Source organism: Janthinobacterium sp. (assembly GCF_009923995.1).
In the GTDB taxonomy this organism is placed as follows: Bacteria; Pseudomonadota; Gammaproteobacteria; order Burkholderiales; family Burkholderiaceae_D; genus Janthinobacterium.
The window spans coordinates 114,628-200,605 of sequence record NZ_RFSK01000002.1; the positions used below are offsets into that span (position 1 = coordinate 114,628).

78 protein-coding genes and 1 pseudogene (1 of these 79 cut by a window edge) are annotated in these 85,978 nt (G+C 64.1%); 50 read left to right on the forward strand and 29 right to left on the reverse strand.

The genetic code is table 11. The features are described from left to right. Positions 1–1,187, forward strand: the 3' portion of a protein-coding gene (locus EBS11_RS01600; protein ID WP_290599965.1) for a TolC family outer membrane protein. It extends 136 nt beyond the left edge of the window; only the last 1,187 of its 1,323 coding nucleotides appear in the window; the start codon falls outside the window, past its left edge; it ends in the stop codon at positions 1,185–1,187. Positions 1,188–1,274: 87 nt separating this feature from the next. On the opposite strand, the gene gloA is transcribed toward EBS11_RS01600, so the two are convergent. The 4 genes from gloA to EBS11_RS01620 all read right to left on the reverse strand — a co-directional run bounded on the left by gloA (position 1,275) and on the right by EBS11_RS01620 (position 3,935). Continuing rightward, positions 1,275–1,682 (reverse strand): lactoylglutathione lyase, encoded by a 408-nt coding sequence (gene gloA, locus EBS11_RS01605; protein ID WP_290599967.1) that lies wholly within the window; start codon positions 1,680–1,682, stop codon positions 1,275–1,277. Positions 1,683–1,796: 114 nt separating this feature from the next. Further along, positions 1,797–2,219: an OsmC family protein gene (locus EBS11_RS01610; RefSeq protein WP_290599969.1), complete on the reverse strand. Its 423-nt coding sequence runs from the start codon at positions 2,217–2,219 to the stop codon at positions 1,797–1,799. A 99-nt stretch (positions 2,220–2,318) separates the two neighbouring features. Beyond that, positions 2,319–3,629 (reverse strand): sorbosone dehydrogenase family protein, encoded by a 1,311-nt coding sequence (locus EBS11_RS01615; RefSeq protein ID WP_290599971.1) that lies wholly within the window; start codon positions 3,627–3,629, stop codon positions 2,319–2,321. A gap of 39 nt (positions 3,630–3,668) precedes the next feature. Then, on the reverse strand, positions 3,669–3,935 hold the full coding sequence (locus tag EBS11_RS01620; protein WP_290599972.1) for a hypothetical protein: 267 nt from the start codon (positions 3,933–3,935) through the stop codon (positions 3,669–3,671). Positions 3,936–4,197: 262 nt separating this feature from the next. Between EBS11_RS01620 and EBS11_RS01625 the strand changes: the two genes are divergently transcribed. From EBS11_RS01625 to can, 7 genes are all read left to right on the forward strand, one after another. Then, positions 4,198–5,151 carry an NAD kinase gene (locus tag EBS11_RS01625; protein ID WP_290599974.1) on the forward strand — a complete coding sequence of 318 codons (954 nt, stop codon included), beginning with the start codon at positions 4,198–4,200 and terminating at the stop codon, positions 5,149–5,151. Positions 5,152–5,199: 48 nt separating this feature from the next. Next, complete coding sequence (gene recN, locus EBS11_RS01630) at positions 5,200–6,867, forward strand: DNA repair protein RecN (RefSeq protein WP_290599975.1); 1,668 nt, start codon at positions 5,200–5,202, stop codon at positions 6,865–6,867. 146 nt (positions 6,868–7,013) lie between these two features. Continuing rightward, positions 7,014–8,123, forward strand: coding sequence for a ferrochelatase (hemH, locus tag EBS11_RS01635; RefSeq protein ID WP_290599977.1), 1,110 nt, complete (start codon positions 7,014–7,016; stop codon positions 8,121–8,123). Positions 8,124–8,481: 358 nt separating this feature from the next. Next, positions 8,482–9,018 (forward strand): nucleotide exchange factor GrpE, encoded by a 537-nt coding sequence (gene grpE, locus EBS11_RS01640; RefSeq protein ID WP_290599978.1) that lies wholly within the window; start codon positions 8,482–8,484, stop codon positions 9,016–9,018. A 91-nt stretch (positions 9,019–9,109) separates the two neighbouring features. Beyond that, entirely contained in the window at positions 9,110–11,053 is a 1,944-nt protein-coding gene (gene dnaK / locus EBS11_RS01645; RefSeq protein WP_290599979.1) for a molecular chaperone DnaK, read from the forward strand. 161 nt (positions 11,054–11,214) lie between these two features. Next, positions 11,215–12,348, forward strand: a complete 1,134-nt coding sequence (dnaJ, locus tag EBS11_RS01650; RefSeq protein WP_092796828.1) for a molecular chaperone DnaJ — start codon at positions 11,215–11,217, stop codon at positions 12,346–12,348. Positions 12,349–12,486: 138 nt separating this feature from the next. Further along, positions 12,487–13,158, forward strand: coding sequence for a carbonate dehydratase (can, locus tag EBS11_RS01655; protein ID WP_290599984.1), 672 nt, complete (start codon positions 12,487–12,489; stop codon positions 13,156–13,158). 18 nt (positions 13,159–13,176) lie between these two features. Here the strand turns inward: can and EBS11_RS01660 are convergent, their stop codons facing one another. Next, on the reverse strand, positions 13,177–13,662 hold the full coding sequence (locus EBS11_RS01660; protein ID WP_290599985.1) for a sel1 repeat family protein: 486 nt from the start codon (positions 13,660–13,662) through the stop codon (positions 13,177–13,179). Between the two features lie 222 nt (positions 13,663–13,884). On the opposite strand from EBS11_RS01660, the gene EBS11_RS01665 reads away from it, so the two are divergent. The 4 genes from EBS11_RS01665 to EBS11_RS01680 are packed head-to-tail and all read left to right on the forward strand — an operon-like array spanning position 13,885 to position 17,546. Next, complete coding sequence (locus EBS11_RS01665; protein WP_290599986.1) at positions 13,885–14,769, forward strand: TauD/TfdA family dioxygenase; 885 nt, start codon at positions 13,885–13,887, stop codon at positions 14,767–14,769. Positions 14,770–14,801: 32 nt separating this feature from the next. Next, on the forward strand, positions 14,802–15,830 hold the full coding sequence (locus EBS11_RS01670; RefSeq protein WP_290599987.1) for an ABC transporter substrate-binding protein: 1,029 nt from the start codon (positions 14,802–14,804) through the stop codon (positions 15,828–15,830). Between the two features lies 1 nt (position 15,831). Next, the gene (locus tag EBS11_RS01675; protein ID WP_290599988.1) at positions 15,832–16,677 is read left to right on the forward strand and encodes an ABC transporter ATP-binding protein; all 846 of its coding nucleotides are present in this window, start codon (positions 15,832–15,834) and stop codon (positions 16,675–16,677) included. After that, on the forward strand, positions 16,674–17,546 hold the full coding sequence (locus EBS11_RS01680) for an ABC transporter permease (RefSeq protein ID WP_290599989.1): 873 nt from the start codon (positions 16,674–16,676) through the stop codon (positions 17,544–17,546). Before EBS11_RS01675 ends, EBS11_RS01680 begins: the two co-directional genes overlap by 4 nt. An 11-nt stretch (positions 17,547–17,557) precedes the next feature. Here EBS11_RS01680 and EBS11_RS01685 read toward each other — a convergent pair whose 3' ends face one another. Beyond that, the gene (locus tag EBS11_RS01685; RefSeq protein ID WP_290599990.1) at positions 17,558–18,445 is read right to left on the reverse strand and encodes an HTH-type transcriptional regulator ArgP; all 888 of its coding nucleotides are present in this window, start codon (positions 18,443–18,445) and stop codon (positions 17,558–17,560) included. A 145-nt stretch (positions 18,446–18,590) separates the two neighbouring features. Here EBS11_RS01685 and EBS11_RS01690 point away from each other — a divergent pair, with 145 nt between their 5' ends. The 5 genes from EBS11_RS01690 to EBS11_RS01710 all read left to right on the forward strand — a co-directional run bounded on the left by EBS11_RS01690 (position 18,591) and on the right by EBS11_RS01710 (position 25,170). Beyond that, entirely contained in the window at positions 18,591–21,083 is a 2,493-nt protein-coding gene (locus EBS11_RS01690) for a PBP1A family penicillin-binding protein (protein WP_290599991.1), read from the forward strand. A 4-nt stretch (positions 21,084–21,087) separates the two neighbouring features. Continuing rightward, complete coding sequence (locus tag EBS11_RS01695; RefSeq protein ID WP_092796813.1) at positions 21,088–21,711, forward strand: trimeric intracellular cation channel family protein; 624 nt, start codon at positions 21,088–21,090, stop codon at positions 21,709–21,711. A 96-nt stretch (positions 21,712–21,807) separates the two neighbouring features. Beyond that, the gene (locus EBS11_RS01700; protein WP_290599993.1) at positions 21,808–23,691 is read left to right on the forward strand and encodes a beta-propeller domain-containing protein; all 1,884 of its coding nucleotides are present in this window, start codon (positions 21,808–21,810) and stop codon (positions 23,689–23,691) included. Positions 23,692–23,740: 49 nt separating this feature from the next. After that, positions 23,741–24,307 (forward strand): sigma-70 family RNA polymerase sigma factor, encoded by a 567-nt coding sequence (locus EBS11_RS01705; RefSeq protein WP_290599994.1) that lies wholly within the window; start codon positions 23,741–23,743, stop codon positions 24,305–24,307. Next, positions 24,304–25,170 carry a hypothetical protein gene (locus tag EBS11_RS01710; protein WP_290599995.1) on the forward strand — a complete coding sequence of 289 codons (867 nt, stop codon included), beginning with the start codon at positions 24,304–24,306 and terminating at the stop codon, positions 25,168–25,170. Before EBS11_RS01705 ends, EBS11_RS01710 begins: the two co-directional genes overlap by 4 nt. Before the next feature lie 6 nt (positions 25,171–25,176). Here EBS11_RS01710 and EBS11_RS01715 read toward each other — a convergent pair whose 3' ends face one another. After that, positions 25,177–26,322: an MFS transporter gene (locus tag EBS11_RS01715; RefSeq protein ID WP_290599997.1), complete on the reverse strand. Its 1,146-nt coding sequence runs from the start codon at positions 26,320–26,322 to the stop codon at positions 25,177–25,179. A gap of 283 nt (positions 26,323–26,605) precedes the next feature. Between EBS11_RS01715 and EBS11_RS01720 the strand changes: the two genes are divergently transcribed. From EBS11_RS01720 to EBS11_RS01750, 7 genes are all read left to right on the forward strand, one after another. Continuing rightward, on the forward strand, positions 26,606–27,373 hold the full coding sequence (locus EBS11_RS01720; protein WP_290599999.1) for a gamma-glutamyl-gamma-aminobutyrate hydrolase family protein: 768 nt from the start codon (positions 26,606–26,608) through the stop codon (positions 27,371–27,373). Positions 27,374–27,440: 67 nt separating this feature from the next. Beyond that, the gene (locus EBS11_RS01725; RefSeq protein ID WP_290600001.1) at positions 27,441–28,811 is read left to right on the forward strand and encodes a glutamine synthetase family protein; all 1,371 of its coding nucleotides are present in this window, start codon (positions 27,441–27,443) and stop codon (positions 28,809–28,811) included. Positions 28,812–28,822: 11 nt separating this feature from the next. Continuing rightward, positions 28,823–30,283, forward strand: coding sequence for an aspartate aminotransferase family protein (locus EBS11_RS01730; protein ID WP_290600002.1), 1,461 nt, complete (start codon positions 28,823–28,825; stop codon positions 30,281–30,283). 172 nt (positions 30,284–30,455) lie between these two features. Beyond that, the gene (potA, locus tag EBS11_RS01735; RefSeq protein ID WP_290600003.1) at positions 30,456–31,604 is read left to right on the forward strand and encodes a polyamine ABC transporter ATP-binding protein; all 1,149 of its coding nucleotides are present in this window, start codon (positions 30,456–30,458) and stop codon (positions 31,602–31,604) included. 7 nt (positions 31,605–31,611) lie between these two features. Further along, on the forward strand, positions 31,612–32,541 hold the full coding sequence (locus tag EBS11_RS01740) for an ABC transporter permease subunit (RefSeq protein ID WP_290600004.1): 930 nt from the start codon (positions 31,612–31,614) through the stop codon (positions 32,539–32,541). Further along, positions 32,538–33,389 carry an ABC transporter permease subunit gene (locus tag EBS11_RS01745; protein WP_290600005.1) on the forward strand — a complete coding sequence of 284 codons (852 nt, stop codon included), beginning with the start codon at positions 32,538–32,540 and terminating at the stop codon, positions 33,387–33,389. The genes EBS11_RS01740 and EBS11_RS01745 overlap by 4 nt, the downstream gene beginning before the upstream one ends. Positions 33,390–33,419: 30 nt before the next feature. Next, a complete protein-coding gene (locus EBS11_RS01750; protein ID WP_290600006.1) occupies positions 33,420–34,907 on the forward strand; it encodes an aldehyde dehydrogenase in 1,488 nt (495 codons plus the stop codon). Positions 34,908–34,940: 33 nt separating this feature from the next. On the opposite strand, the gene panB is transcribed toward EBS11_RS01750, so the two are convergent. The 6 genes from panB to EBS11_RS01780 all read right to left on the reverse strand — a co-directional run bounded on the left by panB (position 34,941) and on the right by EBS11_RS01780 (position 40,400). Beyond that, entirely contained in the window at positions 34,941–35,816 is an 876-nt protein-coding gene (panB, locus tag EBS11_RS01755) for a 3-methyl-2-oxobutanoate hydroxymethyltransferase (protein WP_290600008.1), read from the reverse strand. Positions 35,817–35,924: 108 nt separating this feature from the next. Beyond that, on the reverse strand, positions 35,925–36,404 hold the full coding sequence (gene folK / locus EBS11_RS01760; protein ID WP_290600010.1) for a 2-amino-4-hydroxy-6-hydroxymethyldihydropteridine diphosphokinase: 480 nt from the start codon (positions 36,402–36,404) through the stop codon (positions 35,925–35,927). Between the two features lie 8 nt (positions 36,405–36,412). Then, positions 36,413–37,783, reverse strand: a complete 1,371-nt coding sequence (pcnB, locus tag EBS11_RS01765; RefSeq protein ID WP_290600012.1) for a polynucleotide adenylyltransferase PcnB — start codon at positions 37,781–37,783, stop codon at positions 36,413–36,415. Next, the gene (locus EBS11_RS01770) at positions 37,776–38,447 is read right to left on the reverse strand and encodes an HAD family hydrolase (RefSeq protein WP_290600114.1); all 672 of its coding nucleotides are present in this window, start codon (positions 38,445–38,447) and stop codon (positions 37,776–37,778) included. The genes pcnB and EBS11_RS01770 overlap by 8 nt, the downstream gene beginning before the upstream one ends. Beyond that, on the reverse strand, positions 38,447–39,115 hold the full coding sequence (gene hda / locus EBS11_RS01775) for a DnaA regulatory inactivator Hda (protein ID WP_290600014.1): 669 nt from the start codon (positions 39,113–39,115) through the stop codon (positions 38,447–38,449). The genes EBS11_RS01770 and hda overlap by 1 nt, the downstream gene beginning before the upstream one ends. Before the next feature lie 202 nt (positions 39,116–39,317). Next, the gene (locus EBS11_RS01780; RefSeq protein WP_290600016.1) at positions 39,318–40,400 is read right to left on the reverse strand and encodes an AI-2E family transporter; all 1,083 of its coding nucleotides are present in this window, start codon (positions 40,398–40,400) and stop codon (positions 39,318–39,320) included. Positions 40,401–40,588: 188 nt separating this feature from the next. Here EBS11_RS01780 and purM point away from each other — a divergent pair, with 188 nt between their 5' ends. Beyond that, positions 40,589–41,632: a phosphoribosylformylglycinamidine cyclo-ligase gene (gene purM / locus EBS11_RS01785; RefSeq protein WP_290600018.1), complete on the forward strand. Its 1,044-nt coding sequence runs from the start codon at positions 40,589–40,591 to the stop codon at positions 41,630–41,632. Positions 41,633–41,696: 64 nt separating this feature from the next. On the opposite strand, the gene EBS11_RS01790 is transcribed toward purM, so the two are convergent. Beyond that, a complete protein-coding gene (locus EBS11_RS01790; protein WP_290600020.1) occupies positions 41,697–43,028 on the reverse strand; it encodes an MFS transporter in 1,332 nt (443 codons plus the stop codon). 167 nt (positions 43,029–43,195) lie between these two features. Continuing rightward, the gene (locus EBS11_RS01795; RefSeq protein WP_290600021.1) at positions 43,196–44,812 is read right to left on the reverse strand and encodes a choline dehydrogenase; all 1,617 of its coding nucleotides are present in this window, start codon (positions 44,810–44,812) and stop codon (positions 43,196–43,198) included. A gap of 164 nt (positions 44,813–44,976) precedes the next feature. Here EBS11_RS01795 and EBS11_RS01800 point away from each other — a divergent pair, with 164 nt between their 5' ends. After that, entirely contained in the window at positions 44,977–45,825 is an 849-nt protein-coding gene (locus tag EBS11_RS01800; protein ID WP_290600023.1) for an IclR family transcriptional regulator, read from the forward strand. Here the strand turns inward: EBS11_RS01800 and EBS11_RS01805 are convergent. The 7 genes and pseudogenes from EBS11_RS01805 to EBS11_RS01835 form a co-directional block, all read right to left on the reverse strand. Next, positions 45,822–47,036, reverse strand: coding sequence for a 6-phosphofructokinase (locus EBS11_RS01805; protein WP_290600025.1), 1,215 nt, complete (start codon positions 47,034–47,036; stop codon positions 45,822–45,824). The genes EBS11_RS01800 and EBS11_RS01805 overlap by 4 nt on opposite strands. Before the next feature lie 33 nt (positions 47,037–47,069). Further along, positions 47,070–47,354: pseudogene (locus EBS11_RS01810) on the reverse strand (prolyl oligopeptidase family serine peptidase); the annotation flags it as partial. Between the two features lie 190 nt (positions 47,355–47,544). Then, the gene (locus EBS11_RS01815) at positions 47,545–49,611 is read right to left on the reverse strand and encodes a prolyl oligopeptidase family serine peptidase (protein WP_290600027.1); all 2,067 of its coding nucleotides are present in this window, start codon (positions 49,609–49,611) and stop codon (positions 47,545–47,547) included. 99 nt (positions 49,612–49,710) lie between these two features. Next, positions 49,711–51,759: a sodium:solute symporter family protein gene (locus tag EBS11_RS01820; RefSeq protein ID WP_290600029.1), complete on the reverse strand. Its 2,049-nt coding sequence runs from the start codon at positions 51,757–51,759 to the stop codon at positions 49,711–49,713. Next, positions 51,756–52,070 carry a DUF4212 domain-containing protein gene (locus tag EBS11_RS01825; RefSeq protein WP_290600030.1) on the reverse strand — a complete coding sequence of 105 codons (315 nt, stop codon included), beginning with the start codon at positions 52,068–52,070 and terminating at the stop codon, positions 51,756–51,758. Before EBS11_RS01825 ends, EBS11_RS01820 begins: the two co-directional genes overlap by 4 nt. Beyond that, positions 52,063–53,601: a sensor histidine kinase gene (locus EBS11_RS01830; protein WP_290600032.1), complete on the reverse strand. Its 1,539-nt coding sequence runs from the start codon at positions 53,599–53,601 to the stop codon at positions 52,063–52,065. Before EBS11_RS01830 ends, EBS11_RS01825 begins: the two co-directional genes overlap by 8 nt. Then, complete coding sequence (locus tag EBS11_RS01835; RefSeq protein WP_290600034.1) at positions 53,598–54,317, reverse strand: response regulator transcription factor; 720 nt, start codon at positions 54,315–54,317, stop codon at positions 53,598–53,600. The genes EBS11_RS01830 and EBS11_RS01835 overlap by 4 nt, the downstream gene beginning before the upstream one ends. Before the next feature lie 222 nt (positions 54,318–54,539). On the opposite strand from EBS11_RS01835, the gene recA reads away from it, so the two are divergent. The 11 genes from recA to EBS11_RS01890 all read left to right on the forward strand — a co-directional run bounded on the left by recA (position 54,540) and on the right by EBS11_RS01890 (position 67,753). Further along, positions 54,540–55,646, forward strand: coding sequence for a recombinase RecA (gene recA / locus EBS11_RS01840; RefSeq protein WP_290600036.1), 1,107 nt, complete (start codon positions 54,540–54,542; stop codon positions 55,644–55,646). Positions 55,647–55,864: 218 nt separating this feature from the next. Continuing rightward, entirely contained in the window at positions 55,865–56,320 is a 456-nt protein-coding gene (gene recX / locus EBS11_RS01845; protein WP_290600118.1) for a recombination regulator RecX, read from the forward strand. 91 nt (positions 56,321–56,411) lie between these two features. Beyond that, positions 56,412–57,950: a class I SAM-dependent methyltransferase gene (locus EBS11_RS01850; RefSeq protein ID WP_290600037.1), complete on the forward strand. Its 1,539-nt coding sequence runs from the start codon at positions 56,412–56,414 to the stop codon at positions 57,948–57,950. 276 nt (positions 57,951–58,226) lie between these two features. Beyond that, positions 58,227–58,787 (forward strand): DUF2889 domain-containing protein, encoded by a 561-nt coding sequence (locus EBS11_RS01855; protein WP_290600122.1) that lies wholly within the window; start codon positions 58,227–58,229, stop codon positions 58,785–58,787. A 76-nt stretch (positions 58,788–58,863) separates the two neighbouring features. Next, positions 58,864–60,033 (forward strand): ADP-forming succinate--CoA ligase subunit beta, encoded by a 1,170-nt coding sequence (gene sucC, locus EBS11_RS01860; protein ID WP_290600039.1) that lies wholly within the window; start codon positions 58,864–58,866, stop codon positions 60,031–60,033. Between the two features lie 13 nt (positions 60,034–60,046). Then, a complete protein-coding gene (sucD, locus tag EBS11_RS01865; RefSeq protein ID WP_034746085.1) occupies positions 60,047–60,928 on the forward strand; it encodes a succinate--CoA ligase subunit alpha in 882 nt (293 codons plus the stop codon). Positions 60,929–61,202: 274 nt separating this feature from the next. Then, positions 61,203–61,562, forward strand: a complete 360-nt coding sequence (locus EBS11_RS01870) for a hypothetical protein (protein ID WP_290600051.1) — start codon at positions 61,203–61,205, stop codon at positions 61,560–61,562. A 27-nt stretch (positions 61,563–61,589) separates the two neighbouring features. Beyond that, a complete protein-coding gene (locus EBS11_RS01875; protein ID WP_290600053.1) occupies positions 61,590–62,912 on the forward strand; it encodes a TolC family protein in 1,323 nt (440 codons plus the stop codon). After that, entirely contained in the window at positions 62,909–64,072 is a 1,164-nt protein-coding gene (locus tag EBS11_RS01880) for an efflux RND transporter periplasmic adaptor subunit (protein ID WP_290600055.1), read from the forward strand. The genes EBS11_RS01875 and EBS11_RS01880 overlap by 4 nt, the downstream gene beginning before the upstream one ends. Next, a complete protein-coding gene (locus EBS11_RS01885; RefSeq protein ID WP_290600057.1) occupies positions 64,062–67,154 on the forward strand; it encodes a CusA/CzcA family heavy metal efflux RND transporter in 3,093 nt (1,030 codons plus the stop codon). Before EBS11_RS01880 ends, EBS11_RS01885 begins: the two co-directional genes overlap by 11 nt. 128 nt (positions 67,155–67,282) lie before the next feature. Continuing rightward, complete coding sequence (locus tag EBS11_RS01890) at positions 67,283–67,753, forward strand: prepilin-type N-terminal cleavage/methylation domain-containing protein (protein ID WP_290600059.1); 471 nt, start codon at positions 67,283–67,285, stop codon at positions 67,751–67,753. A gap of 16 nt (positions 67,754–67,769) precedes the next feature. On the opposite strand, the gene EBS11_RS01895 is transcribed toward EBS11_RS01890, so the two are convergent. Further along, complete coding sequence (locus EBS11_RS01895; protein ID WP_290600061.1) at positions 67,770–68,492, reverse strand: flagellar brake protein; 723 nt, start codon at positions 68,490–68,492, stop codon at positions 67,770–67,772. Between the two features lie 160 nt (positions 68,493–68,652). Between EBS11_RS01895 and EBS11_RS01900 the strand changes: the two genes are divergently transcribed. Continuing rightward, on the forward strand, positions 68,653–69,033 hold the full coding sequence (locus EBS11_RS01900) for a DUF6713 family protein (RefSeq protein WP_290600063.1): 381 nt from the start codon (positions 68,653–68,655) through the stop codon (positions 69,031–69,033). 11 nt (positions 69,034–69,044) lie between these two features. Here EBS11_RS01900 and moaC read toward each other — a convergent pair whose 3' ends face one another. Beyond that, positions 69,045–69,551 (reverse strand): cyclic pyranopterin monophosphate synthase MoaC, encoded by a 507-nt coding sequence (gene moaC / locus EBS11_RS01905; RefSeq protein WP_290600065.1) that lies wholly within the window; start codon positions 69,549–69,551, stop codon positions 69,045–69,047. 196 nt (positions 69,552–69,747) lie between these two features. On the opposite strand from moaC, the gene EBS11_RS01910 reads away from it, so the two are divergent. After that, entirely contained in the window at positions 69,748–71,337 is a 1,590-nt protein-coding gene (locus EBS11_RS01910) for a M48 family metalloprotease (RefSeq protein ID WP_290600136.1), read from the forward strand. Positions 71,338–71,340: 3 nt separating this feature from the next. Here the strand turns inward: EBS11_RS01910 and EBS11_RS01915 are convergent, their stop codons facing one another. The 4 genes from EBS11_RS01915 to EBS11_RS01930 form a co-directional block, all read right to left on the reverse strand. After that, on the reverse strand, positions 71,341–71,931 hold the full coding sequence (locus EBS11_RS01915) for a DUF2946 family protein (protein WP_290600067.1): 591 nt from the start codon (positions 71,929–71,931) through the stop codon (positions 71,341–71,343). Continuing rightward, a complete protein-coding gene (locus EBS11_RS01920; protein WP_290600069.1) occupies positions 71,924–72,937 on the reverse strand; it encodes an alpha/beta fold hydrolase in 1,014 nt (337 codons plus the stop codon). Before EBS11_RS01920 ends, EBS11_RS01915 begins: the two co-directional genes overlap by 8 nt. Before the next feature lie 10 nt (positions 72,938–72,947). Further along, the gene (locus EBS11_RS01925; protein WP_290600071.1) at positions 72,948–73,373 is read right to left on the reverse strand and encodes a nuclear transport factor 2 family protein; all 426 of its coding nucleotides are present in this window, start codon (positions 73,371–73,373) and stop codon (positions 72,948–72,950) included. A gap of 79 nt (positions 73,374–73,452) precedes the next feature. Next, positions 73,453–73,647: a zinc-finger domain-containing protein gene (locus EBS11_RS01930; protein WP_290600073.1), complete on the reverse strand. Its 195-nt coding sequence runs from the start codon at positions 73,645–73,647 to the stop codon at positions 73,453–73,455. Positions 73,648–73,905: 258 nt separating this feature from the next. On the opposite strand from EBS11_RS01930, the gene EBS11_RS01935 reads away from it, so the two are divergent. From EBS11_RS01935 to EBS11_RS01985, 11 genes are all read left to right on the forward strand, one after another. Next, on the forward strand, positions 73,906–74,640 hold the full coding sequence (locus tag EBS11_RS01935) for an AzlC family ABC transporter permease (RefSeq protein ID WP_290600075.1): 735 nt from the start codon (positions 73,906–73,908) through the stop codon (positions 74,638–74,640). After that, entirely contained in the window at positions 74,633–74,983 is a 351-nt protein-coding gene (locus tag EBS11_RS01940) for an AzlD domain-containing protein (protein WP_290600077.1), read from the forward strand. Before EBS11_RS01935 ends, EBS11_RS01940 begins: the two co-directional genes overlap by 8 nt. Before the next feature lie 77 nt (positions 74,984–75,060). Continuing rightward, positions 75,061–76,272, forward strand: coding sequence for a phosphoglycerate kinase (locus EBS11_RS01945; protein WP_290600079.1), 1,212 nt, complete (start codon positions 75,061–75,063; stop codon positions 76,270–76,272). A gap of 240 nt (positions 76,273–76,512) precedes the next feature. Continuing rightward, on the forward strand, positions 76,513–77,973 hold the full coding sequence (gene pyk, locus EBS11_RS01950) for a pyruvate kinase (RefSeq protein WP_290600081.1): 1,461 nt from the start codon (positions 76,513–76,515) through the stop codon (positions 77,971–77,973). A gap of 78 nt (positions 77,974–78,051) precedes the next feature. Further along, positions 78,052–79,116, forward strand: a complete 1,065-nt coding sequence (gene fba, locus EBS11_RS01955) for a class II fructose-bisphosphate aldolase (RefSeq protein WP_290600083.1) — start codon at positions 78,052–78,054, stop codon at positions 79,114–79,116. Between the two features lie 103 nt (positions 79,117–79,219). Further along, positions 79,220–80,113, forward strand: a complete 894-nt coding sequence (locus EBS11_RS01960) for a phosphoribosylaminoimidazolesuccinocarboxamide synthase (protein WP_290600085.1) — start codon at positions 79,220–79,222, stop codon at positions 80,111–80,113. Position 80,114: 1 nt separating this feature from the next. Continuing rightward, the gene (purE, locus tag EBS11_RS01965; protein WP_290600087.1) at positions 80,115–80,612 is read left to right on the forward strand and encodes a 5-(carboxyamino)imidazole ribonucleotide mutase; all 498 of its coding nucleotides are present in this window, start codon (positions 80,115–80,117) and stop codon (positions 80,610–80,612) included. Positions 80,613–80,627: 15 nt separating this feature from the next. Then, positions 80,628–81,824: a 5-(carboxyamino)imidazole ribonucleotide synthase gene (locus EBS11_RS01970; protein WP_290600089.1), complete on the forward strand. Its 1,197-nt coding sequence runs from the start codon at positions 80,628–80,630 to the stop codon at positions 81,822–81,824. After that, on the forward strand, positions 81,821–82,840 hold the full coding sequence (locus EBS11_RS01975) for an L-threonylcarbamoyladenylate synthase (RefSeq protein ID WP_290600092.1): 1,020 nt from the start codon (positions 81,821–81,823) through the stop codon (positions 82,838–82,840). Before EBS11_RS01970 ends, EBS11_RS01975 begins: the two co-directional genes overlap by 4 nt. 241 nt (positions 82,841–83,081) lie before the next feature. Further along, positions 83,082–84,497: an esterase gene (locus EBS11_RS01980; RefSeq protein WP_290600094.1), complete on the forward strand. Its 1,416-nt coding sequence runs from the start codon at positions 83,082–83,084 to the stop codon at positions 84,495–84,497. A gap of 99 nt (positions 84,498–84,596) precedes the next feature. Next, positions 84,597–85,283, forward strand: a complete 687-nt coding sequence (locus EBS11_RS01985; protein WP_290600096.1) for an OmpW family outer membrane protein — start codon at positions 84,597–84,599, stop codon at positions 85,281–85,283. A 39-nt stretch (positions 85,284–85,322) separates the two neighbouring features. On the opposite strand, the gene EBS11_RS01990 is transcribed toward EBS11_RS01985, so the two are convergent. Continuing rightward, positions 85,323–85,829 (reverse strand): flavin reductase family protein, encoded by a 507-nt coding sequence (locus EBS11_RS01990; protein WP_290600098.1) that lies wholly within the window; start codon positions 85,827–85,829, stop codon positions 85,323–85,325. Between the last annotated feature and the right edge of the window lie 149 nt (positions 85,830–85,978).

The following is an 85,978-nucleotide window of genomic DNA, read 5'->3' on the forward strand; positions in this document are numbered from 1 at the left end:
GCGCGGCCCTGTCGGCCGGGATGGAACGGGTTCCGCAAGGCTTGTCCGGCCTGCTGCCGCAAGTGTCCGCGTCGGGCAGCAATACGCGCAACAGCATCGAACCGATCACCAGCACCATTTCCATGCCGACGGTTAAGGTGCACACGAATACCTACAACCTGACCCTGGCGCAGCCGCTGTTCCGCTGGGACCGCTGGGAAACCTATCAGCAAAGCAAGCTGGCGCAGGCAATTGCCGAAGCGCAATTTGCACAGGTACAGCAAGACCTGATCACCCGTGTGGCGCAGGCGTATTTCGACGTGCTCAGCGCGCAGGACAACCTGGGCGCGACGCAGGCGCAAAAAGTCGCCACGACGGAGCAGCTGGCATCGGCCAAGCGCAACTTCGAGGTCGGCACGCAGACCATTACCGATACGCATGAGGCGCAAGCGGCCTACGACCTGGTGGTGGCGCAGGAATTTGCCGCCATCAATGACCTGGCCAACAAGCGCAGCGCCCTGCAAACCATCATCGGCGAAGCGCCAGCGAACCTGGCGCCGATGCGCACGGGCGTGGTCATCAGCGCACCGGAACCGGCCGCCATCGAACCGTGGGTGAGCTCGGCGGAAGAACAGAATTACGGCGTCGTCACGGCCCAGTTCAGCGTGGAATCGGCCAAGCGCGACATCGGCCGCAACCGCGCCGGCCACTATCCGACCCTGGACCTGATCGCCAACACGGGCCATACCTACACCACGGGCGGCGGCACCGGCAGCGCGAACAATAATGCCATCGGCGTGCAGTGGAGCATCCCCATCTTTAGCGGCTTTGCCGTGACGAGCAAGGTGCGCGAATCGATCGCGCTGGAAAACAAGGCCCGCAACGACTTGGAAACGGCGCGCCGCACGGCGGCACAGGGCGCGCGCCAGGCTTTCCTCGGCGTCAACAGTGGCCTGGCGCAAGTCAAGGCGCTGGAAGCGGCGGAAGTGTCGAGCAAATCGGCGCTGGAGTCGAACCAGCTCGGTTATCAAGTGGGCGTGCGTATCAATATCGACGTCTTGAATGCGCAGAAGCAATTGTTCAGCACGCAAAAAGACCTGTCGAAGGCCCGCTATGACACCATCATGAATGGCTTGCGCCTGAAGTCGGCAGCCGGCACCTTGAAGGAAACGGACCTGGTGCCCGTCAACGCCTTGCTGGATAAATAAGCGAGATTTTGATGCCAATCAAAACCAGCACCGGCAACGGCGCTGGTTTTTTTTCGTCCTGCGCAGCGCGGCGCAAGGACGGAAGTCTTACAGGCCGGCGCCCTGGCCATCGAACTTGCGTTCGATCAATTCGATCTTGTAGCCGTCCGGATCGGTGATGAAGGCGATGACCGTGTTGCCGCCCTTGACGGGGCCCGGTTCGCGCGTCACGTTGCCGCCGTTGGCCCGTGCCGCATCGCACGCGGCAACGATATCCTCGGCGGAGATGGCGATGTGGCCATACGCCGTGCCCAGCTCGTAGCTGGTGGTGCCGTAGTTATACGTCAGTTCCAGTTCCGCGTGGTCGGGATTCGAACCGTAGCCGACGAAGGCCAGCGTGTACTGGTATTCCGGATTGTCGCTGGTGCGCAACAGTTTCATGCCCAGGACCTTGGTGTAAAAATCGATGGAGCGCTGCAGGTCGCCGACCCGCAACATGGTGTGCAAAATACGCATCGTAAATCCTTGATGGTGATAGGGGAATGGCAGGATTTTATGCGGTTTATGGTTTTTGTGCCGAGACCGCCCCTGCTGTCCGGTGACCGGACCGCAGCGGACGGTATGCCGGAATTACTCCAGATGGGCGTCCAGGGTAATCTCCGTGGCCAGCAATTTGGACACGGGGCAGCCCAGCTTGGCGCGCAGGGCCGCATCCTGGAACGCTTCCTCGGTGGCGCCGGGAATGGTGGCCACGAGGGTCAGGTGGACGGCCGTGATGGCATAGCTGCCATCGATTTTTTCCAGGCTGACCTCGGCCGTCGTCTTCAGGGCCGTGGCGCGCATGCCGGCCTCGCCCAGCTGGCCGGACAGGGCCATCGTGAAGCAGGCGGCGTGGGCCGCACCGATCAGTTCCTCCGGATTGCTGCCGGGGCCATCTTCGAAGCGCGTGTTGAAGCCGTAGGCCACGTTGTCGAGCGCGCCGCTTTGGGTGGAAATAAACCCTTTGCCATCTTTAAGGCCGCCACTCCAGACGGCTGATCCTGTTTTTTTCATGATGTACTCCTTGCGTGGTTCGAGAGTCCATCATGCGCGCCCCACCACCTCGCTTCCGTTCGTTGCGCCACACAGGGGCGGCATCCACGCCTGCCGCGTTCAGCGGGACGGCGCCACGCGCCAGATGACATTGCCCACATCGTCCGCCACCAGCAACGCGCCCGCCTTGTCGATGGCCACGCCGACGGGGCGCCCCTGCGCCTTGCCGTTCTGGTCCAGGAAACCGCTGACGACATCCTGTGGCGGACCGCTGGGGACGCCATTGGCGAAGGGCACGAAGATGACTTTATAGCCGCTGAATGGCTTGCGGTTCCACGACCCGTGCTGGCCGACGAAGGCGCCGCCCCGGTAGCGGACGGGCAGCAGGCTGCCGTCATAAAACGCCAGGCCCAGCGATGCCGTGTGCGCGCCCAGCGCATAGTCGGGCGCGATGGCCCTGGCCACTAGGCCCGGTTGCGGCGGCTGCACGCGCGCATCGACATGCTGGCCGAAATAGCTGTAGGGCCAGCCATAGAAGGCGCCATCCTTGACCGAAGTCAAATAGTCGGGCACCAGGTCATTGCCCAGTTCGTCGCGTTCATTGACGGCTGTCCACAGTGCGCCCGTGTCGGGCTGCCAGGCCAGGCCCACGGGGTTGCGCAAGCCCGTCGCATACACGCGGGCCTTGCCCGTCGCGCGTTCGAAGCGCCAGATGGCGGCGCGGCCGTCTTCGGCCGACATGCCGTTTTCGCCCACATTGCTGTTGGAACCGACGGTGACATATAAAAACTTGCCGTCCGCACTGGCGATGACGTTCTTGGTCCAGTGGTGGTTGATGGGTCCGCCGGGCAGGTCCATCACCTTGGTACCGGGGGCCGTGATGCTGGTCTGTCCTTCCTCGTAGGGGAAGCGCACGAGGGCGTCGGCATTGGCGATGTACAGGTCCTTGCCGACAAGGGCCATGCCGAATGGCGAATTGAGCCCTTGCAGGAACACGCTGCGCGTCTGCGCCATGCCCTTGCTGTCCATGCCGCGCAGCAAGGTGATGCGGTTGGCGCTGGGCGTGGCCGCGCCCGCTTTTTTCATCTGCATCTGCATGATGGCGCCCTTGATGCCCTTGCTGTCGTCCGGTTTCGGCGGCGCATTCGTTTCCGCCACGAGCACGTCGCCATTCGGCAAGACGTACAGCCAGCGCGGATGGTCGAGCCCGCGTGCATACGCGTCGATGGCCAGTCCGGCCGCAACGAAGGGACGCTGCCCGGCCGTCCAGCGCTGCACGGGGGCGACATTGACGGTGGGAATGAGCTGTTTATCGGGTGCGGGCAGCACGGGCTGGGGGCCAAAGCCCACGGGCATGGCAGGCGCCTGGGCGTGGGCGACGGTGCTGGCGCAGGCAGCGGCCAGCAGGAGTGAACAGGCGTAGCGGTGCATGGCGTACTCCGGAAACGTAGCAGTGCGTGACGGTTGGACTCAGCGCGGCTTCTTGGGTTCCGGCTGCGCGCCAGGACGGGCCTGTTGCGGTGCGGCGGGCTTGACCTTTTCGACACCCGGCTGGGCGTGCCTGTCCGTGTCGACGAGGCCTTGCTCCAGGTCGCTGGCCGCCTGCTGCATGACCTTGCGCGGGCGCACGTTCTGCGCGTCGGGCGACTCGTCGCGCTCGTGCGGCAGACGGTCCACGCCGTCATTGCGCACTTTTTCATCGGTGTTGATCTTGCGTTCACTTGGTGGGGTAAGCATATGGCCTCCTGGTGGAAAGAATGACGTCCAGCCAGTGTCCCGCCGCGGCGCGGGACCGGCAAGGGGATTTCCCGGCGCACGGAGCGCTGGCGCACGCAAGGGCGAATCTTTTTCTGCGCTACACTGCGGCAACACTGATAAACGCCCCTTGCAGGCACGCGGCAGCCGCACTATACTGTGCATATATACAGTATCATGCGATGCCGGCGTGCGGCGCGACAGCCTGGGGCGACTTGCCAACGCATTCACTACCGAGATTTTTATGCCCGTCGAAAAACACGCCGAATTGCCAGCAGCCGCCTTGCCAGCCCCGGGCCACCCGTTCAACCTGGGCACCAAGACCATCGCCCTGGTCGTGCGCCAGAATACGGATGGCATTGCCGAACCCGTGAAAAGCATCGTCGACTTCCTGCAGGTGCTGGGCCACACGGTGGTCTTTGAAGCGGAGACGGCTGCGCACCTGGCCTTGCCCGGCGTGCGCGCCATGTCGCCGGCCGAGATCGGCGCCGCAGCCGATTGCGCCATCGTCATGGGCGGCGACGGCACCATGCTGGGCATCGCGCGCCAGCTGGCGCCATTCGACGTGCCTTTGATCGGCATCAATCAGGGACGGCTTGGCTTCATGACGGATATTCCGCTCGAGCGTATGCTGCCCGTGCTGGCGCAAATTCTCGGCGGCCGCTTCAAGGCGGAACGCCGCACCTTGCTCGAAGGCAGCGTGCTGCGCGATGGCAAGTCCATCCACGTGGGCATGGCCGTCAACGACGTCGTCGTCTCGCGCGGCGGCGGCGCCGGCATGGCGGAACTGCGCGTCGAAGTCGACGGACACTTCATGTACAACCAGCGCTCGGATGGCCTGATTATTTCCACGCCCACGGGCTCGACCGCTTACTCGCTGTCGGCCGGCGGTCCCCTGCTGCATCCGACCCTGGGCGGCATCGTGCTCGTGCCGATCGCCCCGCATGCGCTGTCGAACCGCCCCATCGTCTTGCCCGACTCGAGCCAGATCGTCGTGGAAATCGTGCGCGGGCGCGATATCAGCGTCAATTTCGACATGCAGACGTTCGCCAGCCTGGTCCAGCAAGACCGCATCCTCATCCGCCGTTCGCCGCACACGATTACCTTCCTGCATCCGGAAGGGTGGAGTTACTACAACACCCTGCGTGAAAAACTGCACTGGAATGAGTACCCGTCGGGCGAGGGCAAGCTCAGCTAACCAGTTTTTCCACGCTAACCCGCGGTGCGCCGCCTAACCACAGAAGCCATGCTCCATACACTGTCCATCCGCGATTTTGTCATTGTCGATACCATTGAACTGGAATTTTCCGCAGGCTTCAGCGTGCTGACGGGCGAGACGGGGGCCGGCAAGTCCATCCTCATCGATGCGCTGACCCTGGCGCTGGGCGGACGCGGCGACGCCAGCGTCGTGCGTGAAGGGGCGGCCAAGGCCGACATCACGGCCGATTTCTCCGTCAGCGAGGTGGCGCAGGCATGGCTGGTGGCCAACGAATTCGCCAATGACGACGGCGGTGCCTTGCTGCGTCGCGTGATCGACAACGCGGGCCGCTCGAAAGCGTATATCAACGGCATCCCCGCCACGGCCGCGCAGCTGCGCGAACTGGGCGACATGCTGGTCGACATCCACGGCCAGCACGCGCACCAGTCGCTGCTGAAAAGCGAAGCGCAGCGGGCGCTGCTCGACGGCCAGGCGACGGCGCGCGAAGCGGGCGCGGAGCAGGATGCGCGGCAGGTGGCGGCGCTGCACAAGCGCTGGCGCGCCCTCGTGCGCCAGCGCGAAGAATTCGAAACGAATGCCGCCAACGTGCTGTACGAGCGCGAACGCCTGGAATGGCAGGTGGGCGAGCTGGAAAAACTGGCCGCCAAGCCCGGCGAATGGACGGACATCACGAACGAGCACAGCCGTCTGTCGCACGCGGCCAGCCTGCTGGAAGGCGCGCAGGAAGCCCTGTCCCTCATTTCCGAGTCGGAAGACCACCCCATCGTCTCGCAGCTGTCGGGCCTGAACCAGAAACTGGGCAAGCTCGTCTCCGTCGACGCGGAATTACAGCCCATCGTCGACCTGATCGAATCGTCGCGCATCCAGCTGCAGGAATCCGTGTATGCGCTGAACAACTACCTGGACCGCGTGGAGCTGGACCCGGAGCGGCTGCACCAGCTCGATGCGCGCATGGAAGCCATGCACAGCACGGCCCGCAAATTCCGCGTCACGCCGGAAGAGTTGCCTGAGGAACACGCCAAGCTGTCGGAAAAGCTGCAGCACCTGGCCGACGCTTCCGACATCGAAGGCTTGCTGCGCCAGGAAGCGAAGATCGAGGCGGAATACCGCAGCGTCGCCGAGCGCCTGTCCGCCACGCGCCAAGCCGCCGCACTGGAGCTGGGGCAGGCCGTCACGCGGGCCATGCAGGAACTGAGCATGACGGGCGGCAGTTTCGAGATTGCCCTGAACCCGTGCGAACCGGCCGCCCATGGCCTGGAGCAGGTGGAATTTCTCGTTGCCGGCCACGCGGGCACGGCGCCCCGTTCGCTGGCGAAAGTGGCGTCCGGCGGCGAGCTGGCGCGCATCGCGCTGGCCATCTCCGTCATCACCTCGCACGCCACCACCACGCCGACCCTGATCTTCGACGAGGTCGACAGCGGCATCGGCGGCGCCGTCGCGGAAGTGGTGGGCCGCCTGCTGAAGCGCCTGGGACAAGGGCGGCAAGTGCTGTGCGTGACCCACTTGCCGCAAGTGGCCAGCCAGGCGAATCAACATTTTCAGGTGGCAAAAAGCACCCTGGATAACGGCAAGACGGCTTCGCGCATCGACATGCTCGACGCCAAGGCCCGGGTGGAAGAAGTGGCGCGCATGCTGGGCGGCCTGGAAATCACGGCCACCACGCGCAAGCATGCACGCGAGCTGCTGGCGATTTAAACGCAGGCGTAAATCCGGGGTCAGACCCCCGGATGCGTTAGCGCTGAGCTTGATGTTGGCGGCATCGAGGATCTGACCCTGTACCGGCGTTGACGTAATGAAACTATAATGGCTGGCTATCTGTCCACCGTCATCAAAGAGCCTTCATGTCATTTCAAACAGAACCTCCGTACACGCATGGCAGCATCGACCGCAGCGCCGTGGTGCTGGTCAACCTGGGCACGCCCGATGCGCCGACGTCGTCGGCCGTGCGGCGCTATCTGAAGCAGTTCCTGTCGGACCCGCGCGTGGTGGAAATTCCCCGCATTGTCTGGTGGTGCATCCTGCACCTGATCATTTTGCCGTTTCGCTCCGGCCAGTCGGCGAAGAAATACGCGTCCATCTGGACGCGCGAAGGCTCGCCCCTGAAAGTGCACACGCACAAGCAGGCGAAATTGCTGGCCGGCGCACTGGCCGAACGGGGCCACGATGGCGTGACGGTGGCCATGGCCATGCGCTACGGTTCGCCTTCCTTGCCCGAGGTGCTGGCCCAGCTGAAAAGCGAGGGTTGCGAGCGCATCGCCATCCTGCCCGCCTATCCGCAATACTCGGGCACGACGACGGGTTCCATCTACGACGCCGTGTTTGCCCATTACGCGACGGTGCGCAATGTGCCGGAATTGCGTTTTATTAAGCAGTACCACGAACACGACACGTATATCGACGCCTTGCGCGATTCCGTGCTGAACCATTGGGAAGCGCATGGCCGGCCGGAAAAACTGGTGATGAGCTTTCACGGCGTGCCCAAGCGCACCTTGCTGCTGGGCGACCCGTATCACTGCCAGTGCCTGAAAACGGCGCGCCTGCTGGCGGAAAAGTTGAAATTAACTAAAGAGCAATATGTGGTGACCTTCCAGTCCCGCTTCGGCAAGGCCGAATGGCTGCAGCCGTACACGGCGCCCACCCTGGTGGCGCTGGCCCAGCAGGGCGTCAAGCGCGTCGACCTGCTGTGCCCGGGCTTTACCAGCGACTGCCTGGAAACCCTGGAAGAAATCGCCATGGAAGCGAAGCACGATTTCGAGGCGGCGGGCGGCCAGCATTTCCATTACATCGCTTGCCTGAATGAAACGCCCAAGTGGATCGCGGGCCTGGCAGAAATCGCTGAACAGCACATGATTGGCTGGCCCACGATGAAGACGGCGGCGCAGCGGGCGGCCGACAAGCACGAGGGCGAGCAGGCCCGCGCGGCGGCCCTGGCGCTGGGGGCGGCGAATTAGAAAAAGTATCTATTTTGCAATGATGGGCCGCGCTTGCGCGGCTTTGTCGTTTCTGGCGTGGACGGATGGTTTGCCAAGTAGCAACATCGTCAGTGGCAATCGCCTTGGCGGGGCTGGTAGAATGCCGGCTTTGCTGGGGATGCCGGCTGTATCCGGGGGAGCACGCTCCATAGGGCGCGCACGGCTCGCCGCCCGAAATGGGAAGCGATTTGTAATAAGCTGTAACATTGGCTGACGTAAACCTTGGCGTTCGCGCGCGTACCCCTTGAAACAGTAGGATATAGCCCCATCTGCCGGTTAGTGTTGTAAAGATGTATAGACTAACTTATTTAAGCCATTGATTGTAGGAGCTTTCTAGATGCAAGATCAGGAAAACCAAGCCGTACCTAATCCGCAAGCGGACGCCGCGACGACTGCGCCATCGACTCCCGCAGAGCCTACTTTGGAAGAGCAGCTGGCGAGTACCGAAGCGCGTCTGGCAGAAATGCACGATGCCTTCATGCGCGCCAAGGCCGATGGCGAAAATATCCGCCGCCGCGCGCAGGAAGATGTTGCTAAAGCGCATAAATTCGCAGTGGAAAGCTTTGCCGAAGCCATGGTGCCGGTGAAAGACAGCCTGGAAACGGCGCTGACGGTGGAAGCACCGACGATCGAGTCGCTGAAAGAAGGCGTCGAGATGACCTTGAAGCAATTGAGCGCCGCGTTCGAGCGCAACCGCCTGGTGGAAGTGCTGCCAGCGCAGGGCGAGAAGCTCGATCCGATGAAACACCAGGCCGTTGCCGTGGTGCCAGCGGATCAGGAAGCCAATACCATCGTGTCAGTCTTGCAAAAGGGCTATATGATTGCGGACCGCCTGTTGCGTCCAGCCATTGTGACTACCGCGCAAGCAAAATAATCAGAGGGCGGCATCAAGCAAGCCTTGAAACCATGCCGCTTTGCCACATATAAGAACCATCTGAAATCTAGCAAATAAAAGGAAAAAAATCATGGGTAGAATTATCGGTATCGATCTGGGAACCACGAATTCCTGCGTTTCCATCATGGAAAATGGTCAACCAAAGGTAATCGAAAACGCTGAAGGCGCACGCACGACGCCATCGATTATTGCTTATCAAGAAGATGGCGAAATTCTCGTCGGCGCGCCGGCGAAACGCCAGGCCGTGACCAATCCGAAAAACACGCTGTTCGCAGTGAAGCGTTTGATCGGTCGCAAGTTCGACGAAAAAGAAGTCCAAAAAGACATCGCGCTGATGCCGTACCAAATCATGAAAGCCGACAACGGCGATGCATGGATCGGCGTACGCGACAAAAAACTGGCGCCACCGCAAATTTCGGCGGAAGTACTGCGCAAGATGAAGAAAACGGCAGAAGACTACCTCGGTGAAGAAGTCACCGAAGCCGTCATCACCGTGCCTGCGTACTTCAACGACTCGCAGCGCCAGGCTACCAAGGATGCCGGCCGCATCGCCGGTCTGGACGTCAAGCGCATCATCAACGAGCCAACCGCGGCAGCGCTGGCGTTCGGCCTGGACAAGGCTGAAAAAGGCGACCGTAAAATCGCCGTGTATGACTTGGGTGGCGGTACGTTCGACGTGTCGATCATCGAAATCGCTGATGTTGATGGTGAGAAACAATTTGAAGTGCTGTCGACCAACGGCGACACCTTCCTGGGCGGCGAAGACTTCGACCAGCGCATCATCGATTACATCATCGACGAGTTCAAGAAGATCAACGGCATCGACCTGAAAAAAGATCCGATCGCCCTGCAGCGCATCAAGGCTTCGGCCGAGCGCGCGAAGATCGAGTTGTCGTCGTCGCAACAGACCGAGATCAACGAGCCGTACATCGCCATGGCAAATGGCGCACCGGTCCACTTGAACCTGAAGATGACCCGCGCCAAGCTGGAGTCGCTGGTGGAAGAGCTGATCACGGCCACGATGGAACCTTGCCGCACCGCTATCAAAGATGCTGGCGTGAAAGTGTCGGACATCGATGACATCATCCTGGTCGGCGGCATGACCCGTATGCCGAAGGTGCAGGAAAAAGTGAAGGAATTCTTCGGCAAGGACCCACGCAAGGACGTGAATCCGGACGAAGCCGTCGCCGTGGGCGCAGCGATTCAAGGTTCGGTCCTGTCGGGCGAACGCAAGGACTTGCTGTTGCTGGACGTCACTCCTCTGTCCCTGGGCATCGAAACCCTGGGCGGCGTGATGACCAAGATGATCCACAAAAACACGACGATTCCGACCAAGTTCAGCCAAGTCTTCTCGACGGCCGACGACAATCAGCCTGCGGTGACCATCAAGGTCTTCCAGGGTGAGCGCGAAATCGCCGCCGGCAACAAGGGTCTGGGCGAATTCAATCTGGAAGGCATCCCGCCAGCAGCACGCGGCACGCCACAGATCGAAGTGACCTTCGACATCGACGCCAACGGTATCTTGCATGTCGGCGCGAAAGACAAGGCCACCGGCAAGGAAAACAAGATCACGATCAAGGCCAATTCCGGCTTGACCGAGGCGGAAATCCAGAAGATGGTGAAAGACGCCGAGTTGAACGCGGAAGAAGACAAGAAGGTCAAAGAATTGGCCGAGTCGCGCAACCAGGCCGATGCTCTGGTACACTCGACCCGGAAATCCTTGACCGAATACGGCGACAAGCTGGAAGCGGGCGAGAAAGAGAAGATCGAAGCGGCAATCACCGACCTGGAAGCAAGCATCAAGGCCGGCGACAAGGCTGAGATCGACGCCAAGGTGGAAGCACTGTCGAGCGCATCGCAGAAAATGGGCGAAAAAATGTATGCCGACATGCAAGCGCAGCAAGCTGCCGGCGGCGCGGAAGGTGCACAGCAAGCTGCTGGCGCATCGGACGCAGGCGCCAAGCAAGATGACGTTGTCGACGCTGACTTCAAAGAAGTCAAAGACAGCAAGTAATTGTCTTGCGCTCCCATGAACTGGGGGCAGCCGGGCTGAACGCTACATCGCGGGATTAGCCGCGAAGACCGGCCGAGCCGAGTCGTTGCCCAGTGCAGCACTCGACTCGGCTTTTTCGTGTAATTTTTACATCAGTAGATAGACTGCAAGGTGCCGACAACATGGCAAAGCGTGATTTTTACGAGACACTCGGTGTCGCAAAAAATGCTTCGGAAGAAGAGATCAAAAAGTCTTACCGTAAACTGGCGATGAAATACCATCCGGACCGCAATCCGGATAGCAAGGAATCGGAAGAAAAGTTTAAGGAAGTCAAAGAAGCCTACGAGATGCTGACCAATCCGGAAAAGCGCGATGCGTATGACCGTTACGGTCACGCCGGCGTGGACCCGAACATGGGCGGCGGCGGTGGCTTCGGCGGCGGTGCTGGCGGCTTTGCCGACAGCTTCGGCGATATCTTCGGCGACATCTTTGGCGGTGGCGGTGGACGTAGCCGCAATGCCGGTCCACAGGTGTACCGTGGCGCCGATTTGCGTTACAACCTGGAAATTACACTGGAGCAAGCTGCGCACGGCTTCGACACGACCATCCGCGTGCCGAGCTGGGACAAGTGCGATACGTGTCACGGCAGCGGCGCCAAGCCAGGCACGTCGCCGACCACCTGCGGTACCTGCGGTGGCCACGGCCAGGTGCGCATGCAGCAAGGTTTCTTCAGCATCCAGCAAACCTGCCCGAAATGCCATGGCAGCGGCAAGGTCATCACCGACCCCTGCACGCCATGCGGCGGCGCCGGTCGCATCAAGCGCAACAAGACGCTGGAAGTGAAGATTCCAGTCGGCATCGACAACGGCATGCGTATCCGTTCGTCCGGCAACGGCGAACCGGGCACGAATGGCGGTCCGTCGGGCGACCTGTATGTGGAAATCCACATCAAGCCGCACGCCGTGTTCCAGCGCGAAGGCGACGACCTGCATTGCGAAATGCCGATTTCGTTCACCAAGGCAGCATTGGGCGGTGAAATCGAAGTGCCTACCCTGAACGGCAAGGTGTCGTTCACGATCCCGGAAGGTACCCAGTCGGGCAAGACCTTCCGCCTGAAAGGCAAGGGCATCAAGGGCGTGCGCTCCGGTTACGCGGGCGACCTGTTCTGCCACGTGGCCATCGAAACACCCGTCAAACTGACGGAAAAACAGAAAGACCTGCTGCGGGAGTTCGAGAAATCGACGACCGAGGGCGGTGCCAAGCACAGCCCGCAGAGCAAGACCTGGAAAGACAAGGTCAAGGATTTTTTTGAATAAGCACACGTAATACCATACGCCGGGATGCTCACACATCCCGGCGTTTTTTTACCCAGGTTGCTTCAGCATCTGCGCGCATCGCACCCTAACACACGCGATCGGCGCGCTGTTCAACCGAAATTACCTCATGGGAGCGATATGACCGAACCGAAAAATGGCCTGGCCCTGGCGGAACTGCTGCAGCGTAACCGCCGCTGGGCCGACTCGATGGTGGCGAAAGACCCGAACTTCTTCAAGAACCTGGAAGCGCAAACCTCGCCCGAATACCTGTGGATCGGCTGTTCCGACAGCCGCGTTCCCGCCAACGAACTGCTGGGCATGGCGCCTGGCGACGTGTTTGTCCATCGCAATATCGCCAACGTGGTCGTGCATTCCGACCTGAACTGCCTTTCCGTCCTGCAATTTGCCGTGGACGTGCTGAAAGTCAAACATGTCATCATCGTCGGCCATTACGGCTGCAAGGGCGTGCATGCGGCCATGACGGGCACGCGCATCGGCCTGGTCGACAACTGGCTGCGTCACGTGCAGGACGTGGGCCAGAAGCACGAACGCTATCTGGGCGACGTGCTGACCAGCCGCCAGCGCGGCGACCGCCTGTGCGAACTGAACGTGGTGGAACAGGTCTTGAACGTGTGCCAGACCACCATCGTGCAGGATGCGTGGGAACGGGGCCAGGAACTCAGCGTCCACGGCTGGGTATATGGCTTGAAGGATGGCTTGCTGAACGACCTGGAAGTGACGGTCACGGCCGGCCACGAACTGGCGCCGCGCATGGCGGCCCGGCTGGCCCGCTACGAAGCGACGGCGTAAGCCACGCTGGCGCGGCGCTTACGGCGCGGCGCCTTCCAGGCGGTCCAGGTAGTCGGCCGCCTCCCGCACGCCCTCCTGCGCCGCCTGGCGCAGCCAGGTTTTAGCCTGGGGCAGATCCCGGGGCGTGCCGCGGCCTTCGGCCAGCGCCACGCCATAGTGGTAGCGCGCCAGCCGCGCGTAGGCGGCGTCATCATTCGTATGGGCGCCGCGCCGCATCAGCGCCGTCGCCTGCACCAGGTCCTTCGTCACGCCGATGCCCGTTTCATACAGCTGGGCGAGCCAAATCATCGAATACACATCATTCCAGCGCCGGATGCAGTCTTCAAAGATCGCCACGGCCGCCGCATGGTCACCCGTCTTGTCGGCCGCGTAGCCGTACAGACACTTGATGCGCTTGTCGCTGTGGACATAGGCCTTGTAGCTGAGATCGCCTTCATCCTGGCTATCCTGGGCCTGGGCGGGAGTGGCGAGCAGCAAGGCGAGCAAGAGGGCGACGGCGGGCATGGCGTTCCTGTCTGGGCGTTGAAAATGAATGGATAAGCAAGTTGCGTGCTAACCCGGTCCCGGGGCAAGCCGTGTCCTGGCGCATTGCGGCTGTACCATTGTGTGACAGGCGCCGTTGCTTGCTGGCGCAACGCCTTGCGCATATGGATATCGGAAATGCTTCGTTTGCAAGGCGCGCAGGCGGGCATACAGTGGACTTCCCCTGACTATTTGCGAATTCTTATGTCGGCCGTCCTGAAACCCGTGCTTTCCACCAGCCATTTCCGCATCGAAACGTTCGATGCCCCGCTCGGCGCGCAAGTGCTGGGGCTGGACCTGTCGCAGCCGCTGTCGCTGGGCGATTTCCAGCGCCTGCACCACGCCCACCTCGACCATCATGTGCTGGTGTTCCGCGCGCAGCACATCACGCCGCGGCAGCAGGTCGACTTCAGCCGCCGCTTCGGTCCCCTGCAAATCCACGTGCTGCGCCAGTTCCAGCTGCCATCGCAGCCGGAAGTGCTGATCATTTCGAACATCGTCGAGGATGGCCAGCCCATCGGCCTCGGAGACGCGGGCCATTTCTGGCATTCGGACCTGTCGTACAAGGAAGTACCCAGCCTCGGCTCCATGCTGCACGCGCAAGAGTTGCCGGACGAGGGCGGCGATACCGTATTTGCCAACATGCACCTGGCGTGGGAAAGCTTGCCGGCCGCGCTGCGCCATGCCGTGCGCGGCGCCCGTGCCGAACACAGCTATTTGAGCCAGTATGAGGAATTGCGCCGCCGTAATCCGTGGCGTCCCGCCCTGACCCAGGCGCAGATCGATGAAGTCAAGCCCGTCACCCATCCTGTCGTGCGCGTGCATCCGGAAACGGGACGCCGCGCCCTGTTCGTCAGCGAACACTTCACCACGCGCATCGTCGGCTTGCCCGACGATGAAAGCCGTGCCGTGCTCGACGAACTGTTTGCCCACAGCGTGCGCCCCGAGCACCTGTATGTGCACCGCTGGCAGCCGCACGACCTGGTGTTCTGGGACAACCGCTCCCTGATGCACCTGGCGACGGGTTGCCCTTCCGACCAGCGCCGCAAGTTGTATCGCACCACCATCGAAGGCGATGCGCCGTACTGATTTTGACTGTTGATTTAACCCAAGGAGTGTCCATGTTGCCGATCTTTACCTTTGCCCGCCCGCGCCGTCTTCTCGCCACTCTCGCCATGCTGTGCGCCGCAGGCATGGCGGCAAGCATGGCCCGGGCCGAAGGACAGATCCGCATCGCGGGCCAGCATGGCATCACCTTCTTGCTGCTCAATATTGCGCAGGAACAGAAACTGATCGAAAAGCATGGCAAGCAGCAGGGCGTCGATGTGAAAGTCGAGTGGATTACCCTGTCCGGCGGCCCGGCCATCAATGACGCTTTGTTGTCGGGCAATATCGATATCGCGGGCGCAGGCCTGGGGCCGCTGCTGACCATCTGGGACCGCACGAAAGGCCGGCAGAACGTGCGCGGCGTGGCCTCGCTGGGCAATTTTCCTTACTATTTGATCAGCAACAATCCCAAGGTAAAGACCCTGGCGGACTTCACGGACAAGGACCGCATCGCCTTGCCCGCCGTGTCCGTCTCCGTGCAGGCGCGCATCCTGCAGATGGCCGTGGCGAAACAGTGGGGCGACAAGGAGTTTGCCCGGCTCGACAAGATCACGCAAACCTTACCGCACCCGGACGCGGCCGCCGCCATCATCGCGGGCGGCACGGAACTGAGCGGCCACTTCGGTAACTCGCCGTTCCAGGAACAGGAACTGGCGCAAAATCCGAACGCGCACATCGTGCTCGATTCCTACACGGTGCAGGGCGGGCCCAGCTCGTCTACCCTGCTGTACGCGACGGAGAAATACCGCAAGGACAATCCGAAGACTTACCGCGCCTTCATTGCCGCCCTGGCGGAAGCGGCGCAATATGCAAGCAGCAACCCGCAGGGCGCAGCCGATATCTATATCAAGGTCAACAAGAGCAAGGTGGACCGCAATCTGCTGCTGAAAATCTTTGCCAATCCGCAAGTGCAATTCAAGATTGCCCCGCAAAATACCTATGGCCTGGCGCAGTTTTTGCACCGCGTGAGCGCCATCCGCAACCTGCCCGACAACTGGCGCGATTATTTCTTTGAAGACCCTGCCATCACCCAAGGGAGCTGACATGCACGCGCCCGCCTTTCACCTCGTACGTCCTCCGCTTACGGTAGAGCCATTGCTCAGCGTCAAGCATGTCAGCCTGGAATACCGGACGGAACAGCGCACCGTGCGCGCCACGCACGACGTCAGTTTCGACGTCTTCCGGGGCGACCGTTTCGTCTTGCTGGGCCCATCGGGCTGCGGCAAGTCGTCCCTGCTGAAAGCCGTGGCCGGCTTCATCGCGCCGCGCGCGGGCAGCATCGCCATGCAGGGCCAGCCCATCAGCAAGCCGGGGCCGGAGCGTGTCGTCGTGTTCCAGGAATTCGACCAGTTGCCGCCGTGGAAAACAGTGCTGGAAAACGTCATGTTCCCCCTGCTGGCCAGCAAGCGCCTGGACCGGCAGGCAGCCCGCGAGCGGGCTCATCACTGGATCGCCAAGGTGGGCCTGGCCGGTTTTGAAGATGCCCATCCGCATACCTTGTCGGGCGGCATGAAGCAGCGGGTGGCCATCGCCCGTGCCCTGGCCATGCAGCCGGAAGTGCTGCTGATGGACGAGCCGTTTGCCGCCCTCGATGCCTTGACGCGGCGCAAGATGCAGGAGGAGCTGAGCCGCTTGTGGGAAGAACTGCGTTTTACCCTCGTGTTCGTCACGCATTCCATCGAGGAAGCCCTGGTGGTGGGCAACCGCATCCTGCTGCTGTCGCCCCATCCGGGCCGGGTACGCGCCGAACTGAACAGCCATCAGTTCGGCTTGCACAGCGCGGGCAGCGCGGAATTCCAGGCTGCCAGCGGCCGCATCCACGGCTTGCTGTTCGAGGAGGATGCCGTGGCCGTCCCGCCGGCACAGGCGGCGCGCAGGGAGGCCGTATGAGCGTGTTGCTGGAGCCGCCCATCCGCCAGGAATTCGTGTATGCGGCGCCGCCGCCGGCCGGCGTGGCGGCAGAACGGCCGCTGTCGCGCTGGCAGCGCCTGGGCCAGCATGCGCTGTGGCGCAAGGCCTTCATTTTGCTTAGCCTCGCTTTGCTGTGGGAAGGCGCGGCGCGCTGGACGCACAACGATTTGCTCTTGCCCGGCCTCCTGCAGACGGCGCAGGCCTTTATCGATGGCATCGCCAGCGGCGAATTGCTCACGCGTACGGCCGCGTCCCTCATCGTCTTGCTGCAGGGCTACGCGGTGGGCGTGCTGGCCGCCTTCGTGCTGACCTTGCTGGCCGTCTCCAGCCGCCTGGGGCGCGACGTGCTGGAAACCTTGACGGCCATGCTCAATCCCTTGCCCGCCATCGCCCTGTTGCCGCTGGCCCTGCTGTGGTTCGGCCTGGGACGGGCCAGCTTGATCTTTGTCATCGTCCATTCCGTCATGTGGCCGCTGGCCTTGAACACGTACGCGGGCTTCCAGGGCGTGCCGGACACCCTGCGCATGGCGGGCCGCAACTATGGGCTGAGCGGCCTGCGCCTGGTGCTGCACATCCTCGTGCCGGGCGCCTTGCCGTCCATCGTCTCGGGCCTCAAGATCGGCTGGGCCTTTGCCTGGCGCACCCTGATCGCGGCCGAGCTGGTATTTGGCACCACGTCGGGGCAGGTCGGCCTGGGCTGGTACATCTTCCAGAACCGCAACGAGCTGTACACGGACAAGGTCTTCGCGGGCCTGGCGGCCGTCATCGTCATCGGCTTGCTGGTGGAAAACATCGGCTTTCGCAGCCTGGAGCGCGTGACCCTGAAACGCTGGGGCATGCAGCGATAGTGACTTGATGGTTATTTCAGCATCGTGCGCGCCGCCGCGATGATCTGCCGCGACAGCTGCTCCAGCCGTGGCGACTGTACCTTCCACGTGTGCCAGTACAGGGCCACGTCGGCCGGGGTCTTGGGCGTGAGCATTTCCACCAGTTCGCCATCCGTGTTCGCCTTCAGCAGCAGCTCGGGCACCATGCCGTAGCCGAGGCCATAGCGGATGGCGTTGAAGTGCGAGGTGGCACCGGGCACGTAGTGGCAGGGGTAAGCCCCTTCGGGCAAGCCCAGCGCCTCCTGCAGGTACGACGACTGCAGCGTGTCCTTGCGCGTGTAAGCGACGACGGGCGCCGTGCGCGCCGCCTTGCGCGTCAGGCCGTGCGGAAACCATTGCTGGCGGAACGCGGGCGTGGCCACCAGCCAGTAGCGCATCACGCCCAGCGGCTCGGCCGTGCAGCCGCGCATGGGTTTCGCTTCCGTGCTGATGCAGCCGATGGCCATGCCCGTCTCCAGCAAGGTATAGGTATGGTCCTGGTCTTCCACGGTCAGGTCCAGCAGCACGCGCTCGCGGATCAGCACTTCGGACAGGGCAGGGAAGAACCACGTGCCCATGGAATCGGCGTTCAGCGCCAGCACCAGGGTCAGCGGGGCATCCTGCTGCACCGCCAGTTCCGCTTCCAGGTCCGCCTCCAGCAGCTTGGCCCGTTTCAGGTACTGCATCAGGCGCTGGCCCATGCGCGTGGCGCGCGCGGGACGGCTGCGTACGATCAAGGCATTGCCCAGCTGGCTTTCCAGCGCCCGCACGCGCTGCGAAATGGCGGGCGAGGTCAGGTGCAGCTGCAGCGCCGCCTGCTCGAAGCTGCCCGTTTCGACGACGGCGCGGAACGCTTCCGTGTGCTTGGGATTCAGGTTCATGGTGCGCGCCTAACATAAGAAAAATTTATCAATACTAAATAATACTTACTTTTTATAAGGATAGGTGTGTTGCAGTGCACAATGCTTCTTTGATGGAGTGCCGCGCGCCCGCGCGGGGCCTCCTGGCAGCAAAGGAATGACCGATATGGAAACCCACGATACGGCGCACGGCAGTGAAAAAGACGGCGCGAAAGACGGTACGAAAGACAGCACCACCACTGCCACCACCCGCAAGCCGCCATCGACGCTGGCGCGCAATCTGAAATTCGGCCTGGGACTGACCCTGGGCCTGGGCTTGTCCGCCGCGCTGGCGGGCGGCTACTGGCTGCGCCAGGCATGGCAGGATTTGCCGCCGGTCGAACACCTGGCCCGGTACAAGCCCGCACTGCCGCTGCGGATACTCTCCAGCGAAGGCGAGTTGCTGGCCGAATACGGCGAAGAGCGCCGCGAATTCCTGCCCCTGAAGGAGATCCCGCTGCGCATGCGCCAGGCGCTGCTGGCCATCGAGGATGCGCGCTTCTACGAGCACGGCGCCGTCGATTTCTATGGCCTCACGCGCGCCACCCTGGCCAACGTCGTCACGGGCCACCACGCGCAGGGCGCCAGCACCATCACCATGCAGGTGGCGCGCGACTTCTTCCTGTCGCGCGAGAAGACCGTGCAGCGCAAGCTGACGGAGATGCTGCTCGCCTACAAGCTGGAACAGCACTACGGCAAGGACAAGCTGCTGGAGCTGTACATGAACCAGATCTACCTGGGCGAGCGCTCCTACGGCTTTTCCGCCGCTTCGAACATCTATTTTGACAAGCCCCTGGCCGAGGTCAGCATCGCCGAAGCGGCCATGCTGGCCGGTTTGCCGAAGGCGCCGTCGGCCTACAACCCCGTCGCCAATCCGCAGCGCGCCACCGTGCGCCAGCATTACATCCTGCAGCGCATGCGCGAACTCGGCTACATCACGCCGGCCGAATACGATGCCGCCGTGGCGGAAAAGCTGGCCCTGAACAAGGACCGCAACAGTTCCGTGCATGCGGCCGCGTATGCGGTGGAAGAAGCGCGCCAGCTGATTGTGCAAAGCTACCCGGAAGGCGCCTACAGCATGGGCCTGGACGTGACGACCACCATCCGCATGGCGCCGCAGCGGGCGGCCGACAAGGCGCTGCGCGACGGCTTGCTGAACGCGCAGGCGCGGCGCGGCTACCGCGGCCCGGAAGCGCGCCTGGCCGCTTCGCAAGACAGCGTGGCGCGCCAGCTGGCCGCCTATCCGGACAGCGGCGAACTGCGCGCCGCCCTGGTGCGCAAGGTGGCGGCCAGCGGCGCGCGCCAGGTCACGGCGCAGCTGCGCAATGGCGACGAGATCGTGCTCATGGCCTCGGATGTGCGCCTGGGCGGCAAGCTGCAATGGGAGGGCAAGCGCGCCATCGTCGAGGGCAGCGTGATCCGCGTGGTGCACGATGCGGCAAAAAACCGTTGGCTGGTGAGCCAGCTGCCCGAGATGGAAGGCGCGCTCATTTCCGTCGACGCGCACAGCGGCGAAATTGTCGCCATGGCGGGCGGCTTCGATTTCTACCGCAACCACTACAACCACGCCACGCAAGCTTACCGCCAGCCCGGTTCCAGCTTCAAGCCCTTCGTGTATTCGGCGGCGCTGGAGAAGGGCTACTTCCCCGGCACGGCCGTGGATGACACGCAGCGCTTGCTGCTGCCGCAGGAAACGGGCGCGCAGCCGTGGCGTCCGCGCAATTACGGCAACAACTATGAAGGCTTCATCAGCGTGCGGCGGGGCCTGGTGCGCTCGAAAAACCTGGTGGCCGTCAGCCTCATGCAGGCGGCCGGCCCTGGCTACGTGCAGCATTACGCGACGCGCTTCGGCTTCGAGGGCGCGCGCAATCCCGTCTCCCTGCCGCTGGCGCTGGGTGCGGGCGCCGTCACGCCGCTGCAGCTGGCGCAGTCGTACTCGGTGTTCGCCAACGGCGGCATGCAGATGCCGCCGAAACTGATCAAGGAAGTGCGCAGCCGCAGCGGCGCCGTGCTGTTCAGCGATGCGGCGCCACGCGCCAAAGGCGAGCCGGCGCCTGGCACGCAGGTCATCTCCACGCGCAATGCCTACGTCATGGACAGCATGCTGCGCGACGTCGTCAAGAGCGGCACGGGGCGCGGCGCGCTGGCGCTGGGGCGCGGTGACGCGGCCGGCAAGACGGGTACCTCGAACAATGCGTATGACGCCTGGTTCGCTGGCTATTCCTCCGGCCTCGTCTCCGTCGTGTGGCTGGGCTATGACCAGCCGAAAAGCCTGGGCAACGCCACGGGCGGCACCCTGGCGCTGCCCGTCTGGCGCGACTACATGCAGGTGGCCGTGCAGGGCCGCCGCGAACAGGTGCTGGCCGAACCGCCAGGCCTGGCCCTGCTCGACGGCGACTATGTGTACGCCGAATACCTGGCCGGCGACTGCCTGAAGGATAACTTTGCCTTTATCCACAGCAGCATCAGCTGCGGCAGCGGCAGTGCGGATACGCGCATGGCGCACGGTGATGCTGGCGCTGGCGGCAACGGCGGCTCCGGCGCAACCACGAGCGAGGCGCGCACCTTGAGCGAAGCACGCGAGCGCGAACAAATTCTCAAATCATTTTCGGAAGAGTAAGACCATGCTGTTATATACGATTTACCTGGTGGCGATCGTCGCCGAAGCGATGTCCGGCGCCATCATGGGCATGCGGCGCGGCATGGACCTGTTTGGCATCTGCATGATCGGCACCGTCACGGCGCTCGGCGGCGGCACCATCCGCGACGTGCTGCTGGGGCACTACCCGCTGGGCTGGATCGCGCATCCCGAATACCTGCTGTTTACGGTGGGCGCGGCCGTCGTCACGGCCGTGGTGGCGCGCTATCTGCACCATCTGCGCACGGTGTTCCTGCTGGTCGACGGCCTGGGGCTGGTGGCGTTTTGCGTGATCGGCTGCGACATCGCCATGTCGGCCAAGATGCACCCGGCCATCGTCGTGCTGGCGGGAATGATCACGGGCGTCTTTGGCGGCCTGCTGCGCGATATCCTGTGTAACCAGATTCCGCTGGTGCTGCAGCGCGAAGTATATGCCACCGTGGCCCTGTTTACGGGCAGCCTGTATGTCGGCCTGCTGTACTTCAAGGTTGACAGCTCGGTGGCGCAGCTGGCCTCCATCGGTGCCGGCTTCCTGTTCCGTTTCCTGGCCCTGCACTTCGAGTGGCGCCTGCCGAATTTTAACGGCGACCGCATACGGGGTTTCGAATAGGAGGAATGCGGCGTGACATTTTTCACGCGCGCTTAACCCCTTTTTCTCCGCTGCCGCGTTTCATGTTGGACACCCTAGCCAACCGGAGAAGAAGCGATGTCCAGCGCCCTCAAGATCACCGTGATACTGTCCCTGCTGCTGTCGGCAGGCAGCCATGCCGCCGGGACGGCGCCGCGCAAGACCCTGGCGCCGTTTGCCAGCGAGCAGGCGCTGGGCAGCTACCTGCAGCAGTTGCAGGCGCGCCAGGAGGCGCTGCTGCTGAAGCAGCAGAAACTGCAGCGCGCCACGGCGCAGTACATGGCGGCGCCGCCGGCACCGCCAGCCGCGCCCGCGCCGATGGCTGAAGCGGCGGCGAAATCGGTGGATGCTGCCGAGTCGGTCACCAACGTGCAGACGGCGGGCGTGGACGAAGGGGGCATCGTCAAGCTGCATGGCAAGCACCTGGTGATGCTCCGGCGCGGCAAGCTGTTTACCGTGCAGGTGGGGGGCAATGCCCTGCAGCCCGTGTCTTCGCTCGACGCGTTCGCGCCGGGCAGCGACCCGTCGGGCAGCTGGTATGACGAGATGCTGATCGATGGCGACACGGTGGTGGTGATCGGCTACAGCTACAGCCGGGGCGGCACGGAGATCGGCCTGTTCGACATCCACGCGGACGGCAAGCTGGCTTACCGTTCCACCTACCACCTGCGCTCGAATGATTACTACTCTTCGCGCAATTACGCCAGCCGCCTGATCGGCAGCAAGCTGGTGTTTTACTCTCCCTTGTCGCTCGATTTACGCCGGGGCGACCCGTTCGGCGGTTTTCCCGCCCTGCGTCGCTGGCGCCCTGACGCCGTGCCATCGGACTTCAAGCGTATCGCCCCGGCCACGCGCATCTACCGCACCGACGACGAGCCGGAAGCGGGCAACGGCGTGACCCTGCACACGGTCACCGTGTGCGACCTGGCGCAGCGCGACATGCGCTGCGAAGCGACGGCCGTGCTGGGGCCGCGCGGCCGCGTGTTCTACGTCTCCGGCCAGTCCGTCTACGTGTGGACCACGCGCCGTGGCAGCGATTCGGGAGTGTTCCGCATCCCGCTCGACGGCACGGCGCCCAGCGCCCTGAAGGTAGCGGGTGCCCCCGTCGACCAGTTCTCCTTCCTGGAAAGCGCTGACGGCCACCTGAACGTGCTGCTGCGCGCCGAAGGCCAGGGCGACGCCATGTGGGATGGCGCGCGGGGGCGGGGCGACATGGCCCTGCTGCGCGTGCCGCTGGCGTCGTTTTCCGATGGCCGCGACAGCGCGCCGGCCGGCAGCTACCAGCCGCTGCCCGGCGGTGGCGGCTATGGACTGCAGAACCGCTATGTGGGGCCGTATCTGTTGTACGGCAATCCGGGCAATGCCGGGCGCCGCAAGGCCGACCAGGCGTGGCCGCGCCAGCCCCTGTACGCCGTGCGCTGGGCCGATGCGGGCGGCAGCGTGCAAGCCTTGTCCCTGCCGCACGGCGTGGAACGCATCGAAGCGCTGGGCAATGATGCCGTGGTGATCGGCGCGCAGGGCAGGGATCTGCATTTCAGCAGCATCCGCCTGGGGGCGCAGGCGGCGATTGCCACGCGCTATGTCCGCGCCGATGCGGCGCAGGGCGAAGCGCGCAGCCACGGTTTTTTCTACAAACCGCAAACGGCTGGCGAAGGCGTGATCGGCCTGCCCATCCTGGGCGCGGACGAGCGGCCAGGCTTGAACAAGTCATCGGCGTCCGTCCTCTATCTGCGCAACAGCGGCCTGACATTGACGGAGCTGGGCGCGCTGGCCGCGCGGCCCGGACAGCCCCTGGACGACGGCTGCCGCGCGTCCTGCGTGGACTGGTATGGCAATGCGCGGCCCCTGTTCCTGCAGTGCCGGGTTTTCGCCTTGCTCGGCTATGAATTGGTGGAAGGGGCACTCAAGGACGGGCAGATCCGCGAAGTGCGCCGCATCAGCTATGCGCCCACTTTACGCTGAAGGCGCAGGGAAATTGTCGCTGCCGCGTAGTTCGGCTACACTGGTCCGCATGCCCGACACTTTACTGACCGCCACGGATGAAGAGCTGATGCTGCGCTACGGCGCCGGCGATCTGCCGTCGTTTCGCGAATTGTACCGGCGCCATAGCCAGGGTCTGTACCGCTTCGTGGCCTGGCGCGCGCCGCGCCGCGCGTGGGTCGACGAGATCGTGCAGGACGCATGGGCCAGCCTGCACGCGGCGCGCGCCGGCTACCAGCCCCAATCGGCGTTTCGCACCTATCTGTACCAGATCGCGCGCAACCGCCTGATCGACTTGCTGCGCCAGCGTCAGGGACAGGAACACGACGAAACAGGTGAACTGGCGGACGAAATCGCCTCGCCGCAGCAGTCGCTGGAGCAGAAGCAGCAGCACGCGCGGCTGCATGCGGCCATCGCCGCGCTGCCGGTAGAACAAAAGGAGGCGCTGGTGCTGCAGCAGTTCAGCGGCATGAGCATCCAGGATATCGCCGTGGTGACGGGGGCGGAAGCGGAAACCGTCAAGAGCCGGCTGCGCTACGCCATGCAGAAATTGCGCGCCCAGCTCGATGGCGCGCCAGGCACGGGAGGGCAGGCATGACTACGCACGACGAACACCAGAATCACGCACCCGAGGACGCGGAGTTGAACGCGTTGCTGGCCAGTCTGCCGCAGCCTGCGCCATCGAGCGCGCTGGACGCGGCCATCCTCGCCGACGCGGAAAAAGCCTTGCGCCAGCCGGCAGCGGCCAACGACAATGCCGACGGCGTACTGCGCACCCTGCCGGTAAAAAAGACGCCCGACTATCTGCAGCGCTGGCGCATTCCGCTGGGGCTGGCCGCGGCCGTGCTGTTGACGGTGAACCTGATCGGCGTGGACTGGTTCGGTTCGAAGCCGGCGCAATTTCCCGTGGTCGGCGAACCTGCCATGCCGGAGGTGATGCCCGCGCCTGCTGTCACGGCATCTGCCCCGCCGCTGGCCGCTGAAGCGGCGCCGCAGCCAGCATCCCAGCCAGCATCCCAGCCAGCACCGTTGCCCGCGGCGCCTGCACCGCGCGCGCTGGCCAAGATGGCGCCCAGTCCGCCGGTGCAGGCCGAGCCGTCGCCGGCGCCTGCCTTGCGACCGGAGCCCCGGCTGACGGCGACGGTACCCTTTGCTCCTCCTGCACCGCCGCCCCCGCCGGCGCCTGCTGCGGCGATGGAGCAGCCCATGCAGGCCGAATCGAGCCTGCAGCGCCAGGCGCCCGCGCAGCGCGCGCTGGCGATGCCCGCTCCCGTGGCGGCCCGCGCCGCGCCGCTGCCGCCACCGGCGAAATTGGATGCTTCCGTGTGGCTGGTGAAGATCGACGCCTTGCTCAAGGCGGGCGAAGGCGCGCTGGCGCAGGAGGAATGGACGGCCTTCCGGCAGGCGTATCCCGATTATCCGGTGGCCGAAGAGCTTCGGCACCGGCTGGAAAGGAAGTAGCGCAGGCTACACGATTCCCTTCTTGCGTTCCCACACGGCGCTGCCGACAAAAATGGCGGCGCACACCCACATCACGGCCGGCAGGGCGTTCACGCCCACCGATTGCATCAGCACGCCCGTCAGCAGGGGACCGCCGCCGCTGGTGACGCCCCAGGTGGCGTTGACGATGGCGCTGGCGCTGGTCAGCGACAACCCCGTAAACCGCTCGCCGCAGGCCACCAGCGCCAGCATGTAGATGCCGCCCGCCGCCGCGCCCAGCAACAGCAGCAGGGTCCACCACAGCCACGGCGTGCCGACGGCGAACGGCAGCAGCGGCAGCAGCAGGCAGACGGCCACGCCGCAGCCCGCATGCACCTTGGCGCGGCCGAAGCGGTCGGCCATCCAGCCCAGCGCAAACTGCAGGCCCGTGTCGCCCACCAGCACCACGGTGGCCGACAGCAGGGCCAGGTCCGTGCCGATGCCGTGCTCCATCGCGTACAGGGGCAGCAGGCTCAATGCCAGGGTGTCGAACAGGGCGAAGAAAGCGGCGCCCAGCACGATCATCGGCATGCGCGGCAGGATCAAGGTCCATTTCACGCCGTGTTCTTCCGGCTCCCGTTCCGGGCCGCTGTTCGAGATCAGCATCAGGCCCGGCACGGCCAGCAGGAACAGCAGGCCGCAGGCGGCGAAGCTCCAGCTGATCTTGTCGTTGAACAGCGCCACGAGGGCAGGGCCGATCAGCTGGAAAAACGTAAAGCTGGTGGTGTACATGGCCACCACCCTGCCCCGTGAATTGTCGGGTGCCAGACGGTTGACCCACGCCTCGCCGATGGTAAACAGCACGCCCATGGCACCGCCGAACAGGAAGCGCAGCACGCTCCACGCCAGCAGGTGGTCGGTGAACTGCATGGCGACCGTCGCCAGCGAGGCCACCCAGACGGCGCCCAGCATGGTGGCACGCGCGCCGAAGCGTCCCACCCAGCCCGAGACGAAAGGCGAGGCGGCCAGGATGCCCAGGGCGCTGACGGCCGTGATCATGCCGATGATATCCGTGCCCACGCCGCGCTGGTGCAGGGTCAGTGCGGTGAGCGGCATGGTGGCGCCCAGGCCCAGTCCCACGACGCCGATGCTGACGACGAGGGCGAAGAAATCGCGCCATGGCATGTGCTTCATGCCTGCCTCCGCGTGGGAGAAAACAGGGCCGGGGTGGTGGGGAAGTGGTGTGGGTGCATGTGAAAAAGGGGGACTTTGCCTGCGGCGCTGGCGTTTGGCGCCGGACGGGCATATGATGATTTAATAAAGGCAATATGGCAAAGCCGTAGTGTAGGCGATGTGTGCCACCGCTGGCCACGCTCATCCGTGTGGCCGCTGCCTGCGGCTGTGCTGTACAGTGAAGCGAGCGGCAGTGCTGTCATGGCGCTGTCATTGGATCGTCACGCCAGCGAGGTAGCACTCTATGCGCCGTCCCATCGTTCTCGTCCCCGCCTGCCAGCGTCAGCTCGGCAGCCACGCCTGGCACATGGCGCAGGACAAATACCTGCACGCCGTGCTGCACGGCGCCGGCTGCATGCCGTTGCTGCTGCCCGCTTTTGGGGCGGAGGCGGACCTGGAAGCGGCGCTGCAAGTGGCCGACGGCGTCATGCTCACCGGCTCCGCCTCGAACGTCGATGCGCGCCTGTATGGCGAAGACATCTTGTTTCCCGACCTGCCGCAGGACCCCGCGCGCGACGCCACCACCTTGCCCCTGATCCGCGCCGCGCTGGCGCGCCAGCTGCCCCTGCTGGCCATCTGCCGCGGCTTCCAGGAAGTCAACGTGGCCCTGGGCGGCAGCCTGCACCAGGCCGTGCACGCCGTGCCGGGCATGATGGATCACCGCGAAAACGTGCTCGATCCCCTGGCGCGCCAGTATGCGCCTGCGCACCGCATCCGCTTGACACCGGAAGGCCTGCTGTCCCGATTGCTGGGCGGCGAGAGCGAGATGCTGGTCAACTCCCTGCATGGCCAGGGCGTGGCGCGGCTGGCCGACGGCTTGCTGGTGGAAGCCCTGGCCGACGACGGCCTGGTGGAAGCGTATAGCGTGGCCAGCGCCGCCGGTTTTGCGCTGGCAGTGCAATGGCATCCCGAGTGGCAGGTGCAGGATAACCCGCAGTCGATGTGGCTCTTTGGCGCCTTTGGCCAGGCGTGCCGCGATTACCAGGAACAGCAGCACAGGAAGAAAGGATGACAGGCGCGCCGCACCGGCAGCACGCGGCGCTTGATGAAGAAAAGCACAAGACCAGCGAGAGGGAAACATGGCAATACGCGAAAATTTCACTTATACGGACATGGATTTGTGGCTCAATGAAAAGCGCGTCACGGAAATCGAATGCCTGGTCCCCGACCTGACGGGCGTGGCGCGGGGGAAGATCCTGCCGCGGGGGAAATTCACCCAGGAGCGCGGCATGCGCATCCCGGAAGCGGTGCTGGGCATGACGGTGACGGGCAATTACCCGGTCGACGATGGCGGCTATGACCGTGCCATTTCCAGCACCGACCGTGACATGATCTTGAAGGCCGATCCCACCACCATCACCATGGTGCCATGGGCCACCGACCCCACCGCGCAAGTCATCCACGACTGCTATTTTTCAGACGGCATGCTGGTCGATTTCGCGCCCCGCTCCGTCCTGCGGCGCGTGCTGAAACTGTATGCGGACAAGGGCTGGAAGCCCGTGGTGGCGCCCGAGCTGGAGTTCTACCTGACGGCAAAGAACAGCGACCCGGACCTGCCCCTGAAGCCGCCCATCGGGCGCAGCGGCCGGGCCGAGACGAGCCGCCAGGTGTACAGCATCGACGCCGTCAACGAGTTCGACCCGCTGTTCGAGGATATCTACGATTACTGCGAACTGATGAACCTGGACGTCGATACCTTGATCCACGAAATCGGCGCGGGGCAGATGGAAATCAACTTCCTGCACGGCGACCCGCTGGGCCTGGCCGACAAGGTGTTTTTCTTCAAGCGCACCTTGCGCGAAGCGGCCCTGAAACACGATATGTACGCCACCTTCATGGCCAAGCCCATGGCGGGCGAACCGGGTTCCGCCATGCACGTGCACCAGAGCGTCGTCGATGCGAAGACGGGCTTGAACATTTTCAGTAATGAAGACGGTTCCGCTGCGCCCATCTTCAAGCACTACATCGCGGGCCTGCAGCGCTACATGCCGTCGGCCATGGCCATCGTCGCACCCTACGTCAATTCCTACCGCCGCATCGTACGCCACACGGCCGCGCCCATCAACATCCAGTGGGGTCTGGATAACCGCACCGTGGGCTTCCGCGTGCCCGAGTCGGGCGTGCAGGACCGCCGCGTGGAAAACCGCATCATCGGCGCCGATGCGAATCCCTACCTGGCCCTGGCCGTGACCCTGGCCTGCGGCTACCTGGGCATGACGGAGCAGCTGGAGGCGACGCCGATGATGGTGGGCAGTGCCTACGACATGAAATTCGAGCTGCCGCAGGGCTTGCCCGAAGCCTTGCAGCTGCTGCGCGCGGAAGACAAGCTGCGCACGGTACTGGGCGAGCGCTTCATCGACGTGTATGCGGCCATCAAGGACCTCGAGCACCAGGAATTCATGACCGTCATCAGCCCGTGGGAGCGCGAACACTTGTTACTGCACGTTTAAAAGGAGCACGCATGAGTACATCCAACAATCCGCTGGCGCCGGGCGCCGCCCTGGTCGCCTCCGTGGCGCAGAAAAACGCGGCGCCGCAGGTGTACGACACGGCCGCCATCCAGCAGATGGACTCGGCCCACTACCTGCATCCGTTCACCGATTTCCAGGAACTGGCCAGCAAAGGCGCAAGGGTGATGGTGCGCGGCGATGGTGTCTACCTGTGGGATAGCCAGGGCAGGAAGATCGTCGACGGCATGTCGGGCCTGTGGTGCGTCAACGTGGGCTATGGCCGCACGTCGATCTCGCAAGCCGTGTACCGGCAAATGGAGACGCTGCCGTTCTATAACAGCTTCTTTGGCACGACCAATGTGCCGGCCGCGCAGCTGGCCGCCAAGCTGGCGCAGATCTCCCCGCCGCAGTTCCAGCACGTCTTTTTCACCAGTTCCGGCTCCGAGGGCAACGACACGAATGTGCGCATGGTGCGCCGCTACTGGGACATCCTTGGCCACAAGGAGCGCCACACCATCATCAGCCGCCACAACGCCTATCACGGCAGCACGGTGGCGGGGGCATCCCTGGGCGGCATGGATGGCATGCATGCGCAGGGCGGCCTGCCTATCCCCGGCATCGCGCATATCGGTCAGCCCAACTACCTGGAGTCGGGCCATGGTTTGAGTCCGGAAGCATTCGGCCTGAAGGCGGCCGGCTGGCTGGAAGACAAAATCCTCGAGATCGGCGCCGGCAAGGTGGCCGCCTTCATCGGCGAGCCGGTGCAGGGCGCCGGTGGCGTCATCATCCCGCCCTCGACCTACTGGCCCGAGATCCAGCGCATCTGCGACAAGTACGGCATTTTGCTCATCGCCGATGAAGTCATCTGCGGCTTCGGGCGGCTGGGGCGCTGGTTCGGCTCCGACCTGTTCGGCATCAAGCCCGACCTGATCACGTTTGCCAAGGGCGTCACTTCGGGTTATGTTCCCCTGGGCGGCGTGCTGGTGGGGGAGCGTGTCGCCAAGGTACTGATCGGGCAGGGCGGCGAGTTCACGCACGGTTTCACGTATTCCGGCCACCCCGTGGCCTGCGCGGCGGCGCTGGAAAATATCCGCATCATCGAGGAAGAGCAGCTGGTGGCCAGGGTGGCCGACGATACGGGGCCGTATCTGAAACAGTGCTTCGCCAGCCTGGGCGAGCATCCGCTGGTGGGCTACGCGGACAGCTGCGGCCTGGTCGCGGGCCTGAACCTGGTGCGCAAGAAGGGCGCCACCGTGCACGAGAACGAGCCGTTCGACGAGAGCTTCGGCGTGGGCATGATCTGCCGCGGCCACATGTTCGACAACGGCGTCATCATGCGCGCCGTGGGCGAACGCATGATCGTCGCCCCGCCGCTGGTCATGACGCGCACGCAGATCGACGAGATGGTGGGCTTGATACGGGTGTGCCTGGACAAGACGTATGCGGACGTGCAGGCGAAGGGCTGGGTGTAGCTTGTCGTTGCATCCAAACGCACACCCCGGGTTGGTGTCGGTTTTTGCCCAATTTTGCCGCCATCTGCGCATTTTTTGGACCGCAATGGCGGCAGTTCCGCTAAACTTCCATCTTGGCCGCTCCTACAGCGGCCAGTTTTTCATTTTGACACTCCTTACCCAAAGTACCCACATGACGATAGCAACACCCTTTGCTTCGGCCAGCGACACCCCAGCGCCTTTCTTGCTGATTGATCAACTGGTCAAGGAATTTGACGGCGTGCGCGCCGTCAATGATATTTCCGTGACGATCAACAAGGGCGAGATTTTTGCCTTGCTGGGCAGTTCCGGTTGCGGCAAGTCGACCCTGCTGCGCATGCTGGCCGGTTTCGAGACGCCGACGTCGGGCCGCATCGCCCTGGCGGGTAACAGCATCGTCGACGTGCCGCCGCACCAGCGCCCCATCAACATGATGTTCCAGTCGTACGCGCTGTTCCCTCACCTGTCCGTGTGGGACAACATCGCCTTCGGCCTGCGCCGCGATGGCTTGCCGAAGGCGGAAGTGGCGGCGCGGGTCGAGCAGATGCTGGCCCTGGTACAGCTGGGCCAGTACGCGAAGCGCAAGCCGCATCAGCTGTCGGGTGGCCAGCAGCAGCGCGTGGCGCTGGCGCGCAGCCTGGCCAAGCGGCCGCAGTTGCTGCTGCTCGACGAGCCCCTGGGCGCCCTCGATAAAAAACTGCGCGAACGCACGCAGATGGAACTGGTGAACATCATCGAGCAGGTGGGCGTCACTTGCGTGATGGTCACGCACGACCAGGACGAGGCCATGAGCATGGCCACGCGCATCGCCGTCATGAGCGAGGGGCGCATCCTGCAGGTTGGCGCGCCCGGCGAAATCTATGAAACGCCGAATTGCCGTTTCGTCGCCGATTTCATCGGCAGCGTCAACCTGTTCGATGGCTGCATCACGCAGGATGAACCCGACCACGTGGTGATCGCCACCCCTGACGGCGAGCACTATGTCTCGCACGGCATCACGGGCAACCTGGGCATGGATGTCTCGGTGGCCGTGCGCCCTGAAAAAATCGGCATCCAGGTCGAGCCGCCCGCTTTGGAAGAGCGCGCGTCGTCGGCGGAGCACGGCTACAACTGCGCCCAGGGCGTGATCGTCGCCATGGCGTATTTTGGCAATGAAACCAGCTACCACGTGCGCCTCGACAGCGGCACGGTGGTGAAAGTCTCGCGCACCAACGCGGCCCGCCACGACGCCGCGCGCCTCGAACGCGAGCAGCGCGTGTGGGTGTGGTGGGATGGCGCCGACATCGTCGTGCTGACCAGCTGAGGCCATCATGACGTCCCTTTTGCAATCGCTGCGCAGCCTTGTCGCCCTGCGCTGGCTCACCGGCCGCAACGCCGTCATCGCCGTGCCGGCGCTGTTCCTGACGGCCGCTTTCCTGGTCCCCTTCCTGATCGTGCTGCGTATCAGCCTGTCCGACATGGACACGGCGGGCAGCCCGTTCGGCGGCCTGCTGTCGTACGTCGACGGCATCGTCGTGCTGAAGGTGAAAGTCGCCAATTACCTGTTCATCGCCGCCGATGAGCTGTATCTGCTCACCTATCTCAGTTCATTGAAATACGCGGCGATCACCACGGCCATCTGCCTGTGCATCGGCTACCCGTTTGCCTACTTCATGGCGCGTGCCAAGCCATCCATCCGCCCCGTGCTGATGATGCTGGTGATGCTGCCGTTCTGGACTTCCTTCCTGCTGCGCGTGTACGCGTGGAAGGGCATCCTGGCCAATCACGGCCTGCTCAACGACCTGCTGCTGTCGCTGGGTGTCGTCAGCGAACCGCTGCACATGATGAATACCTCGTTCTCCCTGGTCGTCGGCATGGTGTACGCCTACCTGCCCTTCATGATCCTGCCCCTGTACGCCAACCTGGTCAAGATGGACATGCGCTTCCTGGAAGCGGCGGCCGACCTGGGCGCCACGCCCTTGCAGGCCTTCTGGCGCATCACCGTACCCCTGTCGAAGTCGGGCATCATCGCCGGTTCCATGCTGGTATTCATTCCGTCCGTGGGTGAATACGTGATTCCCGAGCTGCTGGGCGGCCCGGAAACGCTGATGATCGGCAGGGTACTGTGGGATGAATACTTCACGAACAACGACTGGGCCATGGCCTCGTCGGTGACGGTGCTGGTGATCCTGTTGATCCTCGTGCCGATGGCCATTTTTAACAAATACAAGACGGATCAGGGCGCGGAGAAACAAGCATGAACGGACGTAATTTCCTGCAGCGCTGGTTCGGGCGAGGCTGGCTCTCGCTGGGCTATCTGTTCCTCTACCTGCCCATCATCGTGCTGATCGTCTTCTCGTTCAACAGCTCCCGCCAGGACATGGTGTGGAGCGGCTTTTCGCTGCGCTGGTATCAGGAGCTGATGAGCGATGCGGAGATCATTTCCGGCTTTGGCCTGTCGCTGAAGATCGCCTTCATGTCGGCGACGTCTTCCGTCGTCCTCGGCACGTTTGCCGCTTTTGCCTTGAGCAGCTACCAGCGCTTCCGTGGCCGCACCGTCTTTTCCGCCATGGTCAGCGCGCCCTTGGTGATGCCGGAAGTGATCATCGGCCTGTCCCTGCTGCTGATGCTCGTGTCCATGCAAAAGGTCTTCGGTTTCCCCGAGCGGGGCGTGCTGACCATCTGGCTGGGCCACACCCTCTTGGGCATGGCGTATGCGGCCGTGGTGGTGCAGTCGCGCCTGCAGGAGATGAGCAAGTCCCTGGCCGAAGCGGCCATGGACCTGGGCTGCCGCGCACACCAGGTGTTCTTCCTCGTGACCCTGCCGAACATCACGCAGGCGCTGGCCTCGGCCTGGTTGCTGACGTTTACCCTGTCGCTCGACGACGTCGTGCTGTCGGCCTTCTTGTCCGGCCCCGGCTCGACGACCATGCCGCTGGTGATCTTTTCGCGTGCGCGCCTGGGCCTCGACCCGCGCGTGAACGCCATCGCCGCCCTGACCATCCTCGTCGTGACCATCGCCGTCATCGTGTATGCCGTGATGCTGGCGCGCGCCGACCGGCGCCGCCGCAGGCAGATGTCTGCGGCGTATGCGGCGGATCAGGAGTAAGCTGGCGTCTTCACCTTTGAGGAGACGACGATGACGGAAACCACCAGCTGGCATGCACGTGCCGCAGAGATCAAGATCGATGGCCGCGCCGTCATCGACGGCGCACGGGTAGGGGCCGTATCCGGCCAGACCTTCGACAAGCTGTCGCCCATCGACGGGCGTTCGCTGGGGGCGGTGGCGCGCTGCGATGGCGCGGACGTGGAGGCGGCCGTGCAGGCCGCCCGCGCCGCCTTCGACGACCGCCGCTGGGCGGGCAAGTCGCCCGCGCAGCGCAAGCGGATACTGATCAAGTTTGCCGACCTGGTGCAGCAGCACGGCCCCGAGCTGGCCCTGCTGGAAACCCTGGACATGGGCAAACCGATCAAATACAGCCAGAGCGTGGACGTGGGCGCCACGGCCAACTGCCTGCGCTGGTATGGCGAGGCGATCGACAAGGTCTACGATGAAATTGCGCCCACGCCCGCCAACAGCCTGGCGCTGATCACGCGCGAACCGGTGGGCGTCGTCGCCGCCATCGTACCGTGGAATTACCCGATGATCATGGCAGCGTGGAAGATCGCTCCCGCGCTCGCAGCCGGCAACAGCGTGATATTGAAACCGTCGGAAAAATCCCCGCTGACGGCCCTCCGCCTGGCCGATATCGCGCTGGAAGCGGGCGTGCCGAAAGGCGTCTTCAACGTGCTGCCTGGCTACGGCAACGAGGCGGGCGCCGCGCTGGCGCTGCACATGGATGTCGATTGCATCGGCTTCACGGGTTCCACGCGCACGGGAAAACTGATCGTGCAGATGGCGGGCCAGTCGAATTTGAAACGGGCCTGGACGGAACTGGGCGGCAAATCCGCCAACATCGTCTGCGCCGATTGCCCTGACCTGGACAAGGCCGTGGCGGCCGCCGTCGGTTCCATCTTCTTCAACCAGGGCGAAAGCTGCAATGCGCCGTCGCGCCTGTTCGTGGAAGAGTCGATCAAGGATGCGTTCATCGCCAAGGCGCTGGCCATGCTGCCCCGCTTCCAGCCTGGCGACCCGCTTGACGAAGCCACCGTCATGGGCGCCATCGTCGATGCCACGCAGATGCAAACCGTGATGGGCTATATCGCATCCGGCAAGCAGGAAGGCGCGCAGCTGCTGGGCGGCGGCGACGCCGTGCTCCTTGAGACGGGGGGCTACTACGTGCAGCCGACCATCTTCGGCGTGGATGCGGGCATGACGATTGCGCGCGAAGAGATCTTCGGGCCCGTCCTGTCCGTGCTGGGTTTTACGGATATCGCCGAGGCGGTGAAGCAGGCGAATGCCACGCCGTACGGCCTGCAGGCGGCCGTGTGGACGTCCGACATCACCAAGGCCATCCAGACGGCACGCGCCCTGCGCGCGGGCACCGTGCACGTCAACCAGTACGATGGCGATGACATCACCGTGCCTTTCGGCGGCTACAAGCAGTCAGGCAACGGGCGCGACAAGTCCCTGCACGCGCTGGACAAGTACACGGAGCTGAAGACGACGTGGATACAGGTGGGGTAGGACCGGGGTCAGACCCGTCGGGTCTGACCCCGATCAGAAGCAGTGTTCCAGCGCCGGGAAGCTGCCATCCTTGACGGCTTTCACATAGCCGGTGACGGCGTCGTCGATGCTGGCCGCGCCTTCCATGAAGTTGCGCACGAAGCGCGCCTTGCGGCCTGGGAACACGCCCAGCATGTCGTGCATGACGAGGACCTGGCCCGAACAATCGGGACCGGCGCCGATGCCGATGGTCGGTATCGTCAGCATGTCGGTCACTTCCTTGCCCAGCTGCGACGGCATGGCTTCCATCAGCACGATGGCGGCGCCCGCGTTTTGCAGCGCCAGCGCGTCATTCTTCAACTGTGCGGCGCTTTCCGTGCTCTTGCCCTGGACTTTATAGCCACCCAGCTGGTGCACGGATTGCGGCGTCAGGCCGATGTGGGCGCAGATGGGGATGCCGCGCTCGGCGAGGAATTTCACGGTCTCGGCCAGCCAGGCGCCGCCTTCGATCTTGATCATGTGCGCACCCGCCTGCATCAGGATGGCGGCATTGGCGTACGCCGTTTCAGGCGTGCCATACGCGCCGAACGGCAGGTCGGACATGATCATGGCCGACTTGGCGCCGCGCGCCACGGATGCCGTGTGGTAGGCCAGTTCGGCCACGGTGACGGGCAGGGTGGAGTTGTGGCCATTGCAGACCATGCCGAGCGAATCGCCGATCAGCAGGATCTCCACGCCGCAGCGGTCCATCAGCGACGCGAAGCTGGCGTCATAGCAGGTCAGCATGGTGATCTTTTCGCCGGCGGCGCGCAGCGTGGCCAGGGTGTGGATGGTCACGGCCTTGTTGGCGACAGGCTTGGATGGCGCCGGCGCCGGTGCGGCGGCCTTGTCTTTGGCGGCCAGATCTGTTCCTTGCAAATAAGCGGACATAGGTATTCTCTAGAGTGAAAGGGGGTGATGCGATTGCGACGCCGCTAGTGTAGTACTTTATGCGGCGTGCTGCAGGAGCGGCATTGTAGTGGAAGGATGCGAAGCGGGTCAGAGCTGGCTGATGGCCTGGTCGCCGACGCCTGCCAGGTAGGCCTGTGCCGGCCCGAGGCCAGGCACGACGATGGCGGGCGCCAGGGCCAGCAGCGGCACCAGCACGAAGGCGCGTTCGGTGATGCGTGGATGCGGCACCGTCAGGCTGGCGCTGGCGATCTGCTCGTCGCCGTACAGCAGCAAGTCCAGGTCCAGCGTACGCGGGGCGTTGCGGTAGGGCCGCTCGCGCCCATGCGCCGCCTCGATGGCGTGCAGGGCCAGCAGCAGTTCTTCTGCCGGCAGGGTGGTGCTGATGCGCGCCACGGCGTTGACATAGTCGTCACCGCTCGCATCGATGGGCGCCGTGCGGTAGCTGGCCGAAGCGTCCAGCAAGCTGGCGCCGGGCAGGCGCGCCAGGCGCGCGATGGCATCCTGTACGTTGGCGCGCGCGTCGCCCAGGTTGGCGCCGATGCCGATGTAAGCGGTTACTGTCTGCATGACTGCGTTTACTCGCCGCTGGTGCTGCCGGTGGTGCTGCCGCCACCCGTTTTGCTGCGGGTGCTGCGGCGCGGCGGACGCTTCTTCTTGACGGCGCCGGGCGCCGCAGTGGCGCTGACGAGCAAGGCTTCGCGCGTTTCCTCGTCGCCTTCATAGAAGGCGGTCCACCATTCGCCGATTTCCATGTCGATCTCGCCCGAGGCGCAGCGCAGCAGCAGGAAGTCGTAGCCGGCGCGGAAGCGCAGGTGCTCGAGCAATTTGTACGGCGCCTTGCCGACGCGGCGCTCGAAGCGGGGCTGCATCGACCAGATGTCGCGCATGTCCGAGCCGATCTTGCGCTGCAGGGCCAGTTTTTCCGTCTGCGAGTCGAGCACGTCGTCGGCCGCCAGGTGCAGCGCGGGGATCGTCGATTCGCCTGCGGCGCGGTAGGCCGTCCATTTTTCCAGCACCTGGTGCCACAACAGCGAGGCAAACAGGAATCCTGGCGAGACGGTCTTGCCGGCGGCGATGCGCTGGTCCGTGGCATCGAGCGCCAGGGTGACGAATTTCGCGCCCAGCGGCTGCTCCAGCACCACGTCGAGCAGGGGCAGCAAGCCGTGATGCAGGCCTTCCTTGCGCAGCTGCTGCAGGCAGGCCAGCGCATGGCCGCTCATCAGCAGTTTCAGCATCTCGTCGAACACGCGCGGCGCGGGCACGTTGTTGATCAGCGGCGCCATGACGGGAATCGGCGCGGCGGTGGCCGGCTCGATGGTGAATTTCAGCTTGGCGGCGAAGCGCACCACGCGCAGCATGCGCACGGGGTCTTCGCGGTAGCGCTCTTCCGGCTTGCCGATCATGCGCAAGGTCTTGGCGCGGATGTCTTCCACGCCGCCGTGGTAATCCAGCACTTCCTGCGTGGCCGGGTTGTAGTACATGGCGTTGATGGTGAAGTCGCGGCGCAGCGCATCTTCGTGCTGCAGGCCGAAGGTGTTGTCGCGCAGGACGCGGCCATGTTCATCCTTCGGCGCGGAGTCGGCGCCGGCGCCGCGGAAGGTCGTCACTTCCAGCAGGTCCTGGCCGAACATCACGTGCACGATCTGGAAGCGCTTGCCGATGATGAAGGCGCGGCGGAACAATCGCTTGACCTGCTCCGGCGTGGCGTTGGTGGCGATGTCGAAGTCTTTCGGCTTGACGCCCAGCAGCAGGTCGCGCACGGCGCCGCCGACGACGAAGGCTTCGAAGCCTGCTTCCTGCAGGCTGCTGGTGACGCGGATGGCATTCGACGATACCAGTTTCGGGTCGATTCCGTGTTGCGCAGGACCGAGCACGACGGGTGCCGTGGTGTCGCGCGCTGCCTCTTTTTTAACGCCGAGGATCTTGCGGATGAATTTTTTAATCATTGAATAAGTGGAGTGATGGCCAGCCGTGGAGGGATGCGTGTGCGCTCAAAGCGGTGTTGGGATTGGTCGCGACAGGGTGGGTCACGACCGACAGCAGGGGAATGTCGTTGTGCGAATCGCTGTAAAAATAGCTGCGCTCGAACTGTCCCAGTTCCTTGCCCATCTTTTCCAGCCAGGCATGGGTGTGGGTCAGCTTGCCCGCACCGAGGGTTGGCGTCCCCACCAGCTTGCCCGTGACGTTGCCTTCGGCGTCATATTCGGGCATGGCCGCCAGCAGGTGTTCGACGCCGAGCGCGTCGGCGATGGGCTTGGTGATGAAATGGTTGGTCGCCGTGACGATGGCCAGCAGGTCGCCCGCGTCCTGGTGCTGCTTGATCAGCGCCACGACTTCGGGGCGGATGGCAGGCAGGACCACTTCGGCCATGAACTGCCTGTGCAGCGCTTCGAGGCGTTCGCGCGGGAATTGCGCCAGGGTGCCCAGGGAAAATTCCAGGTATTCCACCGGATCGAGCGTGCCGGCCTGGTATTGGGCGAAAAATTCGTCATTGCGGCGGGTGAATTCGGCGGCGTCCACGGCACCGATGCGTACCAGGAATTCGCCCCACTCGTGATCCGAGTCGATGGGCAGCAGGGTGTGGTCGAGGTCAAACAGGGCCAGATTCATCATTCTTTCGCTTCCGCCTGCAGCAACTCGCGCAACAAAGGCAAGGTGATCGGGCGTTGGGTTTCCAGGGAGTAGAGGTCGAGAGAGTCCAGCATCGTCGACAGCGAACGCATGTCGCGCCGGAAATGGGACAGCAGATAGGGTAACACGCCCGGCGACAAGGTCAAGCCGCGGGTGGCGGCCGCCTGGGTCAGGGCGGCGATTTTTTCATCGTCCGTCAAGCCGTGGATTTGGTAGATCAAACCCCAGCCCATGCGCGTGCGCAAGTCTTCGCGCACGGGAAGCACGGCGGGCGGCACGGCGCCGCTGCACACCATGTAAGCCTTGTTGGCGCGGATTTCATTGAACAGGGCAAAGGCATCGATCTGCGCCAGCGGCGACAGCTTTTCGCAATCGTCGAGCAGGTACAAATCCACGTCGGGCGAGTAGACGAATTCGGACTCGATCGAGAATGGCGAAATGTAGCGCGCACGCTCGGTGCTGGCCAGGGCCTTGAGCAGATGGCTCTTGCCGGCGGCCAGTTCGCCCCACAGGTAGGCAAAATGCTCGCGCGACGCACGTGCGGCGAACTGGCGCATCAGCTGCGCCACTTCGGCATTCTGTCCCACCTCGAAGGTATCGAGGCTGTGCGCCTGGTCTGTGCCTAAATCGAGCACCAGTTGTTTCATGGCGTACGCCTTGTCCTGTTTTTCATTACTGCGTATGCGTCGTCGTCGCTGTTGTTAGTTTCATATTGTAATCATATCGGGTGCCTGACAGAAGCGTAGCGAGCGGCAGCAATTTGTGGCCGAGAAGCGCAACCGTACTGTAGTACGGTGAGTATCGCCGGCCGCAAAGTGCGACGCGCAGTAGCTTATGTCTGTCACCTTGTCATGCATTATAGAAGGTGCTGGACAGGTAGTGGCGTCTTAGATGCTTAAAAGCGACCATCAGGACGGCAGAAGCGGGTAACGCCAGCAAAACGCCGACGAAACCGAATAGTTGTCCGAAGGCTAATAAAGCGAAGATCACGGCCAGCGGGTTCAGGCCGATGCGCTCGCCCACCAGGCGCGGCGTGAGGAAAAAGCCTTCGATGACCTGGCCCGCACCATAGATGACGGCGACGGCGATCACGCCGCTCCAGTCGGCAAATTGCAGCAGGGCGGCGATCAGCGCCAGCATCAGGCCCAGGCCGAAGCCCAGGTAGGGAATGAACACCAGCAAGCCCGTGATGATGCCTACGGGCAATGCCACCTCGAAGCCGGCGATGGCCAGCGCCACCGAGTAATACGTGGCCAGCACCAGCATGACCAGCAGCTGGCCGCGCAGGTATTGCGCCAGCAGGGTGTCGACTTCCTGCGCCATGCCCACCGTGCGGCCTACCCAGCGGCGCGGCACGGCGCCGGCGATGCGCGCCAGCATGGGATGCCAGTCCAACAATAGATAGAACAGCACCACGGGGATCAGTACGACGGTGGCCAGCCAGCCCAGCACGGCCGTGCCGCCGATGCGGGCCGACGCCAGCACGGTGCTCCAGATTTCATCGCCGCTGGTGGCCATCTGCTGGCTCAGCATGCGCTTGATGCCCGTGCCGTCCAGGCGCACGCGGATGCCCAGGTCGCGCAGTTTGGGCGCGAGGAATTCATTCGCCTTGCTCAGGAATTGCGGGATCTGCGCCTGGAGCAGGGGGATTTCCTTTTGCAGCACGGGCACGACGATCAGCACCAGCGCCGTGATGGCGAGAAAAAACAACACCACGACGATGAGCACGGCCAGGGGACGGGGCACGTAAAAGCGCTTGTAATGCAGGCGCTGCAAGCGGTCCACGCCGGGATTGAGCACGTAGGCGAGGATGGCCGCGGCCAGGAAGGGCGTCAATATGGGCCCCAGGCTGACGAGCAGCAGCAAGAATGCCAGCCATACCGCGATCCAAAATGCTGTTTGCTTCTGTTCGGCGGTGATGGGGAATGGCATGGGGTTTGGGCTTTTGCGTTAAAAAAAGGCAGTTAATTACGAAACGGCGGGGCAGTTTGATAAAATAGCGTCTTGATCGACCGAATTCACCGGCTGGCCGCCTGTCGCACGGATGTCAAAAACATTCGTGCGCGCGCGTGCTGGCGGGTATCCGCCTTCTATTTTACCGCCTCCGCTGCCACCACACCATGAACCAGACTTCTAATGTTTCCCTTTCCTACCGTGACGCTGGCGTCGATATCGACGCAGGCGACGCTTTAGTCGAAGCAATCAAGCCGTTTGCCAAGCGCACCCTGCGCGAAGGCGTGATGGGCGGCCTGGGCGGTTTTGGCGCCATGTTTGAAATCAGCAAGAAGTACAAGGAACCGGTCCTGGTCTCCGGCACCGACGGCGTGGGCACGAAATTGCGCCTGGCGTTCGAACTGAATCGCCATGACACGGTCGGCATCGACCTGGTCGCCATGAGCGTCAACGACATCCTGGTGCAAGGTGCCGAACCCCTGTTCTTCCTCGACTACTTCGCTTGCGGCAAGCTGGACGTGGCCATCGCCACCGATGTCATCAAGGGCATCGCCCAGGGTTGCGAACAGGCCGGCTGCGCGCTGATCGGCGGCGAAACGGCGGAAATGCCGAGCATGTACCCTGCCGGCGAATACGACCTGGCCGGTTTTGCCGTCGGCGCCGTGGAAAAAACGAAAATCATCGACGGCACCAAGATCGCCCCGGGCGACGTGGTGCTGGGCCTGGCCTCGTCGGGTGTGCACTCGAACGGCTATTCGCTGGTGCGCAAGATCATCGAAGTGGCGAAACCGGACCTGGAAGGCGATTTCCACGGCCGCAAGCTGGCCGACGTGCTGATGCAGCCGACGCGCATCTATGTCAAGCCATTGCTGGCGCTGATGGATGCCATGGAAGTCAAGGGCATGGTGCACATCACCGGCGGCGGCCTGGTGGAAAACATCCCGCGCGTGCTGCAGCCTGGCCTGGTGGCCGAGCTGGACTCGAAGGCATGGACCATGCCGCCGCTGTTCACTTGGCTGCAACAGCACGGCGGCGTGGCTGACGCCGAGATGCACCGCGTCTTCAACTGCGGTATCGGCATGACCGTCATCGTCTCGCAGGAAAACGCGGACGCCGCCATCGCCCAGCTGCAAGCGGCCGGCGAAACCGTCTCGCGCATCGGCACCATCCGCGCCCGCGTGGGCGACGAGCACCAGACCATCGTCATCTAAGCTGTCGCACGCATAGAAAAGGCAGGCACTCGCAAGAGGCCTGCCTTTTTTTACGCCTTGGCGCCTACCTTGCGTGCGCCGGCTTCATGCCCCCTTCCGGCTGCGCGCCGTTCCTGCCGATCATGGCCACGCTGACGGCCGAGACGAGGGAGGCGAACAGGATGTAGCCGACGATGTGCCACGGTTCGCCGTTGCCCGTCTTGAGCAGGTAGGTGGCGATGATGGGCGTCAGGCCGCTGGCGAAGATGCCAGAGAACTGGTACACGAAGGAGATGCCCGTGTAGCGTACCTTGGCGTCGAACAGGTCGCAGAACAGGGCCGCTTCCGGGCCATACACGGCCGAATACAGCACGCCCAGCGGGATGATCACGGAGCACCACAGCAGCAGCGGATTGTCGGCGTGGTTGAGCATGATCCAGAAGGCAGGGATGGCCGACACGCCCGTGATCAGCGAACCCCAGAAAAACACCTTGGTGCGGCCGATTCGGTCCGACAGACGGCCGAAGAAGGGGATGCAGAAGCACATCACAACGGCCGACGCCATCACCCCCATCAGCGCTTCCGTGCGGGCTATCTTGATGGTGTTGGTCAGGTAGGTGATGGAAAACACGCCGAAGATATTGAAGAACACGCCGTCGATGTAGCGCGCGCCCATGCCCTTCAAGACATTGCCCGGATAGCGTTTCAGCAGGTCGAAGAAGGGGATCTGCGTTTCCGCGTTCTTTTCCTTGACGGCCTGGAATTCCGGCGTTTCCATCACGTTCAGGCGTATCCACATGCCGATGAAGACGAGAGCCGCCGACAGGATGAAGGCGACGCGCCAGCCCCACGAGAGGAACTGCGCATCGCTCAGGCTGTACGAGAGGATGGCCACCACGCCGGAGGCGAGGCACAGGCCGATGGCCAGGCCGATCTGCGGCAGGCTGGCATAGAAGCCGCGGTCCTTCGGCGGCGCATATTCATACGCCATCAGCACGGCGCCGCCCCATTCACCACCGAGGCCGATGCCCTGCAGCACGCGCAGGAACAGCAGCAGGCCGGGCGCCCAGTAGCCGATATGGTCGTAGGTGGGCAGCACGCCGATGAGGAAGGTGGAGATGCCCATGATCATCAGGGTCATGACCAGCATGCTCTTGCGGCCGATCTTGTCGCCGAAGTGGCCGAAGATCACGCCGCCGATGGGGCGCGACAGAAAGCCCACGGCGAAGGTGCCGTAGGCCAGCATGGTCGAGACGAGCGGATCGCCGCCCGGGAAATACAGCTTGCTGAACACGATGCCGGCGACGACGCCGTACAGGAAAAAGTCATACCACTCGATGGTGGCGCCGATTACGCTGGCCATCACGACTTTCCGCAGCTCTTTGGCCTTTTTCGGATGGTTGGGATTGTTGTCCATATCTAGTCTCCAATCGATATCGATTATGTATTTTTTTAGATGGTTGGCTTGCTGCCGCCGCGCGGATGGCGCGGCGGCCGGTACAACAGGGGCGGGCCGGTCTGCCTGCCGCTGGCATCCTCCTTGGTCGGGTGGAATGGGAAGTGGAAAGCGTAGCGGGGCGCCGGCTACGCGGCCCGGGGCAGGCGCACGGCGTCCGCCAGGATCATGTCGGCGGCTTTTTCGGCGATCATGATGGTGGGCGCATTGGTGTTGCCCGAGACGATTTCCGGCATGATCGACGCATCGACCACGCGCAGGTTCTGCAGGCCGTGCACGCGCAGGCGCGCATCGACGACGGCCAGCGCGTCATGGCCCATCTTGCAGGTGCCGCTGGGGTGGTAGATGGACTGGCTGAAGCGCCGCGCCGCGTCCAGCAGTTCTGCGTCGCTCTGGAATTGCGGGCCGGGCACGAACTCGGCAATGATGTGCGGCGCCAGCGATGGCGCGGCGGCGATTTTTCGCGCCACGCGCAGGGCGGCGATCGCCGTCTGCTGGTCGCGCGGGTCGGACAGGTAGTTCGGGTAGATGCCCGGATAGGCGAGGGGATCGGCGGACTTGATCGACACATGGCCGCGGCTGTGCGGGCGCAGCTGGCACACGGACGACGTGAACGCGGAAAACGGATGCGCGCCCTCGCCCGGCTTGTCGGCGCTGAGCGGCTGCATGTGGAACTGGATGTCGGGCCGCTCCACCTCGGGCGAGGACCTGGTAAACACCGTCACCTGGCTGGCCGCCAGGGTCAAGGGGCCGGAGCGGGAAAACACGTACTGCATGCCCACCCACAGCTTGCCCCACAGGCTGTTGACTTCATCGTTCAGCGTTTTCAGGCGCGTCTTGAAGACGAGGCGGATCTGCAGGTGGTCTTGCAGGTTCTGCCCCACGCCGGGCAAATCGTGCACCAGCGGCACGCCCACCTCTTGCAGCAGGGCGCGCGGGCCCACGCCCGAGCATTGCAGGATCTGCGGCGAGCCGATGGCGCCCGCGCATAAAATCACTTCGCCGCTGGCGCGCGCCTGGCGCAGCTGGCCATCCTGGCGGTACTCGATGCCGACGGCGCGCTTGCCCTCGAACAGCACGCGCGTGATTTGCGCCCGCACTTCCACGCGCAGGTTGGCGCGCTTGCGGGCCGGGCGCAGGAAGGCTTTCGCCGTGCTCCAGCGCAAGCCATTGCTGGCCGTCTGCTGGAAGTAGCCCACGCCTTCCTGCGTGGCGCCGTTGTAGTCGGCATTGAAGGGGATGCCGCTTTCCGTGGCGCCGGCAATAAAATGCTCGGCGATGGGACGGCGCAGGCGCAGGTCCGACACTTTCAAGGGGCCGCCCACGCCGTGGTAGTCGCTGGCGCCCCGCTCCTGGTCTTCCGATTTCTTGAAATACGGCAGTACCTCGGCATAGCTCCAGCCCGGGTTGCCCAGCTCGGCCCAGCGGTCGTAATCCTCTTTCTGGCCGCGCACGTACAGCAAGCCGTTGAGCGAGCTGGAGCCGCCCAGCACCTTGCCGCGCGGCCATTGCAGCTGGCGCCCGGCGATGCCGGCATCCGCTTCCGTGCGGTAGCACCAGTCCAGGTTCGGGTCGTGCATGGTCTTGAAATAGCCGACCGGCACGTGGATCCACGGATTGTTGTCCTTGCCGCCCGCTTCCAGCAGCAATACCTGGTTGCCGCTGTCGTGCGACAGCCGGTTGGCCAGCACGCAGCCGGCCGAACCGGCGCCGACGACGATGTAATCGTAGTGTGTTTGCAACATGGTGTTTGTCTCCTGCGTTGCGGTATCCCAACCGCCTCGATGGGCGTTTTTTGCGATACACTGGTCTTTATTGGTTATTTTTGGAACGTCTGGTTCCATTTATAAAAGACGTGCAGCACCGGGACAAGCGGAAACCACCGCATACGCGAGAGGTGAAACAGAACATGCATGATGCGTTTCAAAAACGGCCGGGCGAGGCCGAAGAGGGAACTCAAACGGGCAGCCAGGCCGGTGCCGGCACGGCGGCCAGCCACGGCGACGAGGCGCGGGGCTTGCGCGTGCTGCGCCTGATCGAGCACCTGGCCAGCGCCAGCCAGCCCCTGACCCTGTCGCAGCTGGCCACGCGCATGCAGGTGCCCAAGGCCAGCATGATGCGCCTGCTCGACACTCTGGAGCAGCACGGCTATGTGCTGCGCACGCCCGTGGGGCGTGGCTACGTGCCCGGCGCCGCGTCCACCAACCTGGCGCTGGCGACCCTGCGCAACAATGCCCTGATCCGCGTCAGCCGCAGCATCCTGGGCCGCCTGGTGGCGGCCACGGGCGAGACGTGCAACCTGGCCATTCCTGAAGGCAATGCGATCGTGTACGTGGACCGGGTGGAAACGCAGGAACCGCTGCGGCTGCACCTGGTGCTGGGCACGCGCGCGCCCATGCATTGCACGGCCAGCGGCAAGCTGTTCCTGGCACACATGACCTTGCTGGAACGGCGCGAATTGCTGGCCATGCTGAGCCTGGAAGCGCGTACGCCGAAAAGCATCACGGATCCTGCCCTGCTGGAGCGCGAGATCGTGCGCATCGCCCGCCTGGGCATCGGCATCGACGATGAGGAATTCGTGCACGGCATGGTGGCCGTGGCCGTGCCCATCTGCGCGGCCGACGGGCGCATCGTGGCGGCCGTGGCCTGCCACGCGCCCGTGGCGCGCAAATCCGTGGAACAGCTGCTGCAGCATGTGCCGCAGCTCAAGGAAGCGGCGGTGAAGCTGCGGCCGCTATTGCTGGCGGAAAGCCCCTAAGGTTTCAAGACTTTCGTCACCTTCGCGGCGCGCAGGCGGAAGGCGTCCGGCATGCCGGAACCGAGCAGCGGGCGCAGGTACAGGCGGAAGGCATCCGTCACGTCCGTGCCGCTGGCGCTGATGAATTCGTCTTCCATGGTGCGCGTCTTGCCCGCCACATCGGTGAGCGGCAGCAACTCGTAATCGACGGAATAAAAGCCCGTGCGCTTGATGGCCACGGAACCGTCGCGCTCGCCCCACATGGCGAACTGCACGGCCTTTTCGCCCACTTCCCGCGCTTCGCGTTGATCTACATCAGAGACGCAGCCGATGAAGGAGCGCTGCAGATAGCCGAAGGTATCGCCGCGCACGCGCTTGATGCCCAGCTTGGCCTTGATCGCGTCGCACAGCAGGTCGGCCAGCGCGCCCGTGCCGGACAATTGCACGTTGCCGTGCGCATCTCGCTCCACTTCCTTGGCGAGCAGGCTGGCGATCGGTTCGCCCGACGCATCGTGGATGCCTTCCGAGACGGCGATCACGCAGCGGCCGTATTTGGCATACGTGGCTTTCACGTCGGCGAGGAATTGATCCAGCGCAAAGACGCGCTCGGGCATGTAGATCAGGTGCGGGCCATCGTCGGGGAACTTCTTGCCCAGCGCCGAGGCGGCCGTCAGAAAGCCCGCATGGCGGCCCATCACCACGCCCACGTAGACGCCGGGCAGGGCCGCGTTGTCGAGGTTGGCGCCGGCGAAGGCTTGCGCGACGAAGCGCGCGGCGGAGGGAAAGCCGGGCGTGTGGTCGCTGCCCACCAGGTCGTTGTCGATGGTTTTCGGGATGTGGATGCAGCGCAGCGGGTAGCCGGCCTTGTGCGCTTCTTCGCTGACGATGCGCACCGTGTCGGACGAGTCATTGCCGCCGATGTAAAAGAAATGCTCGATCTCGTGTGCGCGCAGCACTGCGAAGATCTGCTGGCAGTAGGCGATGTCCGGCTTGTCGCGCGTGGAGCCGAGGGCCGACGAGGGCGTGGCGGCCACCAGTTCCAGGTTATGGCTGGTTTCCTGCGTCAGATCAACGAATTCTTCATTGACGATGCCGCGCACGCCGTGCAGCGCCCCATACACGCGCGTGACGTGCTGGAAGCGCCGCGATTCGAGCACCACGCCCACCAGCGACTGGTTGATGACGGCGGTGGGGCCGCCCCCTTGGGCGACAAGAATTTTTCCAGACGGCATGAGTTTTCCTCGTGAGTGGAACGGCCCTCCAGCCTACTCCTTTTTTGCCACCGCGCTGTCTTTTCCGATATTTCTGTCGAGGAATTTCTCCACGCGGCCCCAGAAATCGATGCGGTTCTGCGGCAGGGCCCAGCCATGGCCTTCCGTGTCATATTCCACCCATTCCACCTTCGCATTGGTCTTGCTGACGGCGTCGTGGAACTTGCGGCCATGGGGCAGGGGCATGCGCGTGTCGGCGCCGCCGTAGCCGAGCAGCAGGGGCTGGGTAATGCGCGCGGCCTGTTGCAGGGGCGAGGGGGCCTTGAACTGGGCCGCGTTCCCTTGAGCCGGCCGCCGATAGAGACCGTCCGCAATGCATGAGTACCACTATTGGGTGCATGTGTGCCGTCCCTTCGAGAACTGCCAGCGGGCCGTGCCGTGATACGGCAGAGGCGGCGCCGTGGCGCGATGTCCTGCATTGCGCCAGGGACGAGGGCCGGGCGCCCCTGCTGCGGCGCCCGGCGTACGTTTACGGCGCGCTTGGCGGTGCCGTGGTGGCCGCGGCACCGGGCGTGCCTGCCGCCGCGGGGCCGATGCTGCGCGCCAGCAGTTTTTCGGCGCGGGTCCAGAAGTCGATATTGTTCTTCGGCAAGGCCCAGCCGTGTCCTTCTTCCTGGTAAACCACCCATTCGACCTGGGGATTGTTTTTCCTCACAGCATCGAGGAAGGCGCGTCCATGGCTGATCGGCACGCGCGTGTCGGCGCCGCCGTAGCCGAGCAGCAAGGGTTGCTTGATGCGGGCCGCCTGTTCCAGCGGCGACGTGGCTTTCAACTGGGCCGCATCGGCGACGCGGTCGCCCACCATGTCGTTCATGCCGTATTTCTTGTAAGAATCACTGAGGTCGGAATCGCCGGTCCAGTGGCCATCGCGCATCATGTTGATGTCGGTCACGCCGACCCAGTTGATGCCGCATTTGAACAGGTCGGGATCATTGATCAGGCCCATCAGGGTGGAATAGCCGCCATAGCTGGCACCGGCGATGCAGATGCGCTGCGGGTCCGCATAGCCCTTGGCAATGGCCCAGCGGGCGCCATCGGCGATGTCGTCCTGCATCTTCAAGCCCCATTGCTTCCAGCCTGCCTTGTAGTGTGCCGCGCCGTAGCCCAGGCTGCCGCGATAGTCGGGCTCCAGCACGGCGTAGCCGCGCGAGGCGAGAAACTGCGTTTCGGCGTTCCAGTTCCAGTGGCCGCCGCGCACCCACGGTCCGCCATGAACCATGACGACCATGGGCAGGTTCTTGCCGCCGTGGCCCTTCGGCAGGGTCAGGTAGGCAGGAATTTCCAGGCCATCGCGCGCCTTGTAGCGCACCATGGTCTTGGGCGACATGCGCAGCGGGTCGATGGCAGGTTGCCTGCCGCCCAACGGCATGAGTATGCCCGTTTCCTTGTTGTAGATCAGTGCTGCACCCGGTTCGATATCGGACCAGGCGCTGACCAGCACGAACGGCGTTTGCGCACGGGTCGGCACGGAGAGGATGTTGACGGTATTGGGCAACAGGGCATCGATCTTGGCCTGGATGGCATTCATCTCCTTGTCATACCAGAGGGTGCCCTCCGCATCCGTTTCATAGCGCAGCCCCAGTAACTTCTTGTCATTGTTCACGGGCTGGCCGCTGAAATCATAACCGGGCGTATCGGCCAGCGGTGTCTGCCTGATGGTCGCCGTTTGCAGGTCATACAGGTACAGCGCTTCGACGCCCTTATAGGCGGCGCGCACGTAGAAATTGCCGCTGGCATCGAAGAAAGCGGGAGAAAAGTCGCCTTTGGCAGCGTGGAAGATGTCGCTTTCATGCAGCTTGCGCCATGGCGTCTCGGCATTGTCGCGATAGTAAATCGTCGATTTCTTGTCGTCGGACGTCGTGGCGATGCGCACTTCATCATGCTTGTCCATCAGCCAGCCCTGTGCCTCGTTCAGCGAGGCGGCCAGCTTGCTGATGCCCGTGACCGTATTGAGGCGGTGCACGGTGCTGGATGGCTTGCCGGAGGTGCTCCATTGCGTCTGGGTAACAAATACGTCGTCCGTGCCGGCCATGTTGCTGGTGCTGAGCAGGCGCGTATTTGCGGTCAGCATGGCGCGCGAACTGCTCAGATTTTTTCTCGAAAAAGTATTGCTGACCAATTGACGATAGCCGCTGCCGTCGATATTGATCGCATACAAGCCGGGGCCATACTGCACGTCGCCCTGGGCGATGTTGCGGTCGGCGACGCTGTAGATGACGCGCTGGTCATTGACCCAGGCGACGCTGGCGATATCGGCATCCTCGAACGAGGTCAGACCGCTCACTTTCATGCTCGGCAGCTCGACGGTGTACAGCTGCACGCGCCCGCCCTTGGCGCTGACGAGCACGGCCAGGTGGCGCCCGTCGGGGGACATCACGGCGCCGCTGAAGGCGTTGTTGTTGAAGAAATCGCCGATCGGGATGGCGGCGCTGCTGGCGGCCTTGGCGTCCGTATCGGCGTAGGCTGGCAGGCTGGCGGAGGTGACAAGGATAAGGGTGCTGAGTGACAACGTGAAACGGGCCAGGCTGGACTGCATGGATGCTCCTGTTAGGGGTTGTTAAATACAGTATCTATTTTGAACACTGTTTCCCTCAGGCTATCATTTGGCCGTTCTTTTTACCAGTCTCCCCGGTAATTATTCCGGCGCCCGGATATGTTCCACCAGCCCCGTGCTGCGGCGTCCCGGCGCCGGCGTCAACCAGCTGACCAGCACGGCGGCGGCCAGGCCGGCCGGCACGCCGAAGATGCCGGCGGAAATGGGCGCGATATGCAGCCATTGTCCACTCGCATTGCCACCGAACATGGCGCTCGTGTGCAGCATGTAGTACAGGCAGACGCCAAAGCCCGTGAACATGCCGGCCAGCGCGCCCTGGTGGTTGGCGCGCTGCCAGAAAACGCCCAGCACGAGGGGCGGGAACAGGGTCGAGGCGGCCAGCGAAAAGGCGATGCCGACGAGCGACAGGATGTCGGCGGGCTTCTGTGACGCGGCATAGGCGGCGATGAAGGCCACGGCCAGCAGCAGCAGCTTGGAAATGGTCACGCGCTTTTGCGTCGAGGCGGTGGGATCGACCACCTTGTAATAAATATCGTGCGACAAGGCATTCGAAATAGCCAGCAGCAAGCCGTCCGCCGTCGACAGGGCGGCGGCCAGGCCGCCCGCCGCCACGAGGCCGGAAATGACATACGGCAAGCCGGCGATCTCGGGCGTGGCCAGCACCAGCACGTCCGCGTCGATGGAAATTTCCGCCAGCTGCACGATGCCGTCGCGGTTCACGTCGACGATGCTGATGAGGGGGCTGAGCTTGTCCACGTTGGCCCAGTACGACACCCAGGTGGGCAGGTTGCTGTACTGCGTGCCCACGAGCGCGGAGTAAATGTCGTACTTGACCAGCACGGCCAGCGCTGGAATCGTGAGGTAGATCAAGAGGATGAAGAACAGGGTCCAGAACACGGACACGCGCGTGTCGTGCACGGACGGCGTGGTGTAGGATCGCATCAGGATGTGGGGCAGGGCGGCCGTGCCCAGCATCATGCAAAACACGAGGGCGAGGAAATTGTTGCGCTTGATGTCGGACTGCGCCCGGTCCGGCGCGGGGAAGGGCTGCGCATGGGGCGTGATCGGCTCGGCGCGTTTCTGATTGTTCGCCTGCGCCGCCTGCCACAGCACGCGCGCTTCCTCCGGGCTCTTCGGATAGGCGATCAGGGCGCGTTCCGCATTGCGGATGTCGAACAGCGAGGTATTGCGCTGGCGCAAGCTATCGAGCTGGCGCTGGGCGGCCAGGTGGCCTTGTTCCCAGGAACCGGGCAAGCCGTCGATGCGTGCCTGGTAGCTTTGCGCGCGCTGGCGGAAGATGGCGCGCACTTCGATTTCCCTGGGGTCGCTCTCCAGCACGTGCTCGCGCGCGCTCAGCTGCGGCAGCACCTTGCCGTAGGCGATCTGCGGCACGGGATTGTCCGCATGCTTGACGGACAGCCACATGGCGGGAATCAGGAAGGCGATGAGGATGATGATGTATTGCGCCACCTGCGTCCACGTGATGGCGCGCATGCCGCCAAGAAAGGAGCAGACGAGGATGCTGGCCAGGCCCAGGAAGATGCCGACAGAGAAATCCACGCCCGTGAAGCGCGAGGCGATCAGGCCGACTGCATAGATTTGCGCCACCACATAGGTAAACGAGACGATGATGGTGGCCGCCACGGCCACCACGCGCACGGCCGCGCCGCGGCCGTCGCGGCCGCTGCCATAGCGGGCGGCGAGGAAATCGGGGATGGTGTACTGGCCGAACTTGCGCAGGTAGGGCGCGATCAGCAATGCCACCAGGCAGTAGCCGCCCGTCCAGCCCATGATGAAGGCCAGGCCGTCGAAGCCGTTCAGGTACAGGCCGCCGGCCAGGCTGATGAAACTTGCCGCCGAAATCCAGTCGGCGGCCGTGGCCATGCCGTTGAACATGGCCGGCACCCGCCGTCCCGCCACATAGTATTCGGTGACGTTCGAGGTGCGGCTGATGACGCCGATGGTGGCATACAGGGTGATGGTGACGAGCATGAACAGGTAGCCGATCCACGCGCGCGGCATGCCTTCCTGTTCCAGCACCGTCAGGGCCAGCAGGAAGGCGGCGAAACCGGCGGAAAACAGCAGGTAGTAGCGGCACAGCCGGGCAAAGAAGGTGGGTTGTCCGCTCATGCTTGTTCCTCGGCATGAAAAGTCCGGTCGAGGCGTCGCATGCGCCAGGCATAGAAGGCGATGATGGCCAGGTACACCAGCGAGGCGCCCTGGGCCGCCATGTAGAAGGGCAGCGGCCAGCCGAACAGGTTCAGGTGCAGCAGTTCGCGGGCAAAGAAGACGGTCAGAAAGCCCGTCAGCAGCCAGATGGTCAGCAGGATGGCCGTCAGGCGCCGCGTTTTTTTCCAGTGGGCATCGCGACGCTGCTGCAGTGCGGGACCGGGCGCCTGCGGCGGCCGCGCCGGCGCGGCGGGAAGGCTGGGCTTATCCATACGTGATGTCATCCTCTTCGGGAGCGTCCGGCAGCAGCAGGGCGATGCTCAGGCGCAGCAGGGTGCCCGGCAATTTCGGCGAGGTGGCGCGCGGATTGTTAAAAATGTCGACTTCGGCGCCGTGCTGCTGGGCAATTTCGCGCACGATGGCCAGGCCCAGGCCGCTGCCTTCGGCATTGCTGCCAAGAATGCGGTAAAAGCGTTCGAACACGTGCGCCCGCTCGGTCTGCGGTATGCCGGGCCCCGTGTCTTCCACTTCCAGGATGGCCAGCTCCGGCGTGCTGCGCACGCGCACGGTGACGCTGCCCCCGGACGGCGTGTAGCGCAGGGCATTGTCGATCAGGTTGCTGAGCAGCTCGCGCAGCATGATGGCATTGCCGGAAATCATGATCGGATACGGGGATTGCTCGAAGCCCAGGTCGATATGCTGGGCAAACGAGGCTTGCACCCAGTCCTGTACCGCGCCGCGCGCCAGTTCGCCCAGTTCGATGGGCTCGAAGGCGGTGCCCGCCTGCGGCTGGTTTTCCGCGCGCGCCAGGGCCAGCAGCTGGTTCACCAGGCGCGTGGCCGCTTCCGAACTTTTCGCCAGCTGCAGCAGCGAGCGGTGGATCTCGTCGTGGTCGGTCTGGCGCAAGGCCAGTTCCGACTGCATGCGCATGCCGGCCAGCGGCGTCTTCATCTGGTGCGCCGCGTCGGCGATGAAGCGCTTCTGCATGTCGATCGACAGCGATAGCCGTGCCAGCATCTCGTTGAGCGAACCGACCAGGGGCGTGATTTCCTCGGGCACCTGGCCCGATTCGATGGGAGATAAATCGTCGGGCGGCCGCGCGCGGATGCGTTCCTGCAGCTGCGCCAGCGGCGACAGGCCACGCGCCAGGGCAAACCAGACGAGGGCCAGGATGACGGGCAGGATGATGAACTGCGGCAAAATCACGCCCTTGATGATTTCATTCGCCAGCTGCGCGCGCTTTTCCAGCGTTTCGGCCACCTGCACCAGCGCGCGGCGCGGTTCGTCCTCGGTGCTGGAGGGCATGTCGAGATAGGTAAAGGCCACGCGCACGGGCGCGCCGTGGATGGTGTCGTTGCGGAACAGCACCGTGCCGCTGCGGTATTTGTCCGGGTCCTGCGGCGGCGGCAAGTCGCGGTCGCCGTCGAGGTATTCGCCGCGCGCGCCCACCACCAGGTAATACAGGGTATCGACATCGTCGCCGCGCAGGAAGTCGCGGCCCTGCTTGCTGCTGTGCTTGTCGGGCACGCGGCGCAGCATTTCGCCGTCGGCCTGCTTGACCTGCTGCGTCAGCACGGTGACGCTGTCTTCCAGCGCATGGTCGAAGGGCTGGTTGGCGATGCTCTTGGCCACCAGGTAGGTGATGGCGATGCTCATCGGCCACAGCAGCAGCAGGGGCGCCAGCATCCAGTCGAGGATTTCGCCGAACAGCGAGTGCTCGATGGTGTCGTCCTGCTCCGTCGTGGGCGGCTCGAACCAGTCGTCGTCGACGGCCTCATCCGGCGGCGCCTCGCGTCCCTTCACTTGCTGGCGGGAGCAGCGGAGTCGGCCGCCTCGGCGTGCAGGCGCGCTTCCGAGTATTTCTCCAGGCAGTAGCCCAGGCCCCGCACGGTGGCGATGCGCACGCCGCCCACTTCGATCTTCTTGCGCAGGCGGTGCACATACACTTCGATGGCGTTGTTCGACACCTCTTCGCCCCACTCGCACAGGTGGTCGACCAGTTGCTCTTTTGAAACGAGCCGGCCCGTGCGGCCCAGCAGGATTTCCAGCAGGCCCAGTTCGCGCGCCGACAAATCGAGCATCTGGTCGTTGATATACGCGCTGCGGCCCACCTGGTCATAGCTGAGCGGGCCGTGCTTGATGATGGTGGCGCCGCCACCCGCGCCGCGGCGCGTCAGGGCGCGCACTCTTGCCTCCAGTTCCGACAGGGCGAACGGCTTGGCCATATAATCATCGGCGCCCAGGTCGAGGCCATTGACGCGCTGTTCGATGGAATCGGCGGCCGTCAGGATCAGCACGGGCAGCAGGGAAGCGCGCGCGCGCAGGCGGCGCAGCACTTCCAGCCCCGACATCTTCGGCAGGCCCAGGTCGAGGATCAGCAAGTCGAATTCCTGGGTGGACAGGGCCGTGTCGGCTTCCTGGCCATTCTTCACGTAGTCGATGGCATAGCCCGACTGGCGCAGCGAGCGGGTCAGTCCATCGGCCAGGACGCTGTCATCTTCGGCAAGTAAAATACGCATGGTGAGGCTTCCTATGCTTGCAGCGGTAGAAGCTTGTATTGTGTTTCATTTTCCGCAAGGTGGCGAGTTTTTGTGAAAAACAAGGGCGGTATTGATCTGTTTCAAAACAAATCCACGTTCCGCTTGCATTGATCACTGTTTTTTTATACAGTAGTGTCTGTAACGAATTTAACCCCCGCGCTGAATTTAACCTACGCGCTAAATTTCAGGCTGAAAGAACATATGGACGATAAAAAAGCTGTAGTACCCGCATCGGAAAAAGCCAAGGCGCTCGCCGCCGCACTGGCGCAGATCGAGAAGCAGTTTGGCAAAGGTTCGGTCATGCGCATGGATGCCAGCGCACCGATTGAAGAAGTGCAAGTCGTGTCGACCGGTTCGCTCGGCCTGGATATCGCGTTGGGCGTGGGCGGCTTGCCGCGCGGCCGCGTGGTGGAAATCTACGGTCCTGAATCGTCGGGTAAAACCACCCTGACCCTGCAAACCATTGCTGAAATGCAAAAACTGGGCGGCACCTGCGCCTTTATCGATGCCGAGCATGCGCTCGACGTCGGCTACGCGCAAAAGCTGGGCGTGAACCTGCATGAATTGCTGATCTCGCAACCGGATACGGGCGAGCAGGCGCTGGAAATCTGCGACGCCCTCGTGCGTTCGGGCAGCGTCGACCTCGTCGTTATCGACTCCGTGGCCGCACTGACGCCACGCGCCGAGATCGAAGGCGACATGGGTGATTCCCTGCCGGGCCTGCAGGCACGCCTGATGTCGCAAGCGCTGCGCAAGCTGACCGGTTCCATCAACCGCACGAATACCCTGGTCATCTTCATCAACCAGATCCGCATGAAGATCGGCGTGATGTTCGGCAGCCCGGAAACCACCACGGGCGGCAATGCGCTGAAATTCTACGCGTCCGTGCGCCTGGATATCCGCCGCACCGGCTCGATCAAGTCCGGCGATGAAGTGATCGGCAACGAAACCAAGGTCAAGGTCGTCAAGAACAAGATCGCGCCACCGTTCAAGGAAGCGCACTTCGACATCCTGTACGGCGCCGGCACGTCGCGCGAAGGCGAAATCCTGGACCTGGGTTCGGATGCCAAGATCGTGGAGAAATCCGGTTCGTGGTACAGCTACAACGGCGAACGCATCGGCCAGGGCAAGGACAACGCCCGCGCCTTCCTGCAAGAGCGTCCGGCCTTGGCCCGCGAGATCGAAAACAAGGTCCGCGCCTCGCTGGGCGTGCGCGAACTGCCGCCGCTGGCCGCTGAAAAGCCGGAAAAGGCCGATAAAGCCGCCGACAAGGCTGCCAAGGTCGCGGAAGCCAAAGCGGCCGAGTAGGAAAGTAAAACAGCGAAGTCAGCGCCGAAGTCAGCGCCGGTCGGCTGCGCTGGCATGGTCAGCTGCGGCTGGTCATGCCGGCGGTGGATCGTGGCTCCTGGTGCCATGGCTTGCCGCATAAAAGATCTACAATGAATGCCGCCTCGCGCCTGTGCGCCAGGCGGCATTTGTGTTTGAGCGTTGTGTTTTTGTTGATGTGATGGACGAAGGGTGGAATGATGGCAGCGGTACAACTGAGCCTGAAGGGCAGGGCGCTGCGCTTCCTGTCGATGCGCGAACACAGCCGCATGGAATTGCGGCGCAAGCTGCAGCGGCATGCGCAGGAAGGCGATGACGTGGAAGCCCTGCTTGACAGCCTGGAGCAGGCCAACTGGCTGTCGCAGGAACGTTTTTCCGAGTCCCTGATCCATCGCCGCTCGGCCCGTTTCGGCAACAGCCGCATCATGGCGGAGCTGCAAAGCCACGGCATCGGCGGCGAAGCCCTGCAGGAACTCAAGGCGGGCCTGGCCGAAGGCGAAATTGCCCGCGCTTGCGAGGTGTGGCGCCGCAAATTCGGCCAGGTGGCGCAGGATGCGGAACAGCGCAACAAGCAGATGCGCTTCCTGATGCAGCGTGGTTTTTCCCAGCGCGCCGTACAGGTGGCCCTGAAGGGCCGGGACCCCGACGACGAATAGTTGTTAACTTGCCAGCAAGGATCAGTTATTCTGCCATGGCCGCACGCATGGTGCGCAGCGGCACTTATTTCCATGGAATACGGGACACCTGATGAGCAACTGGCATGCCGGCTATACCTTTGAAACCGCATATACCTACGGCTATTACACGGAATTGAATCCCCTGCGCACGCAGTTGCTGCTGCTGAGCCGGGGGATACAGCCACCCGGCATAGGCACGGCATGCGAACTGGGCTTTGGCCAGGGCATGACCGTCAATATCCATGCCGCGGCATCGGGCACGCGCTGGTATGGCACGGATTTCAATCCGGCCCAGACTGCCTTTGCGCAGGAACTGGCCGAGGTGTCGGGCAATGGGGCCGTGCTGTCGGAACAGTCGTTCCAGGATTTTTGCGCCCGCAGCGACCTGCCGGATTTCGACTACATCGCCCTGCACGGCATCTGGAGCTGGATCTCGCCGGAAAACCAGGCGCATATCGCCGATTTTCTGGCGCGCAAGCTCAAGCCGGGTGGCGTGCTGTACATCAGCTACAACACGCAGGCGGGCTGGGCGGCGATGACGCCGCTGCGCGACCTGATGGCGCAGCATAGCCGCGTGATGAGCGCGCCGGGCCAGGATGCCCTGGCGCGCGTGGGCAGCGCGCTGTCTTTCGTCAACAGCATGATGGAGACCAAGCCGCGCTACCTGCAGGCCAACCCCACGGTCGCCTTGCGACTGCAGCAGATCAGCGAACAGGACCCGAATTACCTGTCCCACGAATACTTCAATCATTACTGGGAACCGGTGTCGTTTTCGGCCATCCAGCCGGTGCTGGCCGCGGTCAAGCTGGAGTATGCCGGCTCGGCCGCCTACCATGACCATGTGCCGCCGCTCAACCTGTCGCCCGAACACATGGCTTTCCTGGCGCAGATTCCGGACGCCACCTTCCGCGAGACCACCGCCGACTTCCTCGTCAACCGCCAGTTCCGCCAGGATTACTGGGTCAAGGGCAGCCGCAAGCTCAATGCCTTTGAACAGGCCAGCGCGCTGCGCGCCGTGCGCATCCTGCTGGTGGCACCGGTCGCGCAGATCACGATGAAGGTGACGGGCGCCCTGGGCGAGGCCGACATGGACCAGGCCGTCTATGGCCCGCTGCTGGAACTGCTGGCCGATTACCAGCCGCACACGATAGGCGAATTGCAGCAGCGCTTGCCCGCCAATGTGGCGGAACTGGGCGCCTTGCTGCAGATGCTGCTGGTGCTGGCGCATAAGGCCTGCATTGTGTCAGTGCAAGACGATGCCGCCATCGCCCTGGCACGGCCGGTCACGGCCAGGCTGAACCGTCATCTGCTGAACAAGGCCCGCGGGCGTACCGACCTCGTTGCGCTGGCCAGTCCCGTGACGGGCGGCGGCATGGGTGTGTATCATTTGCAACAGTTATTTTTGCTGGCGAGGCTGGAAGGGCACGACACGCCGGAGGCCTGGGTGGCATTTGCGTGGCCGTATTTCCGCGCATTGCAGCAAACCGTGGTGCGCAATGGCACGGTGCTGACGACGGATGAAGACAACCTGGCCGAACTGGCCGCGCATGCGGAAAGCTTCCGCGCCACCACGCTGCCGATCCTGCAGTCGCTGGGCGTGGCCGAGTAGCCGTTCCCGCCGGGTCGGCAGAAGCATGGATTTTTGATATCAGTCATTCGCGCCGTGAATGACTTTGCCGAAAAGCGCCGCATCTATTTATAATTTGAAACGTTTTTAACGAAACAATGAAAAATTATGTTGCGGCGCAACCGGCGTCCAGTGTGCTACACTTTTAGGGTTTTTGCGGCGCCGCAGGTGCGGTTGCCGTTCGTAGAAGCTGCGAACGGCGTGCTTTATGCACATGGCTGCTTACTAAATTTTGGCCGCGCAAGCGGCATCGGTCTTATGCCCCTGTCAACTCCCGTATCCCGGCGCGCCCTACGGCACTCCCGCGTTATCGACGTCCAAGCGTATGTGCGCGAGGACGGCCTGTGGGATATTGACGCCCGTATTACCGACATCAAAAGCTACGACGCGACCCTGGCCTCCGGCCCCCGTCCCGCCGGCACCCCTCTGCATGACCTCCATTTACGCATTACCGTCGATCGCGAACTGACCATCGTCGAGGCCGAAGCCGCCTCCGATGCCGTGCCCTATCCCGGTTTTTGCGATACCATCGGCCCCGCTTACCGGGCGCTGATCGGCTTGAATTTATTGAAGAATTTCCGCCGCGACTTGAAACAGCGCCTGGCGGGAATCGCCGGCTGTACCCATTTGACCGAACTGGCGCAAGTCTTGCCGACTGCGACAGTTCAGGCATTTGCCGGCGATGTCTGGTCGACCCGCGACGGTGAGAATGCTGATTTGCCGCATGAAAAGCCGTTTCAACTCGACAAATGCCACGCCCTGCGCACCGATGGCGGGGCAGTGGCACAGTATTACCCGCGCTGGGTAGCCAAAGCGTGATCCCTGCGCTGTTTTTCCTGTTTTTTTTGCACCACTAACCGTATTTTTACAAATCAGTATCAGAAGGGAAGCCAGCATGAAAATCCATGAGTATCAAGCCAAAGAAATCCTCCGGCAATTCGGAGTGACGGTACCACGCGGTATTCCGTGCATGTCCGTCGACGAGGCAGTCAAGGCTGCGGAAACCCTGGGCGGCCCGGTGTGGGTAGTCAAGGCACAGATCCACGCAGGTGGCCGCGGCAAGGGCGGCGGCGTGAAAGTGGCAAAAACGATCGAACAGGTCAAGGAATACGCTGACCAGATCATGGGCATGCAGCTGATCACGCATCAGACCAGCGCCGAAGGCCAGAAAGTCAACCGCCTGCTGGTGGAAGAAGGCGCCGACATCAAGCAAGAACTGTACGTTTCGCTGGTCACCGACCGCGTTACCCAGAAGATCGTCCTGATGGCGTCGTCCGAAGGCGGCATGGACATCGAAGAAGTGGCCGAGAGCCACCCTGAGAAGATCCACCACGTCACCATCGAGCCTAGCGTTGGCCTGACCGATGCCCAGGCAGACGACATCGCGACCAAAATCGGCGTGCCTGCCGGTTCCATCGTCGACGCACGCGTCAACCTGCAAGGCCTGTACAAAGCCTACTGGGAAACCGACTGCTCGCTGGCCGAGATCAACCCGCTGATCGTCACCGGCAGCGGCAAGGTCATCGCCCTGGACGCCAAGTTCAACTTTGACCCGAACGCCCTGTTCCGTCATCCGGAAATCGTCGCCCTGCGCGATCTGGACGAAGAAGATCCAGCGGAAATCGAAGCGTCGAAATTCGACCTGGCCTACATCTCGCTCGACGGTAACATCGGCTGCCTGGTGAACGGTGCCGGCCTGGCCATGGCCACCATGGACACGATCAAACTGTTCGGCGGCGAGCCAGCCAACTTCCTGGACGTCGGCGGCGGCGCCACGGCAGAAAAAGTAACCGAAGCGTTCAAGATCATGCTGAAAAACCCAGGCCTGAAAGCCATCCTGGTGAACATTTTCGGCGGCATCATGCGTTGCGACGTGATCGCCGAAGGCGTCATCGCCGCGGTGAAAGCCGTTTCGCTGAACGTACCGCTGGTGGTGCGCATGAAGGGCACCAACGAAGACCTGGGCAAGAAGATGCTGGCCGATTCCGGTCTGCCTATCATCGCAGCCGACACCATGGAAGATGCAGCCAAGAGCGTCGTTGCCGCTGCTGCCGGTCAAGCTTAATTAAGGAATCAACATGTCCATTCTGATCAATAAAGATACCAAAGTTGTCACCCAAGGGATCACCGGCAAGACCGGCCAGTTCCACACCCGCGGTTGCCGCGACTACGCGAACGGCAAAGCTGCCTTCGTGGCAGGCGTGAACCCGAAGAAAGCCGGCGAAGATTTCGAAGGCATTCCTATTTTCGCTAACGTGACCGAAGCGAAAAAAGAAACCGGCGCCAACGTTTCCGTGATCTACGTCCCGCCAGCAGGCGCGGCAGCGGCGATCTGGGAAGCTGTCGAAGCTGAAATGGATCTGGCCATTTGCATCACCGAAGGCATTCCTGTCCGCGACATGATGGCCCTGAAAGACCGCATGGCCAAAGCCAACAGCAAAACCCTGCTGCTGGGACCTAACTGCCCAGGCCTGATCACGCCAGACGAAATCAAGATCGGCATCATGCCAGGTCACATCCACAAGAAGGGCCGTATCGGCGTCGTTTCCCGTTCGGGCACCCTGACCTATGAAGCAGTGGGTCAGCTGACCGCGCTGGGCCTGGGCCAATCGTCGGCAGTCGGCATCGGCGGCGACCCGATCAACGGTCTGAAGCACATCGACATCATGAAGATGTTCAATGACGATCCTGATACCGACGCGGTCATCATGATCGGCGAAATCGGCGGTCCGGACGAAGCCAACGCGGCGTATTGGATCAAGGACAACATGAAAAAACCGGTCGTCGGCTTCATCGCCGGCGTGACCGCTCCTCCAGGCAAGCGCATGGGCCACGCCGGCGCGCTGATCTCGGGCGGTGCCGATACGGCACAAGCCAAGCTGGAAATCATGGAAGCTTGCGGCATCACCGTGACCAAGAACCCGTCGGAAATGGCGCGTCTGCTGAAAGCCATGCTGTAATTTCAGCCAGGTTTTGATGCAGCACAAGAAAAGGAGCTTCGGCTCCTTTTTTTTCGTCCCGCGCTTCCCCTTCCACGGTCTTTCCGGCCGCCCGCCTTCCCCTTTTTCACAGCGCGCCATGGCCGTTCTCGCAGCCGTCCGGAGGGGCCATGACAGGCATGTGACATTACCAACTTGTAACACCGTTCGGCGTAGCGCGCGCCTATGATTCGGCCTGTCAGCACCATCGTCGCGCGCCCCGTGCGCGCCTACTTTCTACTTCGGAACCCTAGCTATGGATGCCATGAAACCGGGCGTGGCCGCGCTATGCCTGCTGCTGTTATGTGCCTGTGCCGAGGCGCCCAGGGTGGATTGGCAGCGGGGCGCGAAGCGCGCCTGGATCGTCGCGCCATACGCGCCCGGACGCGCCGCCGATTTGCCGGCCTGCCTGGCGCGCCTGTCCGACGCCGAGCTGGCGCGCCGCCATTTTGTCGAGCTGCGCTACCGCCATGTGCGGGTCATGCGCACGGCCGTGGCCGAGGTGCCGCCCGATATCGACGCCAGGCCCGGGGTGCAGGTGGAGCTGTGGCCGGAAGATTGCGGGCAGGGTCATTTGTCGCGCATCTCCAAGTTGTTGCCTGCAGACAGCAATTAATTGCAAGAGAACGCGAAAGTGCACACCATGTTCATGAAATGTTTCCGCTGGCCAGCAGCGCTGCTGCCCCTGTGCCTGCCACTGATTCTGCATGCGCAGACCCCGCCGGCAGACAGCCTGGGGCTGGAGCAGCTGCAGCGCATTGCGCTCGAGCGCAACCACGACGTGCGCGTCTCCGCGCTGGCGGAGGAGAGTGCCGCCGCTGCCGTGACCAGCGCCGCCGCCGCGCCCAATCCCATGCTGACGCTGCAGACGATGAACATCAATCCCGGCCTGGGCGTGGGCGCCGGCAGCTTGCGCAGCAAGACGGTCGACAGCAGCGTGCGCATCGACCAGTTGCTGGAGCGGGGCGGCAAGCGCGGCTTGCGCCGCGACGGCGCCCAGCACCAGGAGGAGGGCGCGCGCGAAGACGTGCGCGAGGCGCGGCGCCAGCTGCGCCTCGCCGTCAGCCAGGCCTATTACGATGCGCTGGCGGCGGGCGAACGCCAGGCCATCCTCGGCGAGACGGCGCAGCTGTACCAGCGCACCGTCGACGTGGCGCAGACGCAGCGCAAGGCGGGAGACCTGTCGCCGGCCGACGTGGCGCGGCTGCAAGTCGAGGCGTTGCGCGCCAGCAATGACGCCCTGCAGGCGCGCAGCGAGGTCGCGCGGGCGCGCCAGGCGCTGGCCTTGCTGACGGGTATGGACAGCCGCCAGGCGCAGCTGCCGCTGGCCGATGGCTGGCCGGCCATGGTTGCCGCCGGCACGCTGGCGCAGGACGGGCCGGCCGGCGCGGGCAGCGATGCGGCCATCGCGCGGCGGCCCGACGTGATGGCGGCGCAGGCACGGGTGGCGGCGGCCGCGTCCGCACACAAGCTGGCGCTGGCCGCGCGCACGCGCGACGTGTCCGTCGGCGTGCAGGCCGAACATTACCCGGCCAGCGCCGGCAATCCGCAGGGCAGCGGCAACAGCTTCGGCATTTCCCTGCAGGTGCCGCTGTTCCTGCGCTACCAGTATGACGGCGAGATCCGCAGCGCCCAGGCGGCGCTGGACCTGGCGCAGGAAAACCTGGAACAGGCGCGCATCGTGGCCAGGGCGGAGCTGGAGCGTGCCGCGCTCGACGTGCGCAGCAACGGCGAGCGCCTGCAGCGCATCGACGACAGCCTGCTGCCGGCCGCGCGCAAGTCGGCCCAGGCGGCGGAATTCGCCTACCAGCACGGCGCCCTGCCCATCGCCGACGTGCTCGACGTGCGGCGCAGCTACCGCGCCGTGCAGCTCGACGCGCTGGCCGCCCGCAACGATTATGCCAAGGCGCTGGCCGCCTGGCAGGCATCTTTCCCCAGTGCATCCCTTGAAAGAACGACACCATGATATCGCGCAGCACCCTGACCTATGGCGCCCTGTTCATCCTGCTGTGCGGCGGCTCCGCCGCGGGCGTGCAGTATCTGCAGCGGGCGCATGCCGCCGCCTTGCCGGCCGCCGCCGTGGCCACCAGCGTTGCCGCGAGCGGCGTGCTGCACTTTGCCGCGAACGCGCCGCAGATGGCGACGCTGAAGATCGCCGCCGTGAGCGCCGTGCCGCTGCCGGCCAGCGCCGCCCTGAACGGGCGCATCGCCTACGATGAAAACGTCACCACGCGCGTCAGTTCGCCCGTGCTGGGCCGCGTGCTGGCCCTGCATGCGGACAGCGGCGACAAGGTGGCGCGCGGCGCCCTGCTGGCCGACCTCGATTCGCCCGACCTGGCCAGTGCCGAAGCCGACTGGCGCAAGGCGCAGGCCGACGAAGTGCGCAAGCAGCTGGCCTACCAGCGCGCCGACACGCTGTTCCGGGGCGAGGTGCTGGCGCGCAAGGATTACGAGTCGGCCGATGCCGACTTCCAGCAGGCGCGCGCGGAGACGCGGCGCGCGGCCCTGCGCATGCACAGCCTGAACGCGGCCGGCAGCGACAATGGCCGCTTCGCCCTGCGCGCGCCGCTGGCCGGCACCATCGCCGACCGCCAGATCAATCCGGGCCAGGAAGTGCGCCCCGACGCCCCCGCGCCCCTGTTCGTCATCAGCGACCTGCGCCGCCTGTGGCTGCTGGTCGACGTGCCGGAAAGCGCCCTGGCCAGCGTGCGCCAGGGCCAGGCCGTCAGCGTCGAGACGGATGCCTACCCGGGACGCCGCTTCAGCGCCACGGTGGCGCACGTGGCGCCGGTGCTGGACCCGCAGACGCGGCGCATCCAGGTGCGCTGCACGCTGGACAACGCCGATGGCGCCCTGAAGCCGGAAATGTTCGCGCGCGCCGCCTTCCTGGCCGGCGACGGCAGCACGCTGGCAGTGGCCCTGCCGAATACCAGCCTGTTCGCCGAAGGCATGTACAGCTATGTCTTCGTGGAAAAACAGCCCGGTACGTTTGAAAAGCGCCGCGTCAACGTGCGCGTCAAGGGACGCGACAGCAGCTTCGTCGACGCGGGCGTGAGCGCCGGCGAACGGGTCGTCACGGAAGGCGCCTTCCTGCTCAACGCCGAGGTGGCCAGCAATGCTCGCTAAGCTGATCGATTTTGTCCTGGCGCAACGCGTCTTCGTGCTGATCCTGACGGCGGCACTGGCCGTCTTCGGCTACCGCGCGCTGAGCAACCTGCCCATCGAAGCCTTTCCCGACGTGCAGGACGTGCAGGTGCAGATCGTCACGCAGTATCCGGGTCAGGCGCCGGAGGAAGTCGAACGCAACGTCACGCTGCCCATCGAGCGGGAAATGAGCGGCGTGCCGCAGCAGACGCAGCTGCGCTCCGTGACGATCACGGGCCTGTCCGTGGTGACGCTGACGTTTGCCGACGGCACGGACGATTATTTTGCACGTCAGCAAGTGCTGGAGAAATTGCAGAACGTCAACTTGCCCACGGGCGTGCAGGCGAGCCTGGCGCCGCTGTCGACGGCGGTCGGCGAAATCTTCCGCTACGTCATCGAGGCGCCGCCCGGCATGGATGCGAACGAGGTGCGGGCCTTGCAGGACTGGGTCGTGCGTCCCGCGCTGCGCATCGTGCCCGGCGTGGCCGACGTCGTCAGTTTCGGCGGCACCGTCAAGGAATACCAGGTGCAGGTGGACCCGGCCGCCCTGCAGCGCTACGGCGTCACCATCGACCAGCTCAGCGCGGCCTTGAGCAACAACAGCGCCAACGTGGGCGGCGGCCTGGTGCGCCGCGGCGACGAGGCGCTGGTGGTGCGCGGCATCGGCATCTTCGGCAGCATCGACGATATCGGCCGCGTCATCGTCAGCGCCAAGGGCGGGCGCACGGTGCTCGTGTCGGACCTGGCCGACGTGACCGTGGGCAATCGTCCCCGTTCCGGCGTGGTGGCCTTCAACCGCGAAAACAGCGTGGTGGAAGGCATCGTGCAGATGAGCAAGGGCAGCAACGCCGCCAAGGTCGTGGCCGACGTCAAGCTGGCCATCGCCGGCCTCGACGCGCGCCTGCCGAAAGGCGTGCACCTGCGCACGATCTATGACCGCACGGAACTGATCGGCCACACGGTGCACACGGTGGCGGAAAACCTGCTGCTGGGCGCGGCGCTGGTGATCGCCATCCTCGTGATTTTCCTCGGCAACTGGCGCGCCGCCCTCATCGTCGCGGCCGTGATTCCCCTGTCGCTGCTGTTCGCCTTCATCATGCTCGACGCGCGCGGCATTCCCGCCAACCTCATTTCGCTGGGGGCGGTCGACTTCGGCATCATCATCGACAGCGCCGTCGTGCTGGTCGAGGCCCTGCTGGTGCGGCTGGCGCTGCTGGGCGAGCCGGGCCGGCACGATTCCGCCCTGCGCGAGCGCACCCTGAAGCAGACGGTCGTCGACCTGGGCCACCCCATCCTGTTTGCCAAGGCCATCATCATTGTCGCCTTCATTCCCATCTACACCTTCCAGCGCGTGGAAGGCAAGATCTTCTCGCCCGTCGCCTTCACGCTGAGCTTTGCCATGCTGGGTGCCATCATCCTGACCATGACCCTGGTGCCGACCTTGCTGGCCTGGACCATGCGCCGCCATCCGATGGCGGAAAAGCACAGCGCCTGGCTGCAGCGCATCCAGGACGGCTATGGCCGCCTGCTGGCGGCGGCGCAGCGCCAGCGCATCTTCGTCATGCTCGCCTCGGTGCTGGCGCTGGTGGTGACGCTGGCCCTGGCGCCCCTGCTGGGCAGTGAATTCCTGCCCAAGCTCGACGAAGGCAACCTGTGGCTGACGGTCAGCCTGCCGACCTCGAGTTCGCTGGAAAAGACGCGCGCCGTGGAGCAGCAGGTGCGCGCCATCATCCTGTCCTACCCGGAAGTGGGCAATGTCATCTCGCACGTGGGCCGGCCCGACGACGGCACCGACCCCAAGGGCAGCAACAACATGGAAATCCTGGCCGACCTGAAACCGCGCGGCAGCTGGCGCTTTGCGGACAAGGACGCGCTGGTGGCCGACATGTCGGCGAAGATCCGCAGCCTGCCCGGCGTGCCGACGAACTTTTCGCAGGTCATCGAGGACAACGTGGAAGAGGCGCTGTCCGGCGTGAAGGGCGAGATCGCCGTGAAGATCTACGGCCCCGACCTGGACGTGCTGACGCAAAAGAGCGAGCAGATCGCCGCCATCCTGGGCGGCATTGCGGGCGCGGCCGACGTGGGCGCCGTGAAAATCGGCGGGCAGAGCGAACTCGACATTGTTATCGACCGCGAGCGCATCGCCCGCCTGGGCGTCAACGTGGCCGATGTCAACACGGCAATCCAGACGGCGCTGGCAGGCAACGCCGTCAATGCGTATTTCGAAGGCGACCGGCGCTTCGACATCACCGTGCGCCTGAAGGAGGCGGCGCGCGATTCCGTCGATGCCATCGGTGCCCTGCAGGTGAATTTGCCGGGCGGCGCAGGCACGGTGGCGCTGGCCGAGCTGGCGCATATCGAGGTGCGCCAGGGCGCGGCCCGCATCAGCCGCGAAGCGGGCGGGCGCAATGCCTCCGTCAAGGCCAACCTGCTGGGCCGCGACCAGGGCAGTTTTGTTGCTGAAGCACAAGAAAAAGTGGCGCGCCTCGTGCACTTGCCGCCGGGCTACCAGATCACCTGGGGCGGACAGTTCGAAAACCAGCAGCGCGCCGTGAAGCGCCTGGAAGTGATCGTGCCGATCACCGCGCTGATGATCTTTTCGCTGCTGTTCTGGGCCTTCCGCTCCGTGCGCAAGGCCATGCTGATCCTGTCCATCGTGCCGTTTACCCTGATCGGCGGCATCCTGGGCCTGGCGCTCGTCGGCCTGCATTTTTCCGTCTCGGCGGCGGTCGGCTTCATTGCCGTGGCCGGCATCTCGGTGCAGAACGGCGTCATCATGGTCGAGCAGATCGTCGAGATCGCCCGGCACGAAGCCAGCGCCGTCGACAGCGCCATCGCCGGCGCCGTGGCGCGCCTGCGTCCCATCCTGATGACGGCCCTGATGGCGGGGCTGGGCTTGCTGCCGGCGGCGCTGTCGCATGGCATCGGCTCGGAAACCCAGCGCCCGTTCGCCGTCGTCATCGTGGGCGGCATCGTCTCGGCCACCTTCTTTACCTTGCTGCTGTTGCCGCTGGCCTATCCCTATTTTGCGGAAAAGAAAGGACTGCCCGCGGACGCCGGCTGACACGGCAGGGCCGCGCCTGCCGGAAAGTGTCGCTTTTCTTTCCACCTGTGCCGTCGCTGCCCCGACGCGCCGCTGGCATGGCGCTTGCACCGTGCAGGACGTGAGCAACTGCACCATGGGAGGATGCGATGCGCGGGCAGAGCGGATTTACCCTGATAGAACTGATGATCGTCGTGGCCATCGCCGGCATCCTGGCGGCCGTGGCCATTCCCCAGTACGGCGACTACACCATGCGGGCCAAGGTCAGCAACGTGCTGGCCGCCGCCGCGCCCCTGAAAACGGCCGTGGCCCTGTGCGTGCAGGAAAATGGCGGCGAGGCGGCCGCCTGCAGCACGCCCACCGAGAATGTTCCCGGCCCCATTCCCCTGTTTACGGCGACGCGCGAAGTGGCCAGCGCCAAGGTCACCACGGGCGATATCGAACTGATACTGGCCCCCGGCCTGGGCGCGGGCATGGCAGGCAAGATCGTGAAGATGACCTTGCAGCCGGGCACCAGCAGCTTGAGCTGGCTCAACAGTACCACCGTGACGAATGCGGCTGCGGCCGAAGCCATCCTGAAGAACAATCCGCCGGCGTCGGTGCCGGCGGCAACCCAGTGAGCTTGCCCGCCTGGCGTCAGACGATCTTTTGCCGGTCCGCGATCAGCGCTTCATAGGTGAGGTTTTGCAGCAGCGTGTAGTGGGTCGGCTCCAGGTCGATGAATTGCACGCCGTACGTGTGGATTTCCGCCACCTGCGCGGCGTGGCCGTGCGAGGGCTTGCCCACGCTGACGTTCTGGATGCGCGCGCGCGTATTGACGCGCATCTGGTGCTTGTTCGGCTGCACCAGCAGGGTAAAGCTGAGCGTCACGCCGTCGTCGTCGGGCGTGAGCATGCAGGGCGACTCGATCAGCGCGCCCGACACGCTGAGGTTGACGATGAACACGGGCACGGCTGCCACGTCGCGGTAGCTCAGCTGCGCGGGAATCTCCACTTTCACGCGCATGGCCGTGCGCAGGCTGGTGCCCTGGATGGCGTCGGGAAAGCTCAGGTGCACATAGTGCAGGGGACGGCCGAAGATGCGCAGCACGCTGCAGGAAAAAGAGCACACGGTGACGCCGGAAAACACGCGGATGGTCAGCTTGTCGCCTTCGTTGAGGACGATGGGGGTGCCATTTTCCAGGGGAATCTTGACGATCAGATACTCATCCTTCACATAGCCGATCACGGTCGAGAAATGCTGGATGGGCTTGATGGTACGGTGCGTGATGAACTGGATGCGCCCGCCCACCTGCAGGTTCATGGCTTCGAATTCGAAGTCCTGGAGCGGGGCTGCCGCGGCGGGCTTGTTGCTTGTCATGCGATGCTCATCGTGATGGGGGCGAAGTGCAGTATGCATGATTTCTTGGTTAAAAAGCATTTATATCAATGAAATTCATATTCGCATGAATAAATGCCGGTACATCCTTCCTGCCTGCCGTCCAGGCTTTACAATTGCGTCAATATTGACGAATCTAAATATGATGGCGCGCAGCTACTTCTGGACCATGTTGTTCCTGATCCTGCATCAGATCGATGCAGCCTACTGGCGTGAATGGGAAATGTTTCATGTGCCGGGCGGCATCCAGGGTTTCCTCGTGTTCAACCTGGCGGCCATTGCCGTCGTACTGTCGGGCTACCGGCACGTGCTGCTGGACACCCGGCGGGCACCCTTCTTTGCGGCCGTGTGCGCCGCGCTGGGCGCGGGCACGTGCGCCATCCATGCCGGTTTCGCGCTGGCAGGGCTGGAACAGTTCCACCTGCCCCTGTCCGTGGCCGTCATCGCGCTGTGCCTGGCCTGCGCCGTGTGGCTGCTGTGCGACTTGCGCCGCGTCAAGGCAGCGGGGCCAGCGCGGGCCTGACGCCGGGCCGCTTATACCGCCGCGTGCCAGTCGCCCGATTTGCCGCCGTGCTTTTCCAGCACGCGCACGTTGGTCATGACCATGCCCCGGTCCACGGCCTTGCACATGTCGTAGATCGTCAGCAGGCCGATCTGCACGGAGGTCAGCGCTTCCATTTCCACGCCCGTCTTGCCCGTCGTCTCGACCTGGGCGCGGCAGTGCACGCTGTTGGCGGCCGCGTCCACTTCAAAATCGACCGTCACGCGCGTGATGGCCAGCGGATGGCACAGGGGAATCAGGTCGCTGGTGCGCTTGGCGCCCATGATGGCGGCGATGCGGGCGATGCCCAGCACGTCGCCCTTTTTTGCATTGCCGGACATGATCAGGGCCAGGGTGGCGCTCTGCATGCGGATGGTGCCGGCGGCCACGGCGCTGCGGCGCGTGTCGTCCTTGCTGCCCACGTCCACCATATGGGCTTGCCCTGTGGCATCGAAATGGGTCAGTTCCCCGGCGGGGACTTGCTGGTCAGCTGTAGTCATGGCGTCAAAATAGGTGAGGATGGAGGGCGCGGCACGCAGCCGCAGCCGGGCATGTCACAAGCATATCGCATGCCTGTCGCGTGGGAAACGGCGCCGCTAACAAGGTATGATAGCACCCGTGAATGCAAAAACTACCCTCCAGACTGTGCTCCACGACGCCGGCGCGGCATTGCCGCGCGCGACCTGGCGCGCGCCCGTGCTGGCCGCCTTATGGCTGGCTTCTCCGTTTGCGCTGGCGCAAACCTTCACGTCCGCGCCAGCGGCACCGGCCGTCAATCCGCCGGCCAAGCCGGCCAGCACGTGGACGCAGCTGGCCGTGCCGCCCGCGCCCAACCTGCCGAACCTGGGCGATACCTCGCGCGAAGACCTGTCGCCCGCGATGGAGCGCAAGATCGGCGAGGAAATCATGCGCGGCATCCGCGGCGACCGCGATTATCTCGATGACGCGCCCCTGCTGGAATACCTGAATACCTTCGGCAATGCCCTCGTGGCGGCGCGGCCCAGCGTGCGCGGCGAAACGAACTACGATTATTTCTTCTTTGCCGTGCGCGATCCCCAGTTGAACGCGTTCGCCTTGCCTGGCGGCTTCATCGGCGTGCACTCGGCCCTGCTGCTGGCGGCGCAAACGGAGGCGGAACTGGCGTCCGTGCTGTCGCACGAGATCGGCCACGTGGCGCAGCGCCATATCGCCCGCATGCTGGGCCAGCAGCGCCAGGATGCCCTGATGCCGCTGGCGGCCATGCTGCTGGCCGCGCTGGCGTCGCGCGCGGGCGGCGACGTGGCCATGGGCGTGTTTGCCGCCGGCCAGGGCCTGGCCATCCAGCGCCAGCTCAATTTCGGCCGCGACGCCGAACGCGAGGCGGACCGCATCGGCTTCCAGATCATGGGCGAGGCCGGTTTCGATACCACCGGCATGGTGGCCTTCTTCGGCCGCATGCAGGCGGCCAGCCGCTCGTACAGCGACCTGATGCCCGCCTACCTGCAGACCCACCCGCTGACGACGGAGCGCATCGCCGACATCCAGGCGCGCATCCGCGAACAGCCCTACAAGCAGCGTCCGGACAGCCTGAATTTCCACCTGGCCCGCGCCCGCGCCCGCGTGCTGCAGGATGAAAGCGTGCAGGGCTTGCTCAATGCCAAGGCCGTCTTCACGACGCAGCTGGAGCAGCAGAGCCGCTTCCAGGTGACGGCCGCCCATTACGGCCTGGCCTTCGTCGCCATCAAGCAGGGCCAGCCGGCGCAGGCGCAGAAGGAGCTCGACGCGGCCTATGCCGCCCTGCACCAGCCGGCCGGGCCGAACGTGTTTACCTCGGGCGGCACGCAGGGGCCGAATTCGCTGCTGGCGGCGATGACCCTGGAAGTGCTGCTGATGCCGGCGCAAAAGAAGGAAGTGGCGCAGCAGGCCCTGACGGCGGCGGACGCGGCGCGCCAGCAGTTTCCCCTCTCGCGCGGTATTGCCCGCCAGTATGCGGAAGCGCTGATGGGAGCAGGCAAGCTGGAGCAGGCAACCCTGTACCTGCGCGACCAGGTGCAGCTGTACAAGGAAGAGCCGGAACTCTACGATTTATTGGCGAAAGCCTACGCGGACCAGGGCAAGATGACCTTGCAGCACATGGCCCTGGCCGAATCCTACGTCTTGCAGGGCGCCACCATGGCCGCGCTGGACCAGCTGACGATCGCCCGCAAATCCACGGACGCGACCTTTTACGACCAGGCCGTGATCGATGCGCGCGAGCGGGAATTGCAGGAAAAGCGCCGCGAACAGCTGAAAGACCAGAAAAGCTAGCGTTTACGGGGCTGTTGGCGCCTGCTGGAAGGCCAAGGCTTGCGCCACCTTGGCATAGGCCAGCGGCTGCACGGCGATGTCCTGGCCGGCATGCGACAGGGTCAGCGTGCCGTGGCCCTCTTCCAGCCAGGCCAGCAGGGCGTCGTCGCTTGCCGGCTGGCCATCGATGCGCAGCGCGGCCAGCACCTGCGCCATGTCGCGGTCATCCACCTGGGCCACGACGTCGCCGTGGCACAGGATCAGCGCGCCGTTGTCGCACCAGTACGCCTGCTCGATGCGTGCCAGCGGCGCCCCCGTCTGCAGGACAAAACCGTGCTGCGGATCGCTGCGGGCGATGTACGGCGTCGCCTGCAGGTTGACATACACGCGCTGCGGGCCGTTCTGGAAAAACCAGCAGCCCCGTTCATCGTGGCCGTAATTGCGGTTGATAAAGCTCAACAGGGCTGCGTGGGCGATCTTGTCGCCCGGCAATTGCTGCTGCTGGGCCTGCTGGTCGCGCATGCGCCAGTGGCCGCGCGCGTCCAGGCCCAGCCAGCCGTAGCAGTGGGGCACGTTCGGCCATTTGGCCAGGGCTTGCTTGACGAGATCATCCATGTAAGGCGTTTTCCGGGGCAGTGCGCAAGCCGTCAGCGTGACAGCTTTGCGGCGAAGACGGCGCCGCGCTGCCATCTTCAAAGTGGGACAGCAGGCGCTGCGGCAACCAGGCGAGGCTGCCCGGCGGCGCGCCGGTGGCAAAGCCGACATGGCCGCCGTGGCGCGGATACTCGAGCGTGACGTTCGGCGCGGCGCTGGATGGCAGGAAGCGGCCGGGCAGGAAAGGATCATTTTGTGCATTCAGCACCAGGGTCGGCACGGTGATGTCGTGCAGGACGTGTTTCGCGCTGGCGCGGTGCCAGTAGTCGTCGGCGTCGCGGTAGCCGTGCAGGGGCGCCGTGACGACGTTGTCGAAGGCGTGCAGGTCGCGCGCGGCCAGCATGGCGTCGCGCGCGAACAGGCCGGGAAACTGTTCCAGCTTGGCCAGGCATTTCGGTTTCAGGGTGTTCAAAAACATGCGCGTGTAGAGGCGGTTGGCGCCCGAGGACAGGGCCTTGCCTCCTTGCGCCAGGTCAAGGGGCGCGGACACGGCGGCGGCCGCGTCGACGATTTCCGCCTGCCGCTGCCACTGGCCCAGCCAGCACAGCAGGGCATTGCCGCCCAGCGAGACGCCGGCCGCGTAGAACCTGCCCGTCGCGCGGGGGCGCAGGCGGCGCAGCACCCAGTCGACTTCCTGCGCATCGCCCGAATGGTAGAAGCGCGGCGCCAGGTTGGGCTCGCCCGAGCAGCCGCGGAAGTGCGGCACGGCGCCGGACCAGCCGCGGGCCTCCACCTCGCGCATCAGGGCGCGCGCGTAATGGCTGTTCGACGAGCCTTCCAGGCCGTGGAACAGCACCACGAAAGGCAGGCCCGGCTGGCCGTCGACCAGGTCGACGTCGACGAAATCGCCATCGGGCGCCTGCCAGCGTTCGCGGCGGAAGACCACGGCCGGCTTGCCGATGCACAGGGCCGGATAGATGGTTTGCGTGTGGCCGCCAGGCAACCAGAATGGGGCGGTATAAGTCATCGTTCGGCGTTTAGTGCAGGATCTGCGCTCCCGTGGCGTCCGCCGGCGCGCCGCCTGGCGCGATCGAGGCGTGGTGCAGCACGATGCGCCAGCCGCGCGGCGTTTTCACGTACACATTCGTGGCCAGCAGGTGCGCGGGGCCGTCGTCGCCCGCCGTGACGCCTTCGATGACCGTGTGCACCGAGCTCATCAGATTGTGCGTTTCATGCAGCTGGGCCGGCACGATGTGCAGGCCGCCGCCGGCCAGGATGGTTTCCCACGAGGCGCGGATGGCGGCATGGCCGATCAGGCGCACGCCGCCCGGGTGGATGCAGACGATTTCCTCGTCGTCGGCCCACAGCGCCATCAGCGCCTCGAGGTCGGCGCGGTGCAGCGCATCGTAGAAGGCCGCTTCGACTTCCGCGGCGCTGCCATTGAGTTCCTTCAGACGTTTCATGACGACTCCGGACTGGATCGGTAGGGCAAATAAATGCTGCAATTAAAAACGGCGCGCTGGTGGCGCGCCGCTGGGCAGTTTAATGGTGGCCGGCGCTGGCGCCTTCCTTCAGGGTATAGGCCGTGCCGCAATACGGGCACTTGGCGACGCCGTCCTTGTTAAATTCCAGGAACACGCGGGGATGCGACGACCACAGCGGCATGGCCGGGTTAGGGCAGTGGGCTGGCAAGTCTTTACTGTCGAGTTCGACCGCTGGCTGGGTGGATTTTGTCATCTTGTCATGCTCCGTGAGGCTGTATGGAAGGAAGTCGGCTGCTGCCAAAAGCACGATTTTAACGGATTCGGGCAGACAGCAAAAATCATGGCTAAAATGGCGCCTTCACCAGCGGTGCCCGCGTCGCGCTTTTTGGCGCCACCGCCGCCGCGCCACCGCCACCTGGACTGGATTTGCCTTGCCCGTGTCACCGTTGCCGCCCCCGTCGCGGCGCACCATTGTTGTGCATTTACCACAGTTCCCTCGCCGGAGCGCCGCGTGAACGCTGCCGTCTCCGCCCGCGATGAGGGCGTGCTGAAGGATGCCTGGCGCGCCGGCCTGAAGCTGGGCGCGCCCAGCCTGCTGGGCATCGCCGCCTGGGGCATGGTGGTGGGCGTGGCCATGGTCAAGAGCGGCCTGACGGTGGCGCAGGCGGGGGCCATGACCCTGTTCGTCTTTGCCGGCTCGGCCCAGCTCGCCTCTTTGCCCCTGCTGGCCGCGCATGCGCCCGTGTGGGTGATCTTCGCCACGGCCCTCGTCGTCAATTTGCGTTTTGTCATCTTTTCCGTGCTGCTGGCGCCCCATTTCGCCCAGCTGCCGTGGCGCCAGCGCTTCGCCCTCGGCTATGTGGCCGGCGATATCACGGTGGGCCTCTTCCTGCAGCGCTACCCGCATGAAGCGCCGGACCCGGCCAAGCTGCCCTTCCTGAAAGGCCTGATCTACCCCAACTGGCTGGCCTGGCAGCTCGGTTCCTTCATCGGCATCATGCTGGGCGCCGTCGTGCCGGCCGAGTGGGGCCTGGGTTTCGCGGGCACCCTGGCGATCCTGTGCGTGACGATACCGCTGATCCTCGGCCGCGCCGCCCTGTGCGGCGTGCTGGTGGCGGGCACGGTGGCCGTGCTGGCCTACGGTTTGCCGTACAAGCTGGGCTTGCTGGTGGCCGTGCTGGTGGGCATGGTCACGGCCATGGCCGTGGAAGAATTGACGGAAAAATGGACAAAACGCCATGTTTGACAGTATCGACTGGGGCCGGGCCGACGTGTGGATCGCCATCGCCGTGCTGGTGGTGGCGACCGGGGCCACGCGCAGCACCTTCTGGCTGGTCGGCCATCACATCCGCATCCCGCGCTGCGTGGGGGAAATGCTGCGCTATGCGCCCGCGTGCGCGCTGGCGGCCATCATCGCGCCCGACATGCTGATGGAAGGGCAGCAGGTGCACCTGGAATGGTCGAATTTGAAACTGCTGTCCGGCATTGCCGCCACGGTCTTTTTTGTGATCCGCCGCAATATGCTGCAAACCATCGTCTTCGGCATGCTGGTTTTCACAGGCTTGCGACTGTTGCATGTTTTTCAGTAAAGCAGGACAAATCGGCGATTTGGTCTGGTCATTGCGGTAAAATAGCGCACTTCCTTCCACTCGTCATCTGGATCGCCATGTCAGCTGTTCTCAACTTCATCCGTCTGCAAGATTTGATCGCCCAAAATGCACTGCAAGGCAAGCGCGTATTCATCCGCGCCGACCTGAACGTCCCGCAGGATGACAGTGGCAAGATTACAGAAGATACGCGCATCCGCGCCTCGGTGCCGGCCATCCGCGCCGCCCTCGACGCTGGCGCCGCCGTCATGGTGACGTCGCACCTGGGCCGTCCGACGGAAGGCGAGTTCAAGCCGGCCGACAGCCTGGCGCCCGTGGCCGCCCGCCTGTCCGAACTGCTGGGTCAGGAAGTTGCATTGAAGCAAAATTGGGTCGATGGCGCGGGACTGGAATCCTTGGCCGCCGGTCAAGTGGTCTTGCTGGAAAACGTGCGCGTGAACAAGGGCGAAAAGAAGAACAGCGATGAGCTGTCGCAAAAAATGGCGGCATTGTGCGATATCTACGTCAACGACGCGTTCGGCACGGCCCACCGCGCGGAAGCCTCCACGCATGGCATCGCCAAGTTCGCGCCCGTCGCCTGCGCCGGCCCGCTGCTGGCCGCCGAACTGGACGCGCTGGGCAAGGCCCTGCACGCGCCGGCCCGCCCGCTGCTGGCCATTGTTGCTGGTTCGAAAGTATCGAGCAAGCTGACCATCCTGAAAGCCCTGTCCGACAAGGTGGATAACCTGATCGTCGGCGGCGGCATCGCCAACACCTTCATGAAGGCCGTCGGCTTGAACGTTGGCAAGTCCCTGGTGGAAGCGGAACTCGTCGAGGAAGCCAAAGCCATCATCGACATCATGGCCCAGCGCGGCGCGCAAGTGCCGATTCCCGTCGATGTCGTGTGCGCCAAGGAGTTCTCGCCCACGGCCGCCGCTACCGTCAAGGATGTGGCCGACGTGGCGGACGACGACATGATCCTCGATATCGGCCCGAAAACGGCGGCCCTGCTGGCAGGCCAGATCGCCGCGGCCGGCACCATCGTGTGGAACGGCCCCGTGGGCGTGTTCGAATTCGACCAGTTCGGCAACGGCACCAAGACCCTGGCCCTGGCGATTGCCGACTCGAAGGCGTTCTCCATTGCTGGCGGTGGCGATACCCTGGCGGCCATTGCCAAATACGATATTACCGATAAAATCAGCTATATCTCGACGGGCGGCGGCGCTTTCCTGGAATTCCTGGAAGGCAAGACTTTGCCAGCAGTCGAGATCCTGATGCAGCGCGCAGGCTAAGAACACCTGATTAAACCTGCTGCGCGTCATGATTTGCGGCCTCCGATGCTCACTGTGCATGCGCACAGCTCCGCGTCCCGGCCACGACTCATTGCCGCTCGCTACGGTTTTCTTAGATGTTCGAGACTGTGGAATGATGAATAGACCAAGCGCAGCCTGACCGCTGCGCTTTTACCTTGCCGGGCGGCACAGCCGCCAGGTCTTGCTCAGCTAGCGTCTTGTCGGCGCACAAGGAATCCTATGCCACGTGGTACAAAAATCGTAGCAACAATCGGCCCCGCCTCTACCGACCTCGATATCCTGGTCAAGATGATACGGGCGGGCGTCGACGTGGTGCGTTTGAATTTTTCCCACGGCAAGGCGCAAGACCATATCGACCGCGCCGCGCTGGTGCGCCTGGCGGCGCTCGAATGTGGCCGCGAAGTTGCTATCATGGCCGACATGCAGGGGCCGAAGATTCGTGTCGGCAAGTTTGAAAATGCCCGCATCCAGCTGGAAGCGGGCGACAAGTTCATCCTCGACGCCAAATGGGGTGAAAACGGCGAACTGGGCAACCAGGAGCGGGTCGGCCTCGACTACAAGGCCCTGCCGCGCGACCTGCACAAGCATGACGTGCTGCTGCTGAACGACGGCCTCATCGTGCTGATCGTCGAGCGCATCCACGGCAGCGAAATCCACACCACCGTCAAGATCGGCGGCGAGCTGTCGAACAACAAGGGCATCAACCGCCAGGGCGGCGGCCTGTCGGCGCCCGCGCTGACGGCGAAGGACATGGAAGACATCAAGACGGCCATGAGTTTCCAGGCCGACTATCTGGCCATTTCCTTCCCGAAATGCGCGACGGACATGGAAATGGCGCGCCAGCTGGCCAATATCGCCGGCGAACCCTACCACCACAAGCCGATGATGATCGCCAAGATCGAGCGGGCCGAAGCCATTCCTGCCCTGCAGGAAATCCTCGACGCCTCCGACGGCATCATGGTGGCCCGTGGCGACCTGGCGGTGGAAGTGGGCAATGCGGCCGTGCCGGCATTGCAGAAACGCATGATCAAGATGGCGCGCGCGTCCAATAAGCTGGCGATCACGGCCACGCAGATGATGGAATCGATGATCGTCAACGCCGTGCCGACGCGCGCGGAAGTGTCCGACGTGGCCAATGCCGTGCTGGACGGCACGGACGCCGTCATGACGTCGGCCGAGACGGCCTCGGGCAAGTACCCGATCGAGACGGTGGAAATGATGGCTGCCATCTGCGTCGAGGCGGAGCAGTCCGAATACAACAAGCTCGACGCCGATTTCCTCAACGTCACGTTCACCCGCATCGACCAGTCGATCGCCTACGGCGCCCTGTTTACGGCCCACCATTTGCGCGTGAAAGCCATCGTGGCCCTGACGGAATCCGGTTCCACGGCCCTGTGGATGAGCCGCCACAGCATCGACACGCCCATTTACGCGCTCACGCCAAGTGTGACAACCTTGCGCAAAGCCGCGCTGTACCGCAATGTTCGGGCGTATCATCTGATGCAGAACGCCCCCAGCGCGCAAGTGCTGAAGCAGGCGGAAGACCTGCTGGTCGCGCAGGGCATCGTCCGCAGGGGCGACATGATCGTCGTCACCTGGGGCGAGCCGATGGGCCAGGTAGGCGGCACGAATGCCTTGAAAATTGTCAAGGTGGGGGAACTTGACCCGGTACTGGTCTGATCGAAAAAATTCAGGCGCCGGCGCGGTCATGAGCCGCGAAGCGCCGCAACGGTTTCTATTGTTATCTGGAGTATTACCATGTCTCTCGTATCCATGCGTCAACTACTGGACCACGCCGCCGAAAACGGTTATGGCATTCCTGCTTTCAACGTCAACAACCTGGAACAAGTGCAGGCCATCATGGCCGCCGCCGACGCCTTGAATTCGCCGGTGATCATGCAGGCGTCCGCCGGCGCCCGCAAGTACGCCGGTGAAGCGTTCCTGCGCCACCTGATCGACGCCGCCGTCGAAGCCTACCCGCACATTCCCGTCGTCATGCACCAGGATCACGGCCAGTCGCCGGCCGTCTGCATGGCCGCCATCCGCTCGGGTTTTACCTCCGTGATGATGGACGGTTCGCTGGAAGCGGACGGCAAGTCGGTCGCTTCCTACGAATACAACGTGGAAGTGTCGCGCGAAGTGGTGAAATTCTCGCACGCCATCGGCGTGACGGTGGAAGCGGAACTGGGCGTGCTCGGTTCGCTGGAAACGATGAAGGGCGACAAGGAAGACGGCCACGGCGCCGACGGCCTGATGACCCGCGAACAACTGCTGACGGACGTGGCGCAAGCGGCCGACTTCGTGCAGCGCACCCAGTGCGACGCCCTGGCCATCGCCATCGGCACCTCGCACGGCGCGTACAAGTTCACGCGCAAGCCGACGGGCGACATCCTGGCCATCGACCGCATCAAGGAAATCCACGCGCGCATCCCGAACACCCACCTGGTGATGCACGGTTCCTCGTCGGTGCCGCAGGAATTGCTGGCCATCATCCGTGAATTCGGCGGTGACATGAAGGAAACCTACGGCGTGCCGGTCGAGGAAATCCAGGAAGGCATCCGTCACGGCGTGCGCAAGATCAACATCGACACCGACATCCGCCTGGCGATGACGGCTGCCGTGCGCAAATACCTGTTCGAGAACCCATCGAAGTTCGACCCGCGCGACTTCCTCAAGCCGGCCCGCGCCGCTGCCGAACTGGTCGTGCGCGCCCGCATGCAGGCGTTCGGCTGCGAAGGCCAGGCGTCGAAAATCAAGGCGATTCCGCTGGAAAAAATGGCCGAGCGCTACAAGGCCGGCGAGCTGTCGCAGATTGTGAAGTAAAATTCTGTCTGGAACGGGCCGGGAGCATCGCTCCCGCCCGATTTTCTCGACCGGCGGGCGCCCCCTGCCTGCCGGTTTCGTCTCATCCAACTATTCCCCCGCTATGAACAGCCTCTATCAGACTTCCATCCACTCCCTGCCATTGCTGGGCCACGGCAAGGTCCGCGACAACTATGCCGTTGGCGACGACAAGATCCTGATCGTCACCACGGACCGCCTGTCGGCCTTCGATGTCGTCATGAACGAGCCGATTCCCGGCAAGGGCAAGGTCCTCAACCAGATGAGCGATTTCTGGTTCGAGAAACTGGGTCACATCGTGCCGAACCACCTGACGGGCATCGCGCCGGAATCCGTGGTGGCGCCCGAGGAAGTGGAGCAGGTCAAGGGCCGCGCCGTCGTGGCCAAGCGCCTGAAACCCATCATGGTCGAGGCGGTCGTGCGCGGCTACATCATCGGTTCGGGCTGGAAAGATTATCAGGAGACGGGCAGCATCTGCGGCATTGCACTGCCGGCCGGCCTGCAGCAGGCGGAAAAACTGCCGCAGCCGATCTTCACCCCGGCGGCCAAGGCCGAGCTGGGCGAACATGACGAGAACATCAGCTTTGCGGAAATGGAAGAGCGCATCGGCGCCGACCTGGCCGCCAAGATGCGCGACGTCGCCATCGAGCTTTACAAGACGGCGGCCGAATACGCCGCCACGCGCGGCATCATCATCGCCGACACCAAATTCGAATTCGGCCTGGACGACGATGGCGTCATGCACCTGATGGATGAAGTGCTGACGGCCGACTCGTCGCGCTTCTGGCCAGCCGATTCCTACCAGCCAGGCATCTCGCCGCCGTCGTTCGACAAGCAATTCGTGCGTGACTACCTGGAAACATTGACCTGGGGCAAAACCGCACCGGCGCCCGCGCTGCCGGCCGACGTCATTGAAAAAACCCAGGCCAAGTACTTCGAAGCCATCGAGCGCCTGACGGGCGAGAAGCTGAAGGCATAAGATGGCAGAGCAAAACAAGCCATTGGTTGGCGTCATCATGGGTTCGTCCTCGGACTGGGACGTGATGCAGAACGCGGTCGCCATCCTGAAGCAGTTTGGCGTGCCCTACGAGGCGCAAGTCATTTCCGCGCACCGCATGCCTGACGAGATGTATGCCTACGCGAAAAGCGCGCGCGCGCGCGGCTTGCGCGCCATCATCGCCGGCGCCGGCGGCGCGGCCCACCTGCCCGGCATGGTGGCCGCCATGACCATCGTGCCCGTGCTGGGCGTGCCCGTGCCGTCGAAATACCTGCGCGGCGAGGATTCCATGCTGTCCATCCTGCAAATGCCCAAGGGCGTGCCGGTGGCCACCTTCGCCATCGGCGAAGCGGGCGCCGCGAATGCGGCACTGACGGCGGTGGCCATGCTGGCCGCCAACGACGACGTCCTGGCCGAGAAGCTCGAAGCCTTCCGCGTCACGCAGACGGCCGCCGCCAAGGCCATGGTCTTGCCTGACTAATATGTTTGAGAAATAATGAATAGTAAATCGACTTCCCCATTGCTGCCCGCCGCCAATCCACCGGCGTGGCTGGGCGTGATGGGCGGCGGCCAGCTCGGCCGCATGTTTGCCCAGGCTGCCCAGAGCATGGGCTACCAGGTTGCAGTTCTTGAACCAGCGGAAGCTTGCCCCGCGGGGCAGGTGGCGCAGCGCCTGGTCAACGCCGGTTATGACGACCAGAACGGCCTCGACGCCCTGGCGGCGCAATGCCTGGCCGTCACCACGGAATTCGAGAACGTCCCGGCCGGCAGCCTGTCGCGCCTGGCCGAACGCGTCTTCGTGGCGCCCAACGCCCACGGCGTGTCGGTGGCGCAGGACCGCATCGCGGAAAAGCGCTTCTTTGCCGATTGTGCCGGCAAGTCCGGCGTGCTGCCGGCGCCGCACATGGTCATCGCCACGCAGGTCGACATCGACGCCATCGGCGACGACTTGCTGCCCGGCATACTGAAAACCGTGCGCATGGGCTATGACGGCAAGGGCCAGTACCGCGTGCGTACGCGCGACGACGTGCGCGCCGCCTTCGCGGAAATGGGCGAAGTAACTTGCCTGCTGGAAAAGATGCTGCCGCTGGCGTATGAAGTGTCCGTGCTGACGGCGCGCGGCGTCGATGGTGCCTCGGTCGTGTATCCGATCGCCGAAAACGTGCACCGCGACGGCGTGCTGTTTACCACCACCGTGCCGGGGCCGAACGTGTCCGACGACTGCGCCGCCAGGGCGCAGCGGGCGGCGCAGGCCATGGTGGCCGAGCTCGGCTACGTCGGCGTGCTGTGCATCGAATTTTTCGTGCTGGAAGACGGCAGCCTGGTGGTCAATGAAATGGCGCCCCGTCCGCACAACAGCGGCCATTACACGATGGATGCCTGCGTCACCAGCCAGTTCGCGCAGCAGGTACGCGCCATGGCGCGCTTGCCGCTGGGCGACGTGCGCCAGCATTCGCCGGCCGTCATGCTCAACATTCTGGGCGACGCCTGGTTCGCCGACGGCAGCGATGTGGCCAGCGAACCGGCCTGGGACCGGGTACTGGCGCTGCCCGGCGCCTGCCTGCACCTGTACGGCAAGGACGACCCGCGCCGGGGCCGCAAGATGGGGCACCTGACCTTCATCGCGGCGACCTTGCAGGAGGCGCAGCAGCGCCTGCGCGACGCTTGCCTGATCCTGGGAATCGCCCCGTGAGCGTGCCCGCACAAGAGCTGGCAGCGGCCACCGCCGTGCTGGAAGCGGGCGGCCTCGTCGCGTTCCCCACGGAAACCGTGTACGGCCTGGGCGCCGATGCGGAAAACCCGGCCGCCGTGGCGCGCATCTATGAAGCCAAGGGCCGGCCTTCCGACCACCCCGTGATCGTGCACGTGGCGCCCGGCGCCGACCTGGCGCACTGGTCCGACGACATTCCCGTCGAAGCCGAGCAGCTGGTGGCCGCCTTCTGGCCGGGCCCGCTGACCCTGATCGTCAAGCGCGCCGCGCACATCCCCGACGCCGTCTCCGGCGGCCAGGATACGGTGGGCCTGCGCTGCCCGTCGCACCCGGTGGCTATCGAATTGCTACGCACCTTCAAGGGCGGCAAGGGAGGACTGGCGGCGCCGTCGGCGAACAAATTCGGCAATGTCAGCCCCACCACGGCGCAGCACGTGCGCGATGAATTCGCGGCCGAACTCGACAGCGGCCTGCTGGGCGCCGTGCTCGACGGCGGACAGAGCGCCGTCGGCATCGAATCGACCATCGTCGACCTGTCGCGCCTGGCCACGCACGGCCCCGTGCTGTTGCGTCCCGGCCATATCAGCAGCGCGCAGATTGCCGCCGTCATCGGCCGTCTGCCCGCAGTGGCGGACGCGGCCGCACCGCGCGCCTCGGGCACGCTGGAATCGCACTATGCGCCACACACGCCTGTTGCGATGCAGCACGGCGATGTACTGGGCGAGACGCTGAACCGCCTGCTCAATGACGGGCGCCGCGTGGCCCTGATCCATTACTCGGACCTGCCGCCGGCCAGCGCCAGCGTGCGCCTGGAAGCGGACCCGCACAGCTACGCACATGCGCTGTACGCCTCGCTGCGCACGATGGACCAGGTCGGCGCCGAGCTGATCCTCGTCGAGGCGCCGCCCACCGGTCCCGGCTGGCTGGGCATCAATGACCGTCTGCGGCGTGCCGCCTTCGGCTCAAGTGGTATCTTGCAGCAATTCCTGTCCGCCTGAAAACAGCCCCGCAAGGGGCTTTTTCTTGATGCAGCGCAATAGAGATGCTTGCCACGAAACATCTTAATTCCTCCATAATCAAGCGGATCGCCCTGTCGTGACAGGGTGCCGGCGTTGTTGTAATTTGGCTGATTTTTAAAACATAATTTCTATACAAGCCCGAGGAACGATGGCATATTAGTTGGGTAGCGAATAGCACGCCCGTTCGTTTAGAAACCAGAAAAAGACCCGAGGAGACAAAATGCATCAAACAAAATTCGCGCTGGCCGTGCTGGCTGCGGCTGTCCTGGCCGGTTGCGGCGGCGCCACTGGCGGCGATCAAACCTTGAAAGTCAAATACTCGGCGCAGGTGTCGTTCGGCGACAGCCTGTCCGACGTGGGGTCGTATGCCGTCGGAGCCGTGGCCGCGAGCGGTGGCGGCAAGTTCACCATCAATGGCGACAATACGGCCATCAATCCTGAACTGACGGGCAAGAACTGGACCGAGCACATGGCCGCGCAATTCAGCCTGCCGGCGCCATGCGCCGCGGAAACGGGCCTGGAAGGCGATGCTTCCGTGGGCTTGTCCGCGCCCCGCGTCAAGCACGCCGGCTGCTTCGGCTACGCCATGGGCGGCTCGCGCGTGACCAATCCCGTCGGTCCGAACAACAAATTGACGGGCAGCGCGCTGGGCGCGCTGACCGTGCCCGTCGTGACGCAGATCGCCAACCACCTGGCCGTGTCCGGCGGCAAGTTCAGCGGCACGGAAGCCATCTTCGTGATGGCCGGCGGTAACGACGTGCTGTATCAGCTGGGTGCGCTGCAGGCGGGCGCGACGGCTGCTGGCCAGGCGGCCGGTGCGGCCGCCGGTGCCGATGCCGGCGCGAAAGCCTTTGCCACGAACCTGGTCGCGGCCCTGGCGGCCGGCGCCCCGAATCCTGCCACGGCGGCGCAAGCCATCGGCGCGGCCGTGGCCGCCGCCAGCGCGGCGCCGGGCGCCACGTCGGCAACGATCGTCGGTGCCGCCGTGCAGGCCGCGGTGGTTGCCGGCAACACGGCAGTTGCTTCGCCAGCCGTGTACGGTCCGCTGGTGGCCAAGGCGCAAGCCGATGCCACCGTCACGGGCAATGCTGCCGGCGCCGCCGCCGGCGCCAAGGCCGGTGCCGATTACGCCGCGGCCCAGGGCCCGCTGCTGATTGCCGCCATGAAACAAGCCGGCACCGAGCTGGTGGCGCTGGTCAAGGACAAGATCATCGCCAATGGCGCCAACTACGTGGTGGTCAACAACCTGCCGGACGTGGCCGGTACGCCGTCGGGCTTGAGCAAGGATGCCAATACCAAGGCGCTCATCAATGCCATGGTCAGCGCCTTCAACGGCGAACTGAGCTCCGGCCTGGCAGGCAATGCGAAAGTCCTGCTGGTCGACGTGTTTGCCGTCAGCCATGACCAGGGCGTCAATCCCGGCCCTTACGGCTTGACGAATGTCACGGACACGGCGTGCGACCTGACCCCGGCGAAGAACTTCCTGGGCAGCTCGCTGGTGTGCACTGGCAAGAACCTGAAAACCGGCGACGTCAGCCACTACGCCTATGCCGACGACGTGCATCCTACGCCGTTCAACAACCTGCTGCTGGCCCGCTATGTGGCCAAGGAAATGGTCGTGCGGGGCTGGCTGTAAGGGATGGCCGCGCCAGCGGCATCCCCGGGATGCGGCTGGCGCCGGCAGCGACAAGACTCGATAGCGGAACACTCCGCACATAATGAATCAGGAGACAAGATGAAGAATCGTTTGAATACCGCTGTGCGCGTGCTGGCTGCAGCTGCCGCGATGGCCATGGCGACGGGCGCTTCGGCGCAAAGCGCAGGCACCTGGATGGCCAAGGTCGGCATCAACAAGATCACGCCCCATGTGGACAGCGGCGACATTTCCGCGCCGGCACTGCCGGGCACGAAAGCCGACGTCAAGGCGGATACCAAGCCCATCCTGACCTTTGCCTACATGATCACGGACAACATCTCCGCTGAAATGATCCTGGGCGTGCCGTACAAGCATGACCTGATCGGCGACGGCGCCATCAAGGGCACGGGCAAGCTGGGCACGGCGGAAGCCTTGCCGCCGACGGCTTTCATCCAGTACCGTTTCTTCCAGCCCAATGCGATGATCCGCCCTTACGTGGGCGCGGGCTTGACGTATGCTTATTTCCAAAAGGAAACGGGTTCGGGCCAGATGACGGCCTTGCTGGACCCGGGTGGAGCACCCGTCACCTACCGTTTGGATAACAAGCTGGCCGGCAGCCTGGTGGCCGGCAGCACGGTGACGATCAACGAGCGCTGGTTTGCCGACGTGGCCGTGGTCAAGACCTTCCTGAAAACCAAGGCGAAATTCTCGACGGGGCAGACGCAGGACATCAAGCTCGACCCGCTCGCCGTGAGTGTCAGCATCGGGTATAAATTTACCCTGTAAAACAAAAAATCCGCCTCGGCGGATTTTTTTTGTTCCTGCTCAGGCCGGCGGAATATTGAACTTTCCATTGTGGAAGATCAAGGGCGCTTGTGCCGCAAACGCGCATTGTTCCACTTCACCCACGAAAATGACGTGGTCGCCTTCCGGGTAGCGGCTGCGGTTGTGGCATTCGAACCAGGCCGAGGCGCCTTTCAGGATGGGCTGGCCCGTGCGCGACAGTTCGTACTCGACGTCATCGAAGGGATTGGGCGTGCGGCGCGCAAAGCGCTGCGCGAGCTCGGCCTGGTCGGCGCCCAGCACGTTGATGACGTAGTGCGAGTTGCCGCTGAAGATGGGCATGCTGTTGGCCACGGAACCGAGGCTCCACAGGACCAGCGGCGGCGACAGTGACACGGAATTGAAGGAACTGGCCGTGAGGCCGCGGAAACTGCCGTCGGCCAGGCGCGTGGTAATCACCGTCACGCCGGTGGCGAACTGCGACAATGCCTGGCGGAAATGGGTGGTATCGAATTCTTGCGCTGGCGCGCGGGGAGAGCGTGTGTTCATGGGAGGCCTGTGTATTTGCTGCCATTATGCCAAAAATCGGCCATGCCAGCGCAATCCTGGCCGGCATGCCCCGATGTGCGGGCCATGGCGCGCCGTTTCAAGCGGCGCTGCAAGCTATGCCGCTTTGCGCTACAGTGGTGGAAGAGGCA

What these genes read in the sequence shown, in the direction of transcription:
- sucD (WP_034746085.1), top strand. Translation starts at nt 60,047, where the DNA reads ATGTCCATTCTGATCAATAAAGATACCAAAGTTGTCACCCAAGGGATC.
- folK (WP_290600010.1), bottom strand. Translation starts at nt 36,404, where the DNA reads ATGCAGACAGTAACCGCTTACATCGGCATCGGCGCCAACCTGGGCGAC.
- EBS11_RS01705 (WP_290599994.1), top strand. Translation starts at nt 23,741, where the DNA reads ATGCCCGACACTTTACTGACCGCCACGGATGAAGAGCTGATGCTGCGC.
- EBS11_RS01990 (WP_290600098.1), bottom strand. Translation starts at nt 85,829, where the DNA reads ATGAACACACGCTCTCCCCGCGCGCCAGCGCAAGAATTCGATACCACC.
- fba (WP_290600083.1), top strand. Translation starts at nt 78,052, where the DNA reads ATGTCTCTCGTATCCATGCGTCAACTACTGGACCACGCCGCCGAAAAC.
- hemH (WP_290599977.1), top strand. Translation starts at nt 7,014, where the DNA reads ATGTCATTTCAAACAGAACCTCCGTACACGCATGGCAGCATCGACCGC.
- hda (WP_290600014.1), bottom strand. Translation starts at nt 39,115, where the DNA reads ATGAAACAACTGGTGCTCGATTTAGGCACAGACCAGGCGCACAGCCTC.
- EBS11_RS01695 (WP_092796813.1), top strand. Translation starts at nt 21,088, where the DNA reads ATGCTGTTATATACGATTTACCTGGTGGCGATCGTCGCCGAAGCGATG.
- EBS11_RS01665 (WP_290599986.1), top strand. Translation starts at nt 13,885, where the DNA reads ATGTCGGCCGTCCTGAAACCCGTGCTTTCCACCAGCCATTTCCGCATC.
- EBS11_RS01925 (WP_290600071.1), bottom strand. Translation starts at nt 73,373, where the DNA reads ATGAAACGTCTGAAGGAACTCAATGGCAGCGCCGCGGAAGTCGAAGCG.
- EBS11_RS01805 (WP_290600025.1), bottom strand. Translation starts at nt 47,036, where the DNA reads ATGCCGTCTGGAAAAATTCTTGTCGCCCAAGGGGGCGGCCCCACCGCC.
- EBS11_RS01915 (WP_290600067.1), bottom strand. Translation starts at nt 71,931, where the DNA reads ATGGATGATCTCGTCAAGCAAGCCCTGGCCAAATGGCCGAACGTGCCC.
- EBS11_RS01945 (WP_290600079.1), top strand. Translation starts at nt 75,061, where the DNA reads ATGTCAGCTGTTCTCAACTTCATCCGTCTGCAAGATTTGATCGCCCAA.
- EBS11_RS01770 (WP_290600114.1), bottom strand. Translation starts at nt 38,447, where the DNA reads ATGAATCTGGCCCTGTTTGACCTCGACCACACCCTGCTGCCCATCGAC.
- panB (WP_290600008.1), bottom strand. Translation starts at nt 35,816, where the DNA reads ATGTCCGCTTATTTGCAAGGAACAGATCTGGCCGCCAAAGACAAGGCC.
- EBS11_RS01615 (WP_290599971.1), bottom strand. Translation starts at nt 3,629, where the DNA reads ATGCACCGCTACGCCTGTTCACTCCTGCTGGCCGCTGCCTGCGCCAGC.
- EBS11_RS01930 (WP_290600073.1), bottom strand. Translation starts at nt 73,647, where the DNA reads ATGACAAAATCCACCCAGCCAGCGGTCGAACTCGACAGTAAAGACTTG.
- EBS11_RS01855 (WP_290600122.1), top strand. Translation starts at nt 58,227, where the DNA reads ATGCCCCTGTCAACTCCCGTATCCCGGCGCGCCCTACGGCACTCCCGC.
- EBS11_RS01700 (WP_290599993.1), top strand. Translation starts at nt 21,808, where the DNA reads ATGTCCAGCGCCCTCAAGATCACCGTGATACTGTCCCTGCTGCTGTCG.
- EBS11_RS01835 (WP_290600034.1), bottom strand. Translation starts at nt 54,317, where the DNA reads ATGCGTATTTTACTTGCCGAAGATGACAGCGTCCTGGCCGATGGACTG.
- pyk (WP_290600081.1), top strand. Translation starts at nt 76,513, where the DNA reads ATGCCACGTGGTACAAAAATCGTAGCAACAATCGGCCCCGCCTCTACC.
- EBS11_RS01825 (WP_290600030.1), bottom strand. Translation starts at nt 52,070, where the DNA reads ATGGATAAGCCCAGCCTTCCCGCCGCGCCGGCGCGGCCGCCGCAGGCG.
- EBS11_RS01875 (WP_290600053.1), top strand. Translation starts at nt 61,590, where the DNA reads ATGTTCATGAAATGTTTCCGCTGGCCAGCAGCGCTGCTGCCCCTGTGC.
- recX (WP_290600118.1), top strand. Translation starts at nt 55,865, where the DNA reads ATGGCAGCGGTACAACTGAGCCTGAAGGGCAGGGCGCTGCGCTTCCTG.
- dnaJ (WP_092796828.1), top strand. Translation starts at nt 11,215, where the DNA reads ATGGCAAAGCGTGATTTTTACGAGACACTCGGTGTCGCAAAAAATGCT.
- EBS11_RS01920 (WP_290600069.1), bottom strand. Translation starts at nt 72,937, where the DNA reads ATGACTTATACCGCCCCATTCTGGTTGCCTGGCGGCCACACGCAAACC.
- recA (WP_290600036.1), top strand. Translation starts at nt 54,540, where the DNA reads ATGGACGATAAAAAAGCTGTAGTACCCGCATCGGAAAAAGCCAAGGCG.
- EBS11_RS01715 (WP_290599997.1), bottom strand. Translation starts at nt 26,322, where the DNA reads ATGAAGCACATGCCATGGCGCGATTTCTTCGCCCTCGTCGTCAGCATC.
- EBS11_RS01710 (WP_290599995.1), top strand. Translation starts at nt 24,304, where the DNA reads ATGACTACGCACGACGAACACCAGAATCACGCACCCGAGGACGCGGAG.
- EBS11_RS01690 (WP_290599991.1), top strand. Translation starts at nt 18,591, where the DNA reads ATGGAAACCCACGATACGGCGCACGGCAGTGAAAAAGACGGCGCGAAA.
- EBS11_RS01790 (WP_290600020.1), bottom strand. Translation starts at nt 43,028, where the DNA reads ATGGACAACAATCCCAACCATCCGAAAAAGGCCAAAGAGCTGCGGAAA.
- EBS11_RS01675 (WP_290599988.1), top strand. Translation starts at nt 15,832, where the DNA reads ATGCACGCGCCCGCCTTTCACCTCGTACGTCCTCCGCTTACGGTAGAG.
- sucC (WP_290600039.1), top strand. Translation starts at nt 58,864, where the DNA reads ATGAAAATCCATGAGTATCAAGCCAAAGAAATCCTCCGGCAATTCGGA.
- EBS11_RS01685 (WP_290599990.1), bottom strand. Translation starts at nt 18,445, where the DNA reads ATGAACCTGAATCCCAAGCACACGGAAGCGTTCCGCGCCGTCGTCGAA.
- EBS11_RS01795 (WP_290600021.1), bottom strand. Translation starts at nt 44,812, where the DNA reads ATGTTGCAAACACACTACGATTACATCGTCGTCGGCGCCGGTTCGGCC.
- EBS11_RS01660 (WP_290599985.1), bottom strand. Translation starts at nt 13,662, where the DNA reads ATGCCCGCCGTCGCCCTCTTGCTCGCCTTGCTGCTCGCCACTCCCGCC.
- EBS11_RS01740 (WP_290600004.1), top strand. Translation starts at nt 31,612, where the DNA reads ATGACGTCCCTTTTGCAATCGCTGCGCAGCCTTGTCGCCCTGCGCTGG.
- can (WP_290599984.1), top strand. Translation starts at nt 12,487, where the DNA reads ATGACCGAACCGAAAAATGGCCTGGCCCTGGCGGAACTGCTGCAGCGT.
- EBS11_RS01850 (WP_290600037.1), top strand. Translation starts at nt 56,412, where the DNA reads ATGAGCAACTGGCATGCCGGCTATACCTTTGAAACCGCATATACCTAC.
- EBS11_RS01670 (WP_290599987.1), top strand. Translation starts at nt 14,802, where the DNA reads ATGTTGCCGATCTTTACCTTTGCCCGCCCGCGCCGTCTTCTCGCCACT.
- EBS11_RS01880 (WP_290600055.1), top strand. Translation starts at nt 62,909, where the DNA reads ATGATATCGCGCAGCACCCTGACCTATGGCGCCCTGTTCATCCTGCTG.
- EBS11_RS01750 (WP_290600006.1), top strand. Translation starts at nt 33,420, where the DNA reads ATGACGGAAACCACCAGCTGGCATGCACGTGCCGCAGAGATCAAGATC.
- EBS11_RS01610 (WP_290599969.1), bottom strand. Translation starts at nt 2,219, where the DNA reads ATGAAAAAAACAGGATCAGCCGTCTGGAGTGGCGGCCTTAAAGATGGC.
- recN (WP_290599975.1), top strand. Translation starts at nt 5,200, where the DNA reads ATGCTCCATACACTGTCCATCCGCGATTTTGTCATTGTCGATACCATT.
- EBS11_RS01900 (WP_290600063.1), top strand. Translation starts at nt 68,653, where the DNA reads ATGATGGCGCGCAGCTACTTCTGGACCATGTTGTTCCTGATCCTGCAT.
- potA (WP_290600003.1), top strand. Translation starts at nt 30,456, where the DNA reads ATGACGATAGCAACACCCTTTGCTTCGGCCAGCGACACCCCAGCGCCT.
- EBS11_RS01895 (WP_290600061.1), bottom strand. Translation starts at nt 68,492, where the DNA reads ATGACAAGCAACAAGCCCGCCGCGGCAGCCCCGCTCCAGGACTTCGAA.
- EBS11_RS01780 (WP_290600016.1), bottom strand. Translation starts at nt 40,400, where the DNA reads ATGCCATTCCCCATCACCGCCGAACAGAAGCAAACAGCATTTTGGATC.
- EBS11_RS01870 (WP_290600051.1), top strand. Translation starts at nt 61,203, where the DNA reads ATGGATGCCATGAAACCGGGCGTGGCCGCGCTATGCCTGCTGCTGTTA.
- EBS11_RS01800 (WP_290600023.1), top strand. Translation starts at nt 44,977, where the DNA reads ATGCATGATGCGTTTCAAAAACGGCCGGGCGAGGCCGAAGAGGGAACT.
- EBS11_RS01820 (WP_290600029.1), bottom strand. Translation starts at nt 51,759, where the DNA reads ATGAGCGGACAACCCACCTTCTTTGCCCGGCTGTGCCGCTACTACCTG.
- dnaK (WP_290599979.1), top strand. Translation starts at nt 9,110, where the DNA reads ATGGGTAGAATTATCGGTATCGATCTGGGAACCACGAATTCCTGCGTT.
- grpE (WP_290599978.1), top strand. Translation starts at nt 8,482, where the DNA reads ATGCAAGATCAGGAAAACCAAGCCGTACCTAATCCGCAAGCGGACGCC.
- gloA (WP_290599967.1), bottom strand. Translation starts at nt 1,682, where the DNA reads ATGCGTATTTTGCACACCATGTTGCGGGTCGGCGACCTGCAGCGCTCC.
- EBS11_RS01985 (WP_290600096.1), top strand. Translation starts at nt 84,597, where the DNA reads ATGAAGAATCGTTTGAATACCGCTGTGCGCGTGCTGGCTGCAGCTGCC.
- EBS11_RS01625 (WP_290599974.1), top strand. Translation starts at nt 4,198, where the DNA reads ATGCCCGTCGAAAAACACGCCGAATTGCCAGCAGCCGCCTTGCCAGCC.
- EBS11_RS01745 (WP_290600005.1), top strand. Translation starts at nt 32,538, where the DNA reads ATGAACGGACGTAATTTCCTGCAGCGCTGGTTCGGGCGAGGCTGGCTC.
- EBS11_RS01980 (WP_290600094.1), top strand. Translation starts at nt 83,082, where the DNA reads ATGCATCAAACAAAATTCGCGCTGGCCGTGCTGGCTGCGGCTGTCCTG.
- EBS11_RS01815 (WP_290600027.1), bottom strand. Translation starts at nt 49,611, where the DNA reads ATGCAGTCCAGCCTGGCCCGTTTCACGTTGTCACTCAGCACCCTTATC.
- purE (WP_290600087.1), top strand. Translation starts at nt 80,115, where the DNA reads ATGGCAGAGCAAAACAAGCCATTGGTTGGCGTCATCATGGGTTCGTCC.
- purM (WP_290600018.1), top strand. Translation starts at nt 40,589, where the DNA reads ATGAACCAGACTTCTAATGTTTCCCTTTCCTACCGTGACGCTGGCGTC.
- EBS11_RS01720 (WP_290599999.1), top strand. Translation starts at nt 26,606, where the DNA reads ATGCGCCGTCCCATCGTTCTCGTCCCCGCCTGCCAGCGTCAGCTCGGC.
- EBS11_RS01680 (WP_290599989.1), top strand. Translation starts at nt 16,674, where the DNA reads ATGAGCGTGTTGCTGGAGCCGCCCATCCGCCAGGAATTCGTGTATGCG.
- EBS11_RS01890 (WP_290600059.1), top strand. Translation starts at nt 67,283, where the DNA reads ATGCGCGGGCAGAGCGGATTTACCCTGATAGAACTGATGATCGTCGTG.
- moaC (WP_290600065.1), bottom strand. Translation starts at nt 69,551, where the DNA reads ATGACTACAGCTGACCAGCAAGTCCCCGCCGGGGAACTGACCCATTTC.
- EBS11_RS01885 (WP_290600057.1), top strand. Translation starts at nt 64,062, where the DNA reads ATGCTCGCTAAGCTGATCGATTTTGTCCTGGCGCAACGCGTCTTCGTG.
- pcnB (WP_290600012.1), bottom strand. Translation starts at nt 37,783, where the DNA reads ATGATTAAAAAATTCATCCGCAAGATCCTCGGCGTTAAAAAAGAGGCA.
- EBS11_RS01725 (WP_290600001.1), top strand. Translation starts at nt 27,441, where the DNA reads ATGGCAATACGCGAAAATTTCACTTATACGGACATGGATTTGTGGCTC.
- EBS11_RS01960 (WP_290600085.1), top strand. Translation starts at nt 79,220, where the DNA reads ATGAACAGCCTCTATCAGACTTCCATCCACTCCCTGCCATTGCTGGGC.
- EBS11_RS01620 (WP_290599972.1), bottom strand. Translation starts at nt 3,935, where the DNA reads ATGCTTACCCCACCAAGTGAACGCAAGATCAACACCGATGAAAAAGTG.
- EBS11_RS01940 (WP_290600077.1), top strand. Translation starts at nt 74,633, where the DNA reads ATGTTTGACAGTATCGACTGGGGCCGGGCCGACGTGTGGATCGCCATC.
- EBS11_RS01970 (WP_290600089.1), top strand. Translation starts at nt 80,628, where the DNA reads ATGAATAGTAAATCGACTTCCCCATTGCTGCCCGCCGCCAATCCACCG.
- EBS11_RS01730 (WP_290600002.1), top strand. Translation starts at nt 28,823, where the DNA reads ATGAGTACATCCAACAATCCGCTGGCGCCGGGCGCCGCCCTGGTCGCC.